General features: G+C 49.3%; 75 protein-coding genes and 1 tRNA gene. 23 read left to right on the top strand and 53 right to left on the bottom strand.

Annotated features, from left to right (window positions below; all coding sequences use genetic code 11):
- Positions 1-317 precede the first annotated feature (317 nt).
- The 5 genes from LQZ21_RS06045 (at position 318) to LQZ21_RS06065 (ending at position 7,575) form a co-directional block, all read left to right on the top strand.
- Positions 318-935, top strand: a complete 618-nt coding sequence (locus LQZ21_RS06045; protein ID WP_411043342.1) for a MarC family protein — start codon at positions 318-320, stop codon at positions 933-935.
- A gap of 157 nt (positions 936-1,092) precedes the next feature.
- Positions 1,093-2,409: a TolC family protein gene (locus LQZ21_RS06050; RefSeq protein WP_411043343.1), complete on the top strand. Its 1,317-nt coding sequence runs from the start codon at positions 1,093-1,095 to the stop codon at positions 2,407-2,409.
- Positions 2,406-3,401, top strand: coding sequence for an efflux RND transporter periplasmic adaptor subunit (locus LQZ21_RS06055; protein WP_411043344.1), 996 nt, complete (start codon positions 2,406-2,408; stop codon positions 3,399-3,401). The genes LQZ21_RS06050 and LQZ21_RS06055 overlap by 4 nt, the downstream gene beginning before the upstream one ends.
- Before the next feature lie 8 nt (positions 3,402-3,409).
- Positions 3,410-6,538: an efflux RND transporter permease subunit gene (locus tag LQZ21_RS06060; protein WP_411043345.1), complete on the top strand. Its 3,129-nt coding sequence runs from the start codon at positions 3,410-3,412 to the stop codon at positions 6,536-6,538.
- Positions 6,535-7,575: a Gfo/Idh/MocA family protein gene (locus LQZ21_RS06065; RefSeq protein WP_411043346.1), complete on the top strand. Its 1,041-nt coding sequence runs from the start codon at positions 6,535-6,537 to the stop codon at positions 7,573-7,575. Before LQZ21_RS06060 ends, LQZ21_RS06065 begins: the two co-directional genes overlap by 4 nt.
- A 3-nt stretch (positions 7,576-7,578) precedes the next feature.
- Here the strand turns inward: LQZ21_RS06065 and argH are convergent, their stop codons facing one another.
- Together argH and LQZ21_RS06075 are read right to left on the bottom strand one after the other, a co-directional pair.
- The gene (gene argH, locus LQZ21_RS06070; RefSeq protein ID WP_411043347.1) at positions 7,579-9,030 is read right to left on the bottom strand and encodes an argininosuccinate lyase; all 1,452 of its coding nucleotides are present in this window, start codon (positions 9,028-9,030) and stop codon (positions 7,579-7,581) included.
- Positions 9,031-9,193: 163 nt separating this feature from the next.
- Entirely contained in the window at positions 9,194-10,492 is a 1,299-nt protein-coding gene (locus LQZ21_RS06075) for an argininosuccinate synthase (RefSeq protein WP_411043348.1), read from the bottom strand.
- Positions 10,493-10,615: 123 nt separating this feature from the next.
- On the opposite strand from LQZ21_RS06075, the gene LQZ21_RS06080 reads away from it, so the two are divergent.
- The 5 genes from LQZ21_RS06080 to lysS all read left to right on the top strand — a co-directional run bounded on the left by LQZ21_RS06080 (position 10,616) and on the right by lysS (position 14,887).
- Positions 10,616-11,449 carry a TraX family protein gene (locus tag LQZ21_RS06080; protein WP_411043349.1) on the top strand — a complete coding sequence of 278 codons (834 nt, stop codon included), beginning with the start codon at positions 10,616-10,618 and terminating at the stop codon, positions 11,447-11,449.
- Positions 11,450-11,604: 155 nt separating this feature from the next.
- A complete protein-coding gene (trxA, locus tag LQZ21_RS06085) occupies positions 11,605-11,928 on the top strand; it encodes a thioredoxin (protein ID WP_411043350.1) in 324 nt (107 codons plus the stop codon).
- Between the two features lie 5 nt (positions 11,929-11,933).
- Entirely contained in the window at positions 11,934-12,443 is a 510-nt protein-coding gene (locus tag LQZ21_RS06090) for a GNAT family N-acetyltransferase (RefSeq protein ID WP_411043351.1), read from the top strand.
- Complete coding sequence (locus LQZ21_RS06095) at positions 12,440-13,249, top strand: pantothenate kinase (RefSeq protein WP_411043352.1); 810 nt, start codon at positions 12,440-12,442, stop codon at positions 13,247-13,249. The genes LQZ21_RS06090 and LQZ21_RS06095 overlap by 4 nt, the downstream gene beginning before the upstream one ends.
- A gap of 54 nt (positions 13,250-13,303) precedes the next feature.
- Complete coding sequence (gene lysS / locus LQZ21_RS06100; protein WP_411043353.1) at positions 13,304-14,887, top strand: lysine--tRNA ligase; 1,584 nt, start codon at positions 13,304-13,306, stop codon at positions 14,885-14,887.
- A gap of 6 nt (positions 14,888-14,893) precedes the next feature.
- On the opposite strand, the gene wbaP is transcribed toward lysS, so the two are convergent.
- Positions 14,894-16,333: an undecaprenyl-phosphate galactose phosphotransferase WbaP gene (gene wbaP, locus LQZ21_RS06105; protein WP_411043354.1), complete on the bottom strand. Its 1,440-nt coding sequence runs from the start codon at positions 16,331-16,333 to the stop codon at positions 14,894-14,896.
- A 107-nt stretch (positions 16,334-16,440) separates the two neighbouring features.
- Between wbaP and LQZ21_RS06110 the strand changes: the two genes are divergently transcribed.
- Positions 16,441-18,177, top strand: a complete 1,737-nt coding sequence (locus tag LQZ21_RS06110; RefSeq protein ID WP_411043355.1) for a hypothetical protein — start codon at positions 16,441-16,443, stop codon at positions 18,175-18,177.
- A gap of 7 nt (positions 18,178-18,184) precedes the next feature.
- Here LQZ21_RS06110 and LQZ21_RS06115 read toward each other — a convergent pair whose 3' ends face one another.
- The 45 genes from LQZ21_RS06115 to LQZ21_RS06335 all read right to left on the bottom strand — a co-directional run bounded on the left by LQZ21_RS06115 (position 18,185) and on the right by LQZ21_RS06335 (position 71,282).
- Positions 18,185-19,282, bottom strand: a complete 1,098-nt coding sequence (locus LQZ21_RS06115) for a glycosyltransferase (RefSeq protein ID WP_411043356.1) — start codon at positions 19,280-19,282, stop codon at positions 18,185-18,187.
- Entirely contained in the window at positions 19,283-20,368 is a 1,086-nt protein-coding gene (locus LQZ21_RS06120; protein WP_411043357.1) for a glycosyltransferase family 4 protein, read from the bottom strand. It abuts the gene before it with no gap.
- Positions 20,352-21,662 carry an HAD-IIIA family hydrolase gene (locus tag LQZ21_RS06125; protein ID WP_411043358.1) on the bottom strand — a complete coding sequence of 437 codons (1,311 nt, stop codon included), beginning with the start codon at positions 21,660-21,662 and terminating at the stop codon, positions 20,352-20,354. Before LQZ21_RS06125 ends, LQZ21_RS06120 begins: the two co-directional genes overlap by 17 nt.
- Positions 21,663-21,681: 19 nt before the next feature.
- A complete protein-coding gene (locus tag LQZ21_RS06130) occupies positions 21,682-22,716 on the bottom strand; it encodes a GHMP family kinase ATP-binding protein (protein ID WP_411043359.1) in 1,035 nt (344 codons plus the stop codon).
- A gap of 17 nt (positions 22,717-22,733) precedes the next feature.
- Positions 22,734-25,409 (bottom strand): YidC/Oxa1 family membrane protein insertase, encoded by a 2,676-nt coding sequence (locus tag LQZ21_RS06135; protein WP_411043360.1) that lies wholly within the window; start codon positions 25,407-25,409, stop codon positions 22,734-22,736.
- A gap of 67 nt (positions 25,410-25,476) precedes the next feature.
- Complete coding sequence (locus LQZ21_RS06140) at positions 25,477-26,406, bottom strand: sugar phosphate nucleotidyltransferase (protein WP_411043361.1); 930 nt, start codon at positions 26,404-26,406, stop codon at positions 25,477-25,479.
- Entirely contained in the window at positions 26,393-27,877 is a 1,485-nt protein-coding gene (locus LQZ21_RS06145; protein ID WP_411043362.1) for an ABC transporter permease subunit, read from the bottom strand. The genes LQZ21_RS06140 and LQZ21_RS06145 overlap by 14 nt, the downstream gene beginning before the upstream one ends.
- An 89-nt stretch (positions 27,878-27,966) precedes the next feature.
- Positions 27,967-28,758, bottom strand: coding sequence for an ABC transporter ATP-binding protein (locus LQZ21_RS06150; protein WP_411043363.1), 792 nt, complete (start codon positions 28,756-28,758; stop codon positions 27,967-27,969).
- Entirely contained in the window at positions 28,739-29,719 is a 981-nt protein-coding gene (locus LQZ21_RS06155) for an extracellular solute-binding protein (protein ID WP_411043364.1), read from the bottom strand. Before LQZ21_RS06155 ends, LQZ21_RS06150 begins: the two co-directional genes overlap by 20 nt.
- A gap of 173 nt (positions 29,720-29,892) precedes the next feature.
- Complete coding sequence (locus tag LQZ21_RS06160; RefSeq protein ID WP_411043365.1) at positions 29,893-30,957, bottom strand: glycosyltransferase family 4 protein; 1,065 nt, start codon at positions 30,955-30,957, stop codon at positions 29,893-29,895.
- Positions 30,957-31,946, bottom strand: coding sequence for a glycosyltransferase (locus LQZ21_RS06165; protein WP_411043366.1), 990 nt, complete (start codon positions 31,944-31,946; stop codon positions 30,957-30,959). The genes LQZ21_RS06160 and LQZ21_RS06165 overlap by 1 nt, the downstream gene beginning before the upstream one ends.
- A complete protein-coding gene (locus LQZ21_RS06170; protein ID WP_411043367.1) occupies positions 31,943-33,106 on the bottom strand; it encodes a glycosyltransferase in 1,164 nt (387 codons plus the stop codon). Before LQZ21_RS06170 ends, LQZ21_RS06165 begins: the two co-directional genes overlap by 4 nt.
- A gap of 3 nt (positions 33,107-33,109) precedes the next feature.
- Positions 33,110-34,027 (bottom strand): glycosyltransferase, encoded by a 918-nt coding sequence (locus tag LQZ21_RS06175; RefSeq protein WP_411043368.1) that lies wholly within the window; start codon positions 34,025-34,027, stop codon positions 33,110-33,112.
- Between the two features lie 2 nt (positions 34,028-34,029).
- Positions 34,030-35,634, bottom strand: coding sequence for a rhamnan synthesis F family protein (locus tag LQZ21_RS06180; protein WP_411043369.1), 1,605 nt, complete (start codon positions 35,632-35,634; stop codon positions 34,030-34,032).
- A gap of 177 nt (positions 35,635-35,811) precedes the next feature.
- Complete coding sequence (locus LQZ21_RS06185; RefSeq protein ID WP_411043370.1) at positions 35,812-36,705, bottom strand: glycosyltransferase family 2 protein; 894 nt, start codon at positions 36,703-36,705, stop codon at positions 35,812-35,814.
- A 69-nt stretch (positions 36,706-36,774) separates the two neighbouring features.
- The gene (locus LQZ21_RS06190; protein ID WP_411043371.1) at positions 36,775-37,857 is read right to left on the bottom strand and encodes a glycosyltransferase family 10 domain-containing protein; all 1,083 of its coding nucleotides are present in this window, start codon (positions 37,855-37,857) and stop codon (positions 36,775-36,777) included.
- Between the two features lie 49 nt (positions 37,858-37,906).
- Complete coding sequence (locus LQZ21_RS06195) at positions 37,907-39,082, bottom strand: DegT/DnrJ/EryC1/StrS family aminotransferase (RefSeq protein ID WP_411043372.1); 1,176 nt, start codon at positions 39,080-39,082, stop codon at positions 37,907-37,909.
- Positions 39,069-39,998, bottom strand: coding sequence for a GDP-L-fucose synthase family protein (locus LQZ21_RS06200; protein ID WP_411043373.1), 930 nt, complete (start codon positions 39,996-39,998; stop codon positions 39,069-39,071). The genes LQZ21_RS06195 and LQZ21_RS06200 overlap by 14 nt, the downstream gene beginning before the upstream one ends.
- Before the next feature lie 44 nt (positions 39,999-40,042).
- Positions 40,043-41,128 (bottom strand): GDP-mannose 4,6-dehydratase, encoded by a 1,086-nt coding sequence (gene gmd, locus LQZ21_RS06205; RefSeq protein ID WP_411043374.1) that lies wholly within the window; start codon positions 41,126-41,128, stop codon positions 40,043-40,045.
- Positions 41,129-41,147: 19 nt separating this feature from the next.
- Entirely contained in the window at positions 41,148-42,161 is a 1,014-nt protein-coding gene (locus tag LQZ21_RS06210) for an alpha-1,2-fucosyltransferase (RefSeq protein ID WP_411043375.1), read from the bottom strand.
- Positions 42,162-42,193: 32 nt separating this feature from the next.
- A complete protein-coding gene (locus tag LQZ21_RS06215; protein WP_411043376.1) occupies positions 42,194-43,201 on the bottom strand; it encodes a glycosyltransferase in 1,008 nt (335 codons plus the stop codon).
- A gap of 301 nt (positions 43,202-43,502) precedes the next feature.
- Entirely contained in the window at positions 43,503-44,477 is a 975-nt protein-coding gene (locus LQZ21_RS06220) for a glycosyltransferase (RefSeq protein ID WP_411043377.1), read from the bottom strand.
- The gene (locus LQZ21_RS06225) at positions 44,461-45,402 is read right to left on the bottom strand and encodes an NAD-dependent epimerase/dehydratase family protein (protein WP_411043379.1); all 942 of its coding nucleotides are present in this window, start codon (positions 45,400-45,402) and stop codon (positions 44,461-44,463) included. The genes LQZ21_RS06220 and LQZ21_RS06225 overlap by 17 nt, the downstream gene beginning before the upstream one ends.
- Positions 45,403-47,121: a thiamine pyrophosphate-binding protein gene (locus tag LQZ21_RS06230; RefSeq protein ID WP_411043380.1), complete on the bottom strand. Its 1,719-nt coding sequence runs from the start codon at positions 47,119-47,121 to the stop codon at positions 45,403-45,405.
- Complete coding sequence (gene rfbH, locus LQZ21_RS06235; protein WP_411043381.1) at positions 47,118-48,458, bottom strand: lipopolysaccharide biosynthesis protein RfbH; 1,341 nt, start codon at positions 48,456-48,458, stop codon at positions 47,118-47,120. The genes LQZ21_RS06230 and rfbH overlap by 4 nt, the downstream gene beginning before the upstream one ends.
- Positions 48,451-49,515 (bottom strand): CDP-glucose 4,6-dehydratase, encoded by a 1,065-nt coding sequence (gene rfbG / locus LQZ21_RS06240; RefSeq protein ID WP_486401687.1) that lies wholly within the window; start codon positions 49,513-49,515, stop codon positions 48,451-48,453. The genes rfbH and rfbG overlap by 8 nt, the downstream gene beginning before the upstream one ends.
- The gene (rfbF, locus tag LQZ21_RS06245; RefSeq protein WP_411043382.1) at positions 49,500-50,282 is read right to left on the bottom strand and encodes a glucose-1-phosphate cytidylyltransferase; all 783 of its coding nucleotides are present in this window, start codon (positions 50,280-50,282) and stop codon (positions 49,500-49,502) included. Before rfbF ends, rfbG begins: the two co-directional genes overlap by 16 nt.
- Before the next feature lie 105 nt (positions 50,283-50,387).
- Entirely contained in the window at positions 50,388-52,076 is a 1,689-nt protein-coding gene (locus tag LQZ21_RS06250; protein WP_411043383.1) for an ABC transporter ATP-binding protein/permease, read from the bottom strand.
- A gap of 44 nt (positions 52,077-52,120) precedes the next feature.
- Positions 52,121-53,131, bottom strand: a complete 1,011-nt coding sequence (locus LQZ21_RS06255) for an NAD-dependent epimerase (protein ID WP_411043384.1) — start codon at positions 53,129-53,131, stop codon at positions 52,121-52,123.
- A gap of 21 nt (positions 53,132-53,152) precedes the next feature.
- Positions 53,153-54,502 carry a UDP-glucose dehydrogenase family protein gene (locus LQZ21_RS06260; RefSeq protein ID WP_411043385.1) on the bottom strand — a complete coding sequence of 450 codons (1,350 nt, stop codon included), beginning with the start codon at positions 54,500-54,502 and terminating at the stop codon, positions 53,153-53,155.
- Between the two features lie 44 nt (positions 54,503-54,546).
- Positions 54,547-56,142 carry an ATP-binding protein gene (locus LQZ21_RS06265; protein ID WP_411043386.1) on the bottom strand — a complete coding sequence of 532 codons (1,596 nt, stop codon included), beginning with the start codon at positions 56,140-56,142 and terminating at the stop codon, positions 54,547-54,549.
- A gap of 17 nt (positions 56,143-56,159) precedes the next feature.
- The gene (gene rfbB, locus LQZ21_RS06270; RefSeq protein WP_411043387.1) at positions 56,160-57,245 is read right to left on the bottom strand and encodes a dTDP-glucose 4,6-dehydratase; all 1,086 of its coding nucleotides are present in this window, start codon (positions 57,243-57,245) and stop codon (positions 56,160-56,162) included.
- Complete coding sequence (gene rfbD / locus LQZ21_RS06275) at positions 57,238-58,182, bottom strand: dTDP-4-dehydrorhamnose reductase (RefSeq protein WP_411043388.1); 945 nt, start codon at positions 58,180-58,182, stop codon at positions 57,238-57,240. The genes rfbB and rfbD overlap by 8 nt, the downstream gene beginning before the upstream one ends.
- On the bottom strand, positions 58,146-58,697 hold the full coding sequence (gene rfbC, locus LQZ21_RS06280; RefSeq protein ID WP_411043389.1) for a dTDP-4-dehydrorhamnose 3,5-epimerase: 552 nt from the start codon (positions 58,695-58,697) through the stop codon (positions 58,146-58,148). Before rfbC ends, rfbD begins: the two co-directional genes overlap by 37 nt.
- On the bottom strand, positions 58,697-59,572 hold the full coding sequence (rfbA, locus tag LQZ21_RS06285; protein ID WP_411043390.1) for a glucose-1-phosphate thymidylyltransferase RfbA: 876 nt from the start codon (positions 59,570-59,572) through the stop codon (positions 58,697-58,699). The genes rfbC and rfbA overlap by 1 nt, the downstream gene beginning before the upstream one ends.
- Position 59,573: 1 nt before the next feature.
- Positions 59,574-60,800 (bottom strand): ATP-binding protein, encoded by a 1,227-nt coding sequence (locus LQZ21_RS06290; RefSeq protein WP_411043391.1) that lies wholly within the window; start codon positions 60,798-60,800, stop codon positions 59,574-59,576.
- A gap of 498 nt (positions 60,801-61,298) precedes the next feature.
- A complete protein-coding gene (locus tag LQZ21_RS06295) occupies positions 61,299-62,330 on the bottom strand; it encodes a PASTA domain-containing protein (RefSeq protein ID WP_411043392.1) in 1,032 nt (343 codons plus the stop codon).
- 7 nt (positions 62,331-62,337) lie between these two features.
- The gene (gene fmt, locus LQZ21_RS06300; protein ID WP_411043393.1) at positions 62,338-63,333 is read right to left on the bottom strand and encodes a methionyl-tRNA formyltransferase; all 996 of its coding nucleotides are present in this window, start codon (positions 63,331-63,333) and stop codon (positions 62,338-62,340) included.
- A gap of 3 nt (positions 63,334-63,336) precedes the next feature.
- On the bottom strand, positions 63,337-63,822 hold the full coding sequence (gene def / locus LQZ21_RS06305) for a peptide deformylase (protein ID WP_411043394.1): 486 nt from the start codon (positions 63,820-63,822) through the stop codon (positions 63,337-63,339).
- Positions 63,823-64,085: 263 nt separating this feature from the next.
- Positions 64,086-65,306, bottom strand: a complete 1,221-nt coding sequence (locus LQZ21_RS06310) for an LL-diaminopimelate aminotransferase (protein WP_411043395.1) — start codon at positions 65,304-65,306, stop codon at positions 64,086-64,088.
- Between the two features lie 26 nt (positions 65,307-65,332).
- A complete protein-coding gene (locus tag LQZ21_RS06315) occupies positions 65,333-66,598 on the bottom strand; it encodes a diaminopimelate decarboxylase (RefSeq protein WP_411043396.1) in 1,266 nt (421 codons plus the stop codon).
- On the bottom strand, positions 66,595-67,695 hold the full coding sequence (gene asd / locus LQZ21_RS06320) for an aspartate-semialdehyde dehydrogenase (RefSeq protein ID WP_411043397.1): 1,101 nt from the start codon (positions 67,693-67,695) through the stop codon (positions 66,595-66,597). The genes LQZ21_RS06315 and asd overlap by 4 nt, the downstream gene beginning before the upstream one ends.
- A gap of 248 nt (positions 67,696-67,943) precedes the next feature.
- Positions 67,944-68,861 (bottom strand): 4-hydroxy-tetrahydrodipicolinate synthase, encoded by a 918-nt coding sequence (gene dapA / locus LQZ21_RS06325; protein ID WP_411043398.1) that lies wholly within the window; start codon positions 68,859-68,861, stop codon positions 67,944-67,946.
- A gap of 169 nt (positions 68,862-69,030) precedes the next feature.
- Complete coding sequence (gene dapB / locus LQZ21_RS06330; RefSeq protein WP_411043399.1) at positions 69,031-69,864, bottom strand: 4-hydroxy-tetrahydrodipicolinate reductase; 834 nt, start codon at positions 69,862-69,864, stop codon at positions 69,031-69,033.
- A gap of 47 nt (positions 69,865-69,911) precedes the next feature.
- Positions 69,912-71,282, bottom strand: coding sequence for an aspartate kinase (locus tag LQZ21_RS06335; RefSeq protein WP_411043400.1), 1,371 nt, complete (start codon positions 71,280-71,282; stop codon positions 69,912-69,914).
- 233 nt (positions 71,283-71,515) lie between these two features.
- Between LQZ21_RS06335 and LQZ21_RS06340 the strand changes: the two genes are divergently transcribed.
- The 5 genes from LQZ21_RS06340 to LQZ21_RS06360 all read left to right on the top strand — a co-directional run bounded on the left by LQZ21_RS06340 (position 71,516) and on the right by LQZ21_RS06360 (position 76,139).
- Positions 71,516-72,667, top strand: a complete 1,152-nt coding sequence (locus LQZ21_RS06340) for an ABC transporter substrate-binding protein (RefSeq protein ID WP_411043401.1) — start codon at positions 71,516-71,518, stop codon at positions 72,665-72,667.
- Between the two features lie 76 nt (positions 72,668-72,743).
- Positions 72,744-73,634 (top strand): branched-chain amino acid ABC transporter permease, encoded by an 891-nt coding sequence (locus tag LQZ21_RS06345; RefSeq protein WP_411043402.1) that lies wholly within the window; start codon positions 72,744-72,746, stop codon positions 73,632-73,634.
- 1 nt (position 73,635) lies between these two features.
- The gene (locus LQZ21_RS06350; protein ID WP_411043403.1) at positions 73,636-74,634 is read left to right on the top strand and encodes a branched-chain amino acid ABC transporter permease; all 999 of its coding nucleotides are present in this window, start codon (positions 73,636-73,638) and stop codon (positions 74,632-74,634) included.
- Positions 74,627-75,430 carry an ABC transporter ATP-binding protein gene (locus LQZ21_RS06355; RefSeq protein WP_411043405.1) on the top strand — a complete coding sequence of 268 codons (804 nt, stop codon included), beginning with the start codon at positions 74,627-74,629 and terminating at the stop codon, positions 75,428-75,430. Before LQZ21_RS06350 ends, LQZ21_RS06355 begins: the two co-directional genes overlap by 8 nt.
- Positions 75,431-75,434: 4 nt before the next feature.
- Entirely contained in the window at positions 75,435-76,139 is a 705-nt protein-coding gene (locus tag LQZ21_RS06360) for an ABC transporter ATP-binding protein (protein WP_411043418.1), read from the top strand.
- Between the two features lie 8 nt (positions 76,140-76,147).
- Here the strand turns inward: LQZ21_RS06360 and LQZ21_RS06365 are convergent, their stop codons facing one another.
- Positions 76,148-77,125 (bottom strand): omptin family outer membrane protease, encoded by a 978-nt coding sequence (locus tag LQZ21_RS06365; RefSeq protein WP_411043406.1) that lies wholly within the window; start codon positions 77,123-77,125, stop codon positions 76,148-76,150.
- A 323-nt stretch (positions 77,126-77,448) separates the two neighbouring features.
- Here LQZ21_RS06365 and LQZ21_RS06370 point away from each other — a divergent pair, with 323 nt between their 5' ends.
- From LQZ21_RS06370 to LQZ21_RS06390, 5 genes are all read left to right on the top strand, one after another.
- Positions 77,449-79,308 (top strand): ribonuclease catalytic domain-containing protein, encoded by a 1,860-nt coding sequence (locus LQZ21_RS06370; protein ID WP_411043407.1) that lies wholly within the window; start codon positions 77,449-77,451, stop codon positions 79,306-79,308.
- Between the two features lie 101 nt (positions 79,309-79,409).
- A complete protein-coding gene (locus LQZ21_RS06375) occupies positions 79,410-81,782 on the top strand; it encodes a chemotaxis protein CheW (RefSeq protein ID WP_411043408.1) in 2,373 nt (790 codons plus the stop codon).
- Positions 81,783-81,797: 15 nt separating this feature from the next.
- A complete protein-coding gene (locus LQZ21_RS06380) occupies positions 81,798-83,114 on the top strand; it encodes a chemotaxis protein CheW (RefSeq protein WP_411043409.1) in 1,317 nt (438 codons plus the stop codon).
- A gap of 30 nt (positions 83,115-83,144) precedes the next feature.
- Positions 83,145-83,615 carry a chemotaxis protein CheX gene (locus LQZ21_RS06385; protein WP_411043410.1) on the top strand — a complete coding sequence of 157 codons (471 nt, stop codon included), beginning with the start codon at positions 83,145-83,147 and terminating at the stop codon, positions 83,613-83,615.
- A 388-nt stretch (positions 83,616-84,003) separates the two neighbouring features.
- Positions 84,004-84,077, top strand: a tRNA-Val gene (locus tag LQZ21_RS06390).
- Between the two features lie 147 nt (positions 84,078-84,224).
- Here the strand turns inward: LQZ21_RS06390 and LQZ21_RS06395 are convergent.
- Positions 84,225-85,688 carry an aminopeptidase gene (locus LQZ21_RS06395; protein ID WP_411043411.1) on the bottom strand — a complete coding sequence of 488 codons (1,464 nt, stop codon included), beginning with the start codon at positions 85,686-85,688 and terminating at the stop codon, positions 84,225-84,227.
- A 160-nt stretch (positions 85,689-85,848) separates the two neighbouring features.
- Here LQZ21_RS06395 and gltX point away from each other — a divergent pair, with 160 nt between their 5' ends.
- Entirely contained in the window at positions 85,849-87,357 is a 1,509-nt protein-coding gene (gene gltX, locus LQZ21_RS06400) for a glutamate--tRNA ligase (RefSeq protein WP_411043412.1), read from the top strand.
- The gene (gene rocF / locus LQZ21_RS06405; RefSeq protein WP_411043413.1) at positions 87,354-88,262 is read left to right on the top strand and encodes an arginase; all 909 of its coding nucleotides are present in this window, start codon (positions 87,354-87,356) and stop codon (positions 88,260-88,262) included. The genes gltX and rocF overlap by 4 nt, the downstream gene beginning before the upstream one ends.
- Here rocF and LQZ21_RS06410 read toward each other — a convergent pair.
- From LQZ21_RS06410 to LQZ21_RS06420, 3 genes are read right to left on the bottom strand one after another with little or no spacing between them, the layout of a single operon-like run.
- A complete protein-coding gene (locus LQZ21_RS06410) occupies positions 88,259-89,083 on the bottom strand; it encodes a hypothetical protein (RefSeq protein ID WP_411043414.1) in 825 nt (274 codons plus the stop codon). The two genes, rocF and LQZ21_RS06410, sit on opposite strands and share 4 nt — an antisense overlap.
- Positions 89,084-89,128: 45 nt before the next feature.
- On the bottom strand, positions 89,129-89,932 hold the full coding sequence (locus LQZ21_RS06415) for a Sir2 family NAD-dependent protein deacetylase (RefSeq protein ID WP_411043415.1): 804 nt from the start codon (positions 89,930-89,932) through the stop codon (positions 89,129-89,131).
- Between the two features lie 23 nt (positions 89,933-89,955).
- Positions 89,956-90,843: an ankyrin repeat domain-containing protein gene (locus LQZ21_RS06420; protein ID WP_411043416.1), complete on the bottom strand. Its 888-nt coding sequence runs from the start codon at positions 90,841-90,843 to the stop codon at positions 89,956-89,958.
- Between the last annotated feature and the right edge of the window lie 504 nt (positions 90,844-91,347).

Consider the following 91,347-nt stretch of genomic DNA (forward strand, 5'->3'; position numbering starts at 1 on the left):
TAGGAAATAAAGGGGTCAACAAATTTTTTAATGGGCACCCCAATCTGGGGGGTTCCCCCCCCCCCCCCCCTGCTGGCCACTGGCAAATACCATAATACCGGTTAAAAGCATGACCATCGTTAGTAAAAACAATTTCTTCATATTGTTTCTCCTTTAAAGTTAGTTTATCTTATTTTATCCTATTCTTCCCATTTGTCAAGAAGCAATTGGGGCTGTTTCAGGGCCAGCGCGTTAAAACGGCTCAATTACTCCCTTTTTCCCCGTATTGATCACCGGCTCCGTTGAAACAGCCGGGTATTTTGATTATGATGTACCCTATGGTGCGCGATTTTCTTAAAATAGCCTTTACCGTGCTTATTGTCATGGATCCCATCGGGATTATTCCCCAATATCTATCCCTTACCGCCCCCTTCGATAAAAAAACCCGGAACGCTATCGTTAAAAAATCAATATTGATCGCCGCTTTGGTGCTGCTGGTCTTTTTATTGGGAGGAAAATTCCTCCTTGATTTTTTCGGCATCACCCCCGGCGCTTTTTATATTTCCGGGGGGATCCTCTTTTTTCTTATCGCTGTGGAAATGATCTACAGCAAACCGGAACTCCGCAAAATACCCGCGCAAGAGGGCAGCTCCGTGGCGCTTTTTCCCCTGGCAATACCCTTTATTGCCGGTCCCGGTTTGTTGACGGTGATCATCATGTTCATGTCCACCGGGCATAACTGGTTCTACTCCGTCTCACTGCTCTTTCCCGCCCTGGTCTTCGGGCTGCTTTGTACCTATTTGGCCCTTCGGGGGAGTGTTTTAATCATGAGCTTCCTCAGTACCATGGGTATATTTGTCATAGAAAAAATCATGGGCCTTATATTGGCCGGGTTCGCGGTGCAGTTTATCTATACCGGGCTCGTGACCATGGGGATCCTCGCCGGCAGTCCCTAACGGATGCGGCGGTTCCCCGATCCGATGGTACGGCGGTATCATACTTTTAAAGCCGATTCCGGTGTAACCATAAATTCGTTTATGTTTTTAATTTATGGGGAAGGTTTTTCAAAAATCTGGGTTTTGAAACCGGCTTATTCGGCATAGGGAGGTTTCTATGCGGTCCGTTTTCCTGGGTATTTTTTTTCTATGGGTATCCATATCTCCGGCGGTCTGTGCGGAAGGGACCGACTCCCCGCCCCTTATTTTAACCCTGGAGACGGCGGTGGAGCGGGCGGTCGCCCAGAGTATCAGCCTGCAAATTAACGCCATTGACCTTCAAACCGCCAAAAAAGAGGCAAGTACCCTCTGGGCCCAATTTTTTCCCAGCCTTACCGTCGGGGCGGGGGTGAGTTACGCCGCCAGCCCCCTCGCCGAACGGGCCGGCCAAGCCTCGTCCAGGGACCCGTTTACCTATACCCTGAATTTCAGGGCCTCCATCAGCCTGAATGAACGGATCCTTACCACCCTGGAACGGATCAAACTGTTGTATCAGAGCCGGCTTTTCAGCTATGAACAGGCCCGGCAGCAGATAGAAATCCAGGTGAGCCGGACGTTTTACCAGCTGCTTGCCCAGCGGGAGAATATTTCCATCCGGGAAGAGGTACTGCGTCTGGCGGAGTTACAGCTCGAAAAAAACCGTATCTCCTTTGAGAACGGTTTTATCAGCAACCTGGTCTACCTGCAAAGCCAGCTCAGCGCGGAAACGGAAAAACTCAACCTGAACCGGGCCCGGACCGAATATAATTCTTCGTTACGGGAATTTCTCATGCTTCTGGGGTATGATCAAAATACCGGGATCCGGCTGGAGGGGACCATCGAAGTGAGCCCCTTTGCGGCGGACCCGGAAGAGCTGATCCGGGAGTACCTTCCCAAGCGGCCGGATATCATAAGCCAGCGCCAGAAGATCGAACAACTGGAAAATACCCGGACCCAAACCTTCCTTAGTTCCCGGGGGCCTTCGATAAACCTCTCCGCTTCCTATGACGGGAATTATTTCCGGGAATTTACCGATAATCTTAGTGGAAGCGTCACCGTGGCAATCCCCCTGGACGGTTGGATTCCGGGAACCGTGAAGGATCAGGCCCTCCGGTCCGCCCGGGCGGAGGTGGAAAAGGCCAAATTGGAACTAAAAAACATTGAAGATACCGCCCGGACCGGTATCCGTTCCATTTCGGCCCAGCTCCGGGATTCCTGGACCGGCATCGAGATAGCCCGGCTCCGGGTGGAGATAGCCGAACGGACCTATGAGTTGACCGAAGAGGGTTTCCGGAACGGAACCGTGGAATTACTTACCCTGGAAGATACCAGAAACCGTATGGCCGAAGCCAGGCAGCAGCTTTTAACCGATGAATTGACCTATCAAACCATGATCCTGGATCTGGCCGCCGCCCTTAATATCGATTGGAGGGAGTTTTTGAGGAGCAGGGGGTGAAAAACACCAAAGCGTCCAAGGCGATAACGGTGATTATCATTTTTGTTATGATCATCATCGCTGGCTTAATCTTTTTTACCTATAGAAACCGGATCCTGTTAGCGGACGGCGGGAGCGCGGCTCCGGCGGCGCAAAGCCCCCCAAGGGGCGCCCAGGGTACGCCGGGGGGCGCCGGGCAGGGTGGCCCGGGGATGGCGGCCGGCCGGAACGCCACCGCGGTACGGGTTGCCCCGGTGAGCCGGGGAACCATAGAGAAATATCTCGTGGTTAACGGGGACGTGATTATGCGGACCCAGGTTTCGATCTTTCCCACTGTGGGGGGGAAGCTCACCGAAATCCGGCTTCAGCCGGGGGATACGGTCTGGAAGGGTCAAACCGTCGCCATGGTGGATCCCTCCCGGCCCGGGGAAGTTTATTCCCAAAGCCCGGTGGTTTCTACCATTACCGGGACGATCCTCCAGGCCCCGGTTAATCCCGGGGACACCGTCTCGGTCCAAACCCCCATATACCTGGTGGGGGATCCCCACAGCCTAGTGGTGGAAACCTTTATCCCGGAACGGTTCGCCACCGTCATCCGCCGGGGCCTGGAAGCCCAGACCACCTTTGAGGCCATGAGCGGGGAGATCTTCCCCGCCTCGGTGGATGAGGTAAGCCCCATGCTGGATCCCGCCAGCAGAACCTTGAAGATACGGCTCCGCTTTAACCGGGAGGATCCCCGGATCAAGGCGGGGATGTTTGTAACCCTCAGCCTGGTGACCGAGTCGGCCACGGATATTCTGGTTATCCCCCGGGAAGCGGTGATCAATACCTACGGGTCCTGGATCGTTTTTGTGGTGGGTGAAGACAACCGGGCGGAACGGCGGGAAATAACCCTGGGGCTGGAAAATGAAACCCTGGTGGAAGTGACCTCCGGGGCGGTCCTGGGGGAAAAGGTAGTGATTGCGGGTCAGAACTTCCTTACCGATAAAGATCCGGTCAGGATCCTCGACTAGGAGAAACGGTGAATATCCCCAAATATTCGGTAAAACGGCCGGTCACCATCGTGGTCCTCTACGCCCTGGCTATGGGGGTAGCCGCCACCCTGGTCCCGAACCTGGCGGTGGACCTCTTCCCCTCCACCACGCGGCCGGTGTTATCGGTGTATACCTCCTTTCCCGGGGCGGGGCCCACCGATGTGGAGCGGAATGTTACCGATCCCCTGGAAAAGGTCCTGGCCTCTTCCCAGGGGCTTACGGAGATGACCTCCAATTCTTCTTTTGAATCCAGTTTTATCAACCTCAATTTTGCCTACGGTACCGATATGGACAAGGCCATGACCGACGCCCAGACCCTGGTGAGTCGTCTTGCCAATTCCCTCCCCGACGGAGCGGGAAGTCCCGTGGTACGACGCTTCGATATGTCCGCCATGCCCATCATGCGCCTGGTGGTCCGGGGGAATTACCCTCCGGATCAGCTCCGGATCTTCGCGGAAGACGAGATCCAGGCGGGCATAGAACGGATCGAGGGGGTGGCCGCCGCAGATGTTACCGGGGGTACCACCCAGATCGTCAAGGTGGCGGTGGCCCTGAACCGTCTGGCGGCCTTTGATCTGACCCTAAGCGATATCACCGGCGCCCTGCGGGGGCAGAATATCCTTTCCTCCGGGGGCAGCCTGACCCGGGGGGTCCGGGAATACCAGCTCCTTACCCGGCAGGAACTCACCGCCATCGATCATATAAAACGGCTGGTGGTTAAGACGGTGGCGCTTCCGTCGGAAAATTCCGCCCTTGGGCAGGTGAACCGTTCCCAGGTGGTGCGCCTGGAGGATGTGGCCGATGTGACCCTGGCCTACAATGACAATTCCGCCCGGGTCTACGTGAACGGCCAAAGCGGGGTCTATATCCAGGTTACCAGTGAAAGCGACAGTAACTCCGTCCAGGTGGCGAACCGGGTCAGGAACGCCCTGGAGGGGATCAACGCGGAACTTCCCCGGGGGATAACCCTGGAGGTCCTCTCGGACAACACCTCCCTGATCAACGCCACCCTGAACCAGGTCTATTCCAACGCCTTCCAGGGGGCCCTTCTGGCCATGCTGATCCTCTTTGTGTTTTTGCGAAACATTAAGGGGACCCTGGTCATCGGCCTTTCCATCCCCGTATCGATCCTCCTCACCCTGATGTTCATGTCGGTCTTCGGCTTTTCCCTGAACCTCCTCACCATGACCGGGCTGATCCTGGGCTTGGGGATGACCGTGGACGCCTCCATCGTGATCCTGGAAAACGTCCACAACTACCGGGAACGGGGGGCCAAGCCGGAGATCGCCGCTATCCTGGGGAGCCAGGAGATGACCCGGGCGATTGTTACCTCCACCACCACCACCCTCTGCGTTTTCGTGCCCCTGATTATCTACAAAAACGATCTGGAAATGATGGGCCAGCTTTTTAACGACCTGATCTTTACCGTGGTGATCTCCCTCTCCTGTTCCCTGGCGGTGGCGGTTACCCTGGTGCCCAGCCTCTGCGGTCCCATCCTCAAGCTCGATACCCGGCGGCAAAAACCCCTGAAACTGAGGCTGCTGCGAAAAATCGACGGGGTTATGGAGGGCTTCTTCCGGGCCTTGGACAACGGGTATAGAATCGCCCTGGATTACTGTCTGGACCACCGCTTACTGGTGCTGGGCCTGGTCCTTCTCATCCTGGGCCATTCCCTTTTGCAGTTCTCCGGCATCGGGATGAACATGTTCATCCGCAGCAGGACCGACGATTCGGTGAACATCAGTATCGCCATGCCCCAGGGGACGGTAATCGAGGCCACCGAAAAGGTGGTGACCGCCCTGGAGGATATTATCCGGGAAGAAATCGAAGGATACCGGAACCTCATCATCACCGCCCGGCGGGGGGGCCGCACCCAGGGGAGCATCCAGATCACCCTCCCCCCTCCGGCGGAACAGATCGATACCCCCACGCGGATCATCGAAAAACTCACCCCCCATATTTCAAACTTCCCCGGCAGCGAGATCACCTTCCGGGCGGGCCGGAGCATGGGGAGTACCTCGGCGGTGGAAATCGCCGTCAGCTCCCGGGACGCCGATGCCATCATGGCAAGCGCCGAGGAAATCCGGAACATCATGATCCGGTATTTGCCGGAGATTGAAAACCCCACGGTAAACCTGGACGAAGGGGCCCCCCAGCTTCAGATCGATATAGACCGGGAACGGGCCGCGGCCCTGGGGGTCTCCCCTTCGGCGGTGGCCTCCGAGATCAGGACCGCCATGAACGGCGCCACCGCCACCAGTATCTCCCAGGGGGATAAACTTATCAATGTGGAGGTGATGCTCCGGGACCGGGACCAGGTGGGGCTCCCCAATCTGGACGCTATTTTTGTGATGAGCCGCAGCGGAAAGCGGATCCCCATCGCCAATTTCGCCCGGATCGTGGAAAACCGTTCCCCTTCCTCTATACGCCGGGAAAATCAGGAACGGGTGGTCCGGATCTCGGGGGATCTGTCCCAGGGCCTGGCGGTTACGGAGATGGAAAAACAGCTGGAAGCCACGGTGGAACAGTACCTTATCCCCCGGGAGGGGGTTACGGTACATTACCTGGGGGAGGCCCGGGAAATTGAGACCTATAACCGCCGCTTCCTCTTTATCATCGCCGCGGCGGTGTTCCTGGTATTCGGGGTTATGGCCAGCCAGTTTGAATCCTTCGTGGACCCCCTGATCATCTTCTTTTCCATACCTCTCCTCTTTATCGGGGTGATCTGGATCTACAAGATCGGCGGGGAGGCCATGTCCATGTTCTCCATGGTGGGGGTGGTGGCCCTGGTGGGGGTGGTGGTGAACAACGGTATCGTCCTGGTGGATTATACCAATACCCTCCGGGCCCGGGGTATGCTGGTCCGGGATGCCTGTCTGGAAGCGGGCAGGAACCGGCTGCGGCCCATCCTGATGACCAGCCTGACCACCATCCTGGGGATGTTCCCCATCGCCTTTTTCCCCGGCGCCGGGGCGGATACCATCCAGCCCATAGGCAAAACCTTTGTGGGGGGCCTTACGGTGAGTTCCCTGATGACCCTTTTTGTCACCCCGGTGATGTATTCGATCCTCAATTCGCGGCGGGATAAGCGGAGGAAAGTGAGCAGGGATACATGAAAGAGGGAGGAACGGAGCGTAAGGTGAAGGCGGCGATTGTGGGCCTGGGGAGGATCGGGAGTCTTTTGGAGGAGGATCCGCTGAGGGAGAAGCCCTGTACCCATGCGGGGGCCCTCGCAGCAAACCCGGATTGTGTCCTCGTGGCGGGAGCCGATACCGACGGGGAGCGGAGGTGGCGCTTTGGGAAGCGCTGGGACTGCCCGGTTTATGCCGACGCGGAAACCATGTTGAAGGAAACTTCCCCGGATATCCTCCACATCGCCACCCACCCGGACAGCCACGGGTATTACTGTGCCCTGGCCGCGGCTTATCATATCCCGGTGGCGGTCTGCGAAAAACCCCTGGCAGATACCCTGGGGGACGCCCGGAAAATCGCCGCCCTCCACCGCGGCGGGAAAATCAAGATCATCACCAACCATGAACGGCGTTATGCCGCCGACTACGACCGGGCCCGGACCATTCTGGAAGAAGGCCGCCTGGGGAGGGTCCTCTGTGTAAACGCCCGGCTCTGTATGGGAAAAAACCGCCGGCTCCTGGATGTACTCTGGCATGACGGAACCCACCTGGCGGACGCCCTGATGTTTTTAAGCGGCGGCCGGCTGCGGCATAAAAAGGCCTGGGGGGCCCGTCTTTCCGGCAGGACCGGGACGGCCTTCCTCCTGGGGTCCCTGCAGGGGCCGGGGGCTGCTCCCGAAAGCCCGGCGGGTTCCTTTCAGGGGAATATCCCCGTTCTTTTTGAGGTGGGGGCGGAACGGGATCACCTGATCTTTGAACTGGAATTTTCCTGCGAAGGGGGACGCCTCCGCATCGGCAACGGCCTCTTTGAGGTCTGGGAAAGCGGCCCCAGCCCCTATGCGGAGGGGTTCCGATCCCTCATCAAAACCGAAGGGGCCTTTACGGGCCCCACCGGCTACTTTGCCAACATGGTGAAAGACGCGGTCCGCTGTGTCCGGGAAAGCGCCCATGAACCCCTTTCCAGCGCGGCCGACGGTCTTGCGGTGATCCGTTACCTCAGATCCATTCGGGCCTGGATTTAGCCCTTAGGCCCTATTACCGGAGGATCCGTCATGATCAGGGTTCTCCAATTTTTTGCGTAATACCCCTATCTGCCTTTGTACCTCCCCAGGCGCGGGTCCTCCGGGGAGTTTTCGGGCGGCCACACAGGATGCGGGGCTCAGGGCTTGGTACACATCGGCCTCAAAAAGTTTTGACCGGGCTTTGAGTTCCGGGAGGCTCCGCTCGACGATACTCCGCTGGCCCCCCTGGATACAATCCCGAACCAGGAGGGCGGCGGTCTCGTGGGCCTTCCTGAAGGGAAGGCCCCGGCGGACGAGGTATTCCGCCGCATCGGTGGCCTCCAGGAAGCCCCCGATACAGGCCGCTTCCATCCGCTCCCGGTTAAAAACGAGGGTTTCCATCATCCCCCGAAACATCCTCAGACAGACCCTGACCGTGTCCAGGCTGTCAAAGAGGCTTTCCTTGTCCTCCTGGAGATCCTTATCATAGGCATAGGGGAGTCCCTTGAGGAGGGTGAGGAGGGTAACCAGGTTCCCCGTGGTCCGCCCCGCCTTGCCCCGGATAAGCTCGGCAAAATCGGGGTTTTTTTTCTGGGGCATAATGGAAGAACCGGTACTCCAGGATTCGGCCAGGTTGATAAACTTAAATTCCTCGCTGGCCCAGATAACCACGTCTTCGCAGAACCGGGAAAGATGGATCATGGTGATGGCGCAGGCGGCACTGAGTTCCAGGGCAAAGTCCCGGTCCGCCACAGAGTCCATGGCATTGAGGGTCGGCCGGGCAAAGCCCAGGGCTTTTGCCGTGGCCTCCCGATCCAAGGGAAGGCCGGAACCCGCCAGGGCCCCCGCCCCCAGGGGACACTCGTCCAGCCGGGTGAGGGCGTCGAAAAAGCGGCTCCGGTCCCGCTCCAGGGCCGTGCCCCAGGCGGTCAGGTGGTGCCCCGCCGTCACCGGCTGGGCCCGCTGGAGGTGGGTATAACCGGGCATGACCGCCGCGGCCTGCTCCTCCGCCCGATCCAGCAGGGCCCGGATGGTCCCGGTAAGTTCCCCGACAAGTTCCGGCACGGTCCGTTTCAGATAGAGGCGGAGATCCACCGCCACCTGGTCGTTCCGGCTCCGGCCCGCATGGACCATCCGGCCCGCGTCCCCCAGCCGGTCCGTGAGAAGGCCCTCGATAAAGGAGTGAATATCCTCCGCCCCCGGGTCCACGGTGAGGGTTCCCGCCTCAAGTTCCCCGGCAATCCGGGCAAGTTCCCTGTCCAGGGCCGCCGCGGTTTCTGCCGGGATGATCCCCCGCTGCCCGAGCATGATCACATGGGCCCGGCTTCCGGCAATATCATCCCGGGCAAGCCGGCGGTCCACGTTTATGGAGGCCTGGAACGCAAAGGCTTCCGCTTCGGGCTTTTCTTCCAGCCGTCCCCCCCAGAGCACCTGCGGGGGAGGAGTGGTATGTGGTGTGTTCCCGTTATCCTTCAAAAATACCCCTTGGCCCCATTTCCGGCATAGCACGATCCGAGCCGATTTCAACCCCCGCCGGGTTTGGGGACCAGCTCTATTAAACCCAAATCCGGAGAAAAATTCAATGTACCGGAGTCTTTTGCCGCAATGCAACCGGTTGGATTGGAAGGCGGCTAGGGACCTACCCCGCGGTCCCCTTGGACTTGGCGTCGATGGAAGTGTCCGGTGGAGTTTTCAGGGCGGCTTTACCGGTATGGCCCTTGGGGCTGTTTTTCCGCCCCTTCCCCTTTTCCATCATGGCCCGGACCAGCACGGGGAGGCCGTAGAGCCGGATAAAACCTTTGGCGTCGGCGTGGTTGTAGAGTTCCCCGGTGGCGAAACTGGCGATGCTGGCGTTGTAGAGGGAATAGGGTGAGACGGCCCCCGCGGCGGATAGGGCGCCCTTGTAGAGTTTGAGCCGCACCGTGCCGGTTACGGTCCGCTGGGTAACATCCACAAAGGCGGAAATGCTTTCCCGAAGGGGGGTAAACCACAGGCCCCCGTAGATCAACTCCCCCATTTTCAGGGCGGCCTGCTGTTTGAAGGCATAAGTCTGCCGGTCAAGGCAGAGGTACTCCAGTTCCCGGTGGGCATAGTAGAGGATACTGCCCCCGGGGGTTTCATAAATCCCCCGACTTTTCATGCCCACCACCCGGTTTTCCACCAGGTCAACGATTCCCACCCCATGGGCGCCGCCGATTTTATTCAGGGTTTTGATCAGGCTCACCCCGTCCAGCCTGCGGCCGTTCACCCCGACGGGGATCCCCTTTTCAAACTCAATTTCCACATATTCGGCCTTGCCGGGGGCCTTTTCCGGGGGAACCGATATTTCCAGCATATTCCCCAGCAGGGGCTCGTTGGCGGGGTCTTCCAGCTCCAGGCCCTCATGGGAGATGTGCCAGAGGTTGTCGTCCCGGCTGTAGGATTGTTTCTTTTTCATGGGGACCGGGATCTTCCGTTTTTCCAGGTATTCGATCTCTTCCTCCCGGCTTTTGATATCCCAGGTCCGCCAGGGGGCGATGATCTCCAGGTCCGGGGCAAAGGCCATGATCCCCAGATCGAACCGGACCTGGTCATTCCCCTTGCCGGTGGCCCCGTGGGCTATGGCTACGGCTTTTTCCTTCCGGGCCTGGTCCACCAGGACCTTGGCAATGAGGGGCCGGGCAGTGGAGGTCCCCAAGAGGTACTTATCCTCGTAGACCGCGTTAGCCTTAAGGGCGGGCCACACATAGTTCTCTACATACTCCTGTTTTACATCGACCACCACACAGGAAACCGCCCCGGTATCCAGGGCCCGCTGCTTAATGGTTTGCCAATCCGCCTCCTGCCCCACATCCACACAAACCGCCGCGATATCGCAGTCGTAGTTTTCTTTGAGCCAGGGGATGATCACCGTGGTATCCAAGCCGCCCGAATAGGCGAGAACAATTTTCTTTTTCATAACAACTCCGGATTTATGGTTAGAAGCTTCCTCTCCGCCAGCATATAGTGGGAAAGCCGTAATTTGCAAGTACCGGGGAAATGTATTAACTTTTAATAGGGAAACCGCTTGAGGAGAAATTTTATGGATGATGAAGAGATCCGGGGGGTAACCTTACACCACAAATTCCATCATTGGCAGCTTATGTCGGGAACCACCATCAAAGTTATCGGTATTATCCTCATGACCCTGGATCACCTGCACCAAATGTTTATTGCCCAGGGGGCGCCCGATTGGCTCAACTGGTTCGGCCGTCCGGTGGCCTCCCTATTTCTTTTTCTCTGTGCCGAAGGCTTTTATTATACCCGAAACAAAAAACGGTATCTGGCGCAGCTGCTCATCGGGTTCTTGTTCATGTCCGTTATGAACAGGCTCCTTTCCCGGTATCTGTACCTTGAAGACATCGCCCTGATCAACAATATCTTTGGCACCCTCCTGCTGGCAGCTTTTTATATGGCGATGATCGACCTTATCCGTGAGGGGATCAGGGAAAAACAGGGAGGGAAAATAACCCTTGCCCTGGGAGGGATGTTATTCCCCGCGCTTATCGCGATGGCCCTGCTTTTTGCCCTTAACCGTGCGGACCGGACCATCCTTTTGATCCTGCTTTTTATCCCCAATCTTCTCTCGGTGGAAGGCGGTTTTATACTGGTCCTGATGGGGGTGCTTTTTTATATTTTGCGGAGGTACCGCTTCGCCCAGGCCGGGGTGGTCTTGGTCATCGGCCTTATCTCGGCCTTTACCGCCGTTCCCGGGAATTTCCAGTGGCTCATGGTTACCGCTATTTTACCCATCCTCCTCTACAATGGGCAGCGGGGCCGGGGGGGAAAATACTTCTTCTATATCTTTTATCCGGCCCACATATATCTGTTTTATATTATCGCCTGGCTGTTAACCATGCAAAATCCCGGATTTTGAAGCCCGCTGCCTAGTTGTAATAAATTTATTTTTTTATTATATTAAAAGCAGGACTAGTTTTAAATTGGTTGGTTTTAAAAAAATGGTCTTAAAACCGGATTTTTCCGCAGATCTTACGAAAAATTATGACTTAGGTTCAAAATACGGAGGAAGGGATGAGTAAGGGTGTACAAATAACCGCCGCAAATTTTGAAGGGGAGGTATTACAATCCCCTATTCCCGTACTGGTTGATTTTTGGGCTGCCTGGTGTACCCCGTGTAAAATGATCAGTCCCCTGTTGGATCAGCTTGGGGAAAATTATGAGGGACGCCTGAAAGTAGGAAAGGTTAACGTGGATGAGGAAAACGACCTGGCGGTGCGGCACAACGTCGTATCCATCCCAACCCTGGTGGTCTATAAGGCCGGACAGATCGTCCGGCAGCAAGCCGGCGCCCTGCCGAAACATGAATTGGAAAATCTGGTGAAGGACCTAGTTTAGCCTTCATGATACGGCCGGTACGGAGTGCCGACGCGGCGGCGATATGCGATATCTATAATTATTATGTCGAACATACGGTCATCACCTTTGATGAAACCCCCATAGGGGTCGAAGCCATGGAGGACCGTATCCGGGAGATCGCCGTCCGTTTCCCCTGGTTTGTCTGGGAAGAAGGGGGGGTAATTTTTGGTTACGCCTATCTTCACCAGTGGAAGGAGCGGCGGGCCTACCGTTTTTCCACGGAAGACTCCATCTATATAAAACAGGGCTTCCAGGGAAAGGGGATGGGGAAACAACTCCTTATCCGGCTCTTGGAGGAGATAAAAAACGCCGGTATTCATACGGTGGTGGCGGGAATAACCATTCCCAATGAAAAAAGCATCGGCCTCCATGAAAAATTCGGCTTTAAAAAAATAGCCCAATTTCCGGAAATCGGGTATAAACTGGGGAAATGGCTGGATGTGGGGTATTGGGAACTGATCCTGCCTAACGCGCCCGGGGGGAATATTCCATGATCATAGGCATAGATATAGGCAGTACCACCACCAAGGCGGTGGCCATCGAGCCTAACGGGGTAATGAAAAAGATCAAGACCAAGGCGGTGGACGTGGTTACCTCCGCTACCGGCGCTTTCGGCAAAATTATTGTCGAAAACGATATCAAAATGAATGAAATCAGAAAAATTGTGGTAACCGGCGTCGGGGCCTCCAAGATTAAAAACAACCTCTTCGGAATTCCCACGGATAAAATAGATGAATTCACCGCCATCGGCATTGGGGGTATGTTTCTCGCCAAAAAGGACAATATCATCATCGCCAATATCGGCACCGGTACGGCCTTTATCGAAGCCCAAAAGGATAAAATATCCCACCTGGGGGGAACCGGAGTCGGTGGCGGAACCGTCCTGGGGCTGGCAAAAAAATTACTGATGCTCTCCCATTTTAACGGGATCATGGAACTGGCGGAACAGGGGAATATCAACCAGGTGGATCTGCTCCTGGAGGATATTATGGACCGGGATATCAGTTTTTTGCATAAGGAAACCACGGCCTCCAACTTTGGAAAGATGTTGGATTCCGCAAAAAATGAGGATATTGCCCTGGGGCTCCTGAATTTGATGTACCAGGTGGTGGGGATGATCTCCGTGTTCGCGGCAAAAAGCAAAAATATCGATCGGGTCCTGGTGACGGGCAGCGGCAGTGATAACGCCATCGGAAAGAAAATTCTTGCCGGCATTACCGCGATGTACGGCGTACAGTTCGAATACCCCCAGGACGCGGAATACACCACCGCTATCGGAGCCGCCCTGTCGGTCCGGTGAGGCTCCCCGCGGAGCTTGTTTTCGGGGCCTCTTATCTGATATATTTAACAACCTATGGAAAAGCAGCATCCACATTGGGCGGACGAAACCGCCGCGAAAATAATCGCCGCAAAGGGAGATAAGGACCGGTATACCTGCGCTTCGGGGATTACCCCCTCGGGGACCGTGCATATCGGTAACTTTAGGGAGATAATCTCTGTGGACCTCGTGGTCAGGGCCCTCCGGGACAGGGGCAAAACAGTGCGGTTTATCTATTCCTGGGATGATTACGACGTGTTCCGCAAAGTGCCGAAAAATATGCCCAAACAGGAGGATCTGAAAAAGTACCTCCGGTTTCCCATCACCATGGTTCCCGATCCCTGGGAGCGGGACGAAAGTTATGCCCGCCACCATGAAGTCGATGTGGAACGGCTGCTCCCCCTGGTGGGGATCTATCCTGAGTACCTGTACCAGGCGAAAAACTATCAGGCCGGGATCTATGCGGAGGGGATCAAAAAGGCCCTGGAGCACCGGGAGGACCTCAAGGTCATTCTGGACAAATTCCGGGACGAGGAACATAAGATTCAGGGGGAGTGGTGGCCCATCAGCGTCTTTTGCGGACAATGCAACCGGGACGATACGGAGCTGGACGGCTGGGACCGGGAATGGGGGGTGTCCTATCACTGTAATTCATGCGGACATCGGGAGACCGTGGATCTCCGCGCCACCGGAAAGGTAAAACTCGGCTGGCGGGTAGACTGGCCTATGCGGTGGGAATACGAAAAGGTTGATTTTGAACCGGCCGGCAAGGATCACCATAGTCAGGGGGGGTCCTTTGATACGGCCCGGCATGTATGCAAAGACGTGTATAACTGGGAAGCCCCGGTGACCTTTCGGTACGATTTTATCGGCAGCAAGGGGTCGCCGGGGAAAATGTCCAGTTCTTCGGGGGCGGTAATCGATCTGGAAGATGTCCTGCGGGTCTATACTCCGGAAATTACCCGGTACCTTTTTGCCGGAACCAGGCCCAATACGGAATTTACCATTTCCTTTGATCTGGACGTAATTAAAATATACGAAGATTATGACCGGATTGAACGGTTAGCCTGGAAAGCGGAACCGGCCAAGGACGAGGCCTCCTACCAAAAGGCCCGGCGGATCTACGAGCTGTCCCAGGTGGAGGCGGTACCCGCCATGATGCCCTATCAGGTTCCCTTCCGGCACCTGTGTAACCTTATCCAGATCGCCGACGGGGATACGGAAAAGGCTATCCTGAGCCTTACGGCAGTTACGGCTGAACAGCTCCCCGGCCTGAGACAACGGGGGGAGCGGGCAAAATATTGGGTGGAAGAATGCGCCCCCGAGGAATTCCGTTTCCGGCTCCGTCCGCCGGGGCTTAGGGCGGAGCTTTCCGATGTCGAATGGGCCGCGGTTCGGGACCTGCGGGATGGGCTTATCGCCCATATCACGGCCTACGGGGATGATAAGTCCTGTGCCGAAGCGATCTATAAAATCGCCGAAGATCATAACCTTGAGGGAAAGCTTTTTTTCCGGGCCGTATACCAGGCCCTCATCGGCAAAGACCAGGGCCCCCGGCTGGCCAATTTTATCCGGTCCGTCAGCAAAGAACGGCTTCTGGAGATCCTCGCGGCCTATTAGGGCAGGCTAATAGGCGCCTCTACCTTTAAACACCACCTCAATGGTCTTAAGCAATACCCAAAAATCCAACCAAACCGACCAGCTTTGCAGGTAGTAGGTATCAAAGGCAACCCGTTCCCCATAATCCGTATCCGAGCGCCCGGAAACCTGCCAAAGTCCGGTTATGCCGGGTTTAACGGAAAAAATACGGCCGAAATCTTCCCCGTATTTTTTAACCTCTCCTTCCACAATGGGCCGGGGCCCCACGAGGCTCATCTCTCCTTTGAGGATATTAAGCAGCTGGGGAAATTCATCCAGGCTGGTCCGCCGCAAAAATTTTCCTATCCCGGTAATTCGGGGATCATCTTTCAATTTATGGTTCTCTTCCCATTCCTTTCGTATTTGGGGGTCCGCGGCAAGCAGGGAGCTTAGACGCTCCTCGGCATCCATAACCATGGACCGGAATTTGTAAACCCTAAAGGGTTTGCCATTCATGCCGATCCGGGTATGTTTATAGATGGCAGGACCCGGGGAACTTACCTTGACGAGGAGGGCGATGAGCAGCAAAAAGGGAGTTATTATGAGGCCTCCGATTACTACCAGACTCAGATCCATAAACCGTTTTATCCCCAGATTCCAATACATTTTAAGTTTATGGCTGGTGGCAAATCCCAGGATCCCGTCAAAGTCCCGGACCGACATCCAAATATTGGCTACCCCAAAAAAATCAGGAATCAGGACATTATAACGGAAGGCGGATACCGAATAGTTTATCAAGCGGGTGATATCTTCCTGTTTTTGCTTATCCATAGCTACAATGGCCATTTTAATATTGTAGCGCCTCACAATCTCCGGCCCTACACTGGTATCATGGATTATGGGGATCCCCCGGTAATCATCGGGCTCAGCCGCATCATCCAGGATCAGCACCGGTACATACCCGGTTTTCCGGCTGTTTAAGAGCCGATCCACCACCATCTTTCCCGTGCTGCCCCCGCCAAAAATAACCGCCGGAATTCCTCCCAAACGGGTTTTATGAAGGAGCCGGTGCATACAGGAACGGCATATCATAAGTATTATGATAGAAAAAACAAAACTGATAATAAAAGCTATGGAAATGGCGTCAAATTCATTATCTTCGATATAACGGGATAAAATGATACCCCCATGGACCCAAAAGGAACCGATGGTAAACCGGCGCATTTCTTCCGCCGGGGCCAATGAAACCCCGGGATATAAATTAGTCACCTGGAAAAACAAAATGAAGGCGGGGAGATAGGGCCAATAGGTAACAAAGGACCTAAAATTAATAGCGCGGATATCATACATATTTACTAAAAAAAAACCAACCCCAAAGGAAAACATAACCCCAAATAAGTCGGAGATAATAAAGGCCGTAGAGGTAAGGGCGGAACTGGTTCGGTGATATCTTGTCCTATACCAAATATCAAATTCATCTATGGACATACTATAAACATGACCTGAAAACAGACTTTTGGCAAGCGAAATTTATCCTCATGGCTATCCTCATTATGGCTTGAAATACTCGGGAAATATCGTTATGATAACGCAGCATGAAAAGAAGCATCGTGTATTTTATTATATATATTTTATTATCGATTGAGGTTTCCGCTCAATCAATTATCAACCCCGTCGATTCTTTTTATGATGATCTTCAGGTTTGGGATGCCATGGGACTTGTCCCGGCCCTCCCTCCCCTGCGCCCCTATCCCGAGGCATTGGTAAAATCAATACTAAAGACCGTGATGGAGGGGGATTCGAGCCTTCAAGGGGAAGAAGCCCGCCGTCACTATGAACGTTTATTCGGTAAACCCCTCAATCTTGCCGCAGAGGGGATAGGAACGGCCAAAGTCAATGAAGCGGAGGACCGGCAGGAACAGGTTAATGTAAGCGCTATTGCCTTTGGAAGTCTTCCGGTGCTGAATATTTTTTCTATATCATATGATCTAAACCTGCTTTTGTCGAATAAAGCTCCGGGAGAAGAAATAATTCCTAAAAACTCTGGATACGCCTATGATATCTATAAAGATACCGCGGACATAGGACCCTTTAGCGTATACGCGGGATTTAACACCAGTGCCGCGGCAAACTACAAAAATGTTTTGTGGCTGCAGGGAGGGGTATCCCGTTCTTCGTGGGGTGATTTTTATGATAACGGCGTAGTTATCGGACCGAATGCTATTCACGCGGGAAATATATCCCTGGTTATCCATCAACAAAAATGGAATTATACCCTGGCCTTGTTTTTACTTTCCGCATCCTCCGATGTACCGACAAACCCCTATACCAGACCTTACCCGGAAAAGTTTATGTCCTTACATTCCATAGGGTATAGTCCCTGGGACTGGCTTAGTCTTACGGTTTATGAAAACGCGGTTTTCGGCCAGCGGTTTGAACCGTTGTATTTATTGCCGATCTCCCCTTTTATGGTTTCTCAGGAACTGATCGGCGTGAGTGATGACAATATACAGATGGGACTTTCCTTTAAAATAAAACCCCTTAAGGGATTATCCTGGGCTACCAATATATTTTTAGATGACGCCCAGTTTAATGATATGGTGCGTTTTAAATTTGATACGAAAATAAGGACCGCCGTTCAAAGCGGTATTACCTGGGCGCCCTCTTTTCCTTTTATATCCCTGGTGCAGCTGGATTATACCCTGATTACTCCCTATACGTATACCCATGAGGATGATTCCGATGACGGGATAAATTATCAAAACTACACCAACAATGGGCGGAGCCTTGGAGCGGCCATTCCTCCCAATTCGGATCGAATTTCCTTAACCGGTAAATTTGAACCCTTCAAAACCCTCAAGGTCAATACCTCGGCGGTTTTTATCCGTCATGCCAATGTAAACGAATCCCTTCCCTGGGATGTGGCGGCGCCCTATCTTTACAGCGCCAATTCGGTCTACTCCGACGGCGGAATTTTGGATTCTCCCAATGCCGGGGAGGGATATTTTGATTACGCCCATCATCATCTTATGTTTATGGAGCAGGATACCAAACAATATATCACGCAACTGGGACTGGACTTGTTATGGGAACTGCCGCCTTTAACTTTTGGAACCATCACTTTTTCTTTGGGGTATATGTTTGAATATATTTATAACGACGGAGTGGACCGGAATATGTTTACCGGCTATGAATTGGCCGTACCGCCTCCGGGGGGACATACTCAGGCTGTAATACAACAAAAGATTTCCGACGCAAAAAGCGAATGGAAAAACAACCTGTCCAACCGTTTAAATCACTATCTTACCCTGGGGATGCGGCTCCTTTTTTAAGCCCCGGTTACACTCGCTTTCGTTCCGCGATTATCCGCCCTACCCGCCGGATAAATTCTTCCCGGGAAAATTGTTTTACCTGATCCGTAAATTGCCGCCGGCCGGTAAAATTGCCCTCCAGGGCCTCAAATTTATCCAGGGCCGCCATCAAGGAGGCCGGGGTCTGCTCGTCAAAGAAAAGGCCGGTTACGTTTTCCTTTACCGTGTCCAGGACCCCTCCCCGGCGGAAGGCGATAACCGGACAACCGGCGGCATTGGCCTCAATGGGAATAAGCCCTAAGTCCTCAATGCCGGGGAAAAGCAGGGCCCGGGCCCGGGAGAAATAGTCCGCGATTTCACCTTCCGTAAGCCGTCCGGTAAAGGTAACGAGGCCGCTTTTTTCGCAGCGGCGGATATCCCGCTTCCGGGCGCCGGCGCCGGCGACAACCAGTTTCCGGCCCGAGGCGATACAGGCCTCAAGGGCAATATCCAGGCGCTTATAGGGAACGATCTGTCCGAAAAAGAGGTAAAAATCCTCCGCTTTCCGCGGAACCGAAAGGTAGGGTTCAATATTCGCCGGGCCGAATACCACTTCGGCATCCCGGTTATAGTACCGCTTTATCCTTTTGGCCACATAGGAGGAATTGGTGATAAACCGGTCCACCAAATTGGCGGAGTACACATCCCACACCCGGAGGGAAGAAACCAGGTGTTTCATAAAAAAACGCACCGCCATTCCTGATTTCCGAAAATAATCGTGGTACATATCCCAGATATACCGCATCGGACTGTGGCAATAACAGATATGATATGCGTCAGGATGGGGGACCACCCCCTTGGCAGGTCCCGCCTCACTGGAGATGACGAGGTCGTATTCCTGCAGGTCAAATTCTTTTAAGGCAGCGGGCATCAGGGGCATATATTTTTGGTACAGCCTCCGGGCAAAGGGCAGTTTATTAATAGAGGAAGTATAGATTTTATGGGCATTGATCAACGCCGAGATCCCCGCGGGATCGTACACATGGGTGTATATATCCGCTTCGGGAAATAATCCCAGCAGAGCCTCAAGCATCTTCTCCCCGCCCCGCATATTGATAAGCCAATAATGGACAATGGCGACTTTCAATCAACACCTCCCAGCCGAGGGATCGGTTAGTTCATTTAAGATGAGGGACGCCGTTTTTTTGAACGTATATTTTGAGGATAAAAACTCGGGTAACTCCATCGGTTCCGGTTCTTTTTGAGATAGGATCTCCCTTAGTTTTTTTTCAAGATCCCCGCTGTCTCCGGCGCGAAAAAACACCACCGGAAAATCGGCGTATATTTCCTTAAAAACCGGAATATCGGAAATCAAGGCCCTGGTACCCCTCGCCATCGCTTCCAGGGGAGGGAGACCGAATCCTTCATACAGGGAGGGCTGGACCAGCAGCGCGGCTTCGATGAGGAGATCCTTTAATTGGCCTTCAGAAATAGGGCCGGTAAATTCCACCATGGCCGGATCGATCCCTTCCAGTTTTTTTAACGCCTCCGTATCGGAGGATCTAAAATTATCCTTTTGGCCGACAATAATAAGCTTTTCCCGCAGGCCCGCGGCTTTCGCCCGGAAAAAGGCCTCCAAAAGGCACCAGAGCCCCTTGTGCCTTTTAATATTCCCGATAAAAAGAATGATTTCCTTTTTCTTTGTATTTTTGGGCGGCTGCTCCATAAGAGCGGGCAATACGGCGCTATAGGTAACGATAATTGGTTTAGCGCTGCCAAAAAAATGTTTTATCCTTGATTTTGAAAAGTCGGAAACGGTGAATATTTTTGTTGAACGGCGGCAGGCCCGTTTAAGAAAAAATATCCTTAGGGCAAGCCCCGGGGGAGAAAAAAGCTCCGGCATATCGGGGAAAATAACATCATGGATGGTGGTGTAGACCGGGACCCTGATTCCCGGAGGGATATTAAAAAAGGGGGAATAAAACAAATCGGCGGCATTAATTCGTTTTTTTATAGGGGGTGGAAAAAAAAACAGTTCCTGTAATGAAAACGGTTTAATGGTACAGGGGATACATTCCGCGTTTTGATAGGGTTTTATCAGGGGAGTTAACTTTTCCGCATCCCCCAGAAGGATACATTGATGGGAAGAATCAAGAAAATAAGGAAGGCAGCCACGGATATAGACGCCGATACCGCTGGAATCAATCATGCGGCAGTCAATGAGCAGCTTCATTGTCTTTTATCATTGATTCGGTGAAACCCTTAAGGTTTTTAAATACCAATAGCTTAGGTCCGTATTTTTCGCGCAGTCTGTTTTCTGTTTCATATTCCGCTGTTAAAAATACCGGCCTGCATCCCGCGGCAATCCCTGCCCCTATATCCCGTTCATCATCCCCCACCATATAGGATTGGGACAAGTCTATATGATATTTTTTCGCGGCCCGGAGTATAAGACCGGGTTTCGGCTTCCGGCAGTCGCAATCAATTTTGTATTCCGGCCGTTCCCCGGGGAATCCCCGGTCGGGGTGATGGGGGCAATAAAAAATATCATTCACCAGGGCGCCGGCCTTGCCTAATTCGGTTTCCATCTTATGATGGATTAATTCCAGTTCCTCAATGGTAGCTTCCCCCCGGGCAATAATCGGCTGATTAGTAATAACTATCGCCAAATATCCCGCTTTATTTATGCTCAGGACCGCTTCCGCAGCGCCTTCCAATAATTCAAAATCTTCCGGCCGGGTGATAAATCCGCGCAGCCGGTTAACCGTGCCATCCCGATCGATAAAAACGGCCCGCTGGGGATGGGACAGATTACGGCGGCTTACCATGCCATTTTTTATATCCGCGGAAACCTGGGTGTATCGTTCAACGGTTCCCATATCCTTGATATATTCCGGGGTGGTATAGGCAAAAATACGATTCGACCTTATCAGGGGTTTTAATATATCCCGGTCAAGATCAACTTTTTCCTTCCCGGGATGAGCTGTTTCCAACAGTTCCCTGGATACTATATGGATTCCGGAATTAACCAGATTTTTATAATACTGCCGGGGGTCTTCCTTGTTAAGCCAGTCAATTACCCGCCCTTCCCCGTCGGTGATGATAATCGCGCTGTCATGGGGGTGGCTGTTCGGGTGAACAACCAAAGTCGCCAGGGCTTTTTTTTCCTGATGAAAGGCAATAAGCCGATTAAGATCCACATCGAAAATAAGGTCGCCGTTAATAAGGAGAAAATCTCCGGTAATATCTTCGAGCTTGAATAAAGCGCCGGCGGTTCCCAGGGGTTCCGTTTCCGTATAATAGGATATGGTACAGCCAAAACGGCTCCCATCGCCAAAATAATCTTTAATGTGCTGTCCCAAATGACCTATAATGATAACCAGGTCTTTTAGATGGTTATTGATAAGACAACTAATCTGATACTCCAGGATCGGCTTGCCGCAGATAGGGATCATCGGTTTGGGGATATCCGACGCGATGGAACTTACCCTGGTCCCTTTGCCGCCGGCCATGATAAGGGTTTTCATAAAAAAGAACGCTCCTCAACTAAGGGTGGTAAATGGTCCATGCCTGGGTACCTATCTCGGTAAACGAAGGGGTTAGAACCATACCCTCTTTTTCCTTGAGGGCCCTGATGAGCTTAATACGATTACAGGGATTAGTATAGATCATCATAAAGCCGCCGCCGCCGGCGCCGGAAATTTTTGCGGATTCGGCCCCGTTATCCAGGACATACTGGTAAAGTTCATTAAGAAAGGAATTGGTGATAGACGCGGCGGCATTCTTTTTGGCTGCCCATCCATGGAGAAGGCATAAGGAAAATGATTTAAAATCCCCTTTAAGCAGGGCTTCCTTCATTAATACCGCCTGGCGCTTCATTTCGTGCATGCCTTCTATGTTTTTATTATCCCCCCGCCGGGCGTGTTCGATCTGCTCGTTGATTATATTAGAACTTTCCCGGGATACGCCGGTGTAGTAAAGAACCAGGGAAACTTCCAGCTCGTTTCTGATCCACCGTTTTAACCTGAGGGGGTTTACAATTACTTTTTCATTTTCAAAAAATTCCATAAAGTTAAAGCCGCCGAAGGTAGCGGCATATTGATCTTGTTTGCCGCCGGTTAATCCCAAATCGATCCGTTCTACGCGATAAGCAAGGTCGGCTATGTCATATTCACCCAAGGGGAGGTTAAGCCATTCCACAAAAGCTTTAACCATGGCAACCACCATGGTTGAAGAAGAACCAAGCCCCGAGCCCGCGGGGGCATCCGAGAAGGTAGTCATCTTGAAGGACAGGGGCTTTCCGCCGCAGTAATCCGATACGATGCGGTTATAAACTCCACGGTGAAGGGGCAATAGGGTCGATCTTTCCAGCCGGGAACGGGAATCAAATTCTTCCTGGGCGTTAATATCGGCGGCCTGAAAAATAATACGGCCGTTATCCAGGGGCTCTATAGAACAATAGGCATAAAGATCAATGGTAGCGTTGAGTACATAACCGCCGTAAAGGTTATAGTAGGCGGCGATATCGGTACCACCCCCCGCAAGGCCGAGCCGCAAGGGAGCTTTTGAACGAATTATCATATGTAATTCCTCCGGTTTTACCATTTTTCCGCCCTTTCCCAGTTTGCGGGATCAAAAATATTGGTGTGGACATAATAATCTTTTTTCGGATCCAGCATAAAGGTGGTGGTCATCGGATCCGCCAGATGTATGCTTCCGGATATCGCTATATATAAGGGCGATTTTTTTGCTTCCGTGTCAATCCCTTTTCCGGTAAAAGGATTTATCGGCCCTTCGATCTGATCCTTTACGGCAAGGTATGGTACGTCGGCATTGGACATAAAGGTCATATCGGTCTTTAAGTTTCCCTTGGCATTAAAATCTTTTACCATCAAGAGGGGATTAAATTGATCCACATTAAAAGGAAGTCCTATTTTTGTGACAAAATTCGGCTCTGGTCCGTGATCGGAGACCAAAATAATACGGGAATTATCATACAGGTCCTGCTCTTTTAAATATTCAAACCATTCGGCAAGCCGTTTGAATGCCGCGGCATTGATGTGATAGGCCATTTCTTTTTTAAACGGACTGTTTCCGTAATTTGTTACATTCAAGACCGGCCGGTATTCGGGCGCTTGAAGAAAGGACGTTTCATGAGTAGTATTGTTAACCATAATAAGAGCGGTATTTATCTCTTTATCGGTAACTGCGGTAAGTTTAGGCAAATAATCCAGTACCGAATAGCCGTTAAGGGTCAGGGTTGTTTTTTGTGACGATACCGGAGCGCACCAATCTCCCTGCAGATAAATACCCTGCCTGAAAGCCGGCGGAGCAATCTTAAAAATACTGTACCAAAAGAGATTCCGCTTTAAGATATCACTGGTTGAAGGAAAATTGATATCATGTTCTTTTATCCATAGCTTGGTATAAACAGAATCGGTAACAAGCGCCTTTACCTTAGGATAGGGATCATATATACGCAGATCTTCTTTAGTACTGTAATTGGGATAAGGAGGATCGGTAACCGTTACCGAATAACCGGCTTCGGAAAAAATTCGGGGAAGCATTAACAGGGATTCGTTATGCTTTATTACAACGGGTACCTCGTCACGCTTGTTTATTTCCCGAGGGGTGTATTCATAACCGCCAAAAAGAGGAGGAGCGCCTATACTGGTATATCCGTTAAACGAAACGGTATTCGGATAAAAAACAAAACCTTCATAAACAGAATAAAGTTCGGGGCTTTCATCAAAGATGTAAGGAAGAAAGACACTGACCGCCCGATCCAGCATGATAAGAACGGTATTTTTTCCTGCCTTTGATAAAGTAAAGATGGGTGTTACCTGGGTTAATTCGGAAATACGGTTGTTATGGTATTCCCGCGAGGCCGAATATTCCTTTTGTATTAAAAATATATGGTAAGCGGATAAACCGGTAATGGAAAACAGGCATAATAAAGCGGCGACCGTTATAAATTTCAGTTTGCGGGAAAAATATAAAATCAGGACAAACAAAGCTAGTATAAGCAGGACGGCAAGATTGCGTATAATTTCCGGCAAACCATGGCTTATCGACGAGTTATAAACAAGATTAACGGAAATGATTCCATAATTCCCCGCAAACAAAAAAACATTACAGAGCGCAAACATAAGGACCATAGGGGCCGCGACAGCAAAGATGTTTTTTACTTTCCGGGAGAAAAGGAAAAAGAGGCATGAAGACCAAAAAATAAAAAACCCAAAGGATTGCTTTGCCGTATTGGCGATAAAAAAAACCGGGGTAGTATAATTATCAATATAGGAAAATTCAAGGGGAGAAGAAACTATCAGCAGGGATGGAATAAAAAATCCGGTAAGCACCCAAAGAGCCGCCATAGGAACCATAAAGTCAAGAAAACCGGTGTAAACCGGGATGCATACCCTTCGCGGCAGACAGGAAAGCAGTTTTTTTGCCAAAGGGATTATCCAGGGAACAAGGCTCACAACAATAAATAAAACGGCCAGCAATAATCTTAAGCTGAAATTACCCTTATAAATCGTCATAATATACAGGGATAAAAAAATACAAACCAAACTAAATAAAAATATCACTATTTTGAATTTGTGCTTATAACTTATCTTGTAATAGATATCTTTGACTAAAGAAAAAACATTATTCATCGTCCAGTACAATACCAAGCCGGAGGGTGAATTATAAAGCAGGATAAGAAAAACCGCCGCCATGCCAAATAACTGTACCTTTTCCTTCAAGGGAAAGCCGCTGGTATATACCGCACCGGCAAGACAGTTGATCAGGGTCATCAAAACCGGAAGAAGATTTATTCCGCCCCCCAGCGGAACAAGGCCATCCGGGGCGCCTAAATCGCGGATAAAAAGAAACGAGGTCCCATTCAAAGTCTCAAGCCGTGAAAGATAGGAATAGGCGGCAATAAAAAAGGGGATTTGAATTAAAAGACCAAAGGTACTCCTTAGGGCATAAACCGGATGGTAATTATTCTGACGGTAGTAGGTCGAAAGGAGCATATATTGCTCATCGCCCCTGGATACGGACTTTATTTTTTTAATTTTTGGCTTGAGCTTTTTCTGAATATCGCGTTCAAGCTGCTGCCATTGTTCGGCTACGGCATAGAGGGGCAGGCATAATAAGCTGACGGTAATACTCACACCGACAATCGAAAAACCGGTATTCTTGAATATTTTTCCGGTAAAGACAAAAACAATTTCGATAATTTGTACAAGGGGATAAATGATAATAGTGTAAAGATTATTTAACATGGGAATATTTTTCTATTGCATTTCCAGTTGCGGATAAAATGCCGAAGATTTCAGAGGTTTTATTGGGCTATACACGATAGGTCTCATCAAGTTTTTTTAATTCGGAAAAAGTATCTATCTCAATGATATCGTCAAAGGTACATTCCCGTACCTCTACATTATATTCTTTTATAAAATATTCAAGGGCCACCTGATCCCAATATCGCTCCTTACCGCCGGGCATTTCATAGACCTGCTTGATATGTCCTGAGAGTTTTGCCCCATCATGGGTATTCCAATAGGAAATACCAAACATGTGATGACAATTGGTTCCCCCGACTCGAAGTTTTGAAATATTTCCATCCTTTGTTTCAAAACACCAGTCATCAGTCCGGGCCGTAGGTACGCCAAGATAATTACTCCTATACTGATATTTAGTGATGAGCCCTGGGTTTTTAAGAAACAGATCGGACTCCAATACATAGGTATTTTGCAGTTGATAACGGACACACATGACAGAGGAAATATTATTCGCCTCATTATACACAGGATTTTCAAGAAAAGTGATCGTCGGATATTTATATAAAAGCTGATCAAACTGCTCCCCAAGATAACCGCGGACAATAATTATGTCAGATATACCCACGGCCGTAACCGCATCAAGCAGGGTATCAATGATACGAATACCCTTAACCCTTACCAAAGGTTTAGGAGTATTCAATGTAATGGGAACAAGGCGGCTCCCGAATCCGGCGGCAATAAAGATCGCCCGTTTCGCCCGATAGGGCTCCAAAGCCTGTATGCCGTTGGATGTTATTCTGTTTTGATTTATGAGCTGTTTGTCCGAGATTTGTGTTAAAGTTTTGTTTACCGTCCCGATAGATAAACCGGTTTCTTTTGCTATATTCCTTTGAGTCGGAATTTGCTCTCCGCCGCTTATACTTTCAAAATAGACAAGGATGTTAAATTGATTTCGGGAAAGTTCCATGTTTATACCCTTAGCTTTAAATTTGCCCATTAGCCTTTTTTCTTAAAACATAAATCAGGCATTTAACAATAAAATTGCAGGATAAAATAGCAAGCGAAATAAAGGCAGCGCCTTCCAAAAACAACTGGGCTTCAAACTGAGTTATCATAAGGGAGATTGGCTTGTTTCTAACCGTGGCCAGAAAAGAAACAGCGGAAATTGTCATCATGGAATTGACAAAAAAATAAGAAAACATTTCAAAAATAGTGAGTTTGGTCTGAGGAATAAGACAATCCCTAATGACAAAGAACCGGCTTATCCCTAAGGTTAAACCGACATCTTCAAGATTGGCGTTGAGTTTACACAGGGAATTATAGGCCATCAAATAAGGCGATGCCAAAAAGTGAATAATATTTACCAAAATAAGGATGCCAAGGGTTCCGTACAAAAATGACCCTTTAAAAAATAAAACATAGGAAAGGCCCAGAACCAAACCGGGAATCGCAAGGGATGTAATGGAAATAAGATGTAATGTCTTTGATGTCTTTCCCGGAGTTCTTGCGGTAAAATAAGCAATAATATATGACAACATGGTTCCCAACACAGAAACACCCAAAGCAATAATCAAAGAATTCATTAGATATTGCCCAGCACTCATATTGAGGGTTCTTGTAATATTATCCAGCGTAAAAGACAGATCAACAGGATACTTGTTTACAAAGGTAAGAACGATAAAAATTACCAGGGGCAATGCAATGATAAGGCATATAAGCATACAATATATAGCGGCGGCGGCATCTCTTAGGGCACTTTCTTTCTTGGCTTTTTCCTGAATGGTAAAAGTTTGGTTTCCGGTATCTTTATTTAATACGTCAAAAAGGAACGCTATTATTGCGGGAATAAGCAGAAAAAATCCAATAACGCTCCCGCGGTTAAAATTAAGAAGGCCGATTACTTCTTGATACATAAGTACCGGAAGGGTGGTGAACCGCCCTCCGATCATGAGGGGAACCCCATAGTCGGTAAAAATCAACGTAAAGACGGCAAAAACCACGGCTATAAGCGGCTTACGCAGATACGGAACAGTAATAGAAAGAAATTGGCTGCTTTTAGGGATGCCTAAAACCGCCGCCGCTTCGTAAGGCGAACCATCTTCATATTTTAGAATATCAGCCAGCATAAGAAAGGCAACAGGAAAGGCATAAAATACCGAACCCAGCACAATGCCTCTGAATCCATAGACAGACTGTTTAATCCCCAGTAGCCGGGTAAGGATGCCATTTGAACCGAGGAGCAAGATCAAGCCCATACCGTGGGATATTGACGGGATAAGCATGGGAAGGGAGGCAAAAACGCTAAAGACCTCCCGAAAACGCATATTAGTGCGGACAACACAAATTGCTAAAATATAGGCCGCCGCGATAGAAATGATTGTTCCGGTTCCCGCCGCCAGAATAGAATTTTTTAACGCCAACTTAAATTGAAGGGAACCGACAACAGCGGAGATGTCAACCCCGGTCATGTATATGAACATGCGAAGCAGGGGAAAAACAACCGTTATGGTTAGAAATATTGTTAAAATGATCTTAACGGATATGGATCCGTGATTCCTCATTGAGAAACCTCAATATATTTGGCCAAGGATTTAATTTTTAGTTTAAGATTATCTATAACAAATTCCTGAACAAACCGATCCGCCGGGTTCCGTATAAGGTCCTCGGGCGTATCAATCTGATGGATATTGCCGTGGTCCATTACCATAATGCGGTCAGAAAGCGCAAAGGCCTCTTCTTGATCATGGGTAATATAAATGATAGTGGAATGAAATTGTTTTTGGATGTGTTTTATCTCATCCCGAAGCAAAAGCCTTGTTGCCGCATCAAGTGCGGACATAGGTTCATCAAAAAGAATGATCTCCGGATTTTTAGCAAGGGTACGGGCAATAGCGACCCGCTGCTGCTGCCCCCCCGACAGCTTGCCCGGTTTTTTATTTAGATGTTCTGTGAGACCTACCTGCTCAATGATATTAAGGGCTATCGAACGGGATTTTGCCCGAAACTCTTTGTCAAACCTGATCGCATATTCTATATTTCGCAGGACCGTCATATTTTGAAAAAGCGCGTAGTTCTGAAAAACTATTCCCATATTACGGGAGGAAGGCGCCGAATCGGTTATGTCGATTCCATCTTTTATGATACGGCCGGAACTTGGATGAAGAAGTCCGATAAGGATCCGCAAAATTGTAGTTTTACCGCAGCCGGAAGGACCAAGGATGGAGAGAAACTCCCCATCCCTGACCGTAAAATTAATTTTATGCAGGACTTCTTGTTTGTGAAAGACGTGAACTAAGTCTTTGGCTTCAAGTTTATCCATCAATACACCGCTAATACTTCCATTTTTCAAGCAGCCGTTCTTTTAATACCGTGTCATATACGCCGGTCATATCCGCATAGGGTATGTTTTGGGGGTAGTTTGGGATATTGTTGGGCTGATTTTTAAAAATAGCTTCCGGACAATAAAGCTCCTTATCATCCCTAACCAATTTAGTCATGGCGAAATTGAAAACTTCCTTTACCGCCGGACGATTCTCCTTTCCTTTTATAATGCCCATTCCGGTGGTAATACTGGGAGCGCCTTCGGCAAAAAAAATCATCTCCAGCGGGACACCCCGGCTGTTGATAGCCTGGGTTGCCGTCAGCGTCATACCCAAGCCTATGGCGACCTCTCCCTGAATGAGGGCGTTTACCGGTCCTGACCCGGAAGTTGTAAACTGCAAAATATTCTCAGAAAGGGAATCAAAATAGGCAAATGCCTCGTCTTCTCCCCACGCATTAATTAGGCTGACCAAAAACATATACCCCGTACCGGAGGATTTTGGGTTCGGCATAGAAATAAGCCCCTTATATTCGCTTTTCAGCAGATCCTCATAAGAAGCAGGAACCGGAAACCCCAAAGCGGCAAGTTTCTCGCGGTTTATCACAATAGCGCCGCTTGATTTGTCCCAGGGCAGATACTTATGATGAGCCGGTACAAGTTCATCAAGAAAATCGGAAGTATCATAGGATGAAAGATCCGCCAGTAGATCTTTTACCGATTCCAAATGACCGGTTTCAAGGTTAAGGGTAATGTCCGCTTCGGTATCCTGACCTTCCGCCTTAATTTTTGCCGCATGATTTCCGGTAGAAAGCACCTCTACCGTGATATCATAGTTAGGAAACTGCTGTGTGAGTAACTCCTGCATATGCTCGGTCCTAAAATCTTCCGTACTGGTAAATATGACAACCCGGTTACTGTCTTCTTTTTTGCAGGAAAAAACCGCAAAGATCAGCAGAACCGCCGCAAACCAACTAATAATTTTTTTCATAAAATCAACCCTCCAGTGTTCATTTTTACAAAAAATAACATAAAAATGAACAAGGGACAATAGGTTTAGTGAAATTTATATATATTTTTTGAAAAAACAGACATTTTACTCTACAACCGTTACCCGGTTCCCGGCGGATTTTCTATAGAGAACCATCGATTTTTGAAACAGCCTCACCGTAAAACCTCCTTGATGAGTTTATAAACCTGTTTAGCCGCCTCATCATAGGAATATTTTTTTAGGATTTCCTCCGGACTTTCAACCGGTTCTTTGAGGAGGACGTTTAAATCGACATCAGTATCAAAGGGATCGATATAGTGCGCGGTATTTCCGAATATTTCGGGCAGGCTTGCGGCTCTGGCCACGATTACCTGCGCTCCGCACGAAAGGGCCTCCACGGGGGTAAGCCCAAACCCCTCGTAATAAGAGGGTAGGATAAAGGCCTTGCATTTTTCCATCAGCGCCTTTACCTTAGCGTCATCCAGATACCCAAGCAGCAGGATGTTCTTTAAACCGGCGTTATTATCCAAGTTCTCAATCTGTGTTGTAGGAAGGCTTGTACCGGAAACGGCGAAATAGGAATCAGGATTTTTGACCGCATATTCGATGATCCAGCGGATATTTTTCCGTTTTGAAAGGCTGCCAAGGGAAAAATAAAATTCATTTTCTAAAAGGACCGGGTAGGTATCAAAAACTGAATAATCCGCCTTAACGCTCAAAAAATGGTTCCAACTGCTGTAAATCACGGTAATACGCTCGGGAGTAATATGATAAGTTTGAGCTATCTGATTTTTTGAGAAATAAGAAACCGTTCCGATCTTTTTCGCCCTTTTTGCAATAAGCCGGTATTGCCAACGGTTATACAAACGGATAACCTTATCCCGAAAGCTTACAAAATCCTCGGGAAAGAATTCGCAGTAGATATCGTGCAGAAAAACAATTCCGGGAGCCAAGGGGAGACAGGTATTGCCGAATTCAAGGATCGTGTATTGCCGGTGGGTGAGGAGAAAAAACTGGAGGGTAACCATTTGCCAAAGTATGTGGGGTATTTTTTTTTTGTATTTTATTATAGTAAGGTTTTTATAGGGAGGGATATTTTTAAAATCCGAAGGGATAATAATGGAAATCTCTCCAGAAGAGATAATCTTATCCAGCCGCAGGGTGATTTCGTAAGCATACCGTTCTATACCGGTTAATCTACGACAAAGAAAATAACCATTGATTAGAATCATGGACATTATTTCTTTCCAAGAAGTTTCTTGATAATTTTAGTTAGACGGGACATAAAATCATCACATTTTTTAAAAAGTTTTGGATGCCTTTTATTTAACCATATCAATTTTGAAAAGAGTGAACCGTCAAAAGCCCCGATAACCACGGGATCCGCAATAATACGGGTTTGACTTTCAAAAGCCGCCTTGGGATTTTCAAGCATCGCCATTGCTGCCTTAGGAATTTCACCGGTCGCTTTAATGGACGCCAGAATTTCAGGAGAAGCAAGCTTATATGCCGGGACAAAAGAAACAAGGGAAGTCGCATAATAATGGATAATTTTTGCATCGCAAAGATAGGGAAGACCGTTGTGGCTTATCTGACAGTTCCATTCACCGGGGAGCTCGGTGATGATGTTATTGAGTTCGTAGTTTGCCTGGTTGAAGGAAGGTTGATCCGCAGAAATTCCGCGACTATTACCTTCAATCCATAAATCATGCCATTTGTTAAAGAAAACATGAGCCTCGGGAGTATCACGGCTAAAAATGATACCGCTGTTAAAATATTTATCTGAATCTCTCTCTCTTATATAACCCAATGCAACATCCCTTTTTTTAAATTCATCATTAAGGTGATGTTGCGATAATAAAACATGAGTATCCAATACGGAACCCAGTGTTATATTTTGCAAAGACAAAATATCCAAAAGACCGGCAATAATAGTATCGCAGTCAATAAAAAGAAAATCACCTGAAACAAAATGCCTGATAGAAGTTTTAATCCACCTGGAAATTTCCTTCTGATTTAATTCGTTCGGTGGGTCTATTGGCTTTATATCTGAAACTAGTTTCTCATACCTACCACGTTTGCCGGTGAGAGATTCTTTGGTCTTTGTATCTGTTAGAACAACAACCTCATCATGGGAATGATGCATCCTAAGGGAAACAAGAGAGAGCAGAAATTGTTCGTAATAAGTGTCATTTTTCGAACTTGTAAGAACGTAGAGGTATTTCATGGGGATAAATCTTTTTCATAAATCTCACGCCGACTGCCGCTTAAGGTCGTAAGATAGGATAATAATTTTTTCTGAAAAATATGGGGTGTAAAATTGTCTCGATATATTTTGAAAGCATTGTCTATTCTTTCCTTAATTCCGGAATATCCGCCATAGAAAGATCCAACATATTCAATCATTTCCGCAAGGGCTATAGGGGTATTTTCGGTGATGAAAATATCATCGATTCCGTTAAAATATTCATGTAAACCGGCGGAATGGGCGGTTATAACGGGAGTGCGAAACGCAATTCCATCCAATACTTTGTTGGCAAGAACTGTTTTCGCCTTCATTGACTGTCCAAAGATACCTAATGATATATCACAATTATCCACAATAAATTCTTCCCATTTTTTACGATTTCCCCATTCGTTATGTATGGTAACTATATCTTGTATTTGGAGACCTTCAACCATTTTTTTATATGATTCCCCTCTTTTATCAGAGGCACCCCAAACATACAAATGCAATTTAATCTTTCCTTTAAGCATGGAAACAGCGGTTAGAATAACATCTAAACCCTGCAAAGGCACATAAGAACCACACCAGCATAAATTAAGACAATCGCGGTTTCCCATAAAATAACCAATCTTGGCTTGAGGTTTTTCATCAATGCAAAGCGGCAAGATACGACAGGTTATAGCGTTACTATCTACATCAAGGACCCTCGTATAATATTCAGCCTCCGACTGATTGAGGAAAAAAATCATCCGAGAATTGATAATAGCGTTACGATCGATCTTTTTTATTCTCTTGGCTTTTTTTGAACCGGGAGTAAAATGTTTATAATCATTTATTTCAGTATCATAAAAGGAAAGGAAAAAATCGACCACAAGTTTCTTCTTAAATAAAAATGCTATTTGAATCGGGAAACTGCCGTGCTGCATAGCAAAGACATAAATAATATCAGCCCACAGCATATAAAAGAAATTAGGAATAACTGAAAATATTTTAAGGAGCTTTCTTTTTATTGATACCGGACGGGAAGATTCTTCATATGAAACCGGTTTATCAAAATCGTTGTAAAACACCCGGTAATCTTCTTTTTCGAGGAAAAATCTTAATGTATTCCTTGTCCTGTAATCTTCAGAGACCGCGCCAAGGCAAAAAATGTTTAACACAGATTATTCCTTAACAGAATTGTTCTTTTTCTCTTTATAAAATTTACCATAAATATTATGCCTCCCATCAGATATCCCTTTTAGGACGTATGTCAAATCATCAAATTCAAGAAAAAAAAATTTCTCAAATATTATTCTTTTTATTGTTTGTTTGTATTTATATTTCTTGGCAAATTGAGGATAGTTCTTTAAAATGTAATATTTATTCCGTACTAAATAATATATTCGTTCTTTATGATACCAGAAGGCATGGGGAAAAAATGTCTTCCGAGGCTCTCCTTCAACATGGTTCATATTACATTTATGTATTTTTACTATTTTATATCCCTTTTGAGTTAGCCGATAACAGAAATCGTAATCCACATCATTAATAAAGAGCTCATTATTAAAGCCGCCAATTGTTTTCCACATTTCAAGATTAATAATATTACCACTGGATATGACCCGGTCTATATACTCAAATTCATTTTCGTTATCCTTTTTTTCCGCCCTTCTTTTTTTTAACAGATTATGCTTGATCGTTCCCAATATTGAATGTACTTCGTTTTGATGAACCGTATTCGGAGAAAAACTCTGGGTACTATTGTCAATGTGATATATCCGAGTGGCTTCATTTATGTACTCCGAAATATATTTACTATCCCAGCTTGAATCCTGATCCATGGTCATGGCCCATATATGACCGTCGTTCACGGCCGCTTCGCAGCCCTGATTCAGGGCTCTAGCAATGCCTAAATTCTCAAAATTAGGAATATACCGGGAATTGGGAATTTGATCTGCCAATTTTGAATTATCTTCGATGCTGTTATCGATAATATACACCTTTTTACAAAAATCTGAATATGTTAATATGTTTTTTATCGAAATAGCTTCTCCCAGGGTTTTAGGATTATACCAGATGACAATGGCGGCAGAAATCACAGTTAATTTTCCACAAAGCTTTTAACAGCTTTTGGCAGCCCTAATATGTATTTACCGATTCTGTATTCCAGAGAATTAATAACCTTATTGATTGCAGAAACATCAACAAAATTACTATTTCTATCCTCTGGTGGAATTGCAATCCTGTAATCATAGCCTTCGTTCCATGCAATATATACAATCAGCCGCTCAACAGCATGTAACATACATTCATCAGGTGTAGATTCATGACCAATATCATCCTGAGATAATTTCAGATTAAAAAGGGGGGTTAAGGCGACAGGTCTATACCAAAACATAGCACCAATTGGAAAAACCATGCTTTTAATAATTTCAAAATTAATTTCTTTCTTACATCCTAATTTATTCCATAATGCACCCATACTATTTCGTAGACGTCTAGAGAAATCAAGTAGAAAGATACCTCTAAAAACATATGGTACTTCGGGTATTACAACACCAAGGTTACTGTTAATAAAAAATTCATTAACTATAGAATTAATATTATATAATAATGAATTGAGCAGATCGTTAAGCCAGGTAATGCCGATCCATTCTTCAGCATCAAGCAAATTTTTTGTATGAAAATGACCAACAATGTCATAGTGATTTAAGCGATCTTTAATGGATAACCATGGTATAATATCCCCCCCCTGATTTTTTATGATGATTATTTCTTTTAATTTTGAAAAGCATGTTTGACCCTTAAGAAAATTATAAACAACATCTTTTTTTTCAGGACTATCGGTTGTAATATAAAGATCAAAATTTACGTTTGTATTATTAAGGAATATCATATATTTATCTAAAATATCTGTATAATACAAATGCAGATGTATTGCTGTTTTTACATTCCGAAAACTATTTATATTTTTTTCCGCATTAGATATAAGCTTGTTTTGAATAAAAAGCATTGTATTAGGATCGTAAATTTGATTAAGATAATCAAAAACAATAGATACAGGATAGTTGGTATTTTCCCGCAGGAGGGAAATAATATATCCAGGACAAGGAAAACTAAGAAAAGATCTTATCTTTAAAACGGGAACCCTAAATTTCAGGCATAAATCTGGCCGTCTGACCGCAAGATCAGATTTGATTTCGGGAAATCTTGATTTATCAAGAAATACCGAATATCTGAACCCGGCTTTTATCAATATTTGGGTAAATTGGGTTTCATAATTTTGAATTACCTTTTCAAGTTTATTTTCATATCTGACATTCTCCCAAAAGGTTTGGAAGATTCCGGAATTAACAACTTTTTTATTAAAACAAATAAAATAACTTTGTATATGTTCGGGTATGGGCCTGCGACTCTTGGGCATTCCAAATCTATCATTTTTGTTGTTTGTTAATCCCCAGAAGTCAACGTCTTTTTCTTCCATTTCAAGATAAACATTTCCAAGATCAAAAACAGGACCAAAACAGGTGTCGTTCATCAATGTTAAATTATCATATCGGGAAAGGTTTTTCCATCCGTCTTTTAGCATCGCATCCTTCCATGCGCCAAAATCAAATCCCTTGTTTTCCCGCAAAACAATTTCATCGCTGAATTCTGAAAGTTTGTTATATTGTTCACTGGATAGCGAACTGTTTGAAATGACCACTATTCTGGTATATAGGCGGCGAATATTTTCCAACAGATAGATCACATGATCTGAAAGAAAATTGTATTTATTGTAATGGACAAAGAATAGTATTCGATTCATATATTTCTCTTTTCTCGTCCAGCAGACACGCTTTCTGGAGTTATGTTCTTTCTTGGGAGGCCCGATCGAAAATAGTCAGGCGAAGAAACGTAATGAACTTAATATTTTTATCATGAATTTCTTAATAAGTTTAGGAAAAAACAAGAAAAAAAGACCTATTTTATATGCTTTTGATTTTTTTAAAACAATAGGGGTATAGAAAGGAACAGTTTTAAGAAATAATAATGGGGGCATTCTATCTTTATAAATCTCTTTCTGTTCTTCATCTAATAATTCATAGATTTCCAAAAAAACTTTATATATATGAATAATTAATCGTTCCCTGTTTTTTGTACCAGAATTATGATCCCTATAATAGGCAAGTATATCATTATGATAATAAAATTTTGCATTATTGAGAGCGCATGTTACCCAGAAGAAATAATCTTCTTCTGCTTTCAATTTTTCAGAAAATATTATTTTATAATTTAATAAAAATGCATTTGATATTAGCGCTGCATGTATGGGAAAAATGAATGAAGATTCCCAGCCATAAATTAAACCACTGGGAGAGAAATCAATATTACAGATGCTGTGATTTCTTATTTGGTTGTTGTTAATAAGATAAGCATGATCTGATATTATAATATCACAACTATTTTTCTTTAATAATTTTAGTTGTAGCTCGAACTTATTATTAGCAATTATATCATCAGAATCAAGAAATTGTATATAATCACCATTTGCTATTTTTAGTCCATAATTTCTTGCTGAACTTACCCCACCATTTTCCTTTTTAAAATACCTAAAACGCGAATCTCTTTTACACCATTTTTGGGCTATTTCATCTGTATTATCAGGCGATCCATCGTTAACAATAATACATTCCCAATCAGGATATGTCTGGCTAATAACAGATTCCAGACATATATCAAGATATCGAGCCTGATTATAACAGGGAACAATTATAGATACTAATTGGTTTTTCATAAATAATCCACTTTGATTCGACTGATTCTATATTATACCTTTGTTCTATAAATACGAGAAATGATTTGCTTACGAATTCAGTGTCTTCAATAATTCTCCGGGTGATAATTTACCAACGTCATTATATAAATATTTTTCATATATAATATCGTTAGCGGTTTTACCACTGTTTACCCTGTTAAAATTATCGATTATAGCTGGTATTCTTTCTTCATAAAATTCTTTTGTACATTGTTTTAGAACATTTTCTATATCGTCATCCATACTAAAATGAATAATGCCGTCATGATTAAAAAGGCTATCAATCTTTGTGGCACCTAAATAAACCGGTATGGTCATGGAAGCAAGACAATTTGTGATTTTTTCAGTAAAACCATAAGGGGTTATTTCATTCTCTATAACGATAGAAAAGCGGTAATCTTTATAGGGTTCAGATATTTCAAAATATCTTCCGCCATCAAATTTTCCATAAGCGTCTGCTAGTTGATTTGTTTTGCACTGCATGGCGATGGCGTTTCTATATTTATGCAAAGGAACCATTGTTTTGCCGGAAGCAATTACCGAAATATTCTTACTTTTGTATTTATATTGATTAGCCGCCTCTATTCCCAATTCGGATGAATTATATTGGGGTTTTATATAATACGGAACATAGCGGGCATTGGGGATTGCTTCAAGTATTTTATCAGAATAAGTAAAAATCAAATCAAAATCGTTTTCAAGACCTTTTTGTTTCTCAAAAATTTTATAATCACCGGGCACAATAATTTCCGACTCAACAAGCATGCCGTATCGTTTTTGCGGTTTTCCCATTGTTTCACGCATGGAATTATGGGTATAAAAATGAGTGTCTAATCCAAAATTATATCTGTCCCACTCGAAATACTTGTTATAACTATAAACCAGATGCGCGCCGTGTATATCCCGGAGAAAGAATAATTCTAATTTCTTTCCCTCGGAATTATAAATATCAGGATACTTATTGTTTAATGGAAAACCCATATTGTATAACGGCATATACACTTTTCCGTAAGTTTTATGAATATAATCAACTCCAAGTATTTTCTTTAAATAGTTTTTTATTTTTTTCCTAAATAATTTTGGCAAGAATAACTTTAGAGTTGTTTTCATTAAAGAACCAATTGAGGTCATACAATTTCCAGAATAAATTTTATTTCAGAACTATCCATAAAGGAATATTTCATTTGAGAAAATTTCCAAGCGCTTCATATAAATAATCAATTTTATCACGTATATCAAAATGATGATTACCGACAAAAAAACCATTCTTATCAATATATTCTGCGTTTTTCATTTCACCATATAATTCATAATTGAAATATTTTAATACTTCGTTTTTTGTAAAATTTCCTGCAACGATCGGACGAACCTCAATATTCTTTTTTGTCAGATAATCCATGATCTCTTTCCTTGTTATGGAAACATTTGGCTTTAAGACAAGTGAAAACCCAAACCAGCTAGATTGACCAATTTCCTTCTGGATGAAAAAAGATGGATTGTTATTAAATATATTTATGAAATAAGCGGCATTTGATCTTCGGAATTTAAGAAAATCAGATAACTTTTTTAGTTGTTCGGAACCAATTGCCCCCATCATTTCAATTGGGCGGAAGTTATATCCGGGTAAAACAAAGCGGTATAATTCCTCAAATTGATTATCACTTTTTTGAGTCGTAACCAGATTTTTTTTTGGTAGATTTCTAGTCCATCCATGAGCACGCATACAGAGCATTATTTGATATAATTCTTCATCATCGGTAACAATCATCCCGCCTTCCATAGTAGATATGTGATGTGAGAAAAAACTGGAATATGTCCCCAGTAAACCCCAGGTACCGGCCTGTCTGCCGTTTAATTCAGCCCCCAATGATTCACAATTATCTTCAAACAGAATAATATTTTTATCATTTATTATTTTTTGTATTTGACTAAAATCATTTGGATTTCCAAGAAGATTTACAATAACAATCATCCTGGTATTTTCTGAAACAGCTTCTTGTAATTTTTTTAAATCATAATTTAACGTCGCCAAATCGATATCGACAAATTTAAGCCTTAAACCATACTGATATAATGGATAATAAGTTGTTGGCCATGAAACAGCCGGAACAATAACCTCGTCCCCCGGTTTGAGATTATATTTCTTTCTGTAAAAAAGAGCTGCAACGCCAAGAAGATTTGCACTGGAACCGGAATTTACCATTACGCAGTATTTTGAACCAACAAAACAGGCGAATTCCTCCTCGTACCTTCTTACATATTCTCCCATTGTAGTCCGATTACTATCCAAGACTCTTTTGATGGCCTTGATCTCGTTATCATCCCAACTGCTTAAAGCGAGTTCATACTTTATCATTGACGTATCCTAAAAAAAATTGATATGTTCTTTCTATGCCTTGTTCAAGTGAGACTTGCGGCTTCCAACCCCATTTGCTCTGAAGATCGATATTCAATAATTTTTGTTTCATACCCACCGGCATGGAAGTATTATAAATAAAAGAACCTTTATATTCCAGAATTTTCTTTATAGTTTCATAATACTCATTAATTGAATAATCAAAACCAAGTCCGACATTCATTACACTGGGGACATCTTCAAAATTCTCGATTGCTTTGGCAACACATGATGCAAGATCCGAGGCGTACATAAATTCCCGCCGTGCGGTACCATCCCCCCATATTTCTATTTCTGGTAATTTGGAAACGACTGCATTATAAATTTTTTTAATGACCGCCGGTATCATGTGAGAGTTTGCTTCATCAAACTTATCCCAGCGGCCATATAAATTACAAGGAATAAATGTCTTATATTGATACCCCGGATATTCTCTTGAAATATATTCACACATCTTTAGAATTGACAATTTAGCGAGGGCATATCCTTCATTTGTGGGTTCAAGTTCAGCTTGTAGTATATATTCTTCTTTAAGAGGATTTTTATAATTTCTGGGATAGGTACAAGAACTTGACAGGTTGAGAAATTTCTTTATTCCATGCTCTTTAGCCGCTTTGACCAGATTGATACCCATCAATGCATTTTCGGTAAAAAATTTATACATATCTTTCATATTAGCCTGAATGCCTCCAACTTTACCAGCACAGTGGATAATCATATCAGGTTTTGTTTTTTTTAGATAAATTTTGATGTCGTTAAAATTTAATAAATTAAGTTCGGATGATGGAGGTTTAAGTATATCATGCTTTGTTATGTCTTCATTCTCAAGAAGATTACGACCAACCATTCCATTTGAACCGCTAATAAATATTTTCATATGATCCACATATCTTTGTATAGATTATTCACAAATGTTTGTGTTTACTCATAATAATTACGAATAAAATAACCACCATCTCTAAGATGTATTTCTCTCTGTGCCAACAGGATGTCATTCTTAACCATCATCTTTATCAATTCCGGCAGGTTGACCTTTGGTTTCCATCCAAGTTTTGTTCTTGCTTTTGAAGAATCTCCAATAAGCAACTCGACCTCTGATGGGCGGAAATAACGGGGATCAATCTCAACCAATATTTTCCCGGTCAAATTGTCAATGGCCTTTTCATTAATTCCACTGCCTTCCCAAACAAGGGATATTCCCGCCTCTTTAAAAGCCATTGATATAAAATCCCGAACACTGGTAGTTATGCCGGTAGCAATAACGTAATCTTCCGGTTCTTCCTGCTGCAGCATGAGCCACATCAACTCAACATAATCGCCCGCATATCCCCAATCGCGTTTTGAATCAAGGTTCCCCATATAGAGTTTTTCCTGCAAGCCAAGTTTTATTCGGGCGGCGGCCCTGGTTACTTTTCTGGTTACAAAGGTTTCCCCCCGAATCGGGCTTTCATGGTTAAAAAGAATACCATTACATGCATACAGTCCATAACTTTCACGGTAATTTACGGTGATCCAGTAAGCATAAAGTTTTGCGCATGCATAAGGACTGCGGGGATAGAAAGGGGTCGTTTCTTTTTGCGGAATTTCCTTTACTTTACCGAATAATTCAGAAGTTGAAGCCTGATAAAAGCGGACTTTTTTCTCCAGTCCCAGAAGGCGAATCGCCTCTAAAAGGCGAAGCGTCCCTATCCCGTCATCATCTGCGGTATATTCAGGTACTTCAAAAGATACCTGTACATGACTCTGGGCGCCAAGATTATAAATTTCATCAGGTTGTACTTGTTGGATAATACGGATAATATTGGACGTATCTGTTAAATCACCGTAATGTAAAATAAATTTTTTGTTTTCAACATGAGGATCCTGATAAAGATGATCTATACGCTGGGTATTAAAATTCGATGCCCGCCGTTTTATACCGTGTACTTCATACCCTTTCTTTAAGAGTAATTCCGATAAATAAGCCCCATCCTGTCCAGTTACCCCAGTTATAAGCGCTGTCTTCATATATATAGTCCTACCCATTTTAACAATCCAGGAATATCCATCCCGGATACTTTGATTTCACTTTTTCTGTATCGGTTTTCAACCATTTGTTTGGCTGAATAACCATTTTTTCATTTGTTCTTACGGAAAGCAAAGCAGGCCAGAAGCCAAATGAAGAATTTGAAATAATAAAGTGATGACATTGACTCATCAGAAACATATCATAAGCGCCATGGTCATTATCGTTAATAGTAACATAAACAAAATGATATGGAAGTTTGCTTAACATTTGTTTGCTTTTTTCGATATCATCAGAAAATACAAAAAAATGAAAATCAACTAGTTTTTTCTCTTTAATGAGATAGTTTATAGCATTATAAAAATATTTCTGATTTATAACATCAAGTACGGAACCCAAATAGTCACCCATGCGAATTTGTATCGCTACTGAACAACTACAGGAATTTATTTTATTGAGAAGTTCTTTATTTTTGTCATCCAGTCTTAAACTAAATGCGAATATCCTGCGCAATGAATCAATATCATAATTAGAATATTTATTAGTCTTCCAATAGCCGCCTAAATATATAGGCAGTCTTGAAAAGTCAATCTCATCAAGATTGTTTATCGTAAGATTTGAATCGTATTTATTGAATAATTTCTTATAAAGCATACGTTTTTTTATACCAGCCTTTCTCACAACAATATTTGGAAAAACATTTTCCAGTTCATATAATCTGTTCTCTTTCCCATTAATATCTTTTCCCCCATGTTCATACCATGATAAATCATAACTCACTTCCCTGCCGGTAATCCGTCGTATTTCCTGTCCCATCACATATTGTCCCATCTGACTGCCCAATCCGCCGTCAATAATCGTTATTATTTCGGGATTCTTCCGTATTTCATTTGAGAAGAAATAGGACAAATAACTTTTTGATTTTGAAATGTTTACCAAAAAAAAACGTTTGGATTTAACAATACTATTTCTAAGCGGATATGGTAAAATCGTCCGATAAATAGTTTTAATAACTGAAGGCATATTAATTTTCAATTAGCGCTATTATAAAAAGGTAGTAATTTTAATTAGCCGATGAAGAATCTACAATATAATTTTTTTATTTTTGATTTAATTTTTCTTTTTATATGAAAAAGACTATTTACAAAACGAAATAAAAATTCTGGAAAAATAATGACCGGCAGACACATGAACAAATACTTTGGTTTATTATAGGACATAGCCTTCTTTATCATTAGTCTAGTATCCTTTGTTATTTTAAGTCCTTGTTCACGGGCATGGACAATTGTACCCGGATAACCTATAGACATACTTCTTTGCCCCAATTCATAAGCTATTGAAGCCTTGTCCAATAAATATTCATCAATCATCTTGAATAAATTTAAACCGAAAAGAAGAAGATTACCATTTTTATCCCACGTATTTCTCTGTGAGCATATATTGGGTATTATATCAATTTTATTTGAAACAATAGTTTTTTGAATAAAATGATTTAACAATTCTAAAACATAACCCATATGAATCCATGCAGAATCAAAATATTTTTCCATATTAAAAGACAACCATAAATCTTTTTTAACTATATTAGAAGAAATCAAAGAACATCTCCATTTTAATGATTTTATAAAAGTCTCTTTATCAAAGCATACATCACAATCATTGACGCAAGTAGTATCTGGAATAAAATTTATATAAATATATGATGGCTTATATTCCCGTATATAGCCTAATACTCTACTTAAAGCTCCCTCAACTATTGAATCATTACCTGATAAGAGCCATACATATTGACTTTTTGAACATTTAACTACATTGTGAAAATTCCTATCTGGACCTATATTAGTTTCATTTGTGACATAAGTAAAGATATCTGGGTATAAAGAACGATATTTTTTACAAATACTTTCAGTTCTATCAGTACTACAATTATTTGAAACCAAAACAGAAACTTCATTCATAAGCGAGTTATTCAAAATAATTGTGAATAAATTATTCAGATTAGTGTCTAAGGAATTTTCTTCATTATAACAGGGTAATCCAATAGTTAATATTTTATCATCGTTTTGCAAAAGCATTATTTATAACCTCCAAATAATATTACTAGAGATTATGTCAAGTAATCATTCAATTGCAGATTTGTACCTAATTCAAGAATATACTTATCTATATTCTGTTGTTATATTTTACAGACACCATGGTTCCATTTGTTTTTGGCACCACCAGTAAATCACAATAAGATAATTATGGCATAAGACATTAGGCATACTTCCACTTAAACCTTTTTTCGTTTTTAAGATCAGTATCAATTTGTAGCATTCTATCCATAATTTATTACCCCCTTGTTGGCTGTATTGTTTTCGGTAATCATATTTTGAATCAACTACGTATCGTTCGTAAAAAAATTCTCCTTAGCCTTCTGTATATCTTGATCTGTACCTTTGATAAAGGAGCAAAAACTAAAAAATATACTTTTAAACGAAAGAGAAATTCTTGTTTGTGCGGAATAAAAATAGCATGTCTTATTGTTTTATAAGCGATATGTGGTACAATTTTACTTTTAAATAATTCATCAAAAATTCTTCTGTTAATAAATTTTAACCATTTTCTTCTAAGAATATCCGAATTATCATAATTATCAAGCAAAGAGAGGATTGGCTTCTTTAATAACGGATCCAAACAAAGGGTATTTTGACTATCTTGATTCTTATGCTTTCTATAATGAAATAGTGTTTTGCTGATATAATACATACTACAATATTGATTTATTTCCATCCACTGAAAAATATCACATGCACCACCATACTCATAATGCAAATAAACATTATATTTTCTTATTATAGACATCCTGTACATCACAGATGGACAGCAAACGATAGTCTTTCCATTTGCAAATAAAGCAAAGAAGCCTTGCCTTGGGATAACTAAATCATTTATACTAATATGACTATATATTGAATATTTAAAAATAATACCTTGCTCGTCAATATAATTTGAATTTACCGTTACAAGTCCGACCTCGTCATTGTTTTCAAGGATGGATAATTCTTCCTGGACCATGTCTGGAAGCATAATATCATCATCATGTGCCCAAATAAAGTATTCGGTATCACATTGATCAAAGGGTATACGGATATTTTCTACCGCATTTCGTTGAAATTTATGATATGAAAAACGACTGTCTTTTAAATATGGTTTTATTATTTCTCCGGTATTATCGATAGAACCATTATCATATATTTTTACATAAAAATCATGATACGTTTGTTGCATTATTGAGTCCAGCATTTCAATCAAATAATGCGGTCGGTTATAGGTCAGGACTGAAATTGTCAGTTTATAATGGTTTTTCATTGAAATTACACATCTGCTTGCAATTTATTATCAAATTAATTCCTTCCTCAAAGGATATTTCCGGCTTCCAACCGGTATCGGCAGTTAATTCCGATATGTCGGCACACAAATATTTGATTGACTTCTCTGTATATGGGATTTTCCCATAATCAGGCTGGTATTTCACATTAATTATATTTTTGATAACTTCCAAATACTCTTTTAATGGCCTTCCCATCCCGCTACCAAGGCAATAAATTTTTCCGCTTGTTCCCTTTTCTCCGATGGACAATAAAGCCTTTCCGGCATCATCTTCGTAAAGATAATCCCATATATGGGTACAGGCGCTTAAAGGCAACGGCTGATTGTTTTTACATTTATTAATAAAATTTCTTATTAAAGTATCATCATTATCATTAATACCATACACACTTAAAATCCGAACCCAAATATATTCCAGATTTAACTTTTCACATTCAATTTTTGAAAATTTCCCTGCGGCGTATTTTGCCACCCCGTAGGCAATTTCAGGATTGACCGAAATATTCCCATTCAAGGGTCTGGAAGTATTACCATACTCAGCCTGTGAACCTGTACCAACAAACCTCCTGCAGCCCAATTTCTTTGCAAGCGACACCGCATGTAGAGTGTGCTCTATATTTTTCAACTGCTCCTCACAAGAATTTCTTCCCGCTTTATCAGTGGCATCCCAACCTATATGATAAAAAACCTCAACAGGCAGCCCAACATTCGAGGGAATATTTAAACCGGCAAGATCATCAATATTACATTCCAGAATAGTAACCAAATCAGAAGCCGGCACACGTTCTCTTCGCGAAGAACCGGGACGGACCAATGCCAATACGGCAATATTATTTTGAATACATCGTTTGATAAGTGCAAGCCCAATCATACTGGTCGCGCCGGTCAAAGCAATCGATTTCATTTATTTTCTATTTTCCAGCCGTTCGATCTCATCTGCATCCAAATATGGAATCATATTATATAATGGCTGATTAAATTCAAGCTTTGGAACAACTGTTGTCAATTCGTTTAGTTCTATTTCCACTATCTTTCCTCTGGAAAAATCCGGCACTTTCTTATTCATGACATCATCTATATGCTCATATTCTAACCCACATGCCTTAGCGATATATTTAATATCAGGAATCTCATAACCACCGTCACTTGTAGTCCCTGCCATATTCGATTCAAAATACAATGTCTGAAATTGTGTTATCATTCCCAGGGCATGATTGTTTAACACAAAAATCATAATGTTTAATTTGTATTGCGAAATAAGCAAAAGGGATTGCAGGGCAATATGAAATCCACCGTCACCGATAATACATATAACCTTTTTTTCAGGAAAGGCAAAGGCCGCACCAATGGCGGAATGTAGAGAATACCCCATCGGAGCTAAACCGCCGCTGGTAAAAAACATCTGATCCGGTTTTAATTGCAAGGTCTGCGCTGCCCACATTTGATTCTGTCCGATATCAGCGGTAAAAATTGTGCCATCATCAGCTGTCAAGCCAATCTGCTCCAAAGCTTCATATGGGGTCTTGTATTTTAAAAATCGGTCAATATCATTTTTCTGCGAGTATTTTTCTTTAAGAAACATTATAAATTTTATCCAATCGTTTTTCACGGTAAAAGTAGACTTTGTTTTTTCCAACACATATAAAAAATCTTCAATATAAGCATGTATCAACATTTTATTTTTTATACTAGCATCATTTAATTCATTTATATCAATATCCACATGAACAAATTTTACCTTGTCCCAATTTCCTAAATTCTTGTTTCCTGTCTGTCTGAGATCCAATCTTGAACCTAATACCAAAATAACATCTGCCCAGGAAAAGGCTAAATTGGCACACCTATTACCATAGCTTCCTATCATTCCGATAAAATATTTTTTTGTTTCATCAACACAGCCTTTCCCCATAAGTGAGACAACATAAGGCAACTTGGTTTTTAAAAGGAAAGTATTCAGTTTTTCCTTGCCTGTCAGAACACCGCCTCCACATAAAACAAGCGGCCGATCCGCATCGTGTAGTAAAGATATCACTTCTTGAACTATCAAGGAATCAGGCAGGGGCTTCTTATAAAAATCAGTATAAGAAGATAAATCTACCGGTGATATATCGGTACGTTGTATATTCATTGGTATGTCCAGCAGCACCGGACCTTTTCGACCGGTCGTTGCGATGTCTACCGCTTTCTCCAGCTCATATTTTATACGATCTTCGCCTTCGATCATTACCGCATATTTTGTTATTGATTTTACAATAGAAACAATATCGGTTTCCTGAAAACCCATTTGTCGTATGGGTTTTTGATGTTTATATTCATAAGTATTAACTTGGCCTGTTATATATATAACAGGAATAGAATCATAATACGCATTGGCAATACCGGTGATCATATTGGTAGCGCCCGGGCCGCTTGTCGATATAGCAACACCAAACTTACCTGATGCCCTGGCATATCCTTCCGCCGCAATCGAGGCCGATTGTTCATGATAACATTGGATGAACTGTATATCGTTGCTTTTACTTATAGAATCCACCAAATGAGTTATCATACCCCCCTGATATCCAAAAATATATCTGATGTTATGTGAAACAAAAAAGGATACAATATAATCGGTGACTTTCATTGCAGCTCTACCCCTTCCCTCACCACCGCAATCATCCTATCAATCATCTCATCAGTCATCCCCGGATATACCCCGATCCAGAAGGTATCGTTCATAATCCGGTCGGTTGTTTCAAGGCCGCCCGCTATACGGAAACCTTCGCCGTTTTTCCGCATACCATCAAAACAGGGGTGCTTGACCAGATTTCCCGCAAACAGCATCCGGGTCTGAATATTGTGGCTTTCAATATATTGCACCAGTTTGTTCCGGTTTACCCCTTCCCGGCAGGTAAGTAAAAAACCAAACCAACTCGGCTTCGAATCCGGCGCTGCCAGGGGCAATATCAGCTTATCCCGCAGATCGACCAGTCCCTCGTAAAGCCGCTGCCAGTTATGCCGCCGCCTTTCAACAAAAAAAGGGAACTTTTCTAATTGGGCGCAGCCGATGGCTGCCTGCATATCGGTGGCCTTCAGGTTATAGCCAAAGTGACTATAAACATACTTGTGATCATACCCCAGGGGCAGCTCGCCGTACTTTTTATCAAAACGATGCCCGCACATATTATCCCTGCCGGAAGGACACACGCAATCTCTGCCCCAATCCCTTAAGGAGTGGACAATCTTGTGGAGCAACGGGTTTGCGGTATAGATCGCCCCACCCTCCCCCATGGTCATGTGATGGGGAGGATAAAAGCTGGAGGTCCCCATATCGCCGATGGTTCCGGTGAACTTCTCCACGCCATCCATTGTATATTTTGAACCGAGAGCATCACAGTTATCCTCTATAAGCCACAAATTATGTGCGCGGCAAAAAGCCTTCACCGTCCTCAACTCAAAGGGGTTTCCCAGGGTATGGGCCAGCATCACCGCCTTTGTTTTTGGGGAAAACGCCCGCTCCAAAAGAGATACATCAATGTTATACTGGGGGATCGTTACATCCACAAACACCGGTACCGCACCGAACTGCAGAATCGGCGTCACCGTGGTAGGGAATCCCGCGGCCACGGTGATCACCTCATCCCCCCGTTGCAGCGACCGCTCTCCCAAGAGGGGAGAGGTCAAGGCCATAAAAGCCAGAAGATTGGCAGAAGAACCGGAATTGACCAGGGAACAAAACGGAACCTGAAGATACTCAGCGAGTTGTTTTTCAAACCGGTCGGTATACCGTCCGGCGGTAAGCCAAAACTCCAGGGCACTGTCCACAAGATTGACCATTTCCTGTTCATCAAATACCCGGGAAGCATAGGGGATACGATCGCCATCCTTATACGACGGCCTTACCATAAAAGTTTGGTAATATTCTTTAACCCTGTCAAAAATAGCGCGACGGGCCTCTTCTTGATTCATGGATTCAAACATTATAAAAATATTCTCTTATTTGTTTTTCAAGAATTTTTTTTCGTTTTTCATCGGTTGAACTTTTGGCAAATTCAACCGTCTTGTTTATAGCGGTTCTGATATCCCACTTTGAATTCCAGCCCAGCGCAACCTTTGTCTTGGAGCAGTCCAATTTCAAAAAATTAGCCTCATGGGGGCCGCAGTCGCCTTGTTCTTTCCAGGATACCCCTTGTTCCCAGACGGCGCAGAAAAAATCCGCAAGTTTTCCGGTAGTAACGCAGTTATCATCGTCCGGACCAAAATTATAAGCCCCGTCTAAGGACTTATCGGCATATTGTTTTTCCGCAAGCAACAGGTAACCCGAAAGACATTCCAAAACATGCTGATAGGGCCGGACAGAATGGGGATTCCGTATAACTATAGTTTTTCCCGTTTCTACCGCCCGGACACAATCCGGAATTATCCGATCCTCCGCATAATCCCCGCCGCCGATAACATTCCCCGAACGGGCGGTTGAAATCGAAGGATCCTCAGGGCTTGAAAAAAATGAATTGCGGTAACTTGCGGTGACCAATTCGCTGCAGGATTTGCTGTTGGAATAGGGATCAAAACCACAAAGATTATCATTTTCCCGGTAACCCCAGGGCCACTCCCTGTTTTCATAAACTTTATCGGTAGTAACATTAACAAAGGAGCGGACAGATGGTGTAATCCGCAGGGCTTCAAGGATATTGACCGTACCCATCACATTTGTTTCATAAGTGAGGGCAGGATCTTTATATGAACGACGGACCAAAGGCTGGGCAGCCATATGAAAGATAATATCCGGCTTTGAATTTTGTATTGTTTCTATAAGCAAATTCCGATCCCGTATATCCCCATAGATCGAACGAATATTTTCGACCGTATTGGCTTGATCAAAAAGAGAAGGAATGGTCGGCGGCTCCAGCGCATAACCGGTTACATCCGCTCCCGCTTGTAATAAAATATGGCACATCCAAGTTCCCTTAAAACCTGTATGTCCGGTAATCAAAACTTTTTTCTTTTTATAAAAATTCAAATTCATGGTTTTAACCATAAAGCCCAGGGCGCTTTTCCCCCGATCCACATATTTGTCAATTCATATTTATCCTTGAGGGTATCCATAGATTTCCAGAACCCCTTGTGTTTAAAAGCGGCAAGTTCATTATCCATTGCCAGTTTCTGCAAAGGTTCACGTTCAAGGATGGAAGCGTCTCCATTTTTTATATAACTGAAAATTTTTGGTTCCATAACAAAAAATCCGCCGTTGATCCAGGCGCCGTCCCCGGCAGGTTTTTCAAGGAAAGAACTGACGCGGTTATCGTCTTCTACTTTTAGGATCCCATATTTCCCGGTGGGCTGTACCGATGTCAGGGTAACGACTTTACCGGTCTTGATATGAAAATCAAGCAGCGCCGGTATATCGATATCGCTGACGCCATCACCGTAAGTCAGCATAAATCGTTCATCACCGATAAAATTCTTGGCTTTTAGCAGCCGCCCGCCGGTCATCGTATCCTGGCCGGTATATAACATGGTAACTCTCCATGGTTCGGAACGGATATTATGAATGTCTACGGAATTATTTGCCATATTAACCGTAATATCAGAATAACGGGTATAAAAATTAATAAAATATTCTTTAATAATATGGGATTTATATCCGGTCAGAATCACAAAATCATTAAATCCCCAAAATGAATATATCTTCATGATATGCCATAAAATAGGATGACCGCCTATTTCAATCATGGGTTTTGGAATTAGGGTTGTTTCTTCGGAAAGCCGAGTTCCTAATCCGCCGGCCAGAATTACTACTTTCATAATAAAGTCCCTTCATTCATTAATAGCACTGTTCGGATAATACTTCAATTTCCAAACCAATTCCTCAGCCCTTTACCAGGATAAGCGTGAAGTGATTATTCCGCTTCATCCCACCAGTGCCCCGTCCTCAATCTGAATCCGCCGATCGCAGCGTTGCACGGTACTAAGCCGGTGGGCAATGATGATGAGGGTTTTATTGCCGCTTACATCGTATATTTCGCTCATTATTTCCGCTTCGGTTTCATCATCCAAAGAAGAAGTGGCTTCATCCAAAACAAGCACTTCGGGATCATTGTACAGAGCCCGGGCTATGCCTATCCGTTGTTTCTGGCCGCCGCTTAACTGAATACCCCCTTCGCCGACCAGGGTATTAATACCCTCTTTGGTTTCAAGAAAATTCCAGATTTTGGCCTTTTTCAGAACCCGGATAATTTTTTCTTCGTCCCGATCCGAGCCAAAGGCGATATTTTCCGCCACCGTACCGTCAAAAAGATAAATGCTTTGGGGTATATATCCAATTTTGGCGCGCCAGGAACGGATATTGGTATAGTCGATTAAAACATCGTCCACATACAACTGCCCCTGGGTGGGCCGGTAAATGCCGATGAGCAAATCTACCAGGGTTGTTTTACCGCTGCCGCTTTCACCGGTAAAAGCGACTTTTTCGCCTATCCGTATTTTTAGGGAAATATCTTTTAAAACATCGCCCCCGCTTAAGTAGCGAAACCAAAGATTCTCCACGCGGATAGATTTGGTAAAAACCACCGGGGAAACTCCCTCATTATCGGTTTCAAGATTAAACTCGTCATATATAATATGCAGGGATTTCTGTAAATAGGCCATTGAATTAAAATATCCCATTATCCGGTTAATGGCGGGCAGCATCCGGTACAGGGCCAGGGCATACATGGAAATAACCGGGATAACCATGGCGGCCGAATCGTAGCGCCAGAGGATAAAGCAAACCGCCGCAATTAACAGGGAAAATCCCAAATTTTCAAGGATGTTTTTCGGTACAGTTCCCAAGGTACTGCTCAATACGGCGGCATGGGACAACTGGCCGACGGAATCGTTAAAAACATCTAATATTTTTTCTTGATTACCTTTTAGTTTTATAAATTTATAATTACCAAAGGTTTCCCAAAGGGTCCGGCCCAATTTTACGTTTGCGGCATAACGTTTTTCGCCCAGCCTTTTACTTGTCCGTATCAAGGTGGCAAAAATGATCAAAATAATAAAAATTAATATAAAAGTCAAAACTAAGGTTATCTGCCAGTTAACTAAAACCATAAAAAAATACAGGAACAGTACGGTAAAGACCTCCGAAAAGATCATCAGCAAATTCAACAACAAAACGCTTAAATTGTTCGCCTCGCCGTTGACCATTTGAGCTAAAACAGAAGGATTTTTCTGAACGTAAACCTTGTAGGGAAGGGCCAGGTACGTTTTAAAAAGCCGGTTGGCAAAATAACGGAAGGTTCCCAGGGAAAATTTGTTTATGGCATAATTATAAAAAACATTATACCCGGATCTGAATAAATAAAAAACTATTATAACGCCGCCAAAAAATATAATAAATTTGTTTTTGTCATTAAAACCCAAAAGGTCAAAAAAATATTTGTACCAGCCGGTATCGATCATATCAGGATTTGAGGCGGCGGAAATAAAAGGCATCACCACCGAAACCCCCAGGGTTTCAATCACGGATAAAAATATGGAGAGAAAAAACAGAATGACCAGGTATAATTTTCTCTTGCGTTCCAGGAGGACGTTAAGTTTTCTCGGGATGGTCATTATGGTATTTAACATCTTGTTTTTGTCAACATCCTTACAAAACTTTACCGGTAGTATCCTTTATACCACTCAACAAACCGGGGGATCCCTTCCTCGATACCCGTCTTCGGCCGATAGCCGGTATCCGCCTCAAGTTCGCCGGTATCGGCCCAGGTTACCGGCACATCCCCTGCCTGCATGGGGAGCAGCTCTTTTTTTGCCTTTTTACCGGTATTTTTTTCAATGGTTTCGATAAAAGTCATTAAATCCACCGGTTTACCGCAGCCGATGTTGTAAATTTTATAAGCCGCCCGGGAAAAACCGGGAATGCGATCAACGGTTCTGACAATTCCTTCAATAATATCATCAATATAGGTAAAATCCCGCTTCATATTACCGTGGTTAAATACCTTGATCGGTTCATCCTCAAGGATCGCCTTGGTAAAAAGAAAAGGCGCCATGTCGGGCCGCCCCCAGGGACCGTATACGGTAAAAAACCGCAGTCCCGTAATGGGCAGTTGATAAAGATGACTGTAGGAATAGGCCAGCAGTTCATTTGATTTTTTGGTGGCCGCATACAGGCTTGCGGGACGATCCGTATGGTCGGCGGTTGAAAACGGAACCTTTTCATTAAGGCCGTATACGGAAGAACTTGAGGCAAACACCAGATGCTTTATAGGATACCTGCGGCAGGCTTCAAGGATATTAAAAAAACCGTTAATGTTGCTTTCAATATAAGCATAGGGATTTTCCAGACTGTACCGGACTCCCGCCTGGGCGGCAAGGTTAATTACCCAATCAAATTGTTCTTTCTCAAAGAGATCAAACAGTCCGGCGCGATCGGCTAAATCCATTTTGATAAAAGAATACGTATCAAAGCAGGCGCTGGACAGTTTTCTTCCCTCCCGAATCGATTCAACCGCTATACCGGAATGTTTAAGCCGCGCTTCTTTCAAGGCGGTATCGTAATAGGCATTTATATTGTCGATGCCAACCACCGGGTGACCCATGCCGGACAATCTTTGCGCCAGATGAAAGCCGATAAACCCGGCGCTTCCCGTAACCAGTATTTTCATTTGCCTCCGGCGGTTTCAAAACTAAGCGGGTTTTAAAACCGGCTTACCTATACCAATATATCTCAGCCCCGCATTTTCAACTTCAAAGCGCTTGTAGATGTTTCGTAAATCAAAAAAACAGGGAAGGGTCAGCAGGCTTTTTACCCGGGGGAGATCCAGATTCCTGAATTGATTCCATTCGGTAAGGAGCACGAGGGCGTCGGATCCGGTAATGGCGTCATATTCATCCGTCGAAAAATACAGTTTATCCCGTATGGAACGAAGCCGCCATTCCGCTTCCCCCATGGCTGCGGGGTCCCATACCCGCAGCCGGGCGCCTTTTTTTACCAGGCCCTCACAGAGGGCGATTGCCGGCGATTCCCGCATGTCATCGGTATTCGGCTTAAACGCAAGTCCTAAAACCGCAATGGTCTTTCCGTTTATAGAACCGGGACCGCCAAGTCCCTGTTCTATTTTTTCAATCATTCTGAGTTTTTGTTTTTCGTTAACCTTAATGGTAGTTTCTACAATACATTGGGACTCCCCGTATTCCTGCCCGATCTTTGCCAGCGCCCGGGTATCCTTGGGAAAACAGGAACCCCCATAACCCGGACCGGGGTGCAGAAATTTTGAACCGATCCTGCCGTCCCGTCCCATGGCCTTGGCGACATCCTGTACATCGGCGCCGACCTTTTCACAGAGATTCGCTATCTCATTGATAAAAGTAATCTTAACCGCCAAAAAGGCATTGGAGGCGTATTTTATCATTTCCGCAGATTCAAGATTTGTCTCGATATAGGGAGTTTCGGTGAGATACAAGGAACGGTAAACATCCTTCATGATGTTCCGGGCCTTTTCGCTTTCACTGCCGATAACGACCCGGTCAGGATGGGTAAAGTCCTGCACTGCCGAACCCTCCCGCAAGAATTCGGGGTTGGATACCACGTCGAAAGGAACGGCGGCCTTCCGTTTTTCAAGTTCCGCCCGGATCCATCCGGCAACTTTACGTCCGGTCCCGATAGGAACCGTACTCTTGTTAACTACCACCGTATAGGCATCTATCCCCTGTCCGATGGTTCTTGCGGCACGCTCAACATAACTCAAATCGGCACTGCCGTCCTCCGCGGGAGGGGTACCAACAGCGATAAATACCACCTGGTTCTTTTTGATTGCCCCGGCAATATCGGTGGAAAAACACAGCCTTCCGGCGCCGGTGTTCCGGGAAACTATCGCTTCGATACCGGGCTCATAGATGGGGATTACTCCCCGCAATAATCCCTCTATCTTTTTTACGTCGATATCAACACAGGTTACAAAATTGCCGAAATCCGCAAGACACGCGCCGGATACAAGTCCTACATATCCGGTGCCGATTACCGCTATATGGGCCATACCTATTCCCGCCTAACCATACCGGAGTTTCCGGTGGTATTCTATTAACACCCCACCACCCGAACCGTATCTTCCACGGTCCAGGTAATGCGCTCTTCCCAGGTCTTTCCCTTAGCCTCAGGCCGCCGGTCAAAGATCACCAGATAACAGCCTTTGACCTGAGCCTGAACAGAACCTTGCCCGCCGCTAAAGGTATCACGGTAGTGCAAAACCTGTTTTATCCCCTGGGCCTTTACCATTTCAAAGGTCTGACCTTTCCTCAACAGTTTTATTTCGATGATGTTCCATTCTTTATGGTATTCTACCGCCAGATCCATGCGTCCCCGGCCTGCCGCATATTCCCGCTCAATACGCCCCTCACCGTTGGTTATCCACTGTAAAAAGGCCATCAGCAATAAATGGGGAAAGGCTTCGGTGTATTCGGCGGTCTGTTCCCATATTTCAGAATTGGTCTGCCAAAAAAGTTGAAACTCCCCAAGCAGGCTGTCCATATCCAGGGAACCGTCCTCTTTTTGCCATCTCCAGGAAGAGGGGGGCGGCATATTGTCGTGATACCCCGAGTTCAGATACCGGGTAAGGATCTCTTCATACACCGGATTGGCGATGATAAAGCCTTTATTGCTGCTCCAGGTGATAAGCCCCAAATCCATGGCCAGTTCTACATCGGGGTTCGTCCGTCCCATGGAGGGGTTGTTGGTGCCGACAAAGATGGACTCGATCACCCATTTGATCTTCGGGTCCCGGAGACGCTGCCCCAGGGCATCCAGGTGGGTCTCCCGGGCCAGGATCATCTGTTCCCGGGCTTCCTGGATATGGCCGATGCGGACCGTCTCCCGGCTGGTTTCGTCCAGAACCCGCATGGTGGCCCGCTTGAAGAGGGAATTGACTATCCAAGGCTGCCCCTGGGACTGCTCGTAGACATAGTCCAGGGCTTCGGCGCTAATCTCCTGGCCCGTTTCAGCGGTCCGCTGGGCAAAGAGGGCGGTAAGGTCGGCCCGGCTGAAATTGGTCAGGGTCGCGGAATCCTCTTTGATATTAAAGGGAGATCCCGGATTCGGGGCGACGCCGCCCTTGGCGGCGGTGATATAATCCTTGAGGTCCCGCATCCCCACCAGGGCGATGGATGCCGGGAATAAGCCCGGGCCGCGCCTCGCAAAGCCGCCCCGTAACTGCCGCAGAAAGCTGATGAGGGTTTCCCCTTCCAGGACGTCTACTTCGTCAAACAATACCACGAGGCTTTTGGGGGCCGCCAGCCTGGACCAATCCATCAGGATGTCGCTGAGCATACTGTTCGCCGCGGCGGTTCCCAGTTCCGGTACCGGCAGCCCAAAAGCGGACGCATATTCCTGAACGGCCTTGCAGATATCCGGCATCGCCCGCTCTGCTTCCGCGACCCCCTGGCAGCGCTCCACGCTGACATAACCGGCAATAGCCTCGTCCCCGGAGTTGATCTCCCGCATCCAGCTCTGCAGGAAGGTCGTTTTCCCGGTCTGCCGGGGGGCGTGGAGTACCCAATACAGCTTGTCCCGGATATACCGGTGCAATTGGGCCCCGACCAGGCGGTCTGCCGGCGGCAGCATATAGTGGTCCTCAGGATTGCAGGGCCCGGTGGTATTAAAAAAACGAACCGGACGCTTCATCTGAATATCCCCATCCCTTAGATCCGCTTCTCATAGTTCTTCTCTATCCACTTCCGGTATTCTCCGGTACGGATCCCCGCTATCCATCCGGGGTTCGCCAGGTACCAGTCTACGGTCTTCTCCAAGCCTTCCTCAAAACCCAGTTCCTGCTTCCACCCCAATTCTTCTTTGATTTTGGAGCAGTCCATGGCATAACGCCGGTCATGGCCGGGCCGGTCCGTAACGTAGGTAATGGAGCCCCGGAGCTTTTCCGGATCCAGCCCGCCCTTTTTTGCCGTGATATCGATCAGGACCCGGAGGAGCTGGATATTCTCCCATTCGTTTTCCCCACCGATATGGTACTTCTCCCCGGTCCGCCCTTTTTGGAGGATGGTCCAAACCGCCCGGATATGATCTTCCACATAGAGCCAGTCCCGGATGTTCCGCCCATCGCCATAGACCGGGAGGGGTTTTCCTTCCAGCATATTGAGGATCGAAAGGGGGATGAGTTTTTCCGGGAACTGATACGGCCCGTAGTTATTCGAACAGTTGGAGAGGGTAACCGGCAATCCATAGGTATGGTGATAGGCCATAACCAGGTGGTCGCTGGCGGCCTTGCTGGCCGAATAGGGGGAACGGGGATCATAGGCGGTGGCCTCGGTAAAAGCCCCGGTCTCCCCCAGGGAGCCGTATACCTCGTCGGTGCTGATGTGGTGAAACAGCACGTCCTGCCGCAGCGTCCCATCACTTTCCCCCCAATAATTCCTGGCCGCATCCAACAGGGTAAAGGTCCCCATCACATTGGTCTTTACAAAGGCCTCGGGACCCAGGATGGATCGGTCCACATGACTCTCCGCGGCAAAATGTACCACCGTATCGATCCGGTATTTCTCAAAGATCGCTTCCACCGTGGGCCGGTCGCTTATGTCCCCATATTCAAAAAAATACCGCCCCCCACGGGCCTCCAGATCCTCAAGACTCTTCCGGTTCCCCGCATAGGTCAAGGCGTCCAGGTTGACGATACGACCGGAAAACCCGGCCGCTTTTTCAAGGAGAAAGCGGATAAAGTTTCCACCGATAAACCCGGCGCCCCCGGTAACCAGGATGTTCTGTAAACTACGCATCAGTCCCCCGAATAATTTTCAAAAACGCCTCCAAACTCCGGTCCCATTCCGGAATGGTGATTCCCAGGGCTTCCTTGAGCCTGGTCTTATCCAGAACCGAATAGCCGGGCCGTTTCACCCGGGAAGGGTATTCGTCACTGGTACAGGGAATCACCCTGCAGTCCCCGGTCAGAATTCCCAGATCCCGGCCCCGGGCATAGATCCTTTGGGCAAATTCAAACCAGGAAATATCCCCCTGATTGGAATAGTGGTATATTCCGTAAGGGACCGCCCTCCCCTCCTCTCCCCGGGCAATAAAGGCAGTGATAACCTCCGCCAAATTCCGGGCCCAGGTAGGGCTGCCCCGCTGATCCCGCACCACCGAAAGGCGATCCCGTTTCCGCATCAGATCCAGCATGGTGGTCACAAAATTTTTTCCGTACCGGCCGTAGAGCCAGGCGGTTCTAATGATATAGGCCCGTTCGGTACCTTCCAGAACCTTCCGCTCCCCCTCCCACTTGGTACGTCCGTAAATTCCGATAGGGTCCGGAGGATCATCCTCCCGGTAGGGCCGCCTTTCCGGGGGATCTCCGGAATAGATCCCTTTACCGTTAAATACATAATCGGTGGAAATATGAATGAGGGTACCGCCGGTTTTCCCGGCCAGGGCGGCAATATGGGCCGGCCCATCGGCGTTAAGCCGGCGGCAAAGTGCGGCCTCCTCTTCGGCCTTATCCACGGCGGTATATGCGGCGCAGTTCACGATCCAGCGGAAGGGTCCCCGCTGTTCCGCAAAATCTTCCAGGGAAGCCCCCTGGGTGATATCTACCTCCAGATCCGTCCCGGTATAGGCCATGCCGGCCTCCGCAAAGACCCGGGAAAGCTCCGTCCCCAGCATACCCCCGCTGCCGATAAGCCAAATCACCGGCCCGTACCCCCGGCAGAAAAAACCGGCCATTTCCGATCCTTCTCCGAAAGGATGTACTCCGTCCCCGGATCCGGCCAGGTAATGCCGATAGCGGGATCATTCCAGATGATCCCCCCCTCGTCCTCAGGGTAATAAAAATCGGTACACTTATAGGCAAAAATCGCGCTTTCGCTCAAGACCAAAAAACCGTGGGCAAACCCCGGGGGTATCCAGAACTGGTTTTGCCTTTGACCGTCTAAAACCACCCCGTACCATTTCCCGCGGCTCGCGGAACCGGGGCGAATATCCACGGCCACATCAAAGACCTCCCCCGCAATAACCCGGATCAGCTTTCCCTGGGGATGGTTTTTCTGAAAATGGAGCCCCCGGAGTACCCCCTTCACGGACCGGGACTGGTTGTCCTGTACAAAAGTCAAGGGAAGCCCCGCCTGTTTAAAATCCCGCTCCGAATAGGATTCAAAAAAATAGCCCCGGTGGTCTCCAAACAGCGTGGGCTGTATTTCGTAGAGCCCCTCCAAAGGACAGGGGGTAAACGTAAAGGGCATTACCGCTCCTCCGCAAGGTAGTGTAAATACGTGCCGTATTCGGTTTTATAGGCCGCGGCCAGGGCCGCCAGATCCTCCCGGGAGATCCAGCCGTTAAAATAGGCGATTTCTTCTATACACGAGACGTACATGCCCTGCCGCTTCTGAATGGTGGCGATAAAATTGGATGCCTCCAGCAGGCCGTCGTAGGTCCCCGTATCAAGCCATGCCATGCCCCGGCCCAGTACCTCTACGGAAAGGCAGCCCCCTTCAAGATAGGCGTTGTTCACCGCGGTTATCTCGATTTCCCCCCGGGCAGATGGTTTTATGGCTCCGGCAATTTCCACCACCCGGTTATCGTAAAAGTAAAGTCCCGGAACCGCATAGTGGGATCTAGGGCGGGAGGGCTTTTCCTCAATGGACAGGGCCGATCCCTTTTCATCAAATTCCACCACCCCATAAGCGGAAGGGTCCCGTACATAGTAGGCGAATATGGTTCCTCCCCCCTGGGTTTCCACCTTCCGGACCGCGTTTTTCAGGGTCCCGCTGAATCCCCGGCCATAAAAGACATTATCCCCCAGGACCAGGGCGCAGGGCTCTTTCCCGATAAAGGAGGCCCCCACCACAAACGCGTCCGCCAGACCCCGGGGACTCTCCTGGACCGCATAGTCAAAGCCCATCCCCAGCCAGGCCCCGGAACCAAAAAGCTCCCTGAACAGGGGAAGATCCCGGGGGGTTGAGATGATGAGTACCTCCCGGACTCCCGCCAGCATCAATACCGACAAGGGGTAGTAGATCATGGGCTTATCATAGAGGGGCAGAATCTGCTTGGATACCGCCTTGGTGATGGGATAAAGCCGGGTCCCGGACCCTCCCGCAAGAATAATTCCTTTCATTTTATCCGTTATCTCCGTCCATCAAAAGAAATTCCCGCAGGGGCGTCTGCTTAATACCCCGAGGGCTCACCGAAGCCACCGGTCCCCCAGGGTATACCACATACTTGGGAAAATTATCGGGGATCTTTTCCAGGTCCGCCATTTCCCGGGCCGGGACCTGCCTACCGGAGAAGTAACCCACGGGACGGACATAGATTTTGTCCCCGGGTTTTTCCGCGGCAAAGCCGATTTCCCCTTCACCGTTTTTTGCGGCATACAGGGTATAGCCCCGCCGCAGGAGGCAGAGGAACACCCCGTGGGCAATGGTTTGTACGTCCCCCGGCCCCGGAGGATTTTGGCACAAAACCCGCCACAGCCCCGGATCCCCAAAATAATACTTTTCGCCGGTCTCAAATACCTTACGGTTCTTAAGATCGAGCCGCCGCAGGGAATACACCAAAAAGGATTTTTCCAGGGTTCCCAGGTAATTGATAACCGTCTGTACCGGAATCCCGATACCCCGGTCTTTTAAATAAGCGCTGATGGTATTGGCGGAAAGGACCCTTCCCCTGGTATCCGCCAAACAGGCGCCGATGCTTTCCAAAAACCGGATATGGCGGATCTTTTCCCAAACCGCCACATCCCTCAGCAGTATGGAGGCATAGACATTTTTTAGATACTCCCGGACAAAAAATTTATTCCGGGGCAGAAAGGCCAAACCGGGCATTCCCCCGGTGGCCAGATAAGCCTCCAGGGCCGTATCGGTATTATCCAACCGATAAAACCGCAAGAATTCCCCATAATCCAGGGGATAAACCTGAATTTGGGTAAATTTTCCCGCAAAAGCAGCGGTAAATTCCCCGGATACCAGGTGGGCGTTACTGCCGGCCAAATAGATATCGCAGTTCCCTCCAGCAAGTAGGGCTTCCACCCCTTGTTCAAACCCGGGGAGCCCCTGAACCTCATCAATAAAAACATAGTTAGCCCTATCCTTCCGCAGCCTTGTATGGATAAAGCTAAAAAATTCCTCCCCGTTTTTCAGATGCCGGTATTCCGCGGCTTCCATGTCAAGGTACTGAATATGGGCCCGTTTATCCCCGGCCCTAATTTCACGGATAAGATGATACAAAATATGGGTCTTTCCGGCCCCGCGCTGACCGGTCAACACCTTAACCAAAGGAGAACCGATAAGGGAGCGCAGCCGCTCAAAATAACGAGGCCGGGGAATACATCCTGAACGAATTTTCATATATGTTTGAAATAAACCAATAAAACACCAAAAGTTTCAATTATGATTGAAACTTTTTATTATTGGAAAAACTTCCCCAATAAAAAACATACCCGTTAAAAAAAATCCCGCCGTCGCCGAAACAGACTGACCGGATCCGCCGCTCAATTTCACGGCCCAAGCGCTTCAGGGGCCTTCCCAAAACCAAGCGGCTTCGAATAAAACCCACTTTAAAAAATATACACTATCCCGGAAGGATTTACAACCGGAACCACTATCCACCCGGTAATGCCCCGTTTAAAATAACCACAAATCTCACGAACCACACGAACAGAAACAAAGACAAATTGGCGTTTTCACCGATAGTTCTTTCCTACCTTCCCACGAACAAAGAAGAAAATTCAGGTATAAATTCCGGAATATCGAAGCAAAAGTTCGTGATGTTCGTGTCGTTCGTGGTTGTCCCTGTTTTCTTCTTCCTTCTTTGCCTTCGTGGTCGAATTCTCTTTCTCCCATATACTAGAGCTGCTCAAGGTAGAGTATATCCGGGGAAGGAGCGGAAATTTCCTCCCGGTATATTTCGCGGTCCAGCATAAAGAGGACCAGTACCGAACCGGGGGGCAGTTCATAGGGAAGGGTGAATTCTCCCCCCAGATAGTTGGCGGTAATCAGGGTGGTGGTTTCCCCCGAGGGGAGTATCGCCTCCAACCGTACCGCCAGCGGATAGGGGTTTTGCTCCAGGGTATACCGGAACAAGCCGAATACCCGGCCTTCCGTGGGTTCCGGAGGGGCCACCCGGATTAAAACCGGGGTATTCACCGTAACCAGGGCCTTACCCGCCGGGTCCTGGGCGACCACGGTTCCGGGCCGATCGGTCTCCCCGGCCTGTCCCAGGTCAAAGGTAAAATTAATCCCCGCCCCGCTTACCTGCTTAAGGGCATCGGCGATGGAAAGCCCCACCAGACTGGGGACGGTGATCAGGATTTCCTCCTTGCCCCGGCTGACCACCAACTCCAGTTCCAGGGGCTCGGAAATACCGGTCCCCGCCAGCGGGGCCTGCTGGAGTATGGTCCCCGGGGGTTCCGAAGAATATTCATACAAAAAGGGTTCTTTTAGAGACAGCAGGGGCTGGGGGGCCGCGGCAAAAAGGGTCCGAAGCTCTATCCGCACCTCCTCCACATCCCGGCCCACATAATCCTCCAGCGTATTGAGCAGTACCCCCTCGCTCACCACCAGCCTTATCCGCCGGCCCGCCTTAACAATGCTGCCCCCCAGGGGATCCTGCTCCAGGATCGTCCCCTTATCATCGGCGGACTGGGAATACCGGAGCTGAATCCGGGGGTATAGTTCCTTAACCTGAAGTTCCAGCAGGGCGTCGACGAGTTCCTTGCCCCGCACATCGGGTACCATGATCTCCTCCGCCCCCTGGACAGCAATGAAAAAAACCCCTACCGCCACGACCCCGACAAAAACCACCAGGCCCAGGGTGAGAAGGCTAAAAATCCGGGAATTGTTTTCCCCGTTCCCAAACCACGAATTGAGCAAATTCATAGCAACCTCATGTTAATTGGGACCCGATAAAATCCCGGGCGCCGTTGATAAAGGTCCGCCAGTCCAGGGCTTTTTTAGCGGCATATTGGAGCGCCTCCGCAACAAAGATCCCGTCTCCCGTTTGTATCAATATCCCCGCCTGCTTGTCTATCCCCAGAACCGTTCCCGGCGGAGGGGCGGGTTCCCGGCACGGGCCCTCATAGGGCCGCCCCCGGAGTATATACAGTTCCCGGCCTTCGTGGATCGTGAAGGAAAGGGGCCAGGGGGTATAGGCCCGGATCCGGGCGTCAATAAGCAGGGCGTTCAGGGTCCAGTCTATACGGCCGTCCTCTTTTTTGATAAGCCCGCAATAGGTCGCTTCCCCATGGTTTTGGCTTTTCCCCGGGGGCAGCCCCTGGGAAAGGCCGGATAACAGGGAACGAACCAGGGCCGCCCCCCTTACCCCGGCGGCTTCGCTTAATTCCCCGGTGGTCTCCCGTCCGGTCAGGGGAAAAGCCTCCTGGACCAGGATATCCCCGGCGTCCATTTCCGCGGCCAGCTTCTGGATGGTGATCCCCGTTTCCCGTTCCCGGTTCAGGATGACCTGGGGGATGGGAGCGGCCCCCCGGTATTTGGGCAGCAGGCTGGGGTGTATATTGATCCCCCCCCAGGGAAAAAGGGCTAAAAATTGCGGACCGAAGATCCGGCCATAGGCAAAGGAGATCAACAGATCCGGCTGTAACCGGGCGATTTGTTCCCGTAACGGGGCATTGAGTTTTTCCGGTTTCAGGAGCATGGGTAACCGGCCCGGCTCACCGTCCCCCCGGCGGGCCAAAGCCGGGAACAGGGCCAGGGCGGCCTTGCCCACTTCGGTGGGCTCCGGTTCTCCCCGCCTTCCCCGGGGCTTGTCGGGATTGGTCAATATTCCCACCAGTTCCACGCCCTCCCGGGCAAGGGCCGGATCCGCCAGGACCTCCAAAGCGGGGACGGCAATGGCCGGGCTTCCGGCATACAGGATCCGCATAGGCTAGGCCCGGTTCCGTTTCTCGAATTTAGTCAGGATCCGGTTCCGCTTCGGATCGGAAAGCCGGTCGATAAAAAGAACTCCCTCCAGGTGATCGTATTCATGCTGAATTACCCGGGCAAGGATACCGTCGGCTTCTATGGTAAAGGGCCGGCCCTTTTCATTCCAGGCCTGGACCCGCACGGCGGAAGGCCGGAGCACATCCGCCCAGATCCCCGGCAGGGAAAGACAACCCTCCTCATATTTTACCATGTCCTGGGAAGTCCCGATGATGGAAGGGTTGATAAATATCCGGGGAATATCCCCCTCAATATGGACCACAAAGATCCGTTCCAAAATCCCCACCTGGGGACCGGCCAAACCGATCCCCTTACCCTGATGCAGGGCCTCTACCATTTTCGCGGCGATCTTTCCATAACTGCCGTCGATTTCTTTTACCGGCGCCGCCTTTTGCCGCAGCAGCTCATTCCCAAGGAGAATAATTTCCATACGAATACATACTATACCAAAAAGCCCCCCGAAACAAGCTAAACTTGACCCGCAAATATTGAGAAACCACCACAACGGCGAAAAAGGCGAAGACCAGAGAAAATACCTCATTTTTTCCTTCTTCGCCTTAGGAACTGTTCAAAAATAATTTGCCCAAAAGGGCAAGTTATTTCGTTATTGCGTAAGCAATTAGAATAAAATGCATCGCATTTTATTCTTGAACAGTTCCTTATGCGCCTTCGTGGTTAAAAATTCCTATGCGTTTATCCCCGCAGCCGCCCCAAGCGGCCGCAGGCCTCCTCCACATCGGAGCGGTGGCCGAAGGCGGAAAAGCGGATAAAAGACTGGCCCGCGGGACCAAAACCGGAACCGGGGGTGGTTACCACCTGGCATTTCTCCAGGATCTCCGTAAAGACCTCCCAGCTGTCCCGGCCGGGGAACCGGGCCCAGATATAGGGGGAATTATCCCCCCCCACACAGGGGATCCCCAGGTCCAGCAGCGCGGACCGGATGAGCCGGGCGTTTCCCAGATAAAAGTCGCATAAGTCCCGGATCTCCTTAAGCCCTTCCGGTTCCAGGGCGGCAAGCCCGCCGGCCTGGGCTATGTTGGAGGCCCCGTTAAAGATCGTGCCGCAGATCCGCGCCCAATCGGGGTTGACCGGCTCCCCTCCGGCGTATTTCAGTTCCCGGGGAACCACGGTCCAGCCCAGGCGCACCCCGGTAAAGCCCGCGGGTTTGGAGAAGGAGTTTACCTCGATGGCGCAGGTTTTTGCCCCCCCAATCTCGAAGATTGTCTTGGGAAGGAGGGGATCCCGGATGTACTCCGCATAGGCCGCGTCAAAGATGATAATAATCCCCTTCGCTATGGCCGCGGCCACCAGGGCGCTCAACTGTTCCCGGGTGGCCACCGCCCCCGTGGGGTTGTTGGGGGAACAGAAATAGAAGACGCAATTCTCCGGGAGGGAAGCCAGGTCCGGGAAGTAATTGTTTTCCGCGGTACAGGGAAGGTAGCTGATACTTTCGTAGCCGGTACCGGACCAGGTTCCCCCGGCGCCGATCAGGACCGAGCCGTCCACGTAAACCGGATAAGAGGGGTCCTGGACCGCCACCCGGACCCCTTTGCCAAAGAGGAGCTGGAGCCGGCCTATGTCGCATTTGGCCCCGTCTGAGATAAAGACCTCGTCGGCGGCAAATTGCCCCCGGTAAAACACCCGGGATATCCCCTCCCGAAGGGAGAGAAACCCCTCGTCACTGTAACCGCTGTACCCCTCCGGGGTGCCGAGCCGCCGGGCCCCTTCCGCAAGGCCCCGGTTGATATGGGGCAGGATGGGCTCGGTGGTGTTTCCCACCCCCAGGCTGATGATGCGCCTATCCGGCTCCGCTGTCTCCGGGTGGGCCGCGGCATATTCCCGGCGGCGTTTGGCGATTTCCGGGAAGAGATACCCCGCCCTCAGGGCGGCGAGGCAGGGGTTACGTGGTATCATGGAACGCTCCTTTAGCTTATCTATGGTTATACAAAAAAATCCCCCAGGGCGCTCAGGTCCAGGGTGGCAAAGTAATCATCCACGGTCTCGCTCCGGCGGATCATGCGGATCGACTTATCCGGCCGCAGAAGCAGTTCCCCGCAGCGGAGCTTGCCGTTGTAGTTGAACCCCATGGCCCGTCCGTGGGCTCCGGCGTCGTGGATGATAAGATAATCCCCGGGCTTTATCTTTGGTAATTGCCGCTGCACGGCGAATTTGTCGTTGTTTTCGCAGAGGCTTCCCACCACATCGTAGGTTTCCGTGGCCGCCTCATCCTCCTTTCCCGCCACGGTGATGTGGTGATAGGCCCCGTAAAGCCCGGGCCGCATCAGATCCGCCATGGAGGCGTCCAGACCGACATACTCCCGGTAGATGCTTTTGGTATGGATGGCCCGGGTCACCAGCCACCCGTAGGGACCGGTAATTACCCGGCCCCATTCGGTGTGGATTCCCAGGGGATGGAGGCCGCCGGGAACGACGATCCGCTCATAGACCGCTTGAATCCCCGCGGCAAGACGGCCATAATCCACCCCCTGGTCTCCGGGACGGTAGGGAATACCCACCCCCCCGCCCAGGTTGACGAATTCCAGCCGCACGGCGGTTTTTTCCTTGATCTCCACGGCCAATTCAAAAAGGAGCCGCGCCGTTTCGATATGGTAATCCAGGTTGAGTTCATTGGAGGCCACCATGGTATGCAGGGCAAAGCGCTTAACCCCCTTTTCCCGGAGCAGGCCGTAAGCCCTGAGGATCTGATCCCGGGTAAAACCGTATTTCGCCTCTTCGGGTTTCCCGATGATCCCATTCCCCCCCTTAAGGAGGCCCGGATTGTAACGGCAGGAAATAAGCGGGGGGATGCCCGCGGTTTTTTCCAGAAAATCAATATGGGTGATATCATCCAGGTTGATGATTGCCCCCAGGTCCCGGGCGGCCCGGTACTCCTGGGCGGGGGTCTCGTTGGAGGTGAACATAATGTCCTCCCCGGTGATCCCCGCCATATCCGCCAAAATCAGCTCCGGATAACTGGAACAGTCCGCCCCAAAACCCTCCGCGGCGAGGATCTTGAGCATAAAGGGGTTGGGCAGGGCTTTAACGGCAAAATGCTCTTTGAACGAAGGAAAGATCGAAAACGCCCGGAGGATGGCCCGGGCGTTTTCCCGCAGGGCCCCTTCATCGTAGAGGTAGAAGGGAGTCGGATAAGACCGGACCAATTCATCAAGCTCTGCCTTGGACAGGGGAAAGGTCTTGGCCTTCATGAGAGATACCCCTTGGTTTTGAGCAGTTCCGCGTTGAGGATCCCCCCGCCGGCAGCCCCCCGGACCGTATTGTGGGACAGGCAGGTAAACCGGAGGTCAAAGATATTACAGGGCCGGATCCGGCCCACGGTAACGGCCATGGCCTTATCCGTGTCCCGGTCTTTCCGGGGCTGGGGCCGGTCCGCCTCTTCTCGCAGGATAATGGGCTGTTTAGGGGCCATGGGAAGGTCCAATTCCTGGGGCAGGGCGGTAAAGGAAGCCCAAATTTCCTTTACCTGTTCAACAGACGGTTTTGGACCGGCAAATTCCAGGCTGACGCAGGCGGTGTGTCCATCGCTTACCGGGACCCGGTTACAGTGGGCGCTGATCCGGGGTACGGAAGCGTTTTCTATCCCGCCGTCTTTGAGGGTCCCCAGGATCTTCAGGGGCTCCTGTTCGGACTTCTCCTCCTCCCCCCCGATATAGGGGACCACGTTGTCGATTATGTCCAGGCTGGGGGTCCCGGGGTAACCCGCGCCGGAAACCGCCTGCAGGGTGGTCACAAAAATCCGGCTGACCCCATATCCCGCCTTGATCAGGGCATAGAGGGGGGTCATATAACTTTGGATGGAACAGTTGGGTTTCACCGCGATAAAGCCCCGGTCCCAGCCCCGTTTTGCCCGCTGGATGGGGATAAGATCCGCGTGATGGGGATTTATTTCGGCAATGAGCATGGGCACGTCCCCGGTCCACCGGTGGGCGGAGGCGTTGGAGATCACCGGGATCCCCGCGGCGGCATAGGCCGCTTCCAGGGTCCGGATCTCCTCTTTTCCCATTTCCAGGGCGGAAAAAACAAAGGCGCAGTCCCCCCCCTGGCCGGCCGTTACTGCCCGAGAAAGATCATTGGCGTCCTCCACCATAAGGGCTCCCACGGCATCGGAATAGGTTCTGACCTGATGCCAGCGCCCCGCCACGGCCTCGTGATATTTTTTACCGGCGCTCCGGGGGGAGGCGGCCACATAACGCACCTCAAACCAGGGGTGGTTTTCCAGGAGGGCGAGGTACTGCTGCCCCACCATGCCCGTCGCACCCAGGATTCCTACGGGAATCTTTCCCATATATTCCTCCATAAAAAAACCTTAGCGGTTTTCCCAAAACCGCTTTATTCTAACAAAAACAAATTCTTTTGACTATAATACCCGGAAAAACCCGGGGCAGGGGCTTTTAGGACCCGCACAAGAATAAAATGCAGGGCATTTTATTCTAATTGCTTACGCAATAAAGAAACAATATGACCATTCGGTCATGTTGTTTCTGCGCGGGTCCTTAGATGAAATGTTCCGCATACAGGGCATTACCCCGGGCGCTATTTTTGCCGCCGGCTGTCCTTGGTTATCCCCAGATCCTCCAGAACCGCATAGAGGCTTTTTTCGTTCTCCGGGGAGAGGGACCCCAGGGGAAGCCTGGGCGGGCCTCCGGGCAGACCCGCCCAGGTCATGGCGGCTTTGATGGGAATGGGGTTGGTTTCGATAAAAGCGGTCTTGATCAGGGGCAGCAACTGATAATGAAGCCGCCGGCCCTCCGCAAAATCACCGGCCTGACAGGCCCTCACCAGGGCCGCGATCCGGTCGGGGATCAGGTTGGAAATCACCGAAATGACCCCGTCCCCCCCCAGGGCCATCAGGGGCAGGGTAAAGGCATCGTCCCCGGAAAGTACCGTAAAGCCCCCGGCCTTCCCCGGCCCCGCCGTATCCCGGATGATGTCTCCCATCTGGGCCAGGTCCCCGGAGGCCTCCTTGACCCCGATGATGCCGGGGATCCGGGCAAGCGCTTTCATCAGGGTCGGGGGGATGTTCCGCCCGGTCCGGGAGGCGATGTTGTAAATGATCACCGGAAGCCCCCCCTCGATGGCGGCGGCCTCAAAATGGCGGAGGAGACCTGCGTCATTGGGTTTATTGTAATAGGGGGTCACCACCAGGGCGGCGTCGGCCCCCAGGTCCCGGGCCCGCTTGACGTATTTTACGGTGTATTTGGTGGAATTGGAACCGGCCCCGGCGATGATGGGGATCCGGCCCCGTACCTCCTCCACGGCGATTTTGAGGAGTTTTTCTTCCTCCGCTTCTTCCAGGGTCGGGGTCTCGCCGGTGGTTCCCAGGGGAACCAGGCCATCGATTCCTTCTTGCAGCTGAAAACGGACCAGTTCCCTGAATCCGTCATAGTCCACCTCCCCATTTTCAAGCATGGGGGTGATCAGGGCCGTATAGGCCCCCCGAAATACTTTCATACCGGGCTCCATAACACAAGCTTGTTTCAAAACCCATCTGAGTTTTGAAACCGGCTCAAATTTATTCCCCTGGCGAAGGGGACGCTAAGGACCCGCGCAGAAACAATATGACCGAATGGTCATATTGTTTCTCTATTGCGTAAGCAATTAGAATAAAATGCCCTGCATTTTATTCTTGCGCGGGTCCTAAGATATCCTTAAGCACGTCGTCCATGGTAAAAACCCCCGGCCGGGGGCACAGGGCCTCTTGTCCCGGTCCGGTATATGACACAAGCCATTCCGCGGCCTGGATCGCCCCCAGGGCAAAACCCTCCCGGTTCCGGGCGGTATGGGTTATCTCGATGGTATCCGCCGGGGAGTCAAAAAAGAGGCTATGAATCCCCGGGACAGACCCGATCCGGAGGCTGGAAAAGTGCAGTTCCCCGGGACGGGGGGGGCGGTTCAGGGCATCCCAAACAGCTTGGGTCTTCCGGGTCATCCGGGCTAAAACCTGTTCCACCAGGGTTTTGGCGGTCCCCGAAGGGCTGTCCGCCTTTTTATTATGGTGGGTTTCCAGCCCCCCCACATCGTATTCCTGGAAGGGATCCATGACCGCCGCCGCATAGGCGGCGATGCGGTAAAACAGGTTAACCCCCAGGGAAAAATTGGAGGACCACAGCAGGGAAGCGCCGGAATCGGTTACCAGCTTCGTCACCTCCTCAAGCCGATCATACCACCCGGTGGTCCCCGTCACCACCGGCAGCTTCCACCGGCAGAGGGCCGTAATGTTTTCCACGGTTTTATCCGGCCGGGTAAATTCAATGGCCGCGTCGGCCGTGGCCAAGCCCTTGGAATTTTCCTCCCCCGCCTGGTCGGGAAAAAGCCGTAAAAGGGGTATCCCCGACTGGGTTCTCTCATCCGCCGCATAGGGATCAACCACCACCGTGATATGGTGCCCCCGGTTCAGGGCTTCCTGTTCTATCAATCTTCCCATCTTGCCGTAACCAATAAGGGCGATATTCATGGGCCGCTCCTCCTTGCCGGATTTAAGACGCCGAGCCGGCTTCAAAATTACCGGGATTTTGAAATTGACCCACCGGATTCAGGTTTTTTTTCAAAAAAAATCCGGTGTAAAGCCCGCACGACATCCGCCGCCTGGGTATCGTTCACAATAAAACTGATATTTACCTTGCTGGCCCCCTGGGAAACCATCTGTACCGGTATCTCCAGATCCGCACATACCCCAAAGGCCTGAGCCAGTATATTTGAGGACCGGCGTATGTCCCCGACAATGGTTACGATAGCTTTGCCGGTCTTAATTTCCACCGCGGCAATTTTGGCCAGATCCTTTTTCAGGAGTCCCAGGTCATAGTCCGTATCCAGGGTAAGGGAAACCGAAACTTCGCTGGTAGCCACCATATCCACGGAAATATGGTATTTGGCGAAGGCGGAAAAAACCTCTTCCAAAAACCCATATTGTCCCAGCATCCGGGAGGAAACAATGTCCACCAGGGTGACCTTTTTCCGGGAGGTAATGGCCTGAACCGGCCCGGTCTTCTGGTCCAGGACCGCGGTGATCCGGGTTCCCGGCGCCCCGGAGTTGTAGGAATTTTTTACCAATACCGGGGTCCCGGTCTTACTGCAGGGCTGCATGGCCCGGGGGTGCAGCACCTGGGCGCCAAAATAGGCCAGTTCCGCCGCCTCGTCGTAGGTGATGGTTACCACCGGAAGGGCCTCGGGGACCAGCCGGGGGTCCGCGGTCAGGATCCCGTCCACATCCTTCCAGATCTGGGCTTCCTCGGCGCCGCAGGCCGCCGCGATGGTGGTGGCCGAGAGATCCGACCCCCCCCGGCCCAGGGTGGTGATGTTCCCCGCCCCATCCCGGGCGATAAAACCGGTAACCACCGGCAGGATCCCCCCTTGGATCAGGGGAATCAAGGCTTGGGGAATCAGGCTCCAGGACTCGGGCAGCAACTCGGCGGCGGTAAAATTGGAATCCGAAAGAAACCCCGCGTCCCAGGAATCCAGCGCCCGGGCAGGAACCCCCTGGACGTTAAAATAGGCCGCCACAATCCGTACCGAAAGCCGTTCCCCAAAGGAGACCAGATAATCCTTGGTCCTCCCGGTAAGTTCCTTTATAAGGGATATACCCACGAGGAGGTTCCGCAGCTCCCCCAAAAGGGGGCGGATCTCCTCCACTACCGGGGCCGCAAGCCCCAGTTCTTTTATGGTTTTTAGGTGGAGTTCTTCGATTTTATCCATCGACACCACCGGATCTTTTAGGGCCCTTTCCGCGGCTTCCAAGAGGTGATCGGTGGTGTCCCCCATGGCGGAGAGTACTAAAACCGGTTTTCGGGACAATTCGGCCTTTACCAGCTCCGAAATATACCGGATCCGTTCCGCGTTTGCCACGGAACTGCCCCCGAATTTCATCACGACCATGCAAAATCCTCCGCCGATGCTAACACGTTTTTTTAGCTTATCAAAAACCGGGGGGATATTCAATAGAGACGACGCTTGCCATCATATACCATGGCATGTATAAATATACATTATTTTTTAATTTCAGAGGATTCTTTTTTAAATTTTATAAATATCTTCGGAAATATATAGACAAATTGTATAGATATACATTATTATACTTTAAAATTCTGAGATCCAAAGGAGAAACAGTTATGAAAAAATTATGTGTGGTGGTTTTAGCCTTGTGCTGTACCATGTCCTTGGCTTTTGCCGGTGGCGGACAGGCAGGGGGAGCATCTTCCGATACCGTAACCATCGGTGCGGTTTTCCCGCTTTCAGGGAGCGTGGCCTTTTACGGGACCGAATCCAGAAACGGCGCCCTCCTGGCCATTGACGAAATCAACGCGGCCGGCGGCCTGCTGGGTAAAAAACTTACCCTCCTCGCCGAGGATGATGAAGGCAACGCCGAAAAATCGGTAAACGCCTTCACCAAACTTGCCACCAGGGACAAGGTTTCCTTTGTCCTCGGTTCCAGTACCTCGGGGGCGACCATGGCCATGACTTCCCTGGCCCAGCAGAGCAAGGTCATCCTGATTTCACCCTCGGCCACCAATACCGAGGTTACCAAAGCAGGGGATTATATTTTCCGGGCCTGTTTTATCGATCCCTTCCAGGGGGTGGTGGGCGCCGATTTTGCCTATGATACCCTGGGTTCCCGCCGGGCCGCCATTCTCTATGATGCCGGCGCCGATTACAACACCGGTTTGGCCGAAGCCTTCAGGAATCAGTTCAAGGCCATCGGCGGACAGGTTGTGGCGGACGAAGCCTACCAGAGCGGGGATGTGGATTTTAATGCCCAGGTTACCCGCATCCGGGCCGCCAATCCCGACATTGTGTATCTTCCCAATTATTACAATGATGTGGCCCTCCAGGCGAAACAGCTCCGGGCCCAGGGCGTCAACTGCGCCCTCCTGGGCGGCGACGGCTGGGACGGCCTTATCGACAACGCGGGGGACGAAGTCCTCAACGGGTTCTGGTCTGCCGGTTTTGCCGCGGATACCACCGATCCCCGGGGACAAGCCTTTGTCAAAGCCTATGAAGCCAAATTCAATTCCACCGCGTCCCAATTCGCGGCCCTGGGCTATGATACTATGATGCTGGTAGTCGACGGAATCAAAGCGGCGGGCTCCTTCGATACCGCTGCGGTGAAAACCGCCATAGCCAAGATCAACGGCCCCTATGTAACCGGCAACATCCGTTTTGACGCCAACCGGGACCCGATTAAGGGCGCTGCCATTCTTGAAATCGTCAATCGGAACGGCAAACTCGCCAACGCCTACAAGACGACGGTTAACCCCAAGTAACCCAAATAAATAACCCGGACCCCCAGGAAAACCAACCCGGGGTCCGGTGCTTTAATTCAGTATCCGGATAAGGAAGATGATAGTATTACAGCAGTTGATAAATGGAATTTCTTTGGGGTCGATTTATGCCCTGATTGCCCTGGGTTATACCATGGTCTACGGGATAGTCCTCCTCATCAATTTTGCCCACGGCGACATCCTTATGGTGGGGGCTTACACGGCCTTCTTCATCCTCGGCGCCATAGGTTCAGGTCCGGCAGGGATGTTTATCGCCCTGGTGATCGCCATGATCGTCTGCGCCTGCTTTGGGATTACCATTGAGCGTTTGGCATATCGGCCCCTGCGTTCGGCGCCCCGGCTCAATTCCCTGATCACCGCCATTGCCGTAAGTTTGATTCTGGAAAACGGGGCCCGGGTTTTGCCCTTTATCGGCCCCAACCCCCGGCAATTTCCCCGGCCGCAGGTGGTCAACATACAAATCGGCGGGGAGCTTTCCATTTCCAATATTCAGATCATCGTGATTATCCTGTCGGCCCTCCTGATGTTGGCCTTGAATTATATCGTGAACTATACCAAACGGGGAAAGGCCATGCGGGCCGTTTCCTATGATATGGCCGCGGCGAGTCTCATGGGGATTTCGGTGAACGGTATCATTTCCTTTACCTTCGCCCTGGGTTCGGTATTGGCCGCCGCCGGCGGGGTTCTTTACGCTTCGGCCTATCCCCAGGTGAACCCCCTTATGGGGATGATGCCCGGCCTCAAAGCCTTTGTGGCGGCGGTGTTGGGGGGTATAGGTTCCATCCCCGGCGCTATGCTTGGGGGCTTTATCCTGGGTATAGCGGAAACCTTTACCAAGGGTTTTATTTCCAGTCAATTCAGTGACGCTATTTCATTTTCCATACTGATCATCGTGTTACTGCTTAAACCCAGCGGAATTCTGGGCAGAAAATTAAGGATGAAGGTATAACATGGCGGTCAAATTCCCCCTTCGATCCACGATTATTCTCACGGCCATCGGCATTTTTGCGGTATTCCTGCCCTTCCTGCTGATGTCGGTAGGAATCCTCGATGCCTACACCGCCCACGTAATCGCCATGGGTGGGGTTAACGCCATTATGGCCATGTCGGTGAATATGATCGTGGGGATTACCGGTCAGCTTTCCCTGGGTCAGGCCGGGTTCCTGGCTATCGGGGCCTATTCGTGTATTTTTTTCACCCTGGACCTGGGACTGCCCCTGCCCGTGGCTGCGGCCGCGGCCACGGCACTTACCACCCTCGCCGGTTTTCTCATCGGTTTTCCGGTACTCAAACTCACCGGCGATTACCTGGCCATCGTTACCCTGGGTTTCGGCGAAATAATCCGGGTTGTTTTTATTAACCTCAAGCCCCTCACCGGGGGTCCTAACGGCAGGCAGTTTACCACGGCCATGGCGTTGGACGGCCGGCTGGCCCTGGGAATCGTTACCCTGGTATTGGTGCTGCTCTTGGCCCTGGTGCAGAATTTTCTTCGTTCCACCTACGGCCGGGCGATGATGGCGGTGCGGGAGGATGAAATCGCCGCCAATTCCGCCGGGGTCGACATCTTCCGCTACAAGATGCTGGGGTTTGTGTTGGCGGCTTTTATCGCCGGTATAGGGGGCTCCCTCTACGGTATGGTGGTGGGTTTCGTCAAGCCCGACATTGCCCAGTTCCTCAAGTCCATCGATTTTCTTATTTATGTGGTGTTGGGCGGTATGGGTTCCATGACCGGTTCCATCCTGGCCGCCTATGTCCTCACCTATCTGCAGGAATTCCTCCGTTTTCTCCAGGATTACCGCCTCCTCATTTATCCCCTGATCCTCATCTTCGTTATGCTTTTCCGTCCCAAGGGCCTTTTGGGCACCAAGGAATTCTCTTTTGTACACTCCATCGATCGTTTTGTGGCTTTTATCCGCCGCAAAACCGGTAAGGAGCAAGCCGATGCCTGAGGGAAAAGAAATTATCCTCAAGGTGGAGGATCTCTCCATCGTTTTCGGCGGACTCCGGGCGGTGAGCGAATTTTCCTGCGAACTCTATCGTGGGGAACTTATGGGGCTTATCGGGCCCAACGGCGCGGGGAAAACCACGGTTTTTAACATGATCTCCGGTGTTTATACCCCTACGGGAGGAAAAATCACCTTTTGGGACGCCGATGGCAAAAAACATCAAATCGGCGCCAAAAGCCCCTCGGTCCTTAACCAGGTGGGTATCTCCCGAACCTTCCAGAATATACGCCTCTTCGGCAGTCTGACGGTGGAAGACAATGTGCGGATCGCCCTCCACTCCCGGCGCAGGGTTAAACCGGTGGACGTACTTTTCCGGTTGAAACGGTTCAGGGAAGACGAAGAAGCCATGGTGAAGCGCGCCGGGGAACTGCTTTCCCTTTTCAAAATCGAGCATAAAAAACATGAGCTGGCCCGGAACCTTCCCTACGGGGAACAACGGAAGCTGGAAATCGCCCGGGCCCTGGCGGCCAGTCCCAGCCTGCTCCTTTTGGACGAGCCCGCCGCGGGGATGAACCCCCAGGAAACCGCGGATCTTATGAAGCTCATCTCGTTTATCCGCCGGGAATTCAACCTTACTATCCTGCTCATAGAACACGACATGCACCTGGTGATGGGGATCTGTGAGCGGCTCCAGGTCATCGATTACGGCCGGGTCATTGCCGAGGGGCTTCCCGATGATATACGCCAAAACCCGGCGGTAATCAAAGCCTATTTGGGGGAGGAGGCGGTTCATGGCTGAAGCGCTGCTCACGGTACGGGATATGTCGGTTCATTACGGCGTTATCCGCGCCCTGCGGGGGATTTCCTTTGAGGTGGGCGCCGGGGAAATTATCTCCCTCATCGGTTCCAACGGCGCAGGGAAAAGCACCATCCTCCTGGCCATTTCCAATATCGTAAAGAAGTCCTCGGGCAGCGTTACTTTCGCCGGAAAGGATATCAGCTCCCTGCCGCCGGACCAGATAGTCGCCACGGGGCTTATCCAGGTTCCCGAAGGCCGCCGGATCTTTGCCAACCTGACGGTAAAAGAGAATCTGGAAATGGGCGCCTATGCCCGGCGGGACCGGAACGGCATTAAAGAAGATATGGAATCGGTCTATACCCTGTTCCCCCGGCTCAAGGAACGGGTACGGCAGATAGCAGGTACCCTTTCGGGGGGGGAACAGCAGATGCTCGCCATGGGCCGTTCTCTGATGGCCAAACCCCGGCTGCTCCTGCTGGACGAGCCCTCCATGGGGCTTGCCCCTATTCTGGTAGATGAAATTTTCGCCGTTATCCGCCGTTTCAACGAGGCGGGAACCACCATACTCCTGGTAGAACAGAACGCCTTTAAGGCGTTAAAGCTGGCCCACCGCGGCTACATCCTTGAAACCGGCGAAATTATAAAAACCGGCCCCGCGGCAGATCTTATGAAGGACGACCTGGTACGGGAGGTCTACCTGGGCGGCTAGGGCGGGTCCTAACGCTGCCGGACCGGCCACCGCAGCTTAAATCTCGCGGTCAGCCCTACGTCAAAAGCGGAATAACCGGCGCCCATAATATTTTTTACCGTCCGTGCCGGTTTGCCCAGCTCTTTATATATCCCATCTCCGCGGACATAACTGATATTTCTATATAGAACCGAAAGGGATAGGGTAAAAAAATCTTTGGGGATATTGGGAATAAAGGAAAAGAGCAGGCTCGGTTCAATAAAAAGTCCTATAGCAAGATTGTCGGTGGTGATGGTTAAATCCCGCAAAATATGGTCGTCCTCGCCGATACACCAAATAAGGGGACTTATTTTAAAAGCAATTTCCGCATTAAAATAGCGGTTGAATTCGCCGTAAAAGGCGACACCAGGCGAAATAATATGCCAGGTCTGCTTATAGGTTATAACATCAATCGGTCTGAGATAACCATGCCCGCCATAAGAATCGGGATATAAAAGGGAACCGCCATTCGCCTCCCAGTAAAAATGCATAACATTGTAGGAGATAGAAGGTTTTAACAAAAACTGCCCAAAAATTTGAAAGGAGGCCCCCGCAGAAGCGTCAATAAAGACGGCGTTTTCCGTTTTATTGTCATGCATCGAATAGTGGGTTAGAAATTGAGGATATTCCGATGCCATCCAATCCCTATCCTCCAGGACACCGGTTTTGCCCGGAAACCCAAATTTAAATGAAGTATTGGCAAAAATACTCCAGGTGTTTTCCGGCTTCTGCCAGTGGTAGTTTATATCGATACCGGCATAAACCAGGGGCTTTATATCCCAAAGTAATTGGCTTAATTTATTCTTGGTACTTGCATTCCGGTAAACAATTTCGTCACTTTTTCCGCTTAATAAGCCTAGGGAAGCGCCCAGGAACAGGTTATGATCGTTCCACTTCGTTGCTATTTCCTGGGCCGAAAGCGCCAGGGTCATAACCACGAATAACCCACAGAGAAATATTTTTCTCATGTATCAAATCTCCATAGTACCGGACCTTTCCCAGGGCCGGCGTAAATTTCTACAAAACGGTCATACAAGAGCGTCCAAAATTCGACAATCCGGGGGACCATGATTTTGGAAAGGCAATCACGAAAAACACGCTTTCGCAAAGAACTAAAGCTCAGGAATTTCAGCCGCGGAAACCACAAGTACCGGGGACAAAATAACCAAATTCAAAACCGGTTTGTATTATATGAAAAAACCGCGGGAAAGTCAAAGGTGTTTAGCGGAGGCCGGACTTCATCCCGGACCGGGTCTTTCTTACCCCCCTCTCATTATGGTATACTACCCCAATGATCGCCCTCAAGAGCCTTGTGGCGTATAAAAACCGTCCCGCCTTGGTAGCCGAGACGGGGGACAAGATAGGGATTTGCCTCCCCGGAGGTGAAATCCTCCGGGTCCGGGAAAAGGATATCGAAATGATCCATCCGGGTCCCTGCGGGACGGAAGTCCTGGAACCGGAAGAACTCTCCGGGGATGTCCGGGGGGCCTGGGAACTTTTGGAGGGCAGTTCCGTGCCCCTGCGGGAGCTTGCGGAGCTGGTCTATGGGGAGGATACGGCAAAAACCGCCTGGGCCGCCTACGGCCTCTTGCAGGACGGGCTTTACTTTTCCGGCACCATCGCGGCCATATCCGCCCGGAAAAGCGGGGAAGTGGAGGCCGAGGAGCAGAAACGGCAGGGAAAACAGCGGGAAGTCCGGGAACGGGAGGCTTTTTTGGAGCGCCTCCGGGCGGGGGATTTGGATCTGCCCGGCGACAGCCGTTTTCTCCAGGATGTGGAGGCCTTGGCCTACGGCAGAACCGGCAAGTGCCGTACCCTCAAGGACCTGGGCCGCCCGGAAACCCTTCCGGAAGCCCACCGGCTCCTCCTGGAAAAGGGGGTCTGGACCCCCCGGGTAAACCCCTACCCGGCCCGGTTCGGCGTCACGGCCGGTTCCGCCCAAGCGCCCCTGCCGCCCCCCCCCGAGGAGGACCGCCGGGACCTTACGGGGCTTGCCGCCTTTGCCATAGACAACTCCTGGAGCGACGACCCGGATGACGCCCTTTCCCTGGAGGGGGATACCCTTTGGGTCCATGTGGCGGACCCCGCCGCGGCCCTTTTCCCCGGGAGCCCCCCGGATCTGGAAGCCCGGGATCGGGGAACCACCCTTTACCTTCCCGAGGGAAGCATCCGGATGATCACCGAAGAAGCCCTGCCCGCTTATGCCCTGGGGATCGCTCCGGTCTCCCCGGCCCTGTCCTTTAAAATAACCCTTGACGCCCAGGGAACTATCCTTGATACGGAGACCATCCCTTCCCTGGTCCGGGTTACCCGGCTGACCTACGAAGAAGCGGATGCCCTGGCGGGGGAAGGAGCCCCCCTGGCCGGCCTTTTTGCCCTGGCGGATCGGAACCGCAAACGGCGAGCCCAGGCCGGGGCCGTATTCATCCGGTTCCCCGAGGTGCATATCCGGGTTTCGGAGGAAGAAGTCTCCATAGAGCCGATACAACCATACCGATCCTCGGATCTGGTCCGGGAATGTATGCTCCTTGCCGGGGAAGGGGCCGCCTGGTGGGCCCTACAGCGGCGGCTCCCCTTTCCGTATATCAGCCAGGAACCGGGGGATCTGCCCGGCTCTCCCCTTCCCGGTTTGGCCGGCGCCTACCAGCTCAGGCGGTGCATGCGGCCCCGGATCTTATCGGTACGGCCCGCTTCCCACTGGAGCCTGGGCCTGGACCGGTATACCCAGGTAACCAGCCCCCTGCGGCGGTATACGGACCTTTTGGCCCATCAGCAAATCCGGGGATTTTTGCGGGAGGGAACGGCCGAGTCGGATGCGATCCTGGGGGAAGATGAACTCCTCCTCCGTTTAGCCGCCGCCGATGCCGCGGCCCAGGCAAATCTCCACGCGGAACGGACCTCCCGGACCCATTGGATCATGGTTTATCTCTCCGATAAAAGGGATTCCTCCTGGGAAGGGGTGGTCCTGGAAAAACGGGGAAACCGGGGGCTGGTGCTGATCCCCGCCCTGGGACTGGAGACCCCGGTTTCCCTTAAGGGGGGGGAAGAGCTCAATGAGGTCGTTCTCCTCACCCTGAAGTCGGTCCGGATCCCCGAAGCGGAGGCAAATTTTATCACCGAAGGTTCCGCCGGTACAAAAACGGAAGGATAAATTGGTAAATATGAAGTTTTAAGCGGTTTCCGGTATTTCGGGAAGAATTTAATGGGTAGATCCCTTGACGTAACCCAAATTGTGTATAAGATTAATCTAATATGAGTGATTATCTTGATCCAAATAATGAAGAACTTCTCAAAGATTTTTTCAGCGAAGCCCAAATGCAGGTTGATACGCTGGAACAGAATATTCTGGTTCTTGAGAATGAGGGCGGAAATCGGGATGCGGTAGATGAGATTTTCCGGGCGGCTCATACCCTAAAAGGGGGGGCGGCCACCGTGGAAATGATGGAGCTTTCCCATTTCACCCACCTGGTGGAGGACGTATTGGACGCCATCCGTTCCGATGTGGTTACCATAAATGAGGATGTGGTCGATACCCTGCTTGCCGCTATAGACATTATCAAGGCGATGATCACCCAGCGCATGGACGGTTCTGTTTATCAAGAAGATACCTCCGAAATAGAGGGGCGTCTTTCCGCGCTGCTACCCGAAGGTTCGGCCCATAAAAAGGGCGCCGCGAAATCCGCGCCCAAACCCGCTGCTCCGCCACCTCCGCCTCCACCGGTTCAGGCCCCGGCGGCCTCCGGGCCGGCACTTTCGGACGATGAAATCCAGGAACTCAAGAATTCGGTAGAGGACGGCCGGACTATTTACCGGGTGGCGGTCCAATTTGATGAAAGCAGCCTGATGAATACCGTGGGGGGTATCCAGGTCTACGCGGCGCTGAAAAGTGAGGGGACCATTCTTAAGACGATCCCCGACTTTGAAGCCCTATACGAAGACGTTTTTTATCCCTCGGTGACCTATTTTATCGCCAGCGCCAAGACGCCGGAGGATCTCAAACGGTACGTGGTCATCCCCGACGTAAGCCTCTCGGCGGATATCGCGGATATTACCACCCTGCGGGAGAAACAAGCCATACCCCAGGCCGCGCCTGCCCCGGCGCCCCAGACTGCGCCCGCCGCGCCCCAGGCTGCGCCTGCTGCCCCCGCGCCTGCTGCCAAGGCCCCCGCCCCTGAGGCGCCCAAGGCGGCTCCTGCCGCGGAAGGACCGGGGGCGGATGCCAAAAAGGCCGGTAAAGAGGCCGGGTCCATCCTCCGGGTGGACTCCAAACGGATCGACGATCTCCTCAATCTGGTGTCGGAAACGGTCATCACCAAGGCCACCTTTAACCAGATCAGTAACCAATTTAACGATCTGCTCAACGAGCTTCACAGCCTGGGAGCAACCTACCGGGACCGGATCAAGGCCCTCTTTGACAGCCTGCCCGATTACCTGGAAAGCATCCAGAACGGACGGTCCATCAAGGAGGTCCGTAAGGAAATCGGGGACGAATACGGGGGGATCTTCTCCCTGTTCGAAGGATTCGAGACGACCCTTAAAACCGATGTGGGTAAATTCCGTTCTACCTCCCAGAATCTGGGACGGATCACCGGGGAACTCCAGGAAGGGGTTATGCGGATCCGCATGGTGCCCATCAGCCAGATCTTCAGCCGTTTCCCCCGGCTGGTTCGGGACCTTTCCAAGAGCCTCAACAAGAAGATCAACCTGGTTATCGAAGGGGAAGAGACCGAGCTGGATAAATCGGTCATCGAGGACCTGCTGGATCCTATCATGCACTCGGTCCGGAATTCGGTGGATCACGGCATTGAGTCGGTGGAAGAACGCCGGGCCGCGGGAAAACCCGAAGAGGGGATGGTCCTCCTCAAGGCCAACAACGAAGGGAACATGATCATCATCGAAATATCCGACGACGGCAAGGGTATTGACGTGGAGGCGGTAAAATCCAAGGCCGTAGAACGGGGACTTATCAGCCCCAACAAACTCCTCACCGATGTGGAGGCCTTCAACCTGATCTTTGAGCCGGGTTTCTCCACCGCAAAAACCATTACCGCCATATCCGGCCGGGGAGTGGGGCTTGACGTGGTCCGCCGACAAATAGAAAAACTCAACGGTACCGTTACCGTGAATTCCGAACGGGGCAAGGGGACCAAATTCACCATCAAATTACCCCTGACCCTGGCGATTATCCAGGGGCTCCTGGTTCGGGTGGGGACGGAAATCTACTCCATTCCCATTACCTCGGTCATTGAAAGCCTCAGGCTGAAACCTGAGGATATCAAGATGATCGATAATTACGAGGTCTTTAATATCCGCAACGATGTCCTTTCCCTGCTTCGGCTGAACCGCCTTTTCGGCATAAAAACCGAGGAACATCAGGAGTACAATTTTGTGGTTATCGTGGGAACCGCGGAGAAAAAGATGGGCTTTATGGTGGACAGCCTTATCGGTGAGGAGGATGTGGTAATTAAACCCCTGCGGGATCAGTATACCAATTCTCCGGGTATCGCCGGGGCATCAATTCTGGGGGACGGTTCCGTTTCCCTTATCATTGATGTCAGCCAACTTTTGGAACTAGGACTCCGAAAGGAAATGGAACAACGCCGCGTCCGCGAAGCGTCGATTTAATAGCGAGGAAAGCCCATGGCGATGATAAAAGACTTGGCAACGGTTAACGCCGAATTGCAGGAACAAAAAGAACGGGTCGATACGGTTGATTTTAAAATGGTAACTTTTTCTTTGGCGGGAAAGGATTATGGGGTGGATATTATGAATGTGAAGGAGATCGCCAAGGCGGACAAATTCACCTATGTCCCCAACGCCGCCTCCTTTGTCCGGGGGGTATATAACCTCCGGGGCGATATTATCCCCATCATAGACCTCAGAACTTTTTTTCATCTCCCCTTGGATATCAAGGACGACGGCCAGGAAAATATGCTAATCCTCCGCATCGAGGACCGGGTCTATGGGACCATTGTGGATAAAATCGATAAGGTGGTGGGAATTAACTCCGACACCATCCAGCCGCCGCACCCTATTTTCGGGGATATAAACATCAAATTCATCAGCGGCGTGGTGGAAAAACAGGGGGATCTTTACATTATCCTGGATGTGATCCGGATCTTTACCCAAACCGACGAGGAGAAACAGAAACCCCGGGGTCAGGTGATGCAGGATGTTTCCCCGGAAGCCTACTTTGTCCCGGCCGCCGCCCCATCCCAGGCAGATTCCGAGTCGGCCCTGGGCTTTATCAAGGAAAGCCTTTTGGCGTTAAAACACTTTGCCGCAAGCCCCCTCAATGAGGAATGGCTGACCCGGCGTTTTAGCGATTGGGCCGCTACCCGGACGGGAGCGGAGCTGCAGTTTAAAAACGAAGCCGATGCAGCGGAATTCCTGGTTCCCTTTTATTCCCCCTGTTCCGGGAAATTCTGGGATGATGATTATGCCGCCGCGGTCAAGGGTATATTGCCGGATCTCAACTCGAATAATATCCAAGTATGGAACCCGGGCTGCGGTAAGGGCTATGAAACTTTTTCATTTGTGTGTATACTTAAATCAAGATATCCTGACGGCAGGATAAAAATATGGGCCAACGACAATGATATCATGTCCATATCCCAGGCGCCGAATATGGTTTTCGATTTAGATGAAGTCCCCGAACATTGCCGGGGATTTATGACCCGGGGACGGAATGGGTATAGTTTTAACCAGACTATCAAGGATTCATTGTTGTTTGAATATCACGATATTTTAAATGAGAATTCACTGCCGGAATTGGATATTATTTTGGCCAGGGACCTGTTGTCCTTTTTTTCCGTGCCGGATCAGGAACGGGTTATCGCCGGATTTGTAGAAAAATTAAAGAGCCGGAGTATAGTTATTTTGGGAAGAAATGAGCGTCTAACCGGGCACGAATGGAAAGCGGTGGGTAAGGATCCTGTATCTGCGTTTATGCGGTAATGATAGTAATTATTGGGAAGGAGCATTTGTATGAGAGTTGAATATATCAACCCTTTTAGTGAGGCAGCTTTTAATGTGCTTAAGGAAGTGCTGAACGCTGAGGTAAAGCGGGGGGACCTGTACCTCAAGTCCACAAGTATGTCGATAATGGGGGTTGCGGCTCTGGTCGGCCTTGCGGGCGATGTGGAAGGACGGGTCCTGTTTGACATGACTAAAGAGACGGCCCTGGCCGTGGCGGGTATCATGAACGGTGAGACCTTTACGGTTTTGGACGAGATGGCCAAAGCCACTATTCAGGAGCTTGCCAATATGATCACTGCCCAGGCGGTTACCAAACTTCACGATCTGGGATTCAAGTTCGATCTTACCCCTCCCGCTCTTTTTACCGGTGATAATATGGAGGTTTCCAATACCCTCAAGGTAGAAGCGCTGATCGTGCCCATGGAACTGGGTTCCTTCGGTAAGATCGAGGTAAATGTCGCTATTCGTGAACGTATGTAGGGGAAACCCTAAAGCCGTTTCTGAACCGGAACGCTGGGCGGGATAAACCCCGCCCGCCTGAGAGGGGGACAGCGGCCAATATTGGTTCGGGCCGGTAGATATGGTCGGGGATGGGGCCTTTTTCGGGCCCACGCCGCGCCGCTTTTTTGAGGGAAACATGCTCGCCGGCTCGCATGCCGGGATGGGCGGGCCCTGCGGATTTTATGTAATTAACGCCGCTGACGCGGCGCGGGTCCAGTTTCCCCGGAGGGGAAACCTAAAGCTTTTTTTGAAGCGGAACGCTGGGCGGGATAAACCCCGCCCGCCTGAGGGGGGTACAGCGGCCAATGTTGGTTCCTGGCCCTGTAGAATTTTTTGAATTAACGCCGCTGACGCGGCGCCATTATTGGGGCGGTTAGCTCAGTTGGTTAGAGCACCAGTATGACACGCTGGGGGTCACAAGTTCGACTCTTGTATCGCCCATATTTTTCTATTTCCTTATGTTACAAGGAATTACAGGTTATTTAGCTCTGCTTACCTACATTTTACCTAAAATGCTCCGGAGCGCACGTAGAGGGGCTTATACCGCTTTTACCCTGGCCGGATCAAAATGCCTACATATTGCGGGGGCTAGGCTTCCTGGAGAAAGGCGATATACCCCCGGTAGGTGGTATAGAGGTCGATTTTGCTTATCACCTCAAAGGGGGAATGCATGGAAAGGACCGGGATACCACAGTCCAAAACCTCCACCCCCAGATGGGCGACAAAGAGGGCGATGGTTCCGCCGCCGCCCTGATCCACCTTGCCCAGATCGCCGAACTGCCAACGGATCTGGTTTTTATTGAAGATCCCCTGCACCTTTTGACAAAACTCGGCGTTGGCCTCGCTGCCGCCGAATTTCCCGCCCCGGCCGGTGTATTTGCTTAACACAATACCCTTGCCGAAATGAGAAGCGGTCTTTTTGTCATAAACCGAATCAAAATTGGGATCATAGGCCGCGTTAACATCCGCGGAAAGCATGGAAGAATTACCCAGACACCGGCGGAGTTCAATTTCAGAGTAATGATCCATGGTTTTGGAACAGAGGTAGGCGGCAAAATTTTCAAAGAGCCGGGACTGGGCGCCGGTATTGCCCACGGAACCTATTTCTTCCTTATCCGTAAGAAGACAGATCACGGTTTTTTCCGGGATCGCCGGGGCCGGGACAAAATGCAGGACCGCCTGAAAGGCAGGATAGGCACAGCAGCGGTCGTCATGGCCATACCCCCCTATCATGCTCCGGTCCAGGCCGATATCCCGGGCCTTATAGGCGGGGACAAACTCAAATTCCGCCCCGGCAAAATCCTCCTCCACCAGGCCGTACTTTTCGTGGAGCAGGCTGAGGAGTTTAAGTTTAACCCGGTCTTTGGCCTTATCGTCCTTATAGGGCTCGGAACCCACCAGGATATTAAGATCCTCCCCGTCGAAAAATTCAGCGGCCTTTTTCTGCATCTGATCCCGGGCAAGGTGGGGCAGCAGATCGGTGATCGTAAAAACCGGATCCCCCGGATCCTCGCCGATACAGATACTGGACTTTTTCCCCCCCTTGTCGATCACCGTACCGTGCATGGCCAGGGGCATGGCGGTCCACTGGTAATGTTTAATGCCCCCGTAATAATGGGAATCAAACAGGGCAAGCCCCGAATCTTCATAGAGGGGATTGGTTTTCAGATCGATCCGGGGCGAATCCACATGGGCCCCTACTATATTAAGCCCTTCTCCCAGGGGCCTGCGGCCGATTACCGCAAACACCAGGGACTTTCCCCGAATGTTCTGGTATACCTTCGCCCCCGGGGACAGTTTCCCCTCCCCCCCGAGTAGGGTTTCAATATCGATGAAGCCCTCCCGGCGTAATATATCCAGGCATTGGCCCACAAACTCCCGTTCGGTTTTACCCCGGTCTAAAAAGCTCTTGTACCCTTCGGCAAACGCATGGATCCTGGGGCGATCCTCAGGCTCCGCCGTATCCCAACAATTTTTTAGCTCAAAGGTGAGTTTCTCGGCAAGGAGCTGCCCCTCGCTCTTATTTTCCCCATTGACCGGTTCTGTTCCCATATATATACTCCTGGACTTACTATACCCTTTTAGGTGGTAAAATTCAACGGTTTTGCCGGAATTAACCACGAATCACCGGAACCTCACGAACCAGCCCATGACTTCCACGTAAAGTACTAACCTTGCCTGTTTCGGCAGCTTGTAGTAAGCTCAAAACAGTATGGAAATTCGAGACCGTTACGCCCCTTCCCCTACGGGATTGCAGCACATCGGGGGGGTAAGGACCGCCCTTTTTAACTACCTTTTTGCCCGGTCCCAGGGAGGTAAGTTCATCCTGCGGCTGGAGGACACCGACCGGACCCGTTCGGAGGCGGTCTTTGTCCAGAACCTCTACGACACCTTTGCCTGGCTGGGGATCCCCTGGGATGAGGGACCCGATGTGGGGGGACCCTATGCCCCCTATGTACAGTCGGAACGGTTCGAGATCTACCGGAAATATGCCGGGGAACTGGTGGCGGCCGGCAGGGCCTACTATTGCTTCTGTTCCCCAGAGCGGCTGGAAAAAATTCGGGAGGAGCGGGAAGCGGCCCGTTCCGGGGAAACCGGATATGACCGGCGATGCCGGGATATTTCCCCGGAGGAAGGGGCCGAACGGGTCCGCTCCGGAGAGGCCCACACCGTCCGGCTCAAAATTCCCCTGGGGGAGACCACCCGATTTCGAGACCGGCTTCTGGGGAATATCGAATGGAAAAACGAGGATATAAACCCCGACCCGGTTCTTCTCAAGTCCGACGGCTTCCCCACCTACCATTTGGCCAATGTGGTAGACGATCACCTCATGGGGATAAGCCATGTACTGCGGGCCCAGGAGTGGCTCCCCTCCACACCCCTGCACGTGATCCTCTACCGGAGTTTCGGCTGGTCCCCCCCGGAATTCTGCCACCTCCCCATGGTGATGGGCCAGGACGGAAAGAAACTCAGCAAACGCCACGGGGCCACCAGCGTGGACGAGTTCCGCCGCCAGGGCTATCTGCCCGAGGCCCTGCTGAACTACGTGGCCCTCCTGGGCTGTTCCTATGAGGAGGGGAAGGACCTCTACACCCTGGGGGAACTGGCGGAGCGCTTCGCCCTGGAGAAGCTCAACAAGGCCCCGGCGGTCTTTGATTACAAGAAGCTGGAATGGTACAACGGCCAGTATATCCGGATGAAGGGGGATGAGGCATTGGCGGAGCTTGCCCTAGCCTACGCGATAGAGGCGGGACTTTTCGGCGGGGCGGGGAAAGGTCCCGGCCCGGAGGAAAAGGCGGCCTTTGTTGCCGCCATACCCCTTATCAAGGAGCGGATCTCCTTTCTCCACGAAATACCGGAAAAACTGGACTACCTCTTTTCCGAACCCCCGGTCCCGGCGGCGGCGGAGTTTATTCCCAAAAAATCAGACCTGGCCCATACCATAATCCTGCTGCGGCTGGGCCGGGACCTGCTGGAAAACCTGGCCGCTCTGGACGATCTTGGGGCCGAAGCCCTGGTCAAGGCCACGGCGGAAAAGGAGGGGATAAAATTGGGGGACCTCCTCATGCCCCTTCGGGTGGCGGTAACCGGAAAACGGGTCAGCCCTCCCCTCTTCGGCTCGATCCGCATCCTGGGGAAAAACCCCTGCCTGACCCGGACGGATAAAGCCCTGGAGGTCCTGGAAAAAGCCGGGGCGGTCCAAGATTCGGAAGGCCTATGAAGATCCGGGTCATTGAGCTGCCCCTGGACTTTGGGGCCAGCCGCCGGGGGAGCGATATGGGCCCCTCCGCCATCCGTCTCGCGGGCCTTAAGGAGGCCCTTACCGACGGGGGCCACGAAAGCGAAGAATGTTTCCCCGGGATCCCCGTACCGGCCCAGGAGTTTCTGACGGAGGGGGATAGCTCCGCCAAGTACCTGGCGCCCATTGCCGCGGCCTGCGGGGAGCTGGCCCAGCGGGTGGAACAGGCCCTGGACGAAGGCCGCTTCCCCCTGATCCTGGGGGGGGACCATTCCATTGCCATCGGGAGCCTCTCGGGGCTGGGGGCGGCCTACCGAAAACGGGGGCAGCGCTGGGGGGTTCTCTGGGTGGATGCCCACGGGGACTTTAACACCCCGGAAACTTCCCCCTCGGGGAACATCCACGGCATGGTCCTGGCCGCGGCCTGCGGCTACGGCAGAAAGGAACTTACCGCCCTCCACGGAGATTTTGTCAAACTGGAAACGACCAATGTGGCCCTTGCCGGGGTACGGGACCTGGACCGGAAGGAAAAGGACCTGATGCGCCGGGCAGGACTCCGGGTCTTTACCATGACCGAGGTGGACCGTTTGGGGATCGCCCAAACCGCCCGGGAAATAACCGCCTTTTTTAAGGCCCGGGTGGACCGCCTCCATGTCAGTGTGGATATGGACGCCCTGGACCCGATGATAGCTCCGGGGGTGGGAATTCCCCTGACCGGGGGCTTCTCGTACCGGGAGGTACTCCTCCTCTCGGAGGAACTGGCCGCCTCAGGGCTCCTGGGTTCCGTGGAGGTGGTTGAGGTCAACCCGGTACTGGACGTGCGGAATCAGACCGCCCGGATGGCGGTGGAGATCATCAGCCGCCTCCTGGGGGGAACCATCTACTAGAGGGGAACCCCGAACACCGCCCCCACGCTAAAGGAACGGCCCTCGTCAAAGCCGTCGGTCAGCAAGGCATCAATGGTAAACTTGAACTTATTAAGGGGGGGAATGGCGGATAGATCAATCCGCAGCCCGGTGTTGAGAATGCCCCGGTTGGTGGATATCCGTGGGTTGGGACTGTCGGAATAGGAGAAATTCGCAAAATCAATAATAACATGGACAAAACGGTCCAGGTATTGGGGGAGCAGGAGCAGATCAAAACCCATACCGAAATCTATACTGCTGTCCATACCCCTATAAAAGGTTTTTCCCACCGCCACGGAAGTTTCCGCCCGGGAACCAAAAAAGGTACTCCGGTAGGTGACCGCCCCATAGATCTGTCCGGCCACATAATATCCGCCTACGGCCCGGTTGAAGCGCCGGTTGGTGTAGCGGTCCTCGCCGATGTTCAAAAGCTGTAGATTTCCGCCTATTCCGATAGAGGTATCCCGGTTAAAAGAGGGAATCCGTATTTTGGTTCCGATGATGAGATCATTATTTTGGGCATCATAATAATTATTATCCTGGAGGTCAAAGGCGAAACTTAGTTCCGCAAACCTGAAGAAGCTTGCCCCCAGATTAAACAGGTGGTTGGAGTTCCTGTTGAGGATCCCATGATAGCCGAACTCCAGGCCGGCGGATCTTTCCCAGCCTATATTCCCGGTGGGGACCATAAACAGGCCGGTGGCTCCGTTAAAGCTCATGCTTCGCAGGTTTTGAGCGCTTAGGCCCGGCATAATGAGAAAAACAATACCAAAAACCATCAGAATTTTCCGTGACATGACCATACTAATGCCTCCATAACAAAGGGTCGTTCCCAAACCAACCGGGTTTTATTCGGTGTGGATAAGGGAAAACAAGCCGTCAAAAACTTCTTCTAAATCGCTAAAATGAAGAACCGCCCGGCTGTCCAGGGGGGTGGCCTGGTTGTTGACAATCACGAGGCTCCCCCCTGCCCGCAGGGTAAGTTCCGGGAGGGCCGCGGCGGGATAGACCGTCAAACTGGTCCCCAAAACCAACATGAGATCCGCCTCACGGGCCGCGGCCTCGGCGGTACGCAGGGCCCGGACCGGCAGGCTTTCGCCAAAAAAGGTAATCGCCGGTTTTAACACCCCGCCGCAGCGGGTACACCGGGGCAGTTCCCCGGCCTTGACCAGCTCGGCCACCTCCTCAAAGCGCATAAGATCCCCCGGGGGAAAGGGAGCAGCCGGGGGAGCAGCGGCCAGATCCTCGATGACGAAGGGATCCGAACAGGCGGGACAGTAGTGGATGGAAGGGGAACCGTGGATCTCAATGACCCGGCGGCTTCCCCCCTTTTGGTGGAGCAGATCGATATTCTGGGTGATCACCGCCTGAAGCAGGCCCCGCTGCTCCAGGAGCCCCAGGGTTTTATGGACCACCGAAGGTTCTTTTTCATGGATATTATAGATGAAGGAAGCCGCGGCCGTATAATAAAAAGAGGGATCCACCCTGAAATAATCGATGTCAAAGATCTTTTCCGTGCCTTCCTCTTGATACAGGCCGTTTTTCCCCCGAAAATCCCGGATTCCCGAAAGGGTACTTATCCCCGCCCCGGTCAGGGCGATACCGTGCCGGGCGCCGGAAATTTTTTCAAACAGTTCTTCCAGGGTATTCATGTGATAAACTCCAAAAAGGGCCCTTATTGGCCGGCATAGGTCTTAAAAAGCTCCACCATGGCGGGCTTATTAAACAGCAGGGCATATTTCCGGGCGCTTGCCCCCAGACTATCGGGCTCGTCGGCGTTTGCCCCTGCCTTGAGTAACAGCTCCGTGGAAGCTTCGTCATTGAGACCCACGGCGATGATCAGGGCCGATTGTCCATCCTTGCTTTTCAGGTTCACCTCGGCCCCGGCTTCCAGCAGCAACTCCATGATAGCAAGGTATTTTCCCGCGGTACTGTCGATGAGGGCGGTGGTACCCCGGTCTTCCGCCTGGAGGTTTACCGACGCGCCGGCCTTGAGCAACAGTTTGACGATATGCAGATCCCCCGCCCGGGCGGCAAGGTTCAAGAGGGGCACCCCGAATTTATCCCGGGCATTGGGGGAAAACCCCGCATCGATAAAATGGGAAACCGCCTGGTATTTCTGTTCCCGGATACAATTTTCCAGGGATTCCTCGTTAAAGGGTATTCCCATATCCAGTAGGGCCGCCTTTGCCCGGCGGTACGCCTCTTTCTGCGCCCATTCTTCGGTTTCCACGGCAAGATAGGCGTCCAGGTCATTATCGTTAGAAATCAGGATAACCTGATACGACGGGGGAAGCCGAAGCTCCCCGGAAACCGCGGGATACCCGAGTAAGGCACGGCCGGAACCCAGGGAAAACCCCGCCACAAAACTAAACCAGGGGCTGCGGGCCGAGGATTCGGAAAGAATTGCCATAATATGAGAAGCATCGAAAAAACCATCCCCGAGGGAATCCGGCCGGTCAGGCGTAACGGTACAGGAGGAAACCGTTACCTTATACTTTTTTCGTTTAATAAACCTGACCAGCCGGTCCGCACTGCTTTTTTCTTCTTTCTCATGTAACACGAGTAGGTTCATTAGTATTATTTTCGGAATCCCGGAGATAAAAAAGAGAAAAATCCCAAAAAAAAACGAAGGATTATACCTCGCAAACACCTGGAAGAGAATTCGACCGCGAAGAGAATTCGACCACAAAGGCGCAGAAGGCGAAGAAGGAAGGAAGAAAGAAAGAAATTAATAAGCGGGCCGTTCTTCTTCATGCTTCTCCCCCTTAATTCTTCTTTCTTACTTATTTACCTTCTTCGCCTTCTTCGCCTTCGTGGTAAATTTCTTAAATAGGTATGGCCGTTTGGGTTAGATTACTTATGAGGCAATGGGTCCTCTTGCGTCCATAGGGACACCGGTGATACAATGGAACATTCCCGTGGCGCGGCTCCTGGAGCCTTCCCGCCGCGGTATGCAGTATGGAGGGTTTTTTCTTGAAGGATTTTCTTGACAAACGCATAAACCGTCCTGGTTCACCTACCCCCCCCCCCCCCCCCCCCCTCCCCCTCCCTCTCTACTTTTTTT

This window comes from Treponema sp. TIM-1 (genome assembly GCF_046533115.1).
Taxonomy (GTDB): Bacteria; Spirochaetota; Spirochaetia; order Treponematales; family Breznakiellaceae; genus JAIRMO01.

Bases quoted from the DNA above. Each gene is read 5' to 3' on its own strand.
- LQZ21_RS06045 (WP_411043342.1), top strand. From the start codon at position 318: ATGGTGCGCGATTTTCTTAAAATAGCCTTTACCGTGCTTATTGTCATG.
- LQZ21_RS06050 (WP_411043343.1), top strand. From the start codon at position 1,093: ATGCGGTCCGTTTTCCTGGGTATTTTTTTTCTATGGGTATCCATATCT.
- LQZ21_RS06065 (WP_411043346.1), top strand. From the start codon at position 6,535: ATGAAAGAGGGAGGAACGGAGCGTAAGGTGAAGGCGGCGATTGTGGGC.
- LQZ21_RS06075 (WP_411043348.1), bottom strand. From the start codon at position 10,492: ATGAAAAAGAAAATTGTTCTCGCCTATTCGGGCGGCTTGGATACCACG.
- LQZ21_RS06080 (WP_411043349.1), top strand. From the start codon at position 10,616: ATGGATGATGAAGAGATCCGGGGGGTAACCTTACACCACAAATTCCAT.
- trxA (WP_411043350.1), top strand. From the start codon at position 11,605: ATGAGTAAGGGTGTACAAATAACCGCCGCAAATTTTGAAGGGGAGGTA.
- LQZ21_RS06090 (WP_411043351.1), top strand. From the start codon at position 11,934: ATGATACGGCCGGTACGGAGTGCCGACGCGGCGGCGATATGCGATATC.
- LQZ21_RS06095 (WP_411043352.1), top strand. From the start codon at position 12,440: ATGATCATAGGCATAGATATAGGCAGTACCACCACCAAGGCGGTGGCC.
- lysS (WP_411043353.1), top strand. From the start codon at position 13,304: ATGGAAAAGCAGCATCCACATTGGGCGGACGAAACCGCCGCGAAAATA.
- wbaP (WP_411043354.1), bottom strand. From the start codon at position 16,333: ATGTCCATAGATGAATTTGATATTTGGTATAGGACAAGATATCACCGA.
- LQZ21_RS06110 (WP_411043355.1), top strand. From the start codon at position 16,441: ATGAAAAGAAGCATCGTGTATTTTATTATATATATTTTATTATCGATT.
- LQZ21_RS06120 (WP_411043357.1), bottom strand. From the start codon at position 20,368: ATGAAGCTGCTCATTGACTGCCGCATGATTGATTCCAGCGGTATCGGC.
- LQZ21_RS06125 (WP_411043358.1), bottom strand. From the start codon at position 21,662: ATGAAAACCCTTATCATGGCCGGCGGCAAAGGGACCAGGGTAAGTTCC.
- LQZ21_RS06130 (WP_411043359.1), bottom strand. From the start codon at position 22,716: ATGATAATTCGTTCAAAAGCTCCCTTGCGGCTCGGCCTTGCGGGGGGT.
- LQZ21_RS06135 (WP_411043360.1), bottom strand. From the start codon at position 25,409: ATGTTAAATAATCTTTACACTATTATCATTTATCCCCTTGTACAAATT.
- LQZ21_RS06140 (WP_411043361.1), bottom strand. From the start codon at position 26,406: ATGGGCAAATTTAAAGCTAAGGGTATAAACATGGAACTTTCCCGAAAT.
- LQZ21_RS06145 (WP_411043362.1), bottom strand. From the start codon at position 27,877: ATGACCGGGGTTGACATCTCCGCTGTTGTCGGTTCCCTTCAATTTAAG.
- LQZ21_RS06155 (WP_411043364.1), bottom strand. From the start codon at position 29,719: ATGAAAAAAATTATTAGTTGGTTTGCGGCGGTTCTGCTGATCTTTGCG.
- LQZ21_RS06160 (WP_411043365.1), bottom strand. From the start codon at position 30,957: ATGTCCATGATTCTAATCAATGGTTATTTTCTTTGTCGTAGATTAACC.
- LQZ21_RS06165 (WP_411043366.1), bottom strand. From the start codon at position 31,946: ATGAAATACCTCTACGTTCTTACAAGTTCGAAAAATGACACTTATTAC.
- LQZ21_RS06185 (WP_411043370.1), bottom strand. From the start codon at position 36,705: ATGAAAAACCAATTAGTATCTATAATTGTTCCCTGTTATAATCAGGCT.
- LQZ21_RS06190 (WP_411043371.1), bottom strand. From the start codon at position 37,857: ATGACCTCAATTGGTTCTTTAATGAAAACAACTCTAAAGTTATTCTTG.
- LQZ21_RS06195 (WP_411043372.1), bottom strand. From the start codon at position 39,082: ATGATAAAGTATGAACTCGCTTTAAGCAGTTGGGATGATAACGAGATC.
- LQZ21_RS06200 (WP_411043373.1), bottom strand. From the start codon at position 39,998: ATGAAAATATTTATTAGCGGTTCAAATGGAATGGTTGGTCGTAATCTT.
- gmd (WP_411043374.1), bottom strand. From the start codon at position 41,128: ATGAAGACAGCGCTTATAACTGGGGTAACTGGACAGGATGGGGCTTAT.
- LQZ21_RS06215 (WP_411043376.1), bottom strand. From the start codon at position 43,201: ATGCTTTTGCAAAACGATGATAAAATATTAACTATTGGATTACCCTGT.
- LQZ21_RS06220 (WP_411043377.1), bottom strand. From the start codon at position 44,477: ATGAAAAACCATTATAAACTGACAATTTCAGTCCTGACCTATAACCGA.
- LQZ21_RS06225 (WP_411043379.1), bottom strand. From the start codon at position 45,402: ATGAAATCGATTGCTTTGACCGGCGCGACCAGTATGATTGGGCTTGCA.
- LQZ21_RS06230 (WP_411043380.1), bottom strand. From the start codon at position 47,121: ATGAAAGTCACCGATTATATTGTATCCTTTTTTGTTTCACATAACATC.
- rfbH (WP_411043381.1), bottom strand. From the start codon at position 48,458: ATGTTTGAATCCATGAATCAAGAAGAGGCCCGTCGCGCTATTTTTGAC.
- rfbG (WP_486401687.1), bottom strand. From the start codon at position 49,515: ATGGTTAAAACCATGAATTTGAATTTTTATAAAAAGAAAAAAGTTTTG.
- rfbF (WP_411043382.1), bottom strand. From the start codon at position 50,282: ATGAAAGTAGTAATTCTGGCCGGCGGATTAGGAACTCGGCTTTCCGAA.
- LQZ21_RS06250 (WP_411043383.1), bottom strand. From the start codon at position 52,076: ATGACCATCCCGAGAAAACTTAACGTCCTCCTGGAACGCAAGAGAAAA.
- LQZ21_RS06255 (WP_411043384.1), bottom strand. From the start codon at position 53,131: ATGAAAATACTGGTTACGGGAAGCGCCGGGTTTATCGGCTTTCATCTG.
- LQZ21_RS06260 (WP_411043385.1), bottom strand. From the start codon at position 54,502: ATGGCCCATATAGCGGTAATCGGCACCGGATATGTAGGACTTGTATCC.
- LQZ21_RS06265 (WP_411043386.1), bottom strand. From the start codon at position 56,142: ATGAAGCGTCCGGTTCGTTTTTTTAATACCACCGGGCCCTGCAATCCT.
- rfbB (WP_411043387.1), bottom strand. From the start codon at position 57,245: ATGCGTAGTTTACAGAACATCCTGGTTACCGGGGGCGCCGGGTTTATC.
- rfbD (WP_411043388.1), bottom strand. From the start codon at position 58,182: ATGGCCGGTTTTTTCTGCCGGGGGTACGGGCCGGTGATTTGGCTTATC.
- rfbC (WP_411043389.1), bottom strand. From the start codon at position 58,697: ATGCCCTTTACGTTTACCCCCTGTCCTTTGGAGGGGCTCTACGAAATA.
- rfbA (WP_411043390.1), bottom strand. From the start codon at position 59,572: ATGAAAGGAATTATTCTTGCGGGAGGGTCCGGGACCCGGCTTTATCCC.
- LQZ21_RS06290 (WP_411043391.1), bottom strand. From the start codon at position 60,800: ATGAAAATTCGTTCAGGATGTATTCCCCGGCCTCGTTATTTTGAGCGG.
- LQZ21_RS06295 (WP_411043392.1), bottom strand. From the start codon at position 62,330: ATGAATTTGCTCAATTCGTGGTTTGGGAACGGGGAAAACAATTCCCGG.
- fmt (WP_411043393.1), bottom strand. From the start codon at position 63,333: ATGCGGATCCTGTATGCCGGAAGCCCGGCCATTGCCGTCCCCGCTTTG.
- def (WP_411043394.1), bottom strand. From the start codon at position 63,822: ATGGAAATTATTCTCCTTGGGAATGAGCTGCTGCGGCAAAAGGCGGCG.
- LQZ21_RS06310 (WP_411043395.1), bottom strand. From the start codon at position 65,306: ATGATACCACGTAACCCCTGCCTCGCCGCCCTGAGGGCGGGGTATCTC.
- LQZ21_RS06315 (WP_411043396.1), bottom strand. From the start codon at position 66,598: ATGAAGGCCAAGACCTTTCCCCTGTCCAAGGCAGAGCTTGATGAATTG.
- asd (WP_411043397.1), bottom strand. From the start codon at position 67,695: ATGGGAAAGATTCCCGTAGGAATCCTGGGTGCGACGGGCATGGTGGGG.
- dapA (WP_411043398.1), bottom strand. From the start codon at position 68,861: ATGAAAGTATTTCGGGGGGCCTATACGGCCCTGATCACCCCCATGCTT.
- dapB (WP_411043399.1), bottom strand. From the start codon at position 69,864: ATGAATATCGCCCTTATTGGTTACGGCAAGATGGGAAGATTGATAGAA.
- LQZ21_RS06335 (WP_411043400.1), bottom strand. From the start codon at position 71,282: ATGGTCGTGATGAAATTCGGGGGCAGTTCCGTGGCAAACGCGGAACGG.
- LQZ21_RS06340 (WP_411043401.1), top strand. From the start codon at position 71,516: ATGAAAAAATTATGTGTGGTGGTTTTAGCCTTGTGCTGTACCATGTCC.
- LQZ21_RS06345 (WP_411043402.1), top strand. From the start codon at position 72,744: ATGATAGTATTACAGCAGTTGATAAATGGAATTTCTTTGGGGTCGATT.
- LQZ21_RS06350 (WP_411043403.1), top strand. From the start codon at position 73,636: ATGGCGGTCAAATTCCCCCTTCGATCCACGATTATTCTCACGGCCATC.
- LQZ21_RS06355 (WP_411043405.1), top strand. From the start codon at position 74,627: ATGCCTGAGGGAAAAGAAATTATCCTCAAGGTGGAGGATCTCTCCATC.
- LQZ21_RS06365 (WP_411043406.1), bottom strand. From the start codon at position 77,125: ATGAGAAAAATATTTCTCTGTGGGTTATTCGTGGTTATGACCCTGGCG.
- LQZ21_RS06370 (WP_411043407.1), top strand. From the start codon at position 77,449: ATGATCGCCCTCAAGAGCCTTGTGGCGTATAAAAACCGTCCCGCCTTG.
- LQZ21_RS06375 (WP_411043408.1), top strand. From the start codon at position 79,410: ATGAGTGATTATCTTGATCCAAATAATGAAGAACTTCTCAAAGATTTT.
- LQZ21_RS06380 (WP_411043409.1), top strand. From the start codon at position 81,798: ATGGCGATGATAAAAGACTTGGCAACGGTTAACGCCGAATTGCAGGAA.
- LQZ21_RS06385 (WP_411043410.1), top strand. From the start codon at position 83,145: ATGAGAGTTGAATATATCAACCCTTTTAGTGAGGCAGCTTTTAATGTG.
- LQZ21_RS06395 (WP_411043411.1), bottom strand. From the start codon at position 85,688: ATGGGAACAGAACCGGTCAATGGGGAAAATAAGAGCGAGGGGCAGCTC.
- gltX (WP_411043412.1), top strand. From the start codon at position 85,849: ATGGAAATTCGAGACCGTTACGCCCCTTCCCCTACGGGATTGCAGCAC.
- rocF (WP_411043413.1), top strand. From the start codon at position 87,354: ATGAAGATCCGGGTCATTGAGCTGCCCCTGGACTTTGGGGCCAGCCGC.
- LQZ21_RS06410 (WP_411043414.1), bottom strand. From the start codon at position 89,083: ATGGTCATGTCACGGAAAATTCTGATGGTTTTTGGTATTGTTTTTCTC.
- LQZ21_RS06415 (WP_411043415.1), bottom strand. From the start codon at position 89,932: ATGAATACCCTGGAAGAACTGTTTGAAAAAATTTCCGGCGCCCGGCAC.